The following is a 112,917-nucleotide window of genomic DNA, read 5'->3' on the forward strand; positions in this document are numbered from 1 at the left end:
CAGCAAGACGACGCGTTGTTGCGGCGTTTTTGCAATCATCCGGAGCTTATCCTGTCGCTGGATTTCTTCGACGACGGGTTTCGCGGTCCGGCATCATTTCTCGACGAGCCGGAGCTTTGGCCGCAAAAGGTGATCGTCATGACATTGGCCAAGGTCGGCTCCGCCTCCGGTCCCGATTTCACGCGGCTTGAGGCAATCAAGGCGAAGGCTGGAAGCCGCTCCGTCATCGCGGCCGGCGGGGTGCGCAACGAGGCTGACATTCGCGCCCTTTCGTCACTCGGTATCGCCGCGGCGCTGGTCGCGACCTCGCTGCATGACGGCACGCTCACCCCGGGGCACCTCGCAACGCTTGGCACCTGACATCGCGTGATCTCGAACTTCGGCCTCGGAAACTGCCTTGGATTAGAGCGGCGAACTCTCAAGTCGATCGTCTCGCCGCTCTATCTCTTTGCTGGAGCATCGGATTTCCCAAAACCGGTTCCGAACCCTCGGGTCAATTCCGAGGGCAGGTTTTGGGGTCCGATGCTCTAAAGGCCCAGAAGCTTTTTCAGGCGGCGCAACAGACCATCCGACTCAGCGGAGGGTTTTGCCTGTGCGGGGCTGTCTCTTGTCTAAGCCGCGAACGGATGCTTCACCTGGTCCCGCTTATCCGTGGCTTCGGCGGCGGTCGGTGTTCCCGCGACCGCGCGTTGGATGGCTTCCTTTGTCGCTTCGTAATTGTACTTCTGAATCTTGGCGTCGTCCGCCGCGTCCCAGTGGATGAAAACGCCGACGCAGATGAACAGATCGTCCGCCTCACTGGCAGGAATGACCCCCTCGGCGACGCTGTCCTGCACGGCCTTTGCAACCGCATGCTGGGCCGGGCCGAACATCTGCACGGCCTGTTTAGCGCCCTTGATCGTGACCTTGTTGAACATCACGGTGTTGGGCTTGCACTGAAGATTGGGTGCGATCACCGCCAAAAGGGAGGTAAAACCGTCCTTGTTGTTGGTAAGCGCGTTGCAAAATGCTGTTTCGACTGCGCTCCCCCGTGGGCCGATGAGCAGGTCAACATGCGCCACTTCGTTGCCGTCTCCTACCAGCGATTCACCGACCATTACTTTCGAGATTTTTGCCATGCCAATTTCCTCCAAGACACAGTTATGGTGTCCAAAGACGCCGCAAACCGAGCGAGCGCTCGATGGACAGCTATCCTTGTTGGCAGCGCCCGGACATCCGGACCGGTTGGCTGGATAGCCGCGGAAGCCCAGCTTCCGCTCCTGAAAGTCAACCACCAACGTTGCGATTATGCAAGCTGAACGCCGAGGGTGTGGACTAAAAGAGTAGCCACGGTCAGGTCGGCCGAGGTGCCGGGGTTGACGTTGTCCGCCTTCAGCCGGCGGTCAAGCTCCATGAGCAGACGAATGCGTGACGTCTCGTCATCGTTGGCATGCAGCGCCGCCTCAACGGCAAGGGCTTCTTGCCGCGTCTGATCTGCGACGTCAGTTCCATGGTTGCGCACCACATGACTGTCGGGGAAGCTGGTGAGAAACGCCATATAGGCGAACACCGTCGGCCACATGCCGCCTTCGCCGCGTGCCAACGCCGTTTTCAGAGCCGCAAGCCCGACGCCGAACACGTCGCCGAAACCGGTAACATACTGGCGGGCGATCATGTCGCGGTCGGCCGCCTCCCTCATTGCTTCGAGCAGATGAACCTTCGGCTCCTGCCGCACATCGTTCGCGGCCTCTCCGAGCCCGCCCGGCGCGGCCGCGACGATCGCCTCGAACACCGCCCTGGTGTCGTCCATGGTCATCGCGCGCAGCACCGCGTCGACATTGTCGTGGAGGCTGCCGCCCGCCATTTCGGCGGCGCATAGCAGAGGCCCTGCCAGAAGAATGATACCGAGATTGGTATTGGTCGCGACTGCCAGACGTGTCGCGCGGACTGCTTCCAGCATGCGCTGTCCGACCGGCAGTCGCGGATCGGTCAGCGGCGCGGACGAGACCTCTGCGCTCGTCATGAACTGGGCGGCGGACATGCCGTGCCCGTCGGCGAACAGATGGACATTGCCCGGTTTCAGCGCCTCGATCTCCATCCGGCAGGCGTCCTTATAGGCAGCCCGGAGGCGTTCTCGCGAAAGCGCCATGCCGTCGGTCACGAATTCGCCGGCGCAGTGAGGCGGTAGGGTCGCGCTGCCGCCGCCTCGGTACGATCGGCCAGGAATTTCAGCAGGGCGTCTGCAATCGCATCGGCGATGTTCACCGCGACGACCGATTGAAGCCCGGACCAGGCGGGCATGCTGTTGACCTCAAGCACGAACATCGTGCCGTCGGCCGCCGGCACGATGTCGACGCCGGCGAAATCGGCGCCGATAGCGGCGGCGGCGGCCCGTGCCAGCGTCGCCAATTCGGTTTCGCCGTGCAGCGAAACCTGCCTCGAAACCAGCTCTGGCACTGCCCCGCGATTGACGTTGGTGATCCAGTCGTCGCCGCGGCGGCTCATCATCGCCAGGACCTCGCCGGCGCAGACGAAAACGCGAAAATCGCGGAAAGGAGGGCCGGGGCGCGGCACGTAATGCTGAAGATAGTAGACGCTGTTTACCTCGTCCTCGGCGGGGAGATCGGACAGTGTTTCGATCAGCCGGATGCCTCGGCCCTGTGCGCCGAAAAGCGGTTTTAGCACCAGCGGCGTGAACGGCAGTTCGCGTTCGGCAATCGCTTCGGCCATGGCACGTCCTTCGACCGCGAATGTCGGCGGCGTCGGCAGGCCGGCATCCTTCAGGAGGAAGGTCGTCATCGACTTGTCGACGCAGCGCTCTATCGCCTGTGCGGAATTCCACACCGGAATGGAAAGCTTGCCGAATGCGTGCAGCACGCCGAGGCGCCGGGTGACCGCTTCGAACGATCCGGCGGCGATCGAACGGACCAGCACGGCGTCGGGCAGCGCGCCGTCGAAGCCGGGGATCGACAGTCCGCTCGGGCTGCCGGTGTCGAACGCGATTGCCGCCAGCGGCACGGTTGCGACCACGGCGCCCCGCCGGTCTAGCCTTGCCGCCAGGCCCTTGGCGCGGGTGTCCGAGACGTCGCTGACGATCAGGATACGGGGGATCATGTCGCGCCTCGGATACCGGTATACCGAAGGCGCGAGCGGGCGGCCCGGCAGGCGGATGATAGATGAGTCCATTGCACCGCCATCGTCTAACCGAGGCTCCGTTCGAGCATCCGCAGATCACGCTCGCCAGCGCGAAACGTATCGCCGGTCTCGATCGCCGTGACGATCACTTCGGCCGGGCTGAACAGCAGCGGATCAATGGCATAGAAATCACCCTTGAACCGCTTGAAGACCTCGGCGAAGGGGTGGCCGTGATCCCGCGAGGCGCGGCTCGGCAGTCGCTCCGCGAGTTCCCTGGCGTCTTTCGACGGGCCTTTGACGAAGAGCTGGACGCTGCCGCCATAGATGATGGCGTCGTTGGTTCTGCCCATGGCGGTCAGGAAATCCGGATGGGGGGCGGGGATAGGGGCGGTACCGATTCCATCGACGATATTCTCAAGCGGAAACTTGAGATCGTTGCTCTTGTGCAAGGCGACCTCGAGCGCGCGCGCAACGATCTGCACGCTGCCCGCAAGGCTTTGTGTCGGCGCATAGAGGAAGGTGAGCTTTTCAGTTGGCAATCCAGTTGCCTTGCCGACCTTCTCAACGATCGGCTGGGGCGGCGGTTCGGCGGTCTCCAGGATAAGCACGGCAGATGACGCAGTGTCGCGATAGGAAAGTGCTTCGAACAGCGGTTCGACGCGGGCGAGCGCCCGCGCCGGTCCCGATCCCATGGCGAAATAGCCTTGGCTCGACAGGTTCCAGCCCGCATACTGGCTGCCCAGGCAGGCAAGCACCGGCTGCGAAGACCGCACTTCGACGGTGAGCGGCCATTTCCGCGACGCGCGGTCCATGCAGACCGAAACGCTGCCGAGCCCGCCCATCGCGGCTTCCGCCATGTGCAGCCCGGCCTCGACGCCGCCGGCGGCCTTGGCGCCGGCATCGATCAGGCACTCGCCCAATGGCCCCCTGGCAACGGCGATACGCAGGCGTTCGGCGTTGCCGATCATGCCGTCTATGATGCGCTGCGCATTGTCGTTGAGGAATGCCGAACCGTCTTTCATGTCCGGTCTCCTTCCCATTGGTGTTGCAATCGGCTGGCTTGTCCCTTGATGAGCCGCCTGGTCAGATCGGCGCTCGGACCGCGCGCGAAGATGGTGCAGACAGGATCGCCAGCAATCAGACGGGTGCCGGGCGACTGATGGTCGGCAGTCCATTCAGGCCAGGCAATCGATGGAAACCGGGCGATCGGCGCCGCGGCATAGGTCACCATCGACGCCATCGAATCGACGAAGCGCGGCAGACGGTAAGCCTTGCCTGCCGCGGCGCGCAGATGCGCTTCGATCAGTGGCGCGTCGGCATCGTCGAAAATGTCGAGGGTGGCGCCTGGCCTCGGATTGATCTCGATGAGCTTGTAGCCATCCGGTCCGCGAATGAGATCGGCGCTGCACAATCCAACCAGGCCGGCGCGGCCCGCCAGACCTGAAAGCCAGCCGCGGATCATCGCCGCCTGCCTGCGATCGAAGCGTCTCAACCGCACGGCGCCGCCATAGCGATAGGGCGCTGCCGGGGCGGGGGACGCCCATTGTTGGCTGAAGCCGACGATATCAGCGGTTTGGCCGTCGCCGACGAACAGGGCCGAGATGCTGCGGCCGGCAACGAAACGCTGGAAATAGCGGCCGGTGCCCGGGGTTTCTCCGGCGGCCCGTCTGATATGCGTGCCGCCGGCGCCGCCCGCGGTCTTGATCACCCAGTTCTCCGGATCGGGCGGCCGGTCCCATCGGAATTGCGGATGCGGAATGCCGAGTTCGGCGCAATCGGCGGCCAGCAATTGCGGGTCCTTGATCCTGCGGATCGCGCCGCCGCCATTGCCGGCGAGCGGAAAATGGCGCGCAATCTCATCGACGGTCTCCGTCATCCGCTCGAAGCCCGAACCCAGGACGATGGCGACCGGCTGGTCGTCTCCTGCCAATTGCTGAAGCGTCTCCATGATGCGCTCGCCGTCGATGCCGCGTTGCAGGTCGCCCGGCAGCATCGTCGCGCGTTCGGCAAGCGCGACCGTGTCCGTGTCGCAAAAGAAATCGGCGACCAGCGGACGATAGCCGGCGCGGCGCGCAGCGGCAGCCAGCGCCCGGCCTGAAATCGCCGCGATCAATAGAGATCCGGCGTTATTTGGCGATTTCGCGTGCAAGGGAAAATGCTTCCTGGAAATCGAGCGTGATGGTTTTTTCGGCTTCGATCATTCTTTTGAAGAGGCCGAATTCGACCTTGTATTTCACATTGCCGATGGCAAGCGGACCAATGCCGACAGCCTTTGCCGCTTCGAGCGGATCGCTATTGGCATTGACGGCCACGCCTTCGATGCCGGCCGGCGGGACCGCGTTGACGTCGGCGGCAATGAGCAGGCCGTCGGCTTTCAACTGCGCTTTCGAGACCACCTGGACGCCGGCCTTGGCGCAGGCCAGGATCACCTCGCTCGCCTCGACCAGCTTCGTCTTGCGGGCGTCGCTCGACCCGTCGGCCGCATCGACGGCGATGTTGAAACGGCTTTTGATCTCGGCCGCGATCTGCTCGACCCTTCCGATGCCGTCATGACCGACAAGCGTGACTCGGGCGCCTTCCCTGGCGGCGATGACGGCAGTGCAGAAGCCGACGACGCCGGTGGCGCCGAAGACAGCGATCCTGGTGTCCCTCAGCCCGCGCTCGAATTTCTTCTCCAGCGCTTTTTCGACCTTGGCCACCATCGCCGCGGCCGTGGTGAACGAGCCGGCCGGATCGGCGAATACCGAAACCTGGAAAGGCGGCACCATCGCCTTTCGCGCTGCGTCGAACATGTCGAGCGCCAGCGAGGCGTCCTTGCCGGCGATAAAGATGCCGGTATCGACGCCCGCATCGGGCGGGCGCGAGAAGATCGCGTCCTGCACGAGGCCTGTCACCTCTCCCAGGCTTACATCGACATAGGGGACGACGGCGTCGAAACCTGCATCGAGAGCCATGTTCACGTCGAAAGGGCTCATATGCTTCAACGGCGTCAGCATGTGCAGGATGTGTTTGCGGGCCATTTCTCGCCTTTCCTCTTGAACCTGATCGCGTTGCCGGGCCGTCAGCTGCCGACGAGATCAAGTTTGGTCGAACTGATCTTCGCGCCGGAATTCCGGCCCTTGACGATCCTGATCTCGATGCCGTCTTCAACTGTCTGCTGAACCGCGCTGACGAAGCTGACTGCAGCGTCCGGCGATGGGGCGAAGGCAAACCCTGTCGGTCCCCACGAACTCTGGCCGATGCCGACAGCGCCTGCTTCATTGAGACCGTGGGCCACCCTCTCGACCCGCTTCGAGGTGAACACGCCGCCTTGCGCCGGTGCGAAATGGGTGCCGATCAGCATCTGGATCGCGGTGACGGCGGCGCCGAAGGCTGGAAGGTCGTGCTCGACCAGAGCCGGCATGATGCCCATCAGCACCCGCCGGCAGATCTCGCCGCTGCCGGACGCCGGGAACGGCGGCAGTGAACGAAACGCCGCGATCTCGGCATCGCCATGCAGTCCATGCCCGCCATGGTCGAGGATCAGGATGACGCGCCACTCTTCTGGAAACTGCAGTCGCGCCACGACCGGCGGCGGCCTGCCGCGGTCGTCCTTGCCGGCATCGACAATGACACCACCGCTTTCGAAACTGGCGATGCCGATGCCGGATCGGCCGCCGCGATCGAGCAGGGTCGCGTCGCCGCCAACATCGAGAGGCAATTTGTGGAGCGTGCGCAGCGCCGAGGCGACGGCAAGGGCGATCTGCGTGCCGGAGCCCAGGCCGGCATGGCTCGGGATCGACTGTTCGACCACCAGACGGTGCTGGCCGCGAATGCCGAGATGCCTGCAGAGCGTCGACAAATGTTCGCCGGCGCGCCGGCTCTCGGTGCCTTCGACGATGGTCTCGCTGGACCGCGACAGGGTGACGACGGTTTCGGGTTCGCTTAGAGGTAGCCCGACGCTGCCAAAGCGACGTCCGGTATCGCCATTGAGATCGAGGAAGCCAAGGTGCAGGCGGGCGGGCACTCGTATGGTAACAGAATTCGACATCTACCCCCCGATGGGTGCATCATAGACGCATCATGGAAGTTTAGGTGCCCGTCGCCATGATAGCTGTTTTCGTCGAAGGGGCAAGCCGGAGAGAATGCATTCGTTTTATCTTCTTTTGGCCCCGGCGCAAAACGGACCGGGCAAGTCGCGGAGGTCGAGATGAACGAGACGCCTAAGGAAAAAGTCTATTCGGAAGCCGAGATTGCCGACAGGCTCGAGAAGGAACTGCCGAAATGGTATTACGAGAACGGCTGGATCCGGCGCAAATACAAGACCCATAGCTGGAAATCGACACTGATGGTCATCAACACGGTCGGCCATCTCGCCGAGGCGGCGTGGCACCACCCCGACATCACGGCGTCCTATGCCTGGGTCGAGGTGCGCCTGATGAACCATGCAGCCAAGGGCATCACCGACAAAGACTTCGCGCTGGCCAAAAAGATCGAGGATGTCGTCCAGTGGCAGCCGGCCAGGGAAGGCGGCGCGCTGGAAGGCACTCCGCCGACCGATCAGCGCTTCGCCTACATCAAATATGATTAAGCGCGGTCGGAATTTGTTGATGGCTTAAGAAAACATTCGCTAATCTGCTGACAGGCGGGGTTCACGGCCATTCCAGTTTCGTCTAGGATCGGGCCGGCACCAGAAAGTGGCGTAGTGAATGGCGGTTGCTTGGATCGGCAACCGGGAAACGCTGGTCGAGCGCGCGGCTGCACATGCCGCCGCGCTGTTGGGGTCAAGCCGGTGCCCGGTTTTCAGCCTGGATACGGATATACACGGCACCAGGGCGGCGATCGCGCTGGCTGAGCGGGTTGGCGCGGCATACGATCATGCCGATGGCGCGGCAGTTTCCCGGGAGACGGCGCTCTTTACCGACAAAGGCGCGATGACCGTTGCGCCCGGCGAGACGCGCCGGCGCGCCGATGTCGTGGTGATTGTCGGCGAACTCCCGCAAATCCATCATGAATTTGTCTGCGAACTCTCAGCCACGGTTCCCGATCTCTCGGCCCCCGATCTCTCAGCCAAGAATCAACGCGAGATCTTTCTGGTCGGGTCGAACGGGGCGTCGGCGCCGCCGCTGAACAACGGGCGGACGGCGACGCTCCTGTCCTGCGGCGAGGCAAGCCTCGGCGCGACACTGGCGGCGCTGAGGACGCAGTGCAGGGGGCGTCAAACATCGCAGCCGGTGTCGAATTTCGACGATTTCGCCAAAGCCCTGGAGGCTGCGCATTTTCCCGTCTTCCTGTTTTCAGGCGACGCAACCGAGGGGCTGGCGCTTGAGATGCTGCAAGGACTGATCACTGATCTCAACCGCAAATCACGCGCATCCGGCCTTCATCTGCCGGCAAGCGAAAACGGATGGGGTAGCGCGCTCGCCTCGACCTGGATGACGGGTTTTCCGCTGCGCACCGGCTTTGCGCGCGGCGTCCCGGAATTCGATCCCTGGCGTTACGATGTCGCGCGCATGATCGCTGCCGGCGAAGCCGACCTGCACCTGCGGATATCTTCCTCAATTGTCCAGCCGCAGAAGAAAAAGAACCGCATGGCGCTGATTGCGCTGGCGAAAACGCAGGAGCCGATCGCGGGTGCTGCGGTCACCATCGCCATTGGCGAAGCGGGCGTCGATCACGAGGCGGTGGTCTATTCCAGCCGCACCGGTTCGCTGCGGTCGATCGATGCGCGAGCGGCGTCCGAACTGCCCTCCGCTGCGACTGTTATCCGCCTGGTCGCCAGTCATGTCTCCGCCGAGGCCGCGTTGCCATGCTGACGAAAATTGCCGGCGGCGACATCATCGATCCCGTCAACGGCCGTGTCGGCAAGGGCGACCTCTGGATCAGGGACGACAAGATCGTTGCGGCGCCGGCGGGTGGCGCTGCCGACCGGACCATCGACGCTGCCGGCTGCATCGTGATGGCGGGCGCCATTGACATCCATTCCCACATCGGTGGCGGCAACGTGAATACGGCACGGCTGCTCCTGCCCGAGCAGCATGCCGCGCACCAGGCGCGGCCGGCGACGACGCCGCTCTCCAACGCCGGCTGGTCGACATTCCAGACCGGCTGCCTCTACGCCAAGATGGGTTTCACCACGGTGGTCGAACCGGCGATGTCGCCGGGAGCCGCACTTCACACCCATCTCGAACTGGCCGACATCCCGATCATCGACAAGGCGACGCTCGCCATTCTCGGCAACGACGATTTCCTGCTGTCGATGGTCCGCGACGACGCCTCCTCTCAAATGATCGAGGACTATGTTGCATGGACGGTCGCCTCGACGCGGGCGCTTGGGGTCAAGGTGATCAACGCCGGTGCGGCGGCCGCCTTCAAGGAAAACGTCCGCACCTTCTCGCTGGACGATGTGGTGCCTTCCTATGGCGTCAGCTCGCGCAAGATCGTCAAGACGCTACAGGCGGCCGTCGACAGCCTTGGCGTCCCGCATCCTCTGCATGTCCATTGCAACAATCTGGGCAGCCCCGGATCGGCGGACACGGCGGCCGCGACGATCGCGGCGGCGGAAGGATTGCCGCTGCACCTCGCCCATCTCCAGTTCTACGGCTATGGCACGGAAGGCAAGCGCAAGTTTTCCTCGGCCGCGGCGCGTCTTGCCGAACTGGTCAATGCGACGCCGGAAGTCACCATCGATATCGGCCAGGTGATGTTCGGCCAGACGGTCACCGTCTCCTCCGACGTCATGCGGCAATTTTCGGCGCGTGGCAGTGCGCAGCCGAAGAAATCCGTCATTCATGACGGCGACGGCAATGGCGGCGGCATCGTGCCCTACAGCTATGGCAAGGATTTCTATGGCGCGATGCAGTGGGCGATCGGGCTCGAGCTTTTTCTCCTGATCGACGATCCCTGGCGTGTCTTCTTCACCACCGATCATCCCAACGGCGCGCCCTTCACCGCCTACCCAACCCTGTTCGAGCTGCTGATGAGCCGGGAAGCGCGCACCGAAATGATTGCCCGACTTCCAAAATCCGCCATGGCGCTCTCCACCCTGGCCGCAGTCGACCGCGAATACACGTTCGAGGAAATCGCCATCATGACGCGCGCGGCCCCAGCCAAGCTGCTCGGGCTGACAGATCGGGGCCATCTCGGCGCCGGCGCCATAGCCGATATCGCTGTCTACCGCAGGGACGGGAATATCGCGAAAATGCTGAGGCAGGCGGCGTACGTCTTCAAGGATGGCGATCTCGTCGTGCAGGACGGAGAGATCACCCATTACCGCTGGGGCAAGGCGCTCAGGCTCAATCCGTCGCCGGACAAGGCGATGGTGCGGCGCCTGGAGGATTATCACCAGCAGCGCTACGGCCTGTCGCTGGACTGGTTCAATTTCCCGGATTCCGCGATCGCGCGCGAACAGCCATTCGGCGAGGTTGCATGCCGAACGTGAGCGTAAATGGCATAATGATCGACGATACCTTTGCCGAGGCCTTCGGCATGCGTGCGACCGCCATCATCATCACCGCGCCGAACCGGAAATGGGCCCGCCAGGCGGCGATCACGATGACCGGCTTTGCCACCTCGGTGATCGGCTGCGGCTGCGAAGCGGCAATCGATATCGAACTGCCGCCATCGGCCACACCGGATGGCCGGCCCGGCTGCCGCGTGATGATCTTTGCGATGGGAACAGACGAGTTGCAGAAACAACTGCTCAATCGCGTCGGCCAGTGTGTCTTGACCTCGCCGGGTTCCGCCTGCTTCGCCGGACTGGAGGGCAGCGCCGAGTTGAAGCTCGGTTCGGCGCTGCGTTATTTTGGTGACGGCTGGCAGATCTCCAAGAAAATCGGCGGCAGGCATTTTTGGCGCGTTCCCGTCATGGATGGCGAATTCCTGTGCGAAGCGACGACCGGGCTGACGAAGGCTGCCGTCGGCGGCGGCAATTTCTTCGTCATGGCTGAAAGCAGCGCCAAGGCCTTGGCTGCCGCCGAGGCCGCGGTTGCGGCGATAGGCCTGGTGCCGGGCGCGATCGTGCCGTTTCCGGGCGGCATCGCCCGTTCGGGTTCCAAGATCGGTGGCAAATACAAGGGCATGATCGCCTCGGCCAACGAAGCCTACGCGCCGACATTGCGCGGTGTTGTCAGGAGTGAGCTCGGTTCCGACATCAACGCTGTCCTGGAAATCGTCATCGATGGCGAGACCAACGATGCCGTTGCCGCCGCGATGAAGGCCGGCATCAAGACCGTCATCGAGCTCGGGCCGAAGCGAGGCGCGGTTCGCATAAGCGCCGGCAATTACGGCGGCAAGCTCGGCAAGTTCATCTATTCGCTGAAGGATATGCTGCCGTGAAAGCGCTGACCTTCACCCTTGTCGCCGAGCCGCCCGAGCGCCTTGACCTGTCGCCGCTGACGCCGGAGCGGCTTGCCGGGATCGAAAGGCGCGATATCGAAAAAATCCAGATCGGCATGTCGAAGCATGGATCGAAGGTCGGCGATATCTTTCGCGTCGCCGGAAACGATCCGCTGGACATCGTGCTCGAAGGTGGAAGCACGCGCCTCGACCGCGTGGCGGAAGGCATGCGGGGCGGTTCGGTTCGCGTCGTCGGTAATGCCGGCGCCCAGGCCGGGCGCGCCATGCGCGGCGGCACGCTCACGATCGAAGGCAATGCAGGTCCGCATGCAGGCTCCGGCATGCGCGGCGGCAGGCTTGAAATAACAGGCAACGCCGGTGATCACCTTGGTGCGCCGCTCGCCGGGGAACTGGCCGGCATGAATGGCGGTGTGCTGATCGTCAGGGGCAAAGCGGGCGCTTTTGCAGCCGACCGGATGCGGCGCGGCCTGATCGCGGTGCTGAAAGGCTCAGGCGACAATGCCGGCAGCCGCATGATCGCCGGCACGCTGGTGGTGGCCGGCGGCAGCGGCGAGATGCCCGGCTATTTGATGCGTCGCGGTTCGATCCTGCTCGATCGGGCGCCGAAAAGCCTGTCGCCGAGTTTCGTCGAATGCGGTGCGCCAGAGAGCGTTTTCGCCGCAGTCATCGATCGCCATCTGATCGCCGAGGGTATTTTGAAACGGCCGCTTCTGGGCATCGCACCGCAGAAATATGGCGGTGACAACGCGGTGCTTGGAATGGGTGAGGTTCTTTTCCCTCGCTGAGGCGTGCTGCAGACGGCATTGCGGTTAAGCCGCCATGGCCGGCATGGCTGCGGGAGGGTTAGCGGCGGTCGTTGGCAATCAGTTTCGTCAGGCAATCCCCCGCCTGGCTCTCAGGCACGCCGAGATCTCTGACACTGTCCATGTGGTTGCGGTTGGCGAGAACAAGCGACATTACCGGCAAACCCTGCTGCAGCAGGTGCTCTTTGAATCGATCTGCTTGCTGATGGAAAGGCGGCGTCTCGTTGGCTCCGACCAGAACCATCGCCCTGGTTTGAGGATCATGCCGGTAGGCAAGCGGTGTAAACCTGGCGACTTCTTCATCGGTAATTCCAATCTCGTTGGCGAGAAAGGAGTTCTGGAGCGGTTTCAGATCGTAGAGTCCGCCGAGCAGAAGAGCTGCCCGCACATTCGAAGGGGTATGCTCGCTGTTGAACAGAAACGTTGAAAGATGTGCTCCGGCCGAATGGCCGCTGACAGTCAGGTTTGCGGGGTCTCCGCCATGGTCGGCGATATGGGCCAGGACCCACTGCTTCGCGCGGCGCACCTGGTCGACGATCGTCGCCATTCTGACCTTGGGCATCAGAGCATAGTCGACGATGACGGCAATCGCGCCGGCCTGGGTAATCGTCGTCGCCACGTATGAGTAGTCGCGCTTGGAGAACATTCTCCAGTAGCCGCCATGGATGAACATGTGCACCGGCAGGCCGCTTCTTTTGCCGGAGGGAAAGAACAGGTCGATGGTTTCGGTCTGATCCGGCCCATAGGCAACGTCCGCAGTCATTGGAATGGTTGCGCGAACGGCCTCGCTGCGGTGAACGATGTCCTGGACGATTTTGTCAAAATCCGCGACATGGTCGCGGATGCGGAACGGATCGCTTTGCACTCTTCCTCCGCTCAGATGCTGATGGCGAGGTATTTCGCCTCCATGAACTCGGCAATGCCGTGATGCTGGCCGCCCTCGCGGCCGAGGCCGCTCTGCTTTACCCCGCCGAAAGGTGCTGCCGGATCGGACATCAAGCCGCGGTTGAGAGCGATCATCCCGGCTTCGATCCTGGATGCAACCCGCATTCCACGCGCAAGATCGCGCGTGTAGATGTAGGCGGCAAGACCGTATTCGGTGTCGTTGGCGCGCGCGATAACGTCGGCTTCCGTTTCGAATCTCGAGATCGGCGCCACCGGCCCAAAAATTTCCTCGTGCGCCATCTCCGCCTCGGCCGGTACGTCGCATAGCACGGTCGGCGGGTAGTAGTATCCCGTTCCCGAGCCTGCCATGCCCCCGCACAGCACCCGCGCGCCACGGGCGACAGCATCGTTGACCAGACGGTCGATCTTGTCGACGGCCTTCCTGGTGATCATCGGCCCGCACTCCGTGGCCGCGTCCGTACCAGCGCCGATCTTGAGTGCCGACATCCGCCTGGCGAGGCTTTCGCCAAAGGCATCGTAAACGCCAGACTGGACATAGATGCGGTTTGCAGCCGTGCAGGCCTCGCCGGCGTTGCGCATCTTCGCCACCATCGCCCCATCGACCGCCGCGTCGAGGTCCGCGTCATCGAACACAAGGAATGGCGCGTTGCCGCCAAGTTCCATCGAACACGAAACCACGTGCTTTGCAGCCTCGGCCAGCAGAACGCGCCCGACACTAGTCGAGCCGGTAAAGGAGAGTTTGCGCACCCGTGGATCGGCCAGCATCGCGGCCGTCACAGGGCCGGGATTGGAGGTTGTCAGGACGTTCACCACACCTGGCGGAACACCTGCTTCCTGGTAGAGCGCGGCAAGCGCGTAAGCCGTCAGCGGGGTCTCGCTGGCTGGCTTCAAAATTACCGTGCATCCGGCAGCCAGGGCGGGCGCGATCTTGCGCGTCGCCATGGCGGCAGGGAAGTTCCAGGGTGTGACAAGGACGCAGATGCCGATGGGCTCGTAGTCGACCACGATCCGGTTCGTGCCGGAAGGCGCAACCCCGAATTCACCGGTGATGCGAACGGCTTCCTCGGCATTCCAGCGGAAGAATTCCGCAGCATAGGCGATCTCGCCACGCGCGTCCCGGAGTGCCTTGCCGTTTTCCAGCGAGATCAGGGTTGCCAGCGTCTCGGAACGTTGCGTCATCAGCTCGAAGCAACGCCTGAGGATTTCGGAACGCTTGCGGGGTGCCGTTGTGCGCCAGCCATCGGCGGCCTTGGCCGCAGCCTCCACGGCGGCCGCGGCATCTTCGATCGTCGCATCGGGAACGGCGGCGATCACCGCTTCCGTGGAAGGATCCACGACCTGGATTTCCCTGCCGTCGGCGGATTGCCTCCATTGGCCGCCGATATACAAGCCGTGGGAGAATCTATGGAAGCCGGCAGTGTCCTGATCGTCCTCCAGCACCTGATGAGATATGTTCATGGCCTGCTCCTCGATTGCTCACATGACACAGGCGGCGAGGTCGCCATCATAGGCGGCCTGGATCAGGCCACGCATGGCTGCCAGATCGAATGGACGCGGATTGTTCTTGATGAGACGGTCAATGCCGAGCGCCTGTTCGGCCGTCCAATCGAGCTTGTCGGCGGGGAGCCCGAGCTTGGCCAGCGTAGGCGTGATCCCGATCGCTCCAAACAGCCGGCCGACCTCGTCGATCGTCGCGTCGGCCATCTCACCGGTGCTCCGGTCCTTCCCGTCGAGACCAAGGGCAAGGCCGATCTCGGTCATCTCGGCGGCCGCGGCGGCCCGGTTGTACTTCATGACATACGGCAACATGGTGGCGACACCCAGCCCGTGAGCCGTGTGGGTTATCGCGCCGACCGGATATTGCACCGCGTGCGCCGCCGCAGTTCCGGCCGTGCCGAACGCGCAGCCGGCTGCAAGCGCGCCCATCATCACATCGGCCCGAGCGTCCTCGTCGGCGGGGTCGCGGTATGCCTTCTCGAGACTGCGGCCAAGCAGCTTGATCGCGAGCAGCGCAAAATGATCGGTCAGCGCGCTCTTGCCGATGAAGACATGCTGTTGCGGCAGGCTGGGGTCAGTGCCGCGCCTGGCGGCGGTAAAAGCCTCGATCGCATGGGTCAGCGCGTCAGCGCCCGCGATCGCCGTCAATCCCGAGGGACATGTCATCGTCAGTTCCGGGTCGCAGATGGCGGCTGCCGCGATCAGATGCGGGCTGGAGATGCCTACCTTCATGGTGCGATCCGGATCGGAAATCACCGCGACAGGGGTCACTTCCGAGCCGGTGCCGGCTGTCGTTGGCACCGTGATCAGCGGCAGCGTCGGACCGGGCACCTTGAACTCGCCGTAGTAGTCCTGGAGCAGGCCGCCGTGACTGATGAGCAACGCGGCGCATTTGGCCATGTCGAGACAACTGCCGCCGCCGATGCCGATCACCATGTCGGGCGCAAAATCCCGCGCCTCCTCGACACAGACGGCAACCGTGTCGCGTGGCACATCGGGCAGCACACGGTCGTGCACCAGCACATCGATCGATGCGCCCTCGAGCGCCGCCATGATCTCTGCGAAGGCGACGGTTGCGGCAAAGCGCTCGTCCGTACAGACAAGAGCGCGACGGCCCAGCCTGGCTGCAACGGTTGGAATGACATGGCGCTGGCCCTTCCCGAAGAGGATTTCACGCGGCAGCCTTATTGCAGCGAAAAGGCTCATGTTCAGCGTCTCTCGATGATGTTGGGAGTGGAAAGCGAAAGCACGTTGAGTCCTAAAAAAATATCCTCTATTAAATCGTATATGATATAGGATTGTATTGGACGAAGCATCGTGTTAGCCAGTGACCCTGTCAAGAGGCAAAGATGCAGGTCACAAACTTAAGCAATGCCCGAGAAGTCGGCCCCGCTAGCGGACGCATCCAGCGATCCAACAGCCTGGTGGAGGACGTCTATGAGGCGATTTTCGCGCAACTCATGTCGCTGAAGATCGCGCCTGGCTCACGGATCACCGTCGACAGTCTGGTCAAGGAACTGGATGTATCCCACACGCCAATCCGTGAAGCGCTTGGCCGCCTCGAAGGCGAAGGCCTTGTGCTGAAGACACATTTGATCGGCTACCGCGCCGCGCCGCAGATAACCAGGCGCCGATTTGACGAACTCTATGAGCTTCGCCTGCTGCTCGAGCCGCATGGGGCGGCCAAAGCAGCCGCATTGATGGATGAGACGAAACTTGCGGTGCTTCGGGAGTCCGCAGGGGGCATGGCGCGCCGCGAAGGCAAGGATGAACGCCTGCGTTACTCCAACTTTGCGCGGCAGGACGCCATTTTCCACGACAGGATCATGGAATTTGCAAACAATGATCTCGTGCGCGAGACTCTCGCGTTCCAGCATACGCACTTCCACATCTTCCGCCTGATGTTCCATTCGCGCGTCACCGAGGAAGCGCTCGACGAGCATGAGGCCATCCTGGCCGCCTTCGCTGCCTCCGATCCCGCTGCGGCGGAACAGGCGATGCGCCGTCATATCGAGCATTCTCGTGATCGTTTGCTGCCGGCGTTCGATTGAGACTGGCACGATGTTCGTTACCGTCGGGAGCGGCGCCGTCAAGCTGAATGCACCGTTGATCACGCAAGCAAACGCCCGGGACATCCCGGATCCCCTTTTCTGAGACCCGCGCCGCCGGACGAGCGCAATGCCCGCCCGCCTTCCATTCACAAAACTCTTCCATCCGCAAAACGAGGAACCGACCATGCCAGGCAAGAAAATACTGATGTTGACCGGTGAGTTTACCGAGGAATATGAGATCTTCGTCTATCAGCAGGCGATGGAGGCCGTCGGCCACATTGTCCACGTTGTCTGTCCTGACAAGAACGCTGGAGACCTGATCAAGACGTCGCTTCACGATTTCGAAGGTGACCAGACCTACACCGAAAAACCGGGCCACTATGCTTTGCTGAACAAGACCTTTTCGGAGGCGGAAAAACAGCTCGACCAGTATCATGCCGTCTATTGCGCTGGCGGCCGTGGCCCCGAGTACATCCGCACGGATAAGCGCGTGCAGGCGATAGTCCGCCATTTCCACGAAAACGAGAAGCCGATCTTTACGATCTGCCATGGCGTCCAGATCCTGATCGCGGTCGACGGCGTCGTGCGTGGCAGGAAAGTAGGTGCGCTGGCTGCCTGCGAGCCGGAAGTGACCCTCGCCGGTGGAACTTATATCGACCTGTCCCCGACTGAGGCCTATGTCGACGGAACGATGGTCTCGGCAAAGGGCTGGACCGCACTAGCCGCGTTCATCCGCGAGTGCCTGAAGGTGCTGGGGACGGAAATCCACCACAACTAAAGTCAATCGTCCGATGCATTCCAGACGGGATGCGTCGTGATTGCCAAGTCTGTCGCTACAGGCAGGGCTCGGCAGGTCTGAGATGCATCACGGCTGCGTCGGCCGCGTCGCCGCCGCCAGCGTGTCGATGTCGTCGTAGAGCGCCTGGCTGTGATGGTAGAGCTGCTCGAAAACGGGTTGGGTGCGCCTGTAGGTCTCGGCCCATCTGGGGTCCGGCCGGATTTCGGCGCCGTAGCTCACGAAGCGCTCGGCCGCCTGTTCGACGCGCGAGAAGCGGCCCGTCGCCGTCGCGGCCATCGCGGCACAGCCGACAATGCCGCATTCGGGCTCCCGCGGGACCAGGATCGGAATGTTGAAGGCACTGGCCTTGATCTTCAGCCAGAGTTCAGTGCGCGCCCCGCCACCGGCGGCGATGACGCGCTGCAGCGGCTTGTTTGACGCGTGTTCCATGATGCGGATGTGACGCGTCATGGCAAAGGCGATGCCTTCCAGGATTGAGCGGTGCAGATGCTCCATGCCATGCGCGGCGCCCAATCCGAAGAACTGTGCGCGGGCGTTGCGATGGCGCCCCAGGCGCTCGCCGGTGAGAAAGGGCATGAACAGCAATGCGTCGCAACCGGCGGGTGCCTCGGCGGCGCGGGCGACGATCTCGTCATAGGACAGCACGTTGCCGTGAAAGGCGCGGCGTGCCCAGCGCATGCCGTCGCCGCCAGTCTCCAAGAGCACGAACTGCGCCCAGTTGCCTTCGATCGTCGCAACGTTCGAGATTTCCGGGTCAAGCAGCGGCTTCTCCGCGATCACCGAGATGATGGCGCCCGTGCCGGTGCTGTCGGAACCCATTCCGGGGCGACAAGCGCCTGAGCCGAGCAGTGCCACCGGATAATCGGCGCCACCGACCAGCACTGGGGTTCCAGACCGCAGGCCGGTGTCGCGCGCCGCCTGTTTGGAGACGTGGCCGAGGATATCCAGCGGATTGCGGATCGGCGGCAGCTTGGCGGCGTCAAGACCCATGCGTTCGATCATCACCGGCGACCAGTCGAGCCGCTCCGGGTTCATGAGGAAACTGCAGGACGCGTCGCCTGTATCCATGGCAATCTCGCCGGTCAGCCGGTAGTTGATGTAATCCTTCGGCATGATGGCGACTGCGCTGCGGGCGTACGCGGCGGGATCGTTGTCTCGGACCCATTGCAGTTTGAAGCCCGGCCATGCCGGGGTCGGCGTATTGCCGCTTTCGGGCAAGTAGCTGTCCGGCTCGTTCGCTTCCTCGAAGCGACGTACGAGATCGATGGTGCGCTTGTCGTTCCAGAGCGGCGCCGTGTCGCGCGTCAGCGTTCCGTGCGCGTCGAGCAGGACCAGCCCGTGCATCTGCCCGCAGACGCAGATGGCGGAGATGTTTTCGCGGGCGCCATCGACGCGGTCCAGCACCGTCTTGACGCTCGCTCGCGCACCCTCCCACCAGTCGACCGGCCGCTGTTCGGCCCAGCCGAATTCCGGCACGATCTGGTCGTGCTCTCGCGACGCAAGCTCGAGGATCTTGCCCGTGACATCGATCAGTGCGGCGCGGACGCTGCCGGTGCCGACGTCGATGGCGAGAAAAAGTTCGCCGCTCATTTCGAGAGACTCCTGAGATGGGCAAACATGTGATCCTCTGTCTATCGGTCAGAGCGAGCGCGGCATGACGAGAATGCGTTCCACGGCATCAGCCTTTCGCCGCTTCGATGGCGATGCGCGACATCTCGTCGAAATCCGGCCCCGACACCGGGATCGCGATGTCGAAGACCTCTGCGATCACCTGCGTCCAGCCATGCAGGAAATATGTCCAACCGTCCTCGATCTGCAACTGCTGTCGGGCCTGGTGCCGCCTTGCCTGATTGAGGAAGATCAGGTCACCGCGATAATTGAGATCCCAGGCAATGCCGCGCTTAGGGAACAAGGCGTCATCGGTGATCGGCGAGCCTGGGGCGTCCTTGCCAAGTCCGGTCGCGTTGATCACCAGCGAGCCTGGTTTCAGCGCCGCCAACGCCTTATCATTGATCTCGGGTCGGTGTGCCAGGACATATTCGATCTCGACCGTCGACATCATGTCTTTGTGGATGCGCTCGATTTCATCGAGACGCGGCTGCGAACGGTCGGTGACAATGATGCGCGAAGGCAAGTCGGCGCCACGTTCCTTGCGCATCAGGTGCCAGGTGATCGCAATCGTCGATCCGCCGGCGCCCATCGACAGGACTTCCGCGCCGGTGTCCGCAAAATATCCCGCCGGAATGAAGCCGTCTATCGCAAGGCCCGAAGAGATCGGATCCTTGGCATGACAGATCAGCTTGCCGCCCCGCTTCGACAGGCAGCTGGTCTCGTGCATCAGGCGGGCGTGCGGATCGACCACGTCGAACAGGTCGCGCGCTGCGTTGAAGAGATCGATCTTGTGCGTGGTGACGAGCGCACCGAGCGACAGCGGGTCGGATTTTATGAAGGAGACGACCTCACGGTAGGCCTCCGGATCGGCGTGGAGTGGAAAGTCGATGCCCCTGAGAACCGCATCCTTGAGAACCGCATCCTTCAGCCCGAGGTGGCGTGCCCATGCGGGGAAAACCCGCATGATCGAACTGCTCGTCGTCGTGACGCCGACAAAATAGAATGTCGGCTGGGTAGCCGGCCGATAGCGGCTCATTTGCCGGTCTCCCGGATTTTCTCCGCGCGCAGTGCAGCACTGCGAAGTGAAGCAGCGATCTCGAAGCGAGCCTTCATGCCGGCACCGTGCCGGATTGTTGCTCATAGAGAGCGGAGATCAGCTTCGCGTCACGCGGTCGCCAATCCGGGTTGGCGACTTGCCTCCAGCCTCCATCGCCGGCGACCACGCGCGAGCGCATGCCTCCCGATCTAGCGATGATCTCGTAGTCCTGCCCTGAATCGGCGGGGTAGCAGAACAGCATCACCAGATCGTCGTCCCCGACATTGATCGAGCGGTGGATCCAGAACGGCGGAACGTAACAGACGGTCTGCGCGTCGATCGGCACGATGCGAACCTCGCCCTCCGGCGATTCCATCAGCATGAGGCCGCGGCCTTTCTGTCCGTAATAGATTTCGGGCCGGTCGGCCTGGTTGTGGATATGACCGCGCGTCATGAAATATTCGTCGCCGACTTTGCCGGGCGCCATGCGCGTAACGCCGAAAATCAGGTCGCCCGACTGCTCGGTCGGCCGGAACTCGGAGACTTCGTAGGCGATGCGCTCGCCCCATGTCGCGCGCATGGCTTCGAACGCCGCGGCGTCAGCATAGAGCCCGTCCAGATCGCGGAAGCGCTTCTGATAGCTGCCGGTTGCATTTCCCATCGCACCAGTCGACAGATCGACCTTGCATCCAATCGGCTCAAACAATCTCGTCAAAGGACTACCTCATATTGCATTGGCTGATCTGGTTGCATTGGCTGATCTGGCCCGCACCTCCTGCTTTCGACAAGAACCACACTTGCTTTGCAGGGTACGATTTGCTCTCCCTTTGCAGACCACCTTGGACGTTGCTGGATTATGGCAGATTTCGACCACGAAGCACACGACAGTGGGTTGGGCGGCATGCCGCAGCCGCTGCCTTAGGCAATCCGAGAGAGCCGTCTTGCTCCTCCAAGTCGCCTTCGACAAGCCTGAACACCTGGCTCTGCTCTAGCCGCCGGCTACTCAGTCGCTTGGCGCCCTATTTTGCGCATGAGGCCGGAGCGGCCACTGTCGGACCGCTGGTCGATGCCGTGCCGACGGCACGCCGTCCACAGACGCGGAATTCGTGGCGCCGCCGAATACGCCGGGTCACTTATCGACCTGCAGCGGCTGCGGCAGGACCTGGCCAAGGCCGAGCTGTTCGAGCGCGCCAGCCTGCTCAAATCGCCGGTTGCCGGTCGCGTGCAGCAATTGGAGGTCAACACGCTGGACGAAGTGGTGCAGACCGGCCAGCGGCTGATGGTGATCGTGCCGGATGGCACGGCACTCGAGATCGAGGCGATGCTGTTCAACCGCGACAAGGGTTTTGTGCACGAAGGGCAGGAGGCGCGCGTCAAGCTCGAAGCTTTCCCCTTCACCAAATACGGCACCTTGCACGGCAAGGTTCTAACTGTGTCCAACGATGCCATCCCGGCCGGTGCGCCGGAGGCATCAGCGGCCAAGGAAGAAACCGCGGGCGATGCCGCGGGCCGCTGGTGTTCCCGGTGAGGATCGCGCTCAACGAAACCTCGATCCGTGTCGAGGGCAATGACGTCGTGCTGACCCCCGGCATGTCGGTGACGGCGGAGATCAGGACCGGCAACCGCCGCGTGATCAAGTTCCTGCTCGACCCGCTTATGGAGATGACAGATGAGGCGTTTCATAAGAGGTGAGGTTGGGCATGGGGCGCGGCACGGTCAGTATGTCAATTTCGATATCTTAGGTCGGTGAAAGAATAAGATTGAAGCGAAAGTATCACTGGATGAAAAAGATAAAATTCTGCATAGCCAATAGCTTTTCAGTTTGCTTCACGTTGCTGGTTATTTCAGTACTTGGGTATCTTGGTTTCTTGGAGGAAATATGCGCGTGCGATAATGGAAACAACGACAGATTTCAAATATCGATTCTGATTTCTGGAATGTTTTCACTGGCGTCTGGTGTGGAGCTTATCGGTATTATGCGTAACCCAAAGATTAGTGGGGCGCACTACCGACAGGACCAGAACCATAAAGGGCTACATGTCAGAGTATTGCTGCTTGCAGCTATAATGTCTACTTTTGTAACCGCGGCAATCGTTTGTCCTCAAATATCTGCTAAACTAGGAGTGGGCAATGTCTGCTAGGATTACGGTGACAGTGCACTTTTTCCCATGTTTGCCCGGCTGTGGCTGTGTGTAGATTGAGCACAGGGCTCGACTTGCAAGTAAAAAACAGAGCGTTCAAAGCGGCATCTTGCGTTATGCGCAGGGGGCGCAGCGCAGCCGGCGGCCAAAACATCAGAAGGACTCGTTGAATGGAGTGGTTATTTAAAAATCTGTGGGTGAAGATACCAGCAATAGTTTGTGCTATTAGTTTTTCTACGGCTCTAACTCTGTTCGTTTCTTGCGAATTGTACGATATGAACAGATATATATATGGTTGTATAGCTAGATATGGGAGCGGGCGCGACTCAGTAATTGCTATCTTGTTTCTTGCTGCCTTTTTGACCTTGGCAAACTTTCACGCCATGCTCAACGTTGACAGGCAAAATGCGAAATACACAAGCTTAGGCTATAATATTATGACCCGAGATGCTATTCGACGCGCTCAAGCTGTTGTTTCCATATTTCTTGCGCTTCTATGCGTAGCTATCACAATTGATGTTTGTCTAAACGGGAGGTGAAGATGGGTGCGGGGGCTTTATGGGGCGTAGCAGGAATTACGGTGACAGTGCACTTTTCCCCATGTTTGCCCGGCTGTGGCTGTGTGTAGATCGAGCGCATGGCTCGACTTGCAGTAAGTGTCGCCGATGTCGGCACCTGGGCGGCCGGTGGACAGCGAAGCACTTCCGGCCAGGCGCCGAGCAAACCGGAAAAGCCATGAAATGGGGAACCCGGCAGGCGGAAAGAAAAAATGGTGCACTGTCACCGTATTTCCTGTCACCGTATTTCCTTTTTTGTCGGTTTTTGCAGCGTAATATTGTGGCCTCCACCGGAGTGGGGCGCTGTGCGCCTAATTTTTCCTGGAAACTGGATTCAACGCATATGCGGCCAAAGAGAGTAGGTTTCTATGCATGGCTTCTTCTTTTTGGCGTATGTCTCTCGATCCAAGCCTGTGGCAGCGGACGTAGCGGGCAGTCTGTCTCCAGTCAGGATTCGGCTTGCACTGGCGAAGAAGTAGTGAGTGCGATACAGGGTGATGGCGGTAAATTCATATTTAGCATTTCCAAGCTAAAGGCATTCCTTTCAAAGTATAAAGTTTGCGAATTTCGTAAAAATGTGGAGGTGCCTATTTTTACTAGAAAAAATATTGAATTTAAATTACGTCACGATTTAAAAATAAAAACTAAATCTGATGGAGGTAATCTTTCTGGTTGTGTAGAACGTAGATTAGATGCATTTCCACCAGGCACGTATATCGTTTGTTTCGGGCAAGGTCATGAGGGCTGGAGAAAAGTAGATGGATAAGAGCTATTCGATAAGCGTTGGTACGTTCTCCCTACCCTGGGATTACGGTGACAGTGCACTTTTTCCCATGTTTGCCCGGCTGTGGCTGCGTGTAGATCGAGCGCATGGCTGACTTGCAGTAAGCGTCGCCGATGTCGGCACCTGGGCGGCCGGTGGACAGCGAAGCACTTCCGGGCCAGGTGCCGAGCAAACCGGAAAAGCCATGAAATAGGGAAACGCGGCAGCCGGAAGCGGCAGCATTTCCAAAAGGATTGGCAGGGTAAATCTAAATCGCATGCTATCTCGCAACGGCTTGCACCAAAGCAAAATTTTCGGCAAGTTCCCCGCGTCTTAGGAGAGGGCCAACAACAATGAAATTATCTTACAATGGCATAATGCCGGTCGCAGCAATAGTGATTTGCGTAAACGCATTCGTTTCAACCGCCGCCCACGCCAACTCGGTTGCCTTCGATCACGGATATCAGATGGCGGCTTATTTGTTTTGCTCTCAATCAATTTATAACGACAAGCGTTTTGGTGACTTCATTGTTGAGAACATGAAGTATGACAAAACTAAAGAGTACAAACGTGGCGTTGTCGCTCTGAAAGCCGCACTCAAAGGCAAACGCCCTAGCAAAGTGTGCTTCGATGCCGCTCGCGCCAGCGGTTCGTGGACCGCCCGCTGATGGCCTCCAGCCTCATCGAACTCGGCCTTTAGTTGGTTGCTTATCGGCTTGCTTGATTCTGCGTTCCGGCTAATTCCTGCCAATATTCTGGCACCGATGCGTGCTTTGCCATCCCTGCGGGCCCGTGCGCCATACATCCAGGCGTGGTGGCGCGCAAGCTGGCGGTGAGATCATGCACGCGATCTGGAGCGACTGCACGTTCTATGTCGGCGATCCGGAATTACGGTGACAGTGCACTTTTTCCCATGTTTGCCCGGCTGCGGCTGTGTGTAGATCGAGCGCATGGCTCGACTTGCAGTAAGTGTCGCCGATGTCGGCACCTAGGCGGTCCGGAAGACAGCGAAGAACTTCCGGGTCAGGTGCAGAGCAAACCGGAAAGACATGAAATATGGAAACGCGGCAGGCGAAGAAGAAAATGGTACACTGTCACAGTAATTCCAAGGAAACGAACCGGTTACTGCGGGAATGGGGCACGAAGTGCATAGGTGGCGCATACGTTATTGATGATCCATAATATAGTTTGTATTATGTTATTAGTTTACAATGATTGTAAATAGCGACTCATTGCTAATTTATTATACGTTTTTATGTACAACCAAAGTTGTCAATTATAGATGGATTTTTAATAGATGGTGGTTTCAGAATGGCCAGCTGGTTCAGTTACATTTTCATCGGCTTTGTGTTGTTTGCTTTATTTAGGTTTCTATTGGGTACTTGGCAACAAAATAAACTTGCGCGACGAGCTGAACATTGGCCCATCGTCGAGGCTATAGTGGTTGAAAGGTTATTTCTTTCTGCTGACCCAACTACTTACAGGTATTAGGTAAGATACGAATTTAAGGGGCTTGAGTACGTAAGCGTGGCAGAAAACTTCTTTGATAAGGATAACACAGACAAATATGTCGGAGACAATATCAATATAAAAGTGGATCCTAGCGACCCTAATTCGTGCGTCCTGTACTCATAGGTCACTCCAGAAAAACAGGTGACGTAAAATGGAAAATTACTCGGTTAATTCTGGAGTTACTATCGGGAGTTCTCCAGAGAAAAGGTTTCAATTTGGTAATCTCTCTCTAAATTTCAAGATGATTTTTCAGCCCTCTCTTATCGAGCCGGGTGCTGCCACGGTTCGAGTGGAAGTCGGTGCGGGTGTTTTCCGATCCCGGGCTGCAGCAAAGTATGGCGGCGGTTTCGTCACCCAGGGGTAGTTTGATGTTGGAATTGGAGGGAAATTGAGAGACTTTGCTGGCTCTTTCGGGAATGGGCGCCTTGGAGCACTATTAGATTGGGCTAATATAGGCGCCTACGTGGAGTACGATTTGCTCTCCCTATGCGGACCAGCCTGGAGGTTGCTGGATTATGGCAGATTTCGACTGCGAAGCACACGACAGTAGGTTGGGCGTTGTCGTCATGCCGCACCCGCTGCATTAAGCAATCCGAGAGAACCGCCTTGCTCCTCCAAGTCGCCTTCGACAAGCCTGAACACCTGGCCCTGCTCGCGCAGATGAAGGCGTTCGCCGACATTATCGAGATCGGCACGCCGTTGCTGAAACGCCTTGGCCTTTCCGCCATCGCCACGGCGCGCGAGCTCTGCCCTGAAGTCATTGTGTTGGCCGATACCAAAACCGTCGACGGCGGCCAGCTTGAGGCTGATATGGTTTTCGGCGCCGGTGCCGCATTCATGACGGTCCTGTCGTGTGCTTCGTCCGCCACGCATGAGGCAGTGGGAAGACGTGCCGCCGCCTTCGGCGCGACGGTCATCGTCGACACCATCACCGAGGCGGGCAAGGCAGAATTGCTTCCCTTGAATGCTGTCTTCCCCGAAAGCTTCGGCTACATCGCGGTCCACTCGCCAACCGATGCGCGGCTGGCGGGCAACACCTCCACGTCACATATCGACGCCGTGAGAAAGATGCATGATCGCGGCTTTCTGGTTTCGCTCGCCGGCGGGATCGGCCCCGACACGCTGGAAGCGGTGATCGCAGTCGAGCCTGAAATCCTGGTGGTTGGCAGCGCCATCACGGAATCCGCAAGTCCGAAAGAGGTAGCCCGATGGATTCGCGACAGATTGCCCAATCCAGGCCGTGGCTGGCCGTGGGACAGGAGATAACCGACGTTCTTGGCCGGATCGACACCGACGCCTTTGCAAGGCTGGTGCAGGCGTTCGACGACCCCGATCGGCGGTGGTTCTTTTCCGGGCAGGGACGCTCCGGCCTTGTCGCGCAAATGGGTGCGATGCGCTTCATGCATCTTGGCCGGATGGTGCATTTCGTCGGTGAGGTATCGGCGCCATCGATCCGCAAGGGCGATGCGTTGCTGATCGTATCCGGCTCCGGGGAGATGCCGGTCAGCACAGGCTTTGCCCGCATCGCCAAGGCGGAGGGCGCCAAGGTCGTTACGCTGACGCATAAGCCGGCCGGGACCCTGGCCGGCATTGCCGATGTGACGCTGCATGTCCCTGTCGGGGAATCGAAACAGTTTGGCGGCAGCCTGTTCGAGCAATCCTGCCTCATCCTGCTCGACAGCGTTGTGCTCGGCCTGGCGAAGCAGATACCCGACGCGCACAGACTGATGTTGCACCGCCACACCAACCTGCAGTGAAGCCCGTGCCGACGGTGGTGTGCACCGGTGACGCGGTGGAATTGCCCCAGGCAAGCTCTAGTTCCTCGGCGATCGGCAGCGAACGTCGATAATTCCCGTCAGTGGCAAATCGCAAACCTTGGAGGTTAGCCGAAACACCTCTCCACTTCGTCATCCCAGGGCGGAGCAAGGAGCGAAGCGACGCGGCACAGACCCTGGGATCCATTCCGTGACATCAGCCGAAGAATGCAGCGGCTCAGGATAAAAGCTGATCTGTAGTGATCCTTCGCGCCCCCCTGTGTCCTGCCCTCTTTGCCAAAAACTTGACATCTCCCCCACTTGGGGGGAGATCGGCCGTCACCACCGCCTTCGCGAACCGCCACTGTCGCAGGAGCGAGCGGTGCGCCAAAGCTGCCAATCTCCCCCCTTGTGGGCCCTTGTGGGGAGATGTCCGGCAGGACAGAGGGGGGCGCTGTCCCTCCGCCATCAAAGGTTCTGCACCGTCGTGACGCTCTGATGTCACGGAATGGATCCCAGGGTCTGCGCCGCGTCGCTTCGCTCCTTTCTCCGCCCTGGGATGACGAAGGCATGGGTGGCCTGTGGCTAATCCCCAGCGTCAGAGATGGTGGCTGCAGGCCGGCCGGCAGCGACCGTCAGTCAAAGAACCAAATCCCCTGTGCAGAACTAGCGGTCTCCGGTCGGCGCGCTCAAAACCATGCGCACCCTCGGGTCACGGGCATGCTTGGGTCGACATGCATTAGCCGGGAAGCCCGCTGGGCACCTCACCTTCCGTTACGGCAAGGCACTGGACTCGCTGCGCGATGCCGATATTGTGCTTGACGAGCGTTGGTGCCGTGCTCTGGCGACGGCAGCCGACGGGGAGATACCGGCGGCTTGGTTTTCGCAGGAACAAGTCCCGGTCAACACGGGAGGAAGTCTGATGAGAATTGGGGTCTTTCTGGCCGGCTTTTCGGCTTTTGCCGCGCTGGTTGGCGCGCCTGCCTTTGCCCAGGACAAGCCGTTTGCGGGAGTTACCGTGAACGTCATTACGCAGACCGGTGCGATTCAGGAGCCGCTGCAGAGGCGCGCGCCCGAGTTCGAAGCGCTCACCGGCGCCAAGATCAATGTCATCGCGGTGCCCTTCTCGGATCTCTATCAAAAGATCCTCACCGACTGGGCGAGCGGCACCAACTCGGTCGACGCCGGCGTGTTCGCCCCGCAATGGATGGTCGATTACATTGCCGGCGGCTACCTCGAGGACCTAACGCCGCGGGTCGAGGCCGACAAGGACATCCAGCAGGAGGATGTGGGCGCGTTCTTCCGGGACTTCTCCGAGAAGTACAGCGGCAAGACCTACATGATCACGCTCGATGGCGACTTCCACATGATGTACTACCGCAAGGACGTGCTGGAAGCGGCCGGCCTGGCGGTGCCGAAAACCTGGGACGAGTATCTCGAAGTCGCCAAGGTCACGCACGGCAAGGACATGAGCGGCGATGGCACGCCGGATTTCGGCTCGTGCATCGCCAAGAAGCGCAACGCGCAGAGCTACTGGTTCGTCACCGATGTGGTCGGCTCGATGACCCAGTCCAAGGGAACCAGCCAGGGCACCTTCTTCAACACCAAGGACATGACGCCGCTCGTCAACAACGACGCCTTCCGCAAGGCGCTCGACTTCCTGTCTGAATCGACCAAATACGGCCCGCCGGACGAGCTGAACCTCGACGTCAGCGATACAAGGCCGCTCTTCGCTTCCGGCCGCTGCGCGCTGAACCTCGACTGGGGTGATGTAGGCACGATCTCGATCGATCCGGCCCAGTCCAAGGTGATGGGCAAATGGGGCGCGGCGATCATGCCTGGATCCAAGGAGGTCCTGAACTGGGACACCGGCAAGCTCGAGGCCTGCACGGCCGATAACTGCCCGCACGCGATCGACGGCGTGAACCACGCACCATTCGCTGCCTTTGGCGGCTGGGGCGGCGGCATCAACGCGGCGGCCGATCCTAAGGTAAAGGACGCCGCCTACGCCTATTTCTCGTTCATGACGCAGCCGGCACAGTCGAACGCCGATGTGACCGTCGGCGGCACCGGCTTCAACCCGTATCGCACCTCGCAGCTCGGCTATAGCGACCTTTGGAAGAAGGCCAATATGAGCGAGGATGAGGCTAAAGTGTACCTGGGCGCGATCAACGACAGCATGAGCAGCCCGAACATGATCCTTGACCTGCGCATCCCACAAAATCAGAAATACCAGCAGGTCGTGCTCGACGAGGCGGTCTCGCGCTTCCTCGCCGGCGAAATCGACAAGGAAGCGACCGTCGCGGCGGTCGAGGAAGGCTGGAATGAGCTGAACGAAGAGATTGGCAAAGACAAGCAGCTCGAACTTTACAAGGCGACCATCGGCGCCAAATAGGCAGCCAAGCAATCGACCCGGCGTGGCATCGATCCGCGCCGGGTCTCATGCCTGCCCCACTTTCCCGGGTTATGATGACCGCAACCGACACTATGCCAGAAGCTGCCGACCGCCGCAGCTGGGCCGAATGGCTGGACGGTCACTCGGGCAGGATCATGGTGCTGCCAGCCGTCGTCGTGCTTCTCTGCTTCGCGATTTTTCCGCTCATCATCTCGGCCTATCTCGCGCTTTCGCGCTTTGCGCTCGCGCCGGGCGGATTCACGCTGAAATTCATCGGACTTGTGAACTTCCGCAAGCTGCTGGTCGGTTCGCAGCAGTATCACCTGCTCGGCAAGTTGGGCACGTTCGGCTTTGTCCAATCCGCAGTGCTGGCGTGGATCGCGGCAGGGCTGCTGTTTCTTCTCGCCCGCTATCTCTGGCGTGGCAGGCCGACCATCGCCGGTGTGGTTGGTCGCCTTCTCGCGACGGCAATGGCAATGGGCCTGGCGATCCTTGCGCTGGCCACCATGGCGCCGGGCGGCGTGCCAGGGACTGTCGTCAACACGCTTCTCTACGTGTTCGTCGGCGTTTCCGTGCAGTTCGCACTGGGGCTGGGCCTCGCACTCCTCTGCGGCCAACCTATCCGCGGCCGGAATTTCTTTCGCGTCCTCTTCTTCATCCCGCTGATGGTAACCCCGGTCGGCATCGCCTACACGTTTCGCATGCTCGCCGACATGCAGAAGGGACCCTTCGCCCCGCTCGTGCGCGCTTTCGGCATCAGCGAGTGGTCGTGGGCCACAGAGGCCTGGTCGGCGCGACTCATGGTGTTGGTCGGCGACACCTGGCAGTGCACGCCGTTCATGTTCATCGTGCTGCTGGCGGCCATTGAGAACCAGCCGCGCGATCAGGTCGAGGCGGCGCGGCTCGACGGAGCCAACGGCTTCCAGATTTTTCGCGACATAACTTGGCCAGCGATCGCGCCGATTGCCGCTACCGTCGTGCTGATCCGGCTTATCGAGGCTTTCAAGATCATCGACCTGCCGAACGTGCTCACCGGCGGCGGCCCTGGCCTGGCAACGGAATCAATGACGCTCCATTCCTTCATTTCCTGGCGCACTCAGGATCTCGGCGGCTCGGCCGCTGTCGGCTACATGCTCCTCTTCATCTCGACCATCGTATGCGTCTCGTTCTTCAACTTCGTGGTCCGGCCGGCGCGCCGGTTCGAAGCATGAGCGCCGACCCGCGCTCACTGGCGCGCCGGCTGTTCGAGCCGGCTTCGATCGACAGCCAGGCGCCGGTCGCCAGGGTCGTGACTTATGCGCTGCTGTTCCTGTGGGCGCTGGTCGTGGTGATTCCTCTCTACTGGGTGTTGATCACCTCCTTCAAGGGGCCTGGCGAGGTCGACAATGGGCCGTTCTATCTCCCGTTCGTCGACTTTGCCCCTTCGCTGCAGGCATGGGATTTCATGCTCGTGCAGAATTACACGCTGCGCCCTTATATGAATTCGGTCGTCGTCGCGGTGGCCAGCACGCTGCTCGCCGTCCTGATCGGCTCGCTGGCGGCCTACGCTCTCGTGCGTATCCGCTTTCAGGTGAAGCTCGCCGCCGTTGGAATCTTCCTGGCCCTGCTCACCGCAATCATCGTGGCGGTGGCCACTTTCGGCGTGCGGTGGGAGATTGCCATTGTCGTGGCGGCCGCTCTCTTCATCATTGCGCTGTTCACGCTCGTTGGACGCACGAAGCTTGCGGTCGGCAATAACGACATCGAGTTCTGGATCATCTCGAACCGCATCATGCCGCCGATCGTCGCCGTGTTGCCGATCTACGTGATGTTCCAGCAGATGCGCCTGCTTGACACACAGGTGGCGCTGATCGCCACCTACACCGCCATCAACTTGCCGATCGTCGTGTGGCTGACGCGCGATTTCTTCGCCGGCATCCCGCTCGACCTTGAGGAGAGCGCACAGATAGACGGAGCCTCCAAGTTCCGCGTGTTCTTCACCATCGCGCTGCCGCTGGTGCGGTCCGGCTTGGTCGCGACCTTCCTGCTGGTGCTGATCCTTGCCTGGAACGAGTATCTGCTGGCCCTCTTCCTTTCCAATGTCGATGCGCAGACGATGCCGGTACTGGTATCGGCACAGAACACGACGCGCGGGCCGCAATGGTGGAACATGTCGGTGTTGATCACCGTGATGATCGCCCCGGTGATCGTCATCTCCAGCATCCTGCAGAAGCACATCGCGCGCGGGCTGCTGGTCGGCGCAGTGAAGGGCTAGTCAATATGCGGGTCACCCTGTCCGATATCTACAAGTCCTTCGGCGCGGTCGAGGTGGTCAAGGGGCTCGACCTGGAGATCGAGGACGGCGAGTTCCTGGTGCTGCTCGGCCCTTCGGGCTGCGGCAAGACGACGGCGCTGCGCATGGTGGCCGGGCTTGAATCGGTGAGTTCCGGCCGCGTCCTCATTGGCGACCGCGACGTCACCCACGTGCTGCCCAAATATCGCGATGTGGCGATGGTGTTCCAGTCCTACGCGCTCTATCCGCACATGACCGTCGCGGAGAACATCGCATATCCGCTGAAGCTGCGGGGCGTGCCGCGAACCGAACGCGACGCCTCCGTCCGCAGCGCCGCCGTCAAGGTCCATCTTGAGGAGTTCCTTGACCGCTATCCGCGGCAGCTTTCCGGCGGTCAGCGGCAGCGCATCGCACTCGCCCGCGCCATGGTGCGGCGGCCGAGCGTCTTCCTGATGGACGAGCCGCTCTCCAATCTCGATGCCAAGCTGCGCGGCCACATGCGCTCGGAGCTGAAACGCCTGCAGGCCGATCTGGGCGTTACGACGATCTACGTCACCCACGACCAGATCGAGGCCATGACCCTGGCTCACCGTGTTGCCATCATGAACCGCGGCGTCGTGCAGCAGATCGCGACGCCCCGACAGATCTATGACGATCCGGCGAACCTGTTCGTCGCCGGCTTCATCGGCTCGCCGCCGATGAATTTTCTCCAGGGCGAGCTGGTCGAGGGGACCTTCGCCTGCGCGGAAGGACGATTTGCGACCAGCGTTGCCGAAAGCCGGAACAAGGTCACTGCCGGCATCCGGCCCGAGGATTGCCGGGTCACTGACCCATCTGGGGGCAAGATCGCGGCGCGGGTCTACGCTGTGGAACTGATCGGCGATCATACCTTGATCACCTGCCAGTTCGGTGGCGCCACCGTGACCGTGAAGGCCGATAAATCGGCGCATTACGATATGGATGAGCCGATCGGCATCACCTTCCAGGATACTGCCGTCTTTCTGTTCGATTCGGAAACCGGAGCCCGCATCGGCCGCGGCCGTGGACAGGCGGCCGCGTGACTCTCGCTAAAGCGCGTCGCGGCTGAATGGATTCAATGCGACGCGCTTTAAGTTCTTGTTTTTATGCATGTCGTTATCGCAAAACCGCTGCGCACTTTTGCGCGACATACATTAATTCTCCTCCACGAACACCTCTTCGCGCTTCTTCTTGACTGCCGGCAGGAAGACGATGACGAGGACGGCGAACGCGATGAAAAGCAGGCCGGCGCTGATCGGCCTCGTCACGAAGGTGGTCGGGTCGCCGCGCGCGAGAATCATGGCGCGGCGCAGGTTTTCCTCGAGCAGCGGCCCGAGCACGAAGCCGAGCAGCAGCGGCGCGGGTTCGCAGCGCAGCTTGGTAAGGAGATAACCGAGCAAGCCGAAGAAGGCGACGGCGTAGAGGTCGTAAATGTTGGTGTTGACGCTGTAAACGCCGATCGAGCAGAACGCCATGATGATCGGGAAGAGCACGTAATAGGGGATCGTCAGGAGTTTTACCCAAAGCCCGATCAGCGGCAGGTTCAAGATGATCAGCATCAGATTGCCGATCCACATCGAGGCGATAATGCCCCAAAACAGCGCCGGCTGTTCGATCGCGACATTGGGGCCGGGCACGATGCCCTGGATGATCATCGCGCCGATCATCAGCGCCATTACCGGGTTGGCCGGAATGCCGAGCGTCAGCATCGGGATGAAGGAGGTCTGCGCACCGGCATTGTTGGCCGATTCCGGTCCGGCGACGCCTTCGACGGCGCCCTTGCCGAATTCCCCGGGGTTTTTCGATATGCGTTTTTCGACCGTGTAGGAGGCAAAGGCTGCAAGGATCGCGCCGCCTCCAGGCAGGATGCCGAGCGCCGAACCGATGATGGTTCCGCGCACGATGGGCGCCGCCATGCGCCGAAAGTCCTCGCGGGTCGGCATCAGGCCGGAGACCCTTCGGATCATCACGGCGCGCTCGTGCTCGTTTTCGAGGTTGCGCAGTATCTCGGCGACGCCGAAGACGCCGACCGCCACCGCGACGAAATTCAGCCCGTCGGCATATTCGCTGATGCCGAGCGTGAAGCGCGGCGTGCCGGTGTAGATGTCGGTGCCGACAATGCCGAGCAGCAGGCCGAGCACGACCATCGCCAGCGCCTTGACAATCGAGCCGTGGGCGAGCGCGACGGACGAGACAAGGCCGACGATCATCAGCGAAAAATACTCGGCAGCGCCGAATTGCAGCGCGATCGCCGTCAGCGGCGGGGCAAAGATGGCGACGAGGAAGGTCGACACCGTGCCGGCGAAGAACGAGCCTATCGCCGCGATCGCGAGTGCCGCCCCGGCGCGGCCGTTCTTGGCCATCTGGTAGCCGTCGATTGCGGTGACGGCTGACGAGGATTCTCCAGGCATGTTGATGAGAATGGCGGTGGTCGAGCCGCCATATTGCGCGCCGTAATAGATGCCGGCGAGCATGATAAGGGAGGAGACCGGGTCGCCGATCTGGAAGGTGATCGGCAACAGCATGGCGATGGTCGCGGTGGCGCCGATGCCGGGCAGGACGCCGATCAGCGTGCCGAGAAGGACGCCGATCAGGCAGAAACCGAGATTTACCAGCGTCGTTGCCGTCGAAAAGCCGAGCGCGAGGTTGTCGAGGAGTTCCATGTTCATCGCCTCACAATGCCAGCCATGAAGGGAGCCACGGGCCGAAGCGCCGGAACGGCAGGCCGAGCGCGTAACTGAAGACGAGGAACGCAAACAGCGTCAGGCCGGCAGAGAGCACGAGCGCGGTCAGCGGCCGCATGCGGCCGCTGGCAAAGGATGCGATCAGCGCCGTCAGGAAGATCGAGGGGAGGAAGCCGAGGCCGCGCACGGTCAGGCCGAAGAAGATCGGGGCAGGGAGGATGAACAGCATGCCGCGCCAGGCTACATGGCCGATCGGCTCGCTCTCGAAGCGCACCGCTTCGACGAGGATGACGGCGCCAAGCAGGATCAGCACGATCGCCAGGACCAGCGGGAAATAGCCCGGTCCCATGCGGAAGGCGGTGCCGATTTCGAGGCCGAGCGACTGCAGCGCGAAAAATCCGCCGAGGAAGATGAACAGCGCGGCGCATATGCCGTTGGTCGTGTCGATCGTGAAAGGTTTCATGACGTCCTCCCAGGCCCGCGCCGCGGGCGCGCCGATGCCGGTGTGAAAAAAACGAGGCGCTGGTGGGCGCCCCGTTTGTGAAAACCTCAGTCAGCGTACTGGCCGGCGGCTTCGATGATCGGCTTCCAGCGCGTGATCTCGCCTTCCAGCTTGGCCTTCAGCGCGGCCGGTGTCGCGTCGGCGTCGGACGACGGCTTGGTGCCGAGTTCGGCGAAGCGGGCGGCGACATTCGGGTCCTTCAGCGCGACCTGAAGCGACTTCGACAGGCGTTCGGTGACCTCGGCCGGCGTGCCCTTGGGCGCGTAGAGGCCGTGCCAGATGCCGACCTGCACCTCAGGGAGACCGGCTTCCGTCGTCGTCGGGACATCCGGCAGAACATCGAGGCGTTCGGGCGAGGTGACGGCATAGGCCTTGATCGTGCCGCCCTGGATCTGCTTGGTGGTATTGGTCGTCTGATCGCACATGATGTCGACCTGACCGCCGAGAAGATCGGTCATGGCCGGGCCGGTGCCTTTGTAAGGCACGGTGACCAGAGGGGTGCCGATGGCGCTCATGAACAGCATGCCGCACAGATGCGAGGCCGCGCCTATGCCGGCGTTGGCGACGGTGACGGTATCCTTGTTGGCCTTGGCGTAGTCGACCAGCCCCTTCAGATCGGTCGGCTCGAGGTCCTTACGGCCGACGATGGTCATCGGCACCTCGGTAACGAGGCCGACATATTCGAAGCTGTTCAGCGTGTCGTATGCGAGCTTTCTGTATAGCGTCGCGCTTGTCGCCATGCCGATGTGATGGAGGAGCAGCGTATAGCCGTCGGGATCGGCTTGCGCGACGCGTCCGGCGCCCAGCGTGCCGCCGGCGCCGCCGACATTCTCGACGATGATCTGCTGGCCGAGATCCTTCGACATGGCTTCCGCGACGAGGCGCGTGACCGTGTCGGTCGGGCCGCCGGCCGAAAACGGCACCACGACGGTGATGGTGCGTTCGGGATAGGTTTGCGCCCCCGCGGCGAACGAATACAGCGTGACGGCTGCGGCGGCGGCCAGAGCGGCGGCGAATTTTCTCATCTTGATTTCCTCCCAGGATATGAATTCCCAACCGCTGCCTAGAGTACCTCTCAACAGCGGCTGTGGTGGAGTAATAACTAGCGCAAGCTAGCGGATTGCAATCGGTCGCAAACCGCAAACTGCGATTATGCACAGCCGTCCGCGCAAAATGGGTGAAAGTGACATCGAGCCGGAGGTGGGTTGCGGGTGCGGGTGCCTATGGTCGAAAACTGATGGCTGTCCGTTTGGCGAATATCGGTTGAGGGCTCTCTGTGCCCTTCTCCAGACTATGAGGTAGAAGTGGAGATCGGCTCGCCTGATACCGATCTGCGAATGGCATGTTCGACGCCGCGGAGTTCGGCCAATCCCTTGAGCCGACCGATGGCCGGATAGCCGGGCTGGGCTCCGCGCGTCAGGTCATCGAGGATATCCTGGCCATGGTCGGGGCGCATCGGGATGACGGCGTCCTGGCGTCCTTCCTTCTTACGCCGCGCTTCCTCGTGGAGCAGCGCGGCGACCACCGCCACCATGTCGGTGTCGCCGGCAAGATGCTCGTCCTCGTGGAACGAGCAGGGGGTGCCGGCCGCTTCAATGCGCACATTGCGCAGATGCGCGAAGTGGATTTTTGGTCCCATCCGCTCGATCATGCCGGGCAGATCATTATCCGGTCTTGCGCCGAGCGATCCCGTGCACAGTGTCGCGCCGTTGGCCGGGCTGTCGACTGACTCCAGAATGGACCTGTAGTCGGCCTCGGTCGACATGACGCGCGGCAGGCCCAGCAGCGGGAACGGCGGATCATCCGGATGGCAGCAGAGACGCAGGCCGAGGCGTTCGGCCGTGGGCACGACCTCCGCCAGGAAATCGACGAAATGCCGGCGCAGGGTTGTTGCGTCGATGCGGTCATAATTTGACAGTTGAGCCGCGAGACCGTCGAGAGACGTGTCTTCGGTCGAGCCGGGCAGACCGGAATTGACGCTTCTTGCCAGAATCTTCCGCGCACCGTCATCCATCTGCGCGTATCGCCGCTCCGCCTCGGAGGCGATCTCCGGTGTGTAGTCGCCGAGCGCCCCTTGGCGTTTCAGGATATGAATGTCGAATGCGGCGAAGTCGATCAGATCGAAGCGCATGGTGGTGCCGCCATGCGGCAGGCGCCAGGCAAGATCGGTGCGGGTCCAATCGAGCACGGGCATGAAATTGTAGCAGATGACCGAAATGCCGGCCCGCGCCAGGTTTTCCAGCGATGTAATGTAGTTGGCAATATGGCTGCGCCACTCGCCGACCTGCGTCTTGATCGCTTCGGAAACCGGCAGGCTCTCGACAATCTCCCAGTTCAGATCGCTTGCGCTTCCATCCGGCAAAGACGCGACTTCGCGCTGACGTCTTTCGATTTCGGCGGGCAGCCATACGGCGCCGTGAGGAACGTGGTGAAGCGCCGAGACGATGCCTTGCGCCCCGGCTTGACGCGCATCCGCGATCGTCACCTTGTCGACCGGGCCGAACCAACGCCACACATGTCTCATTCGAACACCTCTTTAAAAGGGAATCGCCATGCCGCTGCAGCACCCGCGCTTCCGCCGCCGTGACCGACCCGCTGCTCCTCTTTCAGCGGCTGCTATCAGATTCCGATGTATCTGACACCCCATCCTGCTCGGCCGGCCAACGGCGATGCACTGATGCTGATCCATCGACGCGAATGGCAATAAGCGGCTGCCTCAACGAACGCCAGCGCGAAATTCCCTGGCTAAAGCAGCGCTTCGTACAGATCCCCGATCTTTTCAACTTCGAAATCCGCTGCCCTGCTCTTCAGGATGGCGGCAGAAGTGGGGTGGTCCAGCATATCAGCCATCGTCTTTGCCAGGGCTGCGGCATCGCCAACCGGCACCAAGGCGCCGAAACGACCGTCACCGAGAATCTCGCGCGGGCCATGTGGCGCATCTGTGGCGACTACCGGGACGCCGGCAGCCATAGCCTCGACCAACACATTGCCGAAGCCCTCGCTCGTCGAGGAAAGGACGAACAGATCGGCTGCGGCATAGCAGGCCGCGGGGTCGTTGACGTAGCCGGCAAAGAGCACATCCGCGCCGATACCGGTTTCCTGGGCATAGGCGCGCAACTCGGCAGCCAACGGACCTTCGCCGAAGATGACAAGCCGAGCGCGGCGGCTGGCGCGCAGGATAGCGAAAGCCCGCAGCAAGGTCCGATGATCCTTGACCGGCACCAGGCGCCCGGCGGTGGCGATGACCGGGCCACCACCCATGGTCTCCAGCGTTGCCTGCCATGCATAGGAATCTTGCTGGAGCGCCGCAGCCGGCGGCAGCGGGTTGTTGATGACGACAACCTTGGATTGAGGAAAGCCGCGGGCCGCAATGTCGCGGCCGACACCCACTGAGACGGCGATGGCTTTGGTTGCACGCGCTGCAACCAGAGCGGAAAGCCAGACCGCTATTCTCGCGCCGAGGCTGCTGGAAGGCAGTGAGGCCGCTGCGTGGAAGCTTGGAAAGAACCGCGCTCGGCTTCGCGCTAGGAGAAGCGCCAGCGCCACGACCAGATTGGCAAATTCGGGGGCACTATAGACCGCATGGGGAGCAAGGCGGTTGAACAAACGTGCGCTTCGCACGATGCCTTTCAGCGTCGCCCACTTGCCGTAACCCTCTCCCCGGATGGGAAGGTCGAAATCGACCAGATGCACGGCAGGGGAGCGCAGCGCGGCGTTAGGTCCTTCCGCGTTCCAGGTAAAAAGTGTGACATCGTGCCCACGCGATGCCAATTCATTCGCCATGAGGACGAAGACACGCTCGGCGCCGCCGCCCCTGAGACTGGCAATATGAAAAACAATGCGCTTCGCCATGCCTGGATTCAGGCTCGGCTGACGTCGATGCCTGATCGGTTCGGCGGTTGACGCACGTCGCGCACTATTCCCATGGCAAGGGCAAGCAGCATGCCTAGAGCAAAGCCAGCGAAAGCTCCCAGGCCTGCCGTCAGCGGGGTGCGGGGCGGCCACGAGCGCCCCTTTGGCGGCACCGGGGTGGAAATCACCTGTACATTCGTGGTGTCGATCTGCTCGCGCTCGGTGATTTGGCGCGCGCGAGCCAGGAAGCTTTCATAGATCGTCCTCCTCGAGGCGGCATCGCGTTCAAGCTCACGCAGGGCGACCTGGGACTCGCTGTCGGTGAAAACATTGCTCTTCAGATCGTTCATTTTGGCGCTGAGAGAAGCCAATGAGGCGTTGGCCTTATCCAGGGTGGCTTTTGCCGTGCCGACCGTGCGGGAGAACTCTACCCTGAGTTGAGAACTGACGGTTTCGAATTCTGTCCTCAGCCTGACAATCGTCGGGTGGCGCGGACCAAAGGTCATGGACTGCGAATCGATTTGCTGCCGCAGGCCGTTTGCCTTGTCGCGCAGTGCTGCGAGTGCTGCCGAAACCGCGGGGTCAGGATTGGCTCCATTGACACCGGAAGCAACCAAGGCGTCGTAACTTGCCTGCGCAGCGATGACGCGCGATTGCGCCTCTCCAATTTCGCTATTGAGCTGCGTCATTGTCTGCGAACTGACAAGCTGGCCATTGCTGGAGGACAGGTTGTGGCTGCGCCTGTAGCTCTCGACCTTCTCTTCGGCCGCCTGCACGTCGCGCTTGAGTTGGCCGAGCCGGCCCTCAAGAGCAGCTGCGGCGCGGCTGGCACCAGCAGCTTCGGCCTTGGCCAGTTCGTCCTGGAAAACCTTTACTATGGCTTGCGAGATCAGGATCGCCTTGCCGGTGGTTTCTGCCGATACCGCGAGGGTTGTGACGAACGACGTTTCGTCTGCAGCGACGCTGACCCGCTCCGCAAGACTTTTTTGAGCAATAAGCTTCGGATCGAACTTGCCGCCATTCGCTGCAACGCCAGGCGTGGCGGCGCTCTGGTCCGGGTCGAAAAACTCCGGATCGTTGGTTAGACCGAGTTCGTCGACTACCCGTGCAAGCACGTTGCCCGAGGTCAAGATGCGCTGCTTGCTGCGCGCGTTGAGCAGTTGGCTATCGACCTGGCCCGGTTGCGAGTAGAGATCGTTTTCCACAACCTGCAAATTGGCGGGATTGATGAGGATTTCCGTCGTGACGGTATAACGCTGTTTGCTCAGCAACCCATAGGCGGCGCCGATGACGCCGCCGGCCACTGCCAGCATCAATGCCACGACGAGCCCGGCACGCAGCCAGACAAAAAGGCGTCGAAAATCGAGTTCAAGGAAATCGCCGATCTTGTCAAGCGTCACCGTCGGGACAGGCTCGGGTGTCTGCGGAGTGACAGGGGCGGGGGTGCGTGCCATGACTGGGGCATCCTGTTGCAGCCTTGCCCTGCTGGCGCGCCGCGCATTGGCGATCCGCTCGAGTGCGCTGATATCGGAATCCGCGGCAGAGGGAGGGGTTGTGCCGGAAGCGGCGGACATGGTGCTAACTCTGGTTATTCGCTTTGCGGGCCAGCACTACAGAAAGATCGTTAATATGTCATTTTCCAAGTTGGCATATTTTGCCGAGTCACGCACCGCGTCTGTTCGGCGGTCCCTTGCATGGATTTCGTTGGCCAGAATGCGGTTTGAGTACCTCCACTTGGATGGGCCATGAGCTATCCCGCTGCCGCATCGGAACGATTGTTGTCCAGCCAGGCGCGCCGTCAGAACGCGCTGTCGCTTCTGTTTTTCCTATGCGCTGCGTTCGCGTTCCTGCTCCGCTTCACGGTGTCACCGCAGATCATGAACATGGTCGTCGACTATACGGCCGACGGTGGATCATTCTACGAGAAACTGCATTTCGGCACCTATGCTATCTTTCTGCTGCTTCCTTTCGTTCTTTTCAGCCGACCGTTTCTGCTGCAGGGCGACGAAATTGGAATATTCAAGGCTTTGCTGCTCTATTCCGCGCTGATTTTCGCGCTGGTGCCGTATCTGTTCGTCACCGGCCGTGCGGGCTCCTCCGGGTTCATCATCGATACCTATCTGGTGGCGGGCGCCGCAGGCCTCTTGATGCTGGCCTTGAACGCGGAAGTGCGGCGGGCGTTGGGCGACATCGTGCTTGGAATGGTGATCGTCAGCGCCGTGATGGGCACGATCGAAGCGGTGACTCAACATCGATTTCTGCCTTATGGTCTCAACGAACTGCAGTTCAGGCCAATCGGCCTGTCGGCGCACCCGCTGGCACTGGGCGCGCTCTGCGCCACAGCCATCGGATTCGTGCCGCTGACGCGCTGGCGCATATGGGTGCGGGTACTGGCGATCTTCGTATTGCTCGTCGGTTGTGCTGCCTCAGGCGCTCGCGCCGCGCTGATGCTCGCTGCCGCAGAAACCCTCATTCTGCTGATGTTCGTGCCTTGGCCGCGCCTGACTCTCAAACATCAGCGGCAGGCCAAGTCCGTCGTGCTGCTGTTCGCCCTGGCGGGCGGCGCAGTGCTGGTGGCCATACTGTTTTCGGGCGGGCTGCTGAATCGATTCGGCAACACGATCTTTGACGAAAATTTCATGGCGCGTGTGACGATCTACCAGGTGTTCGGGCTCGTTAGCTGGAAAGACATCCTGTTCGGCATGAACGTCGACGACCTGCTGGCGATCGTCAACGAGAAGCTGCATCTGCCCTACATCGAGAGCGCGCCGGTGGTCATCATCATGCTCTTCGGCTTGCCCATAGCCGTGCTCTTCATCGTGCTGGTATTCTGGTTCATTTTTCGGCTGCTGCGCGCGGCGCCGCTGCCGGCATGGATCGGCACCATGACGTTCCTGCTTGCTGCGCTGTCGAACAACGCGCTCTCGTCAAAATCGCCGGAGATCGCGATCATCGTGGTGCTGCTGCTTGCCTATAGAAACGCGCCGTATAGAAAGCAGCCGAAGGGCATTTCTTCGGCCGCGGTTGCATCCGAGCCGAAACTGGATCGGCTCGACTAAGCGCAACCTCCGGACGCGTCAGCCGGCGCTATCCACAACCTCGACATTGCCTGCGCGATTAAGCGTGTGAATGCCCGTGCGGAGCCATGCCGGCCCCGGGCCGATCGGGCGGGGCGGCGCAAAACGGACGTCGAAATCGTCAAGCCGGTCCAGGCGCATCAACCCGAGACCGCCGCCATAGGCTCTCGACCCGTTTTGCACCGGCAGAACTACGGCGTCACCCTGGCGAATAAAGGCGCCGCCGGGCCGAGCGGCCGAGTGATCGACGGCGATGGGATTGAGCGCATGCGCAACCCACGGCCCGCGCAGCGAGGGTGAGGAATAGACCGTCATCGTATCCGACGCGCTGCCGTAACCGAACCGCTCCGTCCCCAACAGCCAGAAGCGCCCATCCGATTCGAGCAGCGTGGCGTCATTGAAATCCTTGTCCGTCATCAGCACGGTATCGCGTACCCAGCGATCGGGAAACTGCGCGGCGCGGTAGAGCACAAGCTCGCGCGCCGCCGCACTTTCAGGAATCATGAAAATCTCGCCGGCCTGAGCGAACACCTGCGGATACGACAGGTGGTGCATTTCCTCCAGCACCACCCTCGGCACACCGAAGGTGCCGTCGTCACCCAGTTCGGCGACAGAAATCACGCCGCGACCGATAGCGTAGGGAAATTCCTCGACAAACAGATAGTGGCGGCCATCCCGCTCGAGGACGAATGGATCGGCATAGAATCGCTGGCCATCGTCCGCGAGGACGGTGAACGGCGTACCGTCGAGTTGCCCGGTTTCGGCGACACCTGGCCCGTCGATCAGCCGATAGGCAACCTGCCAATAGAAGGGGCGCCGTCCAAGTCTGAGTTTTTGCACGGCGCGATCGACCAACCCCTTGCAGAAAATGGGCAGATAATGCCGGACAAAACCGCCGTTCCTGAGGATCGGCGCCGGGCCATCGGCAACTGGCACAACTTCGCCCGCGGAAAAACGGGCGACGCTTTGCGCAACCAGCGAGATGGCCCCGGCGAGCAGGTCGTTGCAGCTGCGAGATAGCCAGAGCCGATCGCTGAGCATCGGTCGCCCCCGGGCGACTGTGACACCATCGAGGCGAGCGGCAAGTTCCGGCAATCGCCCGCTCGCCAGCATCTCGGCCACCCCAGCGGGGAAGGTGCTGTGACCGCAAAATTCGAGCGTCAGAACCGGCGTGCCACGTCGTGCGGCAGTGCCGGTGAGATCGATTACGAGGTCGGCTGGACCAGAACCGCCAGACGGCAACGGCTCGGAGCGGCTTGCCAATGAGGGACCGAAGCGCCGGCTCTCGATCGCCAGCACAATATCCAGGCCGCGTGCGAGCGGCGCAGGCGTCGCCGCGCGGCTGCTCGAAACCACGTGACCCGCTGCGTTCAACCGCACCAGAAGCTCATTTTCCCAGCGCCGAGATCCGGCAGTGTGGCCGATAATTAAAATATTACTCAATCGAATATGTTCTTTTTCAAGACTACTCTGCCAGGATACCTATCGGCTTAGGCTTTCATAAGAGTTACTGGGGAGAACGCGGGCTTGGCTGTTAATCATATATTAAGATTTAAGGTCACGAGGGCGGCTTCTGCCGCTATTATAGCTCTTGTAGCGAATAATCAGCAGGTCGCGACGCCTTCCAGCGACCAGGATCAGCAATGAACGTCCTTTCACATCCGAAACTGCCATCCAGGCAAAAACTGCTGATCGTGTTCGGCACGAGGCCGGAGGCGCTCAAATGCTTTCCGGTGGTGCGTGCCGCACTTGCCCATCCGGGTTTTATTACCGAGACATGCATCACCGGCCAGCATCGCGAGATGGTCGACCAGGTCATCGAGTTGACCGGCCTGCCGGTGCATCACGATCTCAACGTCATGCAGCCCGGCCAGACATTGTTCGACGTGACCTCGCGCGTGCTGCTGGGCATGGCCGAAGTGCTGGAGAAGGCGAAGCCCGATATCGTCCTCGTGCAAGGCGACACGACCACGGCGATGACTGCGGCTCTGGCTGCCTTCTACAAGCGCATCCCGGTCGCCCATATCGAGGCAGGTTTACGCAGCCACGACATCAACTCTCCCTTTCCGGAAGAACTGAACCGCAAGATTGCCGGCGACATCGCGAGCTGGCATTTCGCGCCGACCATCCAGGCGCGCGACAATCTCATCGCCGAAGGAAAGGCTGCGAGCACCATCTTCGTGACCGGCAATACGGTGATCGACACGCTGTTGCATTTTTCCGGCGCAATCGACGCCGACAAGCTGATGAGGGCAAAACTCGCCGCCCGCTTCCCGTTCCTCGATCCCGCCAAGAAAATGATCCTCGTCACCGGACATCGCCGTGAGAATTTCGACGGCGGTATCCATCGTATCTGTACGGCACTGAAGGGGTTGGCGATGCGCGAGGACGTGCAGATCGTCTATCCGGTCCATCCCAACCCCAATGTGCGTTCGGTGGTAAACGCAGAACTGGGCGGCGTGTCGAACATCCATCTCGTCGACCCGCAGGATTATCTGCCGTTCCTGTACCTGCAGAAGCAGAGCTATCTGGTGCTGACCGACAGCGGCGGCGTGCAGGAAGAGGCGCCTTCGCTTGGCAAGCCGGTGCTGGTGATGCGCGAGAATACCGAGCGGCCCGAGGGAATCGCGGCGGGCACCGCCCGTCTCGTCGGCACCGATATCCAAAAAATCCTGTTGAATGCCAACAGCCTGCTCGACGATCAGGCGGCCTATCGCGGCATGGCGGAACGACACAACCCGTATGGCGATGGCCGGGCCGGTAACCGGATCGTTGAGGAACTGCTGCATCATGGCTGAGATCAAGACCGTTTCCGTTATCGGCATGGGCTATATCGGCCTGCCGACCTGTGCCATCTTCGCCAGTCGCGGGCTCGACGTCATAGGTGTCGACGTCAACGAAGCGGTGGTCGAGAAGGTCAATCGCGGCGAAATCCACATCGTCGAGCCGGACCTCGATGGTTTGATCCAGAAGGTTGTAGCCAACGGCAAGCTTAGGGCTTTCAGTACGCCGCAGCCGGCGGACGCCTTTATCATCGCAGTGCCGACCCCGATGACCGAGGACCACAAGCCTGACGTGAGCTATGTGCTCGCGGCGGCACGAAGCATCGCCTCGGTGCTGAAGCGGGGAGACCTTGTGGTGCTGGAATCGACATCGCCGGTCGGCACGACGCGCATCATGACGGGGCTGCTTGCCGAGTTGCGGCCCGATCTCAAATTTCCTCTGGTGCATGGCGAACAGGCCGATGTCCTGGTCGCCTATTCGCCCGAGCGCGTGTTGCCGGGAAAGGTCCTTACCGAGCTGATCAACAACGATCGCTCGATCGGCGGACTGTCGCGCAAGTCGTCGGAACGCACCGCGGCACTCTATTCAACCTTTGTTGCCGGCGACCTGTTCACGACCCGGGCCGAAAGCGCGGAACTGGTGAAGCTGACCGAGAACGCGTTCCGCGACGTCAATATCGCCTTTGCCAACGAACTTGCGGCAGTGTGCCAGGATCTGTCGCTCAACGTCTGGGAGGTGATCGATCTGGCTAACCGGCATCCCCGCGTGAACATCCTCCAGCCGAGCCCGGGCGTCGGCGGCCACTGCATTGCGGTCGACCCATATTTTATCATCGACGCCGCGCCTAACAGCACACGGCTGATGGCTTCGGCACGCCGGATCAATTCCGAGCGTCCCTTGTCGGTGGTCAGGGACATAGAAGCCTTGCTCGACCCTTCCCGCAAGCAGACGATCGCTTGCCTTGGCCTCAGCTTCAAACCCAATATCGACGATATGCGCGAGAGCCCGGCCGTCGAGGTGGTGAAGCTTTTGTCAGATATTCCCAACCTGAAGATCATTGCGGCCGAACCAAACGCACACAGGCTGCCGCATGAGCTCGAGGGCAAGGGCATCGTCTTCACCGATGCGCTTTCCGCTATCGACCGGTGCGATATCGTCGTCCTGCTGGTCGACCATCGGCAGTTCAATCTGGTTGATCCCGAAGCGCTCAAGGACAAGAAGCTCATCGACACAAGGGGTTTGTGGACCTGGCGCAAGGCACGCAAGCCCGACGCCCGCATCGAAGGCAGGAAATCAGCGCTCGAACACCTGGCGCTTCCTGCAAGTGCAGAGGAGGCCGCATGAACGCGCACGACCCGGCATGGGCGCAGCATCGCGTGTTGGCGTCACGGCGCCGGGAATTCCTTGGCGCGCCGATCCATGCACTGACCATGGCCGAGACGCTGGCCATCGCCGATGAGGCGATGACCCTGCGGCGGCCGCTGCATCATGTGGTGGTGAATGTCGCCAAGCTTGTGAACATGCGCAACAATACCGAGCTGCGGGAAGATGTTGCGACGGCGGATGTGATTAACGTCGACGGCATCGGCGTGCTTTGGGGCGCGCGTCTTTGCGGGGTCGCGCTGCCGGAGCGGGTCGCCGGCGTCGACATCATGATCAATCTGCTGAGCCTCTGCGCGAAGCGTGGCTTCAGGCCCTTCCTCCTGGGCGCCGAACAATCCGTTCTCGATGCGGTTAGAGTGCGGCTTGCCAGGGATCATCCGGGCATCGTCGTCGCTGGCATGCGCAATGGCTATTTCAAGCCGGAAGACGAGGCCGGCATCGTCGAGGCGATCAACGCCTCGGGCGCCGACTGCCTGTTGGTGGCGATGCCGACGCCGCGCAAGGAGCGCTTTCTCAAGCGCTATCGTAACGAACTCACCCCGAGTTTCGTCATGGGCGTGGGCGGCAGTTTCGACGTCTATGGCGGCAAGGTTGCCCGGGCGCCAAAACTGGTTCAGGCGGCCGGTCTGGAGTGGTTGTTTCGCGTGGCACAGGAGCCGCGACGCTTGTGGCGCCGCTACTATGACACCAACACGGCCTACGCAACGCTGCTGTGCCGGGAGTTATGGGGCCGTCGGGGGCGCCGAAAGGTCGATCTATAAGGAGCGATTGCCCCAACAAACAGGGCGCCCGGCCTGGGGCTACAGCATCGGTCCGAATTCGGAATCGCTTTCCAGGACTACGGCACGGCAAATTCAAAATGCCATCGCGGGTCTATGCGAGCCGTAGCCGCGCCCTCAGCTTGGCTACGAATTGCATCGCGGCGGCAGGGTAGAACAGCCAGGTCAGCCCGAAGAAAACCACTGCGCCAGCGGTGCCGCCGGCGACGAGCGAGAAGATGGCCGGCACATCGCCGAGCAGAGCGCTGGCAAGGCTGGCGGCCAGCCCCGTGCTGAGCGAGATGGCGACCGAAACGCCGATGTCGCGCCATGGCACCGGCACCGGCGTGAGCCGTTCGCTGATGATGATGCAGGCTAAAAGGCCTGCCAGCGATCCGCCCGCCAGCGCTAAAGCAGCGCCGACCTCCGCCATTGGAGGGATCAACAGTACGGACAGTGCGATTGTCGCCACCGAGCCGAAGGAATTGGCGATGATCAGCAGCCACGGACGCTTGTGCGCATGCACCACGGTGCCATAGACGAAGCTCGCGAGATTGGCACACAGCACGCTGAAGGCGATGATCGGAAAGAGCAGGCCGAAACGACCGTGATATTCGGAGGGCAGCAGGAACTGCGTGATATCGCTGCTGAGTGCGACCAGCATTGCCGCAACCGGCAGGCAAAGGCGGATCATCAAGGCCATCAATTGCGACAGCAGCCGGCCCGACGCCGCGGGCCCGTCGTCGTCGAACCGGCTGACCACCTCGGGAAAGGCGCCCATGTTGATGGAGTTGGCGACCATATCGATGGGCTGGCGGGCCAGTGCGTAGGCGGCCGCGAAGATCGCCACTGCGCCGGCATCGTAGTAGATCTTGAGGAACACACGCTCGGCGCTGTGCAGGCCGAAGCCTACCAGCGCCATGATGACCAGGGGCACACCGAGGACGAAGAACTCCTTTTGGGTGAAACGTGGCGGACCGGCAACGACGCGTCGGGATGCCATTAGGCCCGCCACGATACCGGCGATTAAAACGCCGAGGCTCGATCCGAGCGATACCGTCAGAAAGGAGTCTTGAAACATGACGATGGCGCCGATCGGCAGCGCGAGTTGCAGCACGGCGCGCAGGAACTCGAGCATCGAATAGACCGAATGACGCTGCTGCATCTGCAGCACCGTCAGCGCGAAGCGGCCGATGGAGCCGGCGATCAGGTAGCTGCAGACGGCGATCGCGAACTCGACCCAGCGCTCCGGCACGATCACTGCGGAGGCGACCACGGATATAATCAGCGCCAGTGCGGTGCTGCCAAGCAACACCCGCCCGGCCAGCATCAGGCTGCCGCGGCTGACGTCGCCTTTGCCGCCAAGCCTGAGCAAAGCGATGCGCAGCCAGTTGGTGACGGCAATGTCGGTCATTTCGCCGACGGTCACCACCAGGGTCAGCAGGCCATACTCGGTCTGATCGATCAGCCGCGTCACGATGACCAGCAGGAGCAGCGCGGAAATCCGCGTCAGCAGGATCGCCGGGGCATAGATGAGCGTGGAGCGGAGCAGCAAAGGGTTGTCCCCGGGAAATTCATCTTCGATTAACCGTCGACCGGCGGAAAATCCAGCGCGATGACGGCAAAGGGTGAACAGATTCAGTTTGAACTAACGGATTCGTCGTAGACCTATTTGAAACCTTTGCCTTGTCGTTCTGAAATGGGCTCATGTTGCAGCGTCTGGTTCACAATCGAAAAGTCCATGTGCTTGTCGCGACGCCTTCGGGCGTTTCGGGGCAGGGAGGCATCGACCGCATCATGGGGGCGCTGAAGCAGGAGTTCGAGCGGCAGGAGATCGCCGACATCGATGTGCGCTTCCTTGCCAGCCGCGGCCCTGGGCATGTCGGATTTTCGATCTTCTATATGTTGGACTTTTGCTTGCGGATGCTCACGGCGCGTTTGGCCAAGCGCGCCGATGTCATCCACATCAATATATCGGTCTCCGGCAGCACCTATCGCAAGTTGGTGATCGCCGCCTGCGCACGGCTGCTGTCGATACCCTATGTCCTGCATCTGCACGGGGCGCAGTATGAGACATTCTGGAAGGACGATCGCAGTTTCATGAGCCGCCGCATCGAAGCTCTGTTCGAGCGTGCCGGTCGGGTGATCGTCTTAGGCGGGCTTTGGCGCGACTTCGTCGCCAGCCGGGCACCGAGGGCGGCCGGAAATATTGTCATCATTCCCAACGCCACGGCGGTTCCCTCCTTGGCCCATGTCGGTGGCGGCGACCATGTCCATATCCTGTTCCTTGGCCGCATCGGCGACCGCAAGGGCGTGCCGCAATTGCTGGATGCGCTGCACCGCATGGAGCCGATGAAAAATTGGCGCGCCACGATCGCCGGCGATGGCGACGTCGAGGCGGCACGGATGAGAACGGCCGAACAGGGCCTTGCCGAGCGCGTTATCCTTCCTGGCTGGGTCGGCCCCGACGACGTCGCATCGCTGATCGCTTCGGCGGACATTCTGGTGCTGCCCTCCTTTGCCGAAAACCTGCCCGTCTCGGTCATCGAAGGCATGGCCGCAGGCCTCGCGGTAGTGACGACGCCTGTCGGCGCCGTGGAGGACATCATCATCACCGAGCAATCCGGGTTGCTGGTGCCGCCCGGCGATGTTGCGGCGTTGACCGAGGCGCTGACACGGCTGGTCGAGAATCCGACATTGAGAGCCAGGCTTGGTGCTGCCGCGATGGCCGTGCATCGGGAACGGCTTGAGCTCGCACCGTTCGTCGGCGCGATCTGCGACGTCTGGAGGTCGGTCGCGTTAAAGGCTCAATCGGTCAAGCGCTGACGCTGTCCTGTAAACGCGGACGCTGAGGTTGCGACGCGCAGCTGTGGGTCGAGCGCGACATCCGATCCCAGTGGCGTCACTGCGGCGCTCCAAGCTCGAATTCGCGATGGAATATCTCCAAATTCAACAGCGCCCATATCAGCTTTTCGTGGTCTGCGGCGCCCTTGGTGTGCTCCGAGACGATTTGATCAAGGTATTTCGCGCTCAAATAGCTGCGAATGACGGAATGAGAGGAGCAAAGATGGTCGTGCACGTAGTTCCTCATCGACCCGCGGAACCATTCGGCGACGGGCACCTTGAACCCGATCTTGCGGCGGTTGAGAATTTCCTCAGGAAGCATGTTGGCCATGCTGTTGCGCAAGATCAGCTTACCCATCCGCCAACCCACCTTGTAGCGATCCGGCAATTTGCTGACGAACGCAACCAGATCGCGATCGAGGAACGGCATTCTTCCTTCGATTGAACCGGCCATCATCATCCGGTCGCCTCGTTCCAAGAGATTGTCGGGCAACCACGATGTCTGATCGAAAAACAGCGCCCGGCGAAGATGGGATGCCTTCGCGCTTGAGGAGAACGGGAGGTTGTTACGCTGATTGCGGCAATTGGCCGGCGCACCGGTGAGGCGACCGTGTTGCCGCGCCGTCATGGCTCCAAACCAGGAGATCATCCGGGTGGCAAAGTCCCTTTCGCCCGCGCTTCGGGCAAATGTATCGAACTTGGCCGATGCGCCAGGCATAGCGCGGATCAAAGGGGCGAGGAGGTTGTCGTGGAGCAAGGCTGGAACGAGCGACCGGTAGATTCCAGCCAGCGACTCTGCGCGATGTTTGGGATACCCGCCGAGGACCTCGTCTGCCCCTTCCCCTGTGAGCACCATCTTGACGTCCTGCGAGGCTCGCTCCGACATCAGGTAAATTGGAATATCCGAACTTTGTGAAACGGGCGCCCCCAGATGGCGAATCAACTTGGGCAGGTGGTCAATCAGGTCGTCCGCTTCAATGACCAGGTCGCAATGATCAGTCTTGAAATGGTCGGCGACGCGTCGGGCGAATGGGAGTTCGCTATAAGCCGGTTCGCTGAATCCGACCGAAAATGTACGAATGGGCTTGTCGCTGTGCTTGGTCATAAGGGCGACGATTGCTGACGAGTCGAGGCCTCCGGAGAGAAAGGCGCCAAAGGGTGCATCGCTGCGCATTCTGATTTCGACGGAATGGTCGAACAGTTCCAGGAATCGTCGCTTGGCGGTTTCGTCGTCGATATCCTCGGTCAGCTCCGTTTGATCTGGAGGCGTATAATAGCGCGTTTCCGTCACTGTCCCTTGCGACCAAACGGCATAGCTTCCGGGGTTAAGTTTGCGGATCTGTTTAAAAAGCGTGCGTGGTCCAGGCACGTAACGCCAGCGCAGATACTCGTGCACGGCGTCCAGATCGAGCTGCTGCGCATTTGCCTGCGATGACAGCAACGCATTGATCTCTGAGGCAAAGGACAGCAATTTCTTGCTTTGCATGAGGTAAAGTGGCTTTTTGCCGAAGGGATCCCGGCCGAGGATCAATTCGTGCCTCTGAGCATCCCAGAGCGCAAAGGCGAACATGCCGCTCAATCGGTCAAACATGGACAAGTGCCACTGATCATAAGCTCTGAGCAGCACCTCGGTATCGGAGCGCGTTCGAAATTGGTGACCGAGGCCGATCAGTTCCTGGCGCAACTCGATATAGTTGTATATTTCGCCGTTGAAAATAATTCTGAGACGGCCGTCGTCGATATGCATCGGCTGATTTGAATCGGCGTTTAGGTCAATAATCGCCAGCCGGCGATGCACCAATGCCAATTGGTTCTCGCCGGTGTTCAAGTCCAAGAACTCGGTGCCTTCGGCATCGGGACCACGATGCCGCAATGCGTTGGACATTCCGGCGGCCCGATCTTGTGGATTCTCGACCCTCGGCCCGATCCAGCCGGCAATTCCACACATTATCTCTTCCCTGGGCGCGCGTATTGGCGCCGCTATTTACGACGAATGTATTAAACACTTGGTTGCCGACGAAACCGGATCGCGAGGAAAAAGCCGCCAAGGTGATTCAAGGCAGAGGTTGATCGGTTCGATCAGACTCTGCCGGCCTTATTTAAGTACCACCGACGGTTGCGGCCGCAGACCGTAGCTCCTGCCGTTGCTTGATTGATAGCCAGCGAGAATGCTGGCTAGACGGGCCATTTAACGAAGGCAGACCGATCTCGATCCAATGCGGCGGGGACAGGTGGCGTTGCCGCCCGGCTGCCTACCCGCAGAGGGTATGGCAACTATGGCAGGCCCAGTGCCCGCAACATCTCCTGGTCCGGGACCGCAGGCCCTTCGGGCCGGATGACGGTCATTCCATAGGGATTCGAGAATTCCCAGACAGACCATGGTATCGCGAAGCGTTCCGCCTGCTGGCGCACCGCCGTGAGATAGCGCAGACGGTCAGCGTCGAACGCGCCCATTCGGCCGTCCGCCGACATGAGGATGGCGCCGAATTCGCCCATGAAGAGCCGCCGGCTTGGGATGCCCTGCGCCTCGGCCCAATCGACCGCCTGACGGAAGCTCGCTTCGAGTTGGCTCAGGCCCCAATTGTGCTCGAAATATCGGGTGATTGCTTCACGCGCCGCGACCATGTTCATCAGCTGCTCGATCGGGCTCAAGCCGGCCGCGTCCATCTGCGCCTTAAGGGTTTCGGTCACCTTTTCGGGCGTGCTGCTGTCGGCCGGCCAGGGCAGGCCCGAGGCGAAGGCACCTGTCCCGTCGGGCCGCTGGTGCGTGAAACTGTGCGGCTCATACATGTGGAAGCTGTAGTAGAGGTTCGGATCGTCAAACCCCGGGGTGAGATTGACCAGTCCGGCAATGCTGCCGCCACAGGCGCCTGTTGCGACGATGGTGAGTTCGCTGCTGACTGCGCGAATATCGCGGACCGTGTCTGCCATGATCCGCTGCCAGTCATTGCTCCCGCTCGAATCACAAGGGTAATACGCCGGCTCGTTATAAGGCTCGAGGGCTACCTTGTCGGTGCCAACCTTGACCAGCATGGTGGCGACCGCCACAACCATTTCGCGATAGCTGGCAACGCCCTCGCTGTCGGCACCGTCATAGATCATCTCCATGCTGTAGGCCGGAACCTGGGTGACGCCGTGCAGGTCGAAAACCACCTTAAGGCCGGCCGACGTGACCCGCTCGACCGCGGCGGCAAGTATGTCCAGCGCCTGCTGCCGTTTGACGCCCTCGCTGGCAAGCAGAGGGCCGGGGTCGACGCTCAGCCGGACGAAGTCGAAGCCCATCGATCGAATGCGCGCAAACGCGTCGCCGCCGGGCCAATCGGCGAGCGGCCTATGTCCAGCGCGCCACTCCTCCTCGCTGCGATAGGGCGGCCAACGGTAGGATCCATCGTCGTCTACCGACGACCAGTTCAGCCATTCATGCACGCCAACGCCGCGCTGGAGCGGGATCGGCGCAGCGTTGGCGGCTATCGCCATGCCGAGCACCCACGCCGCAACACACGCCATCCTTCTCATCATCACTCTCCGTATCATGGTCGGAGATATAACCGCAGGATCGGAAAAGGAGGATTGCCGTGGCAAGGCTTTTCGACAGCATGGTATATAAGAATCGAAACCTTGGCGGAGCGCGTATGAGAATCGGCTGGTACATCAACCGGTTGCGCAGCATGGAGCCGGCTGAGGTGTTGCACCGGCTGGGCGAGCAGCGTCGAAGGATCGCTTCGCGCCGCCGCGACGATGGCTGGGAGCGCTATGCTTCGCCCCAATTGCACCCGGTGCTGTGTGGATTGCGCGATGCTGCGCTGGATGCGACACCGGCTCAACGGCAAGCCATAGCGGCGGCGGTGCAAAACACGCTTGGGGGCCAGTTTTCCGCACTTGGGCGGACATGGCCACGGCGCGACAGCGATCGGCTGTTTCCTCCCGAGCTTTGGCGCCTTGATCCGGTGACCGGCAGGCTTTGGCCAGGCCCCGAGACCCATACTTTCGATATCGATTTTCGTCATGGCGGCGGCCGCGGCGATGTAAAATACGTTTGGGAGATCAACCGGCTGCAGCAGCTGCCGCCACTGGCCGCCCACCTGCTTCTCGCCGGCGACGACCGGTCCCGGATGGCCATAGAGGCGGCGGTCGACAGCTGGCATTCAGCCAATCCGCCGTTTCGAGGGGTTGGCTGGGCCTCCGGCATCGAAGTGGCGCTGCGAGCCATCAGCCTGATTGTCACCATGGACCTCGTCGGTGACCGACTGGGCGCGGCGACACGGCAGCAAGTGGGTGAAATACTAGCGGCAAGCGCCTATTGGCTGCCGCGGTTCCCTTCTCGATTTTCCTCCGCCAACAACCATCTCGTCGCAGAACTGGCTGGCGAATATCTGATCGGCCTGGCGTTGGGGACCGCACCCGACGCTGCACGCGGCGCCCTCCTGGCTGAGGCGCGCAAGCAGATACTCGCCGATGGCGCCGGTGCCGAGCAGACCCCGACATACGCGGCCTTCACCGCCGAACTCATCTTGCTGTGCGCCGCTGCGGCACGCCAGGCCGGAACGCCGTTTCCCTCGCCCATCGAAGCGCGTCTGGCCGCATTTGCCAATTTCGTCGCCTGGCTCCCACCAGCCGCCGGCTTTGGCGACAACGATGAAGGTCGCGTGCTGACGCTCGGGGATGAGCCGGACTATGTCCGATCCGTCGCCGCCGCCATCCACGGCTTTCTACGGATGCCGGGCAACGCGGCGGAGCCAGACGATTTTCGTGCGCTTTTCTTTGGCACGCCGCCGGAACCGGCACCGGTATCGCATGGGCTGCAAACGTTCACGCAAGGCGGGCTCTCCGTCTGGCGCGGTGAGATGAATGGCCGCAGCATCGATCTGACCTTCGACCACGGCCCGCTCGGCTATCTCTCGATAGCAGCTCACGGCCATGCCGACGCGCTGTCGCTCACCTTGTGCATCGATGGCGAGCCGATGCTGGTCGACCCCGGCACCTGGCTCTACGGTTCGGGGGGCGTCTGGCGCGACTGGTTCCGCTCGACACCGGCGCACAACACACTGAATATCGAGGGCAAAAGCCAAAGCATCATTGCCGGGGAGTTCAACTGGTCGCACAAGGCGGTTGCGGCATTGGTGGAGAGCGAGCCGGGAACGCAGTGGAAGCTACGCGCCAGGCATGACGGGTATAGAAGCCGCTTCGGCGTCGTGCATCAGCGCACCGTGATGCACCAGGCCGACGGAATCGTCGTGACCGACCAACTGCTCGGCGGCAGGCGCGTGGCCGAAGTCGTCTTTCAACTCGCAGCCGGCCTCGGCGCCAACCGGGACGCAAACACGGTTATGGTGCTGCGCGGCGATGAGCCGCTGATGGCCATTCGCTTTCCAGACGCTGCGGTCGACATCCGCGCCGGCGGCGACGCACCGGGGCAGGGCGGCTGGGTTTCACCGCGTTTTGGCGCCAGGCAGCCAGCCGAACGCATCGCCTGGCGCGGCGAAGTGGGCGAAGACGGGATTGAAATCCACCTCGCGGCAATCCCCCCGCCGCAAAGATCGTAACCGCCGCCGCAGCGGAGTAGGCCATCCGGTGTGATTATTATTTGCGCTCGGACATTTAGCGTTTTGTTACGGTTGACCTGCTAGCTGCTCGTAGCAGCCGCAATAGCCATCTGGTTGCAGGCAACATGCAGTGGATTTGGCAAGTTTCTTGCTGTGCAGTTCGCCGGATCGCCATCTTACGGCCCAGGAGCCACTGCACCGATGTTTTCTGAATTCGCCAGAGTGATTGTGGAAAAGCTTGCGAACGTCAATCTGCTGACGCTCGGCCTGCTTTTGTTCACAGCAATGGGCAGCGCGGTCATCGCTTACTGGCGAACCGTCGAGCATAAATCCCTCAGGGACTTTTTCGATTTCGCTTTTCCGGCGGAAGTCATCCTGCACCCGTCGGCGCGAGCGGATGTTCTATTTTGGGTCACCAAACGGGCGATAATGCCTTTCCTGCTCATCCCTGCCGGCGTCACCTTCGTTGCCGCCGTGGGCTATGGGACACACCAGGCAATCGGCTGGCTCTTTGATATCCAGGCGCCGCTCATCGACGGCCCGGCCGGACCGGTGACGATCGTCATCTTCACCGCAACCATGCTGATCGCCTACGATATTTCGTACTATCTCTACCATGTCGCCCAGCACCACTTCCCGTTCCTATGGGAATTGCACAAAGTGCATCATTCGGCCGAGGTGATGGTGGGAATCACCAAGGATCGGGTTCATCCGCTGGACGACCTGATGAACCGTATCTGGGATGGCGTCATCCCGGGGATCTGCTTCGGCATCTGGAGCCTGATCGCGCTCGATCCAGTAGAGATCGCTATCTTCGGCATCAACGTCTATGTCATCCGCAACATCCTGATGATGGACTTTGTTCGCCATACCCATTTCAAGATTTCCTTCGGCCCGCTGAACAGCATCGTCTTGTGTCCGCACTGGCACCAGGTGCACCACAGCATCGACCCTCGCCACTACGACAAAAATTTTGGCCTGCTGTTTTCGTTCTGGGATCGCCTCTTCGGGACGCAGTTTGTCCCGGATCCGGATGAAGACCTCAAATTTGGCCTGATAGATCGCGATGTGCGCGACTATCAGTCGCTCTTTGGGCTTTACATCCTGCCGCTCAAGAAGATGGGAGGGCATGTCGTCCGACTGTTCCCGAGGCGTCCCGATGTCATCGCTCAGCCACAGGATCGTTCCCCTTCATGAACACCATTGTTTCGATTGACGCTTCGAGCGCAGAGCGCCTGGAAGTTGTCCGTTCGGCGGATCGCCTGGCTGCGATCGAAGCCGATTGGATGCATCTTTGGCATCGCACCGATGGGCTGATCTTTCAGAGTCCTGCCTGGATTTCGGCATGGTGGAGTACCGTAGCGAACCGTGACCAGCGCGCGCTGCGGATCGGCCTGGTCTGGAACGGTGACAGGCTGGTTGCCGTCGTTCCCCTGACGATCGGCAAGCGCAAAGGCCTGCGGTTTCTCGAATGGGCGGCCAGCAGCTATACTGATTACGGGGATATCCTCGTTGCTCCGGAATGCTCGTTATCGGCCCTGCAGGACGTATGGGCCCAGATCTGTGACGCCGGTGGCTTCGATATTGCCTTTCTCAATCATCTCTTGCCGGGTGCGGCGGTCCGCAAAATTTTCACTCCGGATACCTCCGGCGGGATCAGGCTTCGCCCCAATCACAGAGAGGAAGTCAGTTATCGCGTGGCCGGACAGTGGGAGAGCGGAGCCGCGTGGTTCGCGGAGCAATCGAAAAAGACGCGGCAGAACTATCGGCGCGGCGTCAAGACGTTGGAAGAAGCGGGGAAAATAAAATTTCGCCTGCTTGCGCCAGACGAGCCATTGCAGCCGGTACTAGACCGGCTCTCTGCCCTGAAGCGCAGATGGCTGGTGGAGCGCAAGCGTGAATCCCAACTTTTTGAAGAGGGAGCGCCAGTGCTCGCGGCACTCGTCGACGCGCTGGCGCGCGCTGGCGTGCTGCGCATTTTCGTACTTGAATGCGATGGCGCGATGGTCGCGGTCTCCATCAACTTCGTCCAGCACCACACCATGATGGCGTTCGTGACCACTTTCGATCCGGATTTCAGCCAGGCGTCGCCCGGCATGATCCTGATGATGGACTACATACAGTGGTCGATCGATCACAGCCTGGGCACGGTCGATTTCCTGTGCGGCGCAGAGTCGTTCAAGCACAAATTCGCAACGCAGGGTGTCGTTCTGCAATCCGTTCTTGGGGCGCGTACGGCGCAAGGCTCGATCGCTTCTCTTGCCGATCGTATGCGTCAGAGGGTCCGGCACGTACGCGGGCGCGGACCGGTGCCGACATCTTGATTTCGGCTTGATCGGCGCCGGAACACCGTGTCCGACAGGCAATGGCAAGCGGTGTCCTATCGCTTCCTCATCGGGTCGCCGGCAGCACCAACCGCTCAAAGTGTCGATTGTGTCTGAGATGGAACAGCCCGCCAGACCTTGTTGCCGACGTCATCCGCCACCAGCAGGGCGCCGCTCCGGTCTATCGCCACCCCCACAGGACGGCCAAAAGCCTTGTTGTCCTCGCTGAGGAAGCCGGTGAGGATGTCTTGAGGCGGACCGGAGGGCCTGCCGCCGGTAAACGGTACGAAAATCACCTTGTAGCCGCTGTGCGGCTTGCGGTTCCACGAGCCATGCTGCCCGACGAAGGCGCCATTCCTGTATTGAGGACCGAACAGGTCGCCCGTGTTGAAGGTCAGGCCCAATGAAGCCGTGTGCGCCCCGAGCGCATAGTCCGGCTTGATCGCCTCGGCGACGAGGTCGGGCCGCTGCGGCTCGACGCGATCGTCGACATGCTGGCCAAAATAGCTGTAGGGCCAGCCGTAGAAGCCGCCATCCCGCACCGAAGTCATGTAGTCCGGCACGAGATCGCTGCCGATCTCGTCACGCTCATTGACGGCGACCCAGAGCTCGCCGCTTTCCGGATTCCAGGACAGGCCGTTCGGATTGCGCAGCCCGGAGGCGAAGAGACGCGTCTGTTTCGAGGCGAGATCGATTTCCAGCACGGCGGCGCGGTTCTCCTCTTCCTCCAAGCCGTTCTCGCCGACATTGGAATTGGATCCGACCGTCGCATAGAGCTTTGTCCCGTCCTGCGAGGCGGTCACGTCCTTGGTCCAGTGGTGGTTCCTCCCCGCAGGCAGGTCGACGATCTTCTCCGCCGGTGCGGTGACCTCGGTCGCGCCCTCCTGGTAGGGAAAGGCCACAATTGCATTGGCGTTGGCGACATAGAGCTTGCCGTTGAGCAGGGTCATGCCGAATGGCGAGAACAGCCCTGTGAGAAAGGCGGTTTTGGTTTCAGCCACCCCGTCGCCATCCTGATCGCGCAGCAGCGAAATGCGATTGGCGCTATGCGTTCCCGCGCCGGCCTGACTCTGGAAGAAATCTACGAAGAAGCGGCGTATGCTGAAGCCCTCGTCCGGCTTGGGCGGCGCATTGCTCTCGGCCACCAGCACGTCGCCGTTTGGCAGCACGTACAGCCAGCGCGGATGGTCGAGCCCGCCGGCAAACTCGTTGACCGCAAATCCCTGGGCCGCCGTCGGCTTCGTGCCCTGCGGCCACGGCCTGGCCTTGGCGACACGGACGGTCGGCAGCCAGGTCGGATTGGGGTCCGGCAGGGTCGGGTTGGGGCCATAGGTCTCCGCGATCGGAACTGTCGCCTCTTCGCGGGACAGGAAGAAGACGGCCCCGCCGGCGACGACAAGAAGAATGATCAGCACGAGAAGGGCGGTAAGCAAGTTTTTCACCAGACCTCGGAAGGTCGAATGAACGCAAACGCGCTTATCGCGTTCCGGTTGCGGACGGAGCGGCCGATAGGGAGAAGTAGGCCGCAAGCGCACGGACGTCGTCGTCTGTCAGGCCCTTCGCGGCATTGGCCATGAGATGGCCGAAGCGCGTTCCGCCACGCTTTCCCGCCCTGAACAGCCCAAGCTGCGCCTCGATATAGCGCTCCGGCTGGCCGGCAATGGAGGGATAGAGCGGGCTGCGGTCGTGTCTTCGGTGACAGCCGAGACAGGCAGGCACGCCGGCGTCCTTCACCCCTTTCTCGGCGATTTCCCTGCCGCGCCGCACAAGTGCGGGATCGCCCCCGACGCCGGGGTGCATCGTCGGCAGGGCGGCGAAATGCTTGGCCAGGTCCGGCCAGAACTGAGGCTTTGCCTCAGTTGCGGGCAGGCTCATCAACCCGCTTGCCCGGCCTCCCTCGGCATAGGCACGCAGGCTTTCAAGGAGATAGGCCTCGCTCTGCCCGGCGAGAACGGGTATCGCGGGAGCGCGCCCGAGCCCGTCCGCACCGTGGCAGCGGGCGCAATCCGCGAGCGCCTGCCTGAGGGCTCCGGCTACGCCTGCAGGAGGCGCAAGCCTTTCTCCATAGGCGAGATCACGATAGATGGCTTCGTCCATCGACGGCAGTTCGCGTAGGAAGGCGACCATCGCCCAGACTTCGTCGTCGCGTTCCTGAGTCGGCCAAGCCGGCATGCCGGTAAAGCGCACGCCGTGCTTGACGATGCGGAAAAGCTCCGCGTCGGACCATTCGCCGACGGTCCCGGCAAGGTCAGGCGGCTGCGGCAGCATCCTCATGACGACAGGAGATCGCGGTTCGCCCGGCGCACCGTGACAGATGGCGCAGCCGCGCGCGAAATGCCCGGCGGCCGGCTGGACCGCATGGCGCGGCAAAGCTTCCGGAATATCGACCGCCAGGGCATAGGTGCGCACAGCCGATCGCATGGCGAAATGGAGAAACCATTCCGTGATCTTCCAATGGCCGCTTGAGGCACCGACATTGAAAAAGCCGATCCAGGCCGCCAGCACCACGACAAAGGGCAGAATGGCAAGCGCGATGGCGAGCTTCTTCCAGCTGATATGCATCAGACCGCCTTTCGCGGCGGGGCGGCGAGCATGCGCGCAAAAAGCGTCACACCGCCGGCCAGATAGACCGCGGCGCCGACCACAAGCATGACTACGCCGCCAAGCTCCTGATCCTGCTGCGCGGAAAGCGCGACGCCGAGGCAGCTTACCTCGCCTGTCCCATAAAGCGGCCTTGGGGTCAGCGCCAGCAGCGCGCCGAGCAAGGTCATATGGATTGACGTGAGAAGCAGGGCGAAAGCGCCGGCGGCATTGCCTGCGGTATCCGAGTCGCGGCGCGGCAGGCAGGCCAGCCACAAGAACAGCCCGGCGGCGAGGAACGTGGCCTGCTCGATGGCGGTCGCAAACAGCGAGCTTTCCGCCAGCGTCCGCAAGGCCGGCGCGTGCCAGGACCAGACGACGATGAGTTCGACGAGGGAGGCGGGAAGGGCGAGGGTGAACGCCCGGCTTGCATCTGGTGTCGGGCCGAGCGGGATCCCAATCGCCATCAGCGGCGCAGCGATCGCCACCACTCCCATATGCGCCAGCATGTGCGCCGAAAACGAATCCTGCCAGGCGTCGAGCAGCGGTCCGAGCCAGACCAGGGCAAGGACAAAGAGACCGAGGATGAGGCATGCGCGTCTCACCGGATACACTCCGTCAGGAACAACGCGGGCATCGCGGTGAAGATCACGGCGATGAAGCTGAGACCCGAGAGCAGCAGCGTCGCAAAACCCTGGAACAGGGCCCGGTCCCGCTTCGTCGGATCGTCATGCGGCGGATCGTCGGTGCCGAAGCCCCATTGCCGCCAGGCGAGCCATGCGGACAGCGCGATGAGTGAAAGGGCGATCACAGTGGCGGCGGCGATGCCCGCGCGCACAGCGCTGAAACTCAGCCCGACAAGCTCGGGCTTAGCGCAATAGATCGCCGCGCCTATGTAGCAAACGAGGAAATGCGCAACCCACACCACGGGCGCGGTAAACAGCGTCCAGAGCGTTTCGATCTCTTTCGGGATGAGCCGCATCGCCGCCTCACATCGCTGCCGGAAAGAGGCCAATAGTGGCGAAGGTGATGACGGCGGTGACCAGCAGGAAATGCCCGTAGAGCACCACGTTGCTTAGATCCATGTCATGCTTCGGTGTCAGTCGGCCCGCCAGCGAGCGGGCCAGGCAATAGGCCTGCATGACCGTGCCGAGCGCGGCATGGGCGAGCACCCAGATCACGAGGATCCACACGATTGCGGGATAGACGTGGCGCGTCGGGTCCATGCCGGGAGACCACGGCGCGGCCAAGCCTGCGGCGGATGCGGCAACGGTCGTCAGCAGGGACAGCACCAGCAAGCCGCGCATAGCGGCCGTGGCGCCGCGCCTGTTGAACATGCGGGCCGCCACCATCAATCCCCACGCTGCAGCGAACAGGATGGCAGCCGCCAGCGACCAGGCTGCGTCAGGCCCGGCAATCCCCGCGGTGAAGTCGATATGGATCGTCCAGTAGAAGAAATAGCCGAAGACGAGGCTGGCGAAGGCCGTGCCGTCGCCCACCATGGTGATGAACATCGCCCACCAGCCGACCGAATCGGGGCCGGAGGCATAAAGCGGCAGGCTGAGCCCCAGACCGACATCCTTTTCCGGCTTCTCTGGGATTTCTCCGGTGCCCGTCCAGAGCCAGTAGATGACGGCGCAAAAGCAGGTGATTGCGGCCAGCGCCGTCGCGATCCACCAGTGGAAGGTAAGCGCGATGAAGGCGGCCCCGAGCGAGAGGGCCGAGACGATCGTGACATGGGACGTGCCGCCGACCCGCAGCACCTGGATGGGCTCGGCGTCGAGCACGGAGGTGACCAGGCCTTCGCGCCATCCCTCTTCCGCGTCGGGCAGGTAATAGCGGCCGCCATTGACCTTGCGCGCAAGATCCTTCTGGTCCCAGAGGGGGTAGCGGCTGCGCACGATGGGTATCGAGCGGACGCCCCAGTTCTCCTCCGGCTCGGAGATCCATTCCAGCGTGCCGGCGTTCCATGGGTTGAATTCGCCGCGCGGCTCCCTGTGCTTCGGCCTGAGCACGTCGAAGACGACCACCAGCACGCCGGCGGCGAAGATGAAGGCTCCGGCCGTCGAGATCAGGTTCAGCCAGTCCAAGCCGATTTCGGCCGGATAGGTGAAGACGCGCCGGGGCATGCCGCGCAGCCCGCTCAGATGCATCGGAAAGAAGGCGATGCTGAAGCCGCAGAACATCAGCCAGAAGGCGAGCCGCCCGAGACGGGCGGAGAGCTTCTTCGCGTCGATCAGCGGATAGTAGTAATAGAGCCCGGCCACGACCGGGAAAAGCATGCCGCCGATCAGCACATGATGGAGGTGCGCGACGACAAAATACGTGTCGTGCGCCTGCCAGTCGAAAGGTGCGAGCGCCACCATGACGCCCGTCAGGCCACCGATGACGAAGATGGCCAATCCTCCGGTGCCGAACAGCATCGGGGTCGAGAAGATCACCCGGCCGGCCAGCATGGTGGCGATGAAGACGAAGATCTGCACGCCCGTCGGGATCGCCACCGCCTCGGAGGCCGCCGAGAAGAAGGCCAGCGAGATCTGCGGCAGGCCTGTGGCAAACATATGGTGCACCCACAGGCCGAAGGAGAGGAACCCCGTCCCCACTGCCGCGAGCACGATCCAGGAATAACCGACGATCGGACGCTGGGAAAAAGTCGGCACGATCATCGCCATCAGCGCGATCGCCGGCAGGAAGATGATGTAGACTTCCGGATGGCCGAATATCCAGAACAGATGCTGCCACAGCAGCGGGTCGCCCCCGCGCGCTGCGTCGAAGAACGGCCAATCGAACATCCGTTCCATCTCGAAAAGGAGGTCGCCGGCGATCAGCGGCGGGAAGGCGAACAGGATCATTCCGGCAACGATCAGCAGGTACCAGGCGAAGAGCGGCATCAGGTTGATGCGCATGCCCGGCGCGCGGCATTTCATGATGCCGACGATGAGTTCGACGGCGGCCGCGATCGAGGCGACTTCGATGAAGGAAAGGCCGAGCAGCCAGATATCGGCGCCGATGCCGGAGAGCTGCTTGTCGGTGGCGAGCGGCGGATACATGAACCAGCCTGCCGACGGCGCCGCATTGAAGAAGATCGAGCCGCAGACGAAGATACCGCCGAGGAGAAAGCTCCAAAAACTGAACGCCCCGAGGCGCGGGAACGGCATCTCGCGCGCGCCCAGCATCGGCGGCAGCAGGAAGATCGCGACCGCCTCGAAGATCGGCACCGCGAACAGGAACATCATCACCGTGCCATGCAGGGTGAACGCCTGGTTGAAGAAGTCGGCCGACAGGAAGTCGTTGTCGGGCACGGCGAGCTGCAGCCGCATCAGCAGCGCGAGCGCGCCGGCGAACAGCATGAAGGCGAAGGCGGCCGAGCCGTACCAGAGGCCGATCTGGAAATTGTTCACCGAGGTCCAGTAGCGCCAGCCGGCCGGATTGGCCCAGACGGCGCGCAGCCGATCTTCCTGCGCCTTGTATTCCTCCCGCGAACGCTCCTTGATCGCAGCGCTCATTGCAGGCCTCTCAGCCAGGCGGCTATGGCGCGAATGTCGTCCGGCGGCAACATCTCGAAGGCCGGCATCCTGGAGCCGGGCTTGATCAGGTCGGGCCGGGCGATGAAGCGGGCGACGGCGTCTTCGGTGTTGGGCAGGATTCCGGCTCCGACGGTAACGCGGGAACCGAGATGCGAAAGATCCGGGCCGATCAGGCCGCGCGCATCGGTGCCCGCGACGAAATGGCACGACCCGCAGCCATGGCGCAGGAACAGCGCGCCGCCGCTCGCGCCGGCGCCTTCCGCGGAAATTGCCTGGGCGGCGAGCCAGGACCGGAATGCTTCGGGCTCCATCGCCACGGCCGAGAACGCCATCAGCGCGTGAGACGTGCCGCAATATTCCGTACAGGGCCCGCGGAAGATACCGGTTTTCGTGGCCATGAGCGAAAGCCTGTTGGTGCGGCCGGGGATCATGTCCATCTTGCCGCCGAGCGGTGGGATCCAGAAGGAATGGATCACATCGGCACTTTTCAGGGTCAATTCGACCCGCTCGCCGACCGGCAGCCTGATCTCGTTGGCGGAAGCGACCGGCGGCCGCTGAGATGGGCGGTAGACAACTTCCCACCAGAACTGCCTGCCGATGACTTCAATCCGCAGGGCGGCGGAGCTCGCCTGCGCGAAGGGCCGAAGGCCAGGCATCAGCCACAGTGCATAGGCGAGCAGGGCACAAAGCGTGACCGACGGGAAGACCACGCCGCCCCAAAGGATGATGCTGCTGGCAGACTTTTCGGCCAGCCTGCGGCGATTAAATAGGGCTGAATGAAGAAGCAGGCCGACCACGCCCAGCCAGATGACGGCGCCGCCGCTTAGCATTACCCAGAACAATATGGCTATCTGCTGCGCTTCCGCTCCCGCGGGCTCAAGTACCGACCGGGCGCCGGCATAGCCGCTCGCGAGCAATAATGACGCAGCGGACAGGCTGAAATATTGACCCATTTCCAACCCCTCCGCCGTAAACCGGCGAGAGGGGCGGAAGGTTCCGGGCAACTGAGCTTTCGAACCAAGCTGCATTCGCCGCTGCTCTTTGGGCAATTTTTCAACGCGTGACGAAACAATTGCGCTCGATCCCCGTTTGCCCGTCATAGCGAGTGTTGGGGGGAATGTTGGGGGCGGGTGTTGGGATCGCCCATGCCAAAGGAGGCGACGATGAGCGCAACCGGCTTGGAAGTTTTTGACAAAACCCTGCAGACGACAAACATCTGGCTGGACGAGATCATGGCCGACCACGGGCCCGATAGGCGCGTTGCCTGGCATATGCTGGGAGCCGTTTTACGCACCTTGCGGGATTGGCTGCAGATCGAACTGGCTGCCAATTTGGGAGCGGAACTGCCGCTTCTCGTGCGCGGAGCCTACTATGATCGGTATAGGCCGCGTGATCTGCCGGCCACCAGCCGTTCATTGGAGGAATTCCTGCAGCGGGTGGCCGAGGAGATGAAATCCACTCGACCCGTGAATCCCGAGGATGCGACGAGATCCGTGTTCAAGGTACTCGCCAGGCATGTCGACCTCGGCCAGTCGGCCAAGGTGCGGGACGCGTTGCCGAAGCAGATCCGGGCGCTTTGGCCCGAAAGTGTTGGAGTCTAAAGCGCGTCGCGTTCGACCGGCCTCATGCGACGCGCTTTAGGTTGTTTTTCATGCATGTCGTTGTCGCAAAACCGCTGCACACTTTTGCGCCACATGCATTAGCAGCAGCAGGACAAAAGTCCGGCTGCCGATACGGTTCTCAGCTGCCTCCGCCCGGCCGGTCTTTCCCCTCGCGATACAGTCGCTCAGTGGCCCGATCGCTTTCGGGCCGCCAGCAACGACGATCAACCACATACTGTTCTCGAACATGGAACATCTCCTTTCCCTCGTTACCGAGAAGGAGCGAAACCGTTGCTCCTGGTGCAGGGTTGGGCACCGCAGTGTAGCTCTCTTCACCGAATCACCCGTGCGCCGCCAATTCAACTGCTGAGCGCAGGCGGCATGGTTTTCCTCCAGAAAAACAGCTTGTTCACAGCGGGCTGTTGCACTCGGCACGCGCTGATGGAAGAATGGACATCCCTCGGAAACGTTCCATTGTGCGAGCCATTCGCTGGCTGGCTTTCAGGCGTTCACTATATCTGTCTCGACCCCTAACATCCGGTCGCAGACGCACTACGTGATGATAGGGAACCACAAAGGCTTTCCGATAGTTGAATGAAGGGCGACAGCAACCAGACCGGCCGGGGCGAGGATACCATGCGCGAGAACCAGTCCGACGTCTTCGATCTGTTTTCGGAGATTTACACGAATGTGGCGCAGGAGGAGATAAGCATCCAGCAATATCTCCTTGCCTGCCGCGAGGATAAATCGATGTATGCCTCGGCGCCCGAACGGATGGTCGAGGCGATCGGCGAGCCCACCCTGGTCGACACCAGCATGGATGAGCGGCTCGGCCGCATTTTCGCCAACAGGACAATCAAGATTTATCCCACCTTTTCCGAGTTTTATGGCATGGAGGACACGATCGAGCGCATAGCCGGCTATTTCCGCTATGCCTCTCAAGGGCTCGAGGAACGCAAGCAGATCCTCTACCTGCTTGGCCCTGTCGGCGGCGGTAAGTCCTCGCTCGCCGAACGGCTGAAGAAGCTGATGGAGCAGCGTCCGATCTATACGCTGAAGGTGGGCGGCCAGATCAGCCCGGTTTTCGAATCGCCGCTCGGGCTTTTCAATCCTGACCGCATGGGCGACCTTTTGGAGGACAAATACGGCATCGCGCGGCGCCGGCTGAACGGCCTGATCTCGCCGTGGGCGGCCAAGCGCCTCGATGAACTGTCCGGCGACATCTCCAAGTTCAGCGTCGTGAAGCTGATGCCTTCGCGGCTGCGCCAGATCGGCATCGCCAAGACCGAGCCGGGCGATGAGAACAACCAGGACGTTTCGGCCCTGGTCGGCAAGGTCGATATAAGACAGCTCGAGCATTTCAGCCAATCCGATCCGGACGCCTATTCCTACAGCGGCGGCCTGAACCGGACCACGCAAGGGTTGCTTGAGTTTGTCGAGATGTTCAAGGCGCCGATCAAGGTCCTCCATCCGTTGCTGACCGCTACCCAGGAAGGCAGCTACAACGGTACGGAAAACTTCGGATCTTTCCCTTATCAGGGCATCGTCGTAGCCCATTCCAACGAGTCGGAATGGCTGCAGTTCAAGAACAACAAGAACAACGAGGCGTTCCTCGACCGTATCCTGGTGGTCAAGGTGCCGTACTGCCTGCAGGTCACCGAAGAAAGGCAGATCTACGAAAAGCTGCTGCGCGAAAGCGAGTTGGCTTCCAGTCCCTGTGCACCGGAGGTGCTGGACATTCTCAGCCGGTTCACCGTCTCGACCCGTCTGGCCGAGCACGACAATTCGCCGCTTTACACGAAGATGCGCGTTTATGACGGCGAGAACCTCAAGGACATAGATCCCAAGGCGAAGTCGGTTCAGGAATACCGCGATGCCGCCGGAGTCGACGAGGGCATGACCGGCGTCAGCACACGCTTCGCTTTCAAGATCCTGTCGCAGACATTCAACTACGACACCAAGGAAGTGGCCGCCGATCCTGTGCATCTGATGTACATTCTGGAGGAGGCTATCAAGCGCGAGCAGTTCCCGAAGGAAACGGAAGCCGCCTATCTTGACTTCATAAAGTCGGAACTGGCGACGCGTTATGCCGAGTTCATCGGCCATGAGATTCAGAAGGCCTATCTGGAATCCTACAGCGAATACGGCCAGAACCTGTTCGACCGCTACATCGCCTACGCCGATGCCTGGATCGAGGATCAGGACTACAAAGACCCCGATACAGGCCAGATCCTCAACCGCGGGGTGCTGGACAACGAACTGTCGCAAGTCGAAAAGCCGGCCGGCATTGCCAATCCCAAGGACTTCCGCAACGAGGTCGTGAAGTTCACGTTGCGCGCCCGGGCGAGGAACCATGGCCGCAACCCGTCATGGACAAGCTATGAAAAGCTGCGCGAAGTCATCGAGAAGCGGATGTTCGGCCAAGTCGAGGATCTGCTCCCGGTGATCAGCTTCGGCTCCAAGCAGGACAGCGTAACGGAGAAGCGGCATACCGAGTTCGTGCATCGGATGGTCGGACGCGGTTACACCGAACGTCAGGTCCGCCGGCTGGTGGACTGGTACATGCGGGTGAACAAGGCGGGCTGAGTCCGGCCGGGATGGTTCCATGCCGATCTTTGTCGATCGCCGACTGAACCCGAAGGACAAGAGCCTCGGCAACCGCCAGCGCTTCCTGAAGCGTGCGCGCGAAGAGCTGAAGCGAAGCATCCGGGATCGGATCCGTATCGGCAAGATCGCCGATGTCGACAGCGAGCACGCCGTCTCCATGCCGGCGAGGGGCACAGCCGAGCCGAGCTTCAGCGATGCGAAGGACAGCGGCAGGCGGCAGCACATCCTGCCGGGCAACAAGCATTTCGCTCCAGGCGACCGGGTTCCCAAGCCCGGCCAGGGCGGCGGCGGCTCGTCTCCAGGGAAAACGGTCTCGGAAGACGATTTTCGTTTCGTGCTCTCGCGCGAAGAGGTGCTCGACCTCTTTTTCGAGGATCTCGAACTTCCCGACATGGTCAAGCTCAACCTCAAGGAGATACTTGCCTTTAAGCCGCGCCGGGCCGGATTCGCCGCGACCGGTTCCCCGACCAATATCAATGTCGGGCGCACGATGCGACACAGCCATGGTCGCCGGATTGCGCTCAGGCGTCCTAGGCGCGAGGAACTTGATGCGATTGAGAAGGAACTCGCAATCCTGGAGGCAGAGCCCCAGAGCGCGGCGGCACACCAGCGCATTACAGCGTTGCGGGAAGAGCTTGAGCGACTTGAGCGCCGCCGCAAGCGGATCGCCTATGTCGACCCCGTCGACATCCGCTTCAACCGTTTCGACGCCCAGCCTGTGCCGAATGCCAATGCGGTCATGTTCTGTCTCATGGACGTATCCGGCTCGATGGGCGAACGCGAGAAGGATCTGGCCAAGCGCTTCTTCGTGCTGTTGCACCTCTTCCTGAAACGGCGCTACGACCGCACCGAAATCGTCTTCATCCGCCATACGCACGAGGCGCAGGAGGTGGACGAGGAGACCTTCTTCTACAATACCCAAAGCGGCGGTACGGTCGTTTCCACGGCACTCGAGGAGATGCATCGCATCATCGCGCAACGCTATCCCTCCAACGAGTGGAACATCTATGCCGCCCAGGCATCGGACGGCGACAATTTCGTAACCGATTCCGAGCGCTGCATCGGTCTCATGGACGGCCAGATCATGCGCCTGTGCCAGTATTTCGCCTATGTCGAGATCATTGACGAACGTGAGAGCCATATTTTCGGCAGCACCGACAATGGAACCTCGCTCTGGCGCGCCTACAGCGCTGTCAACCAGAGATGGCCGAATTTCCAGATGAGCCGTATCGCCAACGCAGCCGACATCTATCCGGTCTTTCGCCAGCTCTTTGCCAGGCAGCCGGCCTTCCAGAAAAGTGCTTGAGGGGGAACTGATGGCGAACCAGGCCAGCAAATCCAGCCAAACCAGCAAATCCGGTTTGCTCTTTTCAGGGTCCGACTGGGATTTCAAGACACTGTCGCGCGCCTACGAAGCAATCGAGGCGATCGCGATCGAAGAGCTTCACCTCGACGTCTATCCGGTGCAGATGGAGATCATCTCGTCCCAGCAGATGCTCGACGCCTATTCCTCGGTCGGCATGCCGCTGATGTATCGCCACTGGTCTTTCGGCAAGCATTTCCTCTACCAGGAATTGCTCTATCGCAAAGGCGGGCGGGGGCTCGCCTATGAACTGGTCATCAATTCCAATCCTTGCATCGTCTACCTGATGGAGGAAAACACCATGGCCCTGCAGGCCCTGGTGACAGCTCATGCAGCGCTTGGCCATAATCATTTCTTCAAGAACAATCATCTGTTCCGGCAGTGGACGGACGCCAGCGCGATCCTGAGCTATCTCGATTTCGCCAAGGGTTACATTGCCCGTTGCGAGGAGCGGCACGGTGTGGCCGCGGTGGAGGCGATCCTCGACTCGGCCCACGCGCTGATGGAACAGGGCGTGTTCAGATACCATCGGCCGCCGAAGCTGTCGTCGGAGCGGCAGCGTGAAGGCGTTCGCGAGCGCCTGGAGTACGAAGAGCGTTCCTACAATGACCTGTGGCGCACACTCCCGCGATCGAAGGACGGGACCAAGGCCAGCGAAACGGACCTCGGCATGGCGGAGCGGAAGAAAACGCTCAACCTGCCCGAGGAAAACCTGCTCTACTTCCTGGAAAAAAACAGCCTGGCCCTGGAGCCTTGGCAACGTGAAATCATCAGGATCGTCCGCGTCGTCGCGCAATACTTCTATCCGCAGCGGCAGACGCAGGTGATGAACGAAGGTTGCGCCACGTTTGTGCACTACACACTCATGAACATGCTGTTCGATCGCGGTCTGATCACCGAAGGCGCGATGCTGGAAATCCTGCGCAACCATTCGAACGTGATCTTTCAGCCGGGCTTCGACGACCCGCGTTTTTCCGGCATCAATCCCTATGCCCTGGGCCTCGACATGATGCAGGACATCCAGCGCATATCGACTGAGCCGACCGCCGAGGATCGTGACTGGTTCCCCGATATCGCCGGCAACGGCAATTGGCGCGAAACCCTGCTCTACGCATGGGCGAACCATCGCGACGAATCTTTCATCCGCCAGTATCTGAGCCCCGCTCTGATGCGGAAGTGGCGGTTCTTTATCCTCGCCGATGCCGCCAGCGAACCGCATTACGAAGTTGCGTCGATACACAATGAGCGTGGCTACGAAAAAATACGCGCCGGGCTCGCCCAAAGCTACGACATCGGCGCGAGCCGGCCGGATATCCAGGTGGTGGATGTCGATCTGCTCGGCGACCGACAGTTGCGACTGGAGCACAAGGTGAAGGACGGCATCGTGCTGGAGGAGGCCAGTCGCGACGCGACACTGCGCCATATCCGTCGCCTGTGGGGCTATGAGGTCAGCCTGGCGGCGATCGATGCACAAACGGGCGGGACGCTCAACGAACGTTCGACCAGCCAAATCGGCGAATGACCAAAACCGGGATGGCCGGCGACGGCCTCCTAGCCGATTTCCGCTTTTGGGTCCAATGCTCTGGCCGTCGGACCCGGGAAGGTCGGTTCCGTGGGAATTTCGGATGGTGTCTCGGGAGGAATTTCGACGGGCTGCCTCTGCGGGCTGGGAACGGGATCAGGAGAAGGCGGAGGAACGCCCGGAGGTTCATCCGGCGGAGTTTCCGGCGGAGCAGGCGGCCGGGCAGGCTCAGGATTGGGATTATCCGGTATCGGCACGGGATTGTTCGGATCAGGATCAGGATCGGTCATGGACACTCCCCGAAGCTTGCTTCACATCTCCTCGGCGCCAATGTGTTTCCAATTCAACAGCACCGGCGCCCATGAGTAGCTCGTTTTTGCTGTCGACCCCGGCGTGGACGTGGGTCGTTCGCAGCGGGATTTCCTCGGAGGAGGATCATCCAGGGTGACAACCATCGCGCCGAACGATGGTTCCCTGCCGTTGCGGTGGGGCTCAATGCCAGCGGTGTTGAAAAATGGAGCGGCGGCTCCACCTTCGTCGCCTTTACCGTGTCGGCGAGCACGCTATCTACGCCGCGTATTACCAGGACGGTTCAGGGAGCAACAGCATGCGCGCGTTCATGATTGTCACCCTTCTTCTGGTCGCAATCACAATGGCGCTCTCGCTCGCGCACGCGTTGGAGTTGCCCGGCAAGTTGCGCCTCAAGGAGGCGACCTACAAATCTGTGCAGGCGATCTACTATCCCGGCTTCACGATCGGCGGGTTTGCCGAGATCGGCGGCATCATTGCACTCGCCATCCTGCTTTACCTCACGCCTTATCCAGGCGCTCGATTCTGGTGGACCTTGGCGGCCCTTGTCTTCTTGGTGGCGGAGCATGCGACCTATTGGCTGGTAACGCATCCCGTCAACAATTTCTGGCTGGAGGATGTCGTTGTGTCGAAACCAGCCGCGACGTTTTTTTCAACGCTCCGTCGGGAGCAAAGCGGCGACTGGCGAGACTTGCGCGACGTCTGGGAAGCCTCGCACGTCGCCAGGGCAGGCCTGGCGATGCTGAGCCTGGTCTCAATTGCTGTCGCCGCGACATTTTTTGCTGGGAGTGAATAGCAGGAGGGGAAGCACAGCGACGCTACTTGTTCGTCCGCATCTTTTGCCTTGGATTGATCCCGCCAAGGGCGTTGGTGTCGTTCTCGACATCGCCTTCGATGGTGTTTTCGCCTTCGAGTACGAGTTCGTCGCCTTCCTTGATCGTGCCCTTCGAGGTCCCGATACCGGGATTGTTCCTCAGATCGGCATCGCTAGGCTTTTTCCACTTTGGATGTTTGGTTCCGCTCATGGCACAACTCCTTCGAAAAGGGTCCTGTTTTAGAAACAGCAGGGCGCGATGAATGTTCCGCCGAAACTCACCTTGACGCGGCCTTGTCCGAGAGGCGGCTAAAGCGCGCCGCATTTGACCGGCCTCACGCGACGCGCTTTAGTTTGTTGTTTTATGCATGTCGTTATCGCAAAACCGCTGCACACTTTTGCACGACATGCATTAGAGCCCGAACGGATAGGTGTCGGGAACGCCCGTTCCCACATGCTCCGGCCCAAGCGGCGTCACCGCGACGGTTTCGTCAAACCAGACGAACGCGTCAAACTGCTGGGAAAGTGAGGCATCCGCGTAATGGCTGCGCAGTTCGGTTTCCGGCCGATAGATCACGCCGATGAAGCGCTCCAGTCGACGCTCCAGAAGCCGATCGCGAAGATCGTCGTCGCGCTTGATGTCGAGCAGGAAACGCGAGACGCCGCAATCATGGCAAAGCCGTTCGTAGCTATCGCTATGGGAAGGCCGCACCCGCTTGATTTCCATCTCGCTGTCCCAGTCGGAGGCCGCGGCCACTGTCCCGGAATGCGTACTGAGCCCGATCGAGGCTGCCTCGTCGCCGAAGCGTTGGCGGCAGAGCTGGCCGATGTTCACTTCGTCCCTGACAATCCCCATTTCGGTATAGCGGGCATCCCCGATATGGGAATTATGCGCCCACACGACCGCTTTGGCGTTAGGCCCGCGAGCTTCCAGCAGATGCTCGAGTGTCTCGAACATATGGGTGTCGCGCAGGTTCCACGACTGCGCGACACCATAGTACATGATCCGGTAGTAGCGTTCCGCGGAAGCGATCAGCCGGGCATTCTGGGTGGCATCCAGAAAATCGACGCCGTCCTGCTGCGCATAGTCGAGCTGCCTGGCAAGCAGTTCGCGGCACTGTTCGAGCACGGCCTGCTCGCATTTCTGGTAGCCGGAGGTGAGCGCGACACGGCCGTAGGTGGATGGTTCATGTTGCCAAGGCGTCAGGCAGCCATAGCGTTCACGTGCGATCTTGGCTGCCTGCGGATCGACCCTGTCGAGATATTGCAGAACCGCGGCGATCGATCCGCTCATATTGTAGATATCGAGGCCATAGAACCCCGCCAGTCGGGACGATATCCTGATGCGCTCATTGTGTTGTCGCATCCAGTCGACGAACGCCGCGACGTCCGTATTGCGCCACATCCAGGTGGGAAACCGCTGGAACGGCGGATCGGCGTTGGCCCGCGGCGGCCGATGGCGGACGTAGCGGTCGATCGCCGCTGCATCGGGCCAGTCGGCCTCGACTGCGACGATGGTGAAGCCGTGCTTCTCGATGAGCCTGCGGGTGATCGCCGCGCGGGCTCGGTAGAACTCCGACGTGCCGTGGCTCGCTTCACCGAGCAGGACGACGCGCCGGTCGCCAAACCGGTCGAACAATTCGCCGAACGCCGGATCGTCGAAGCCCGGCAGCGGTTCGGCCGCCGCCGCGATCATCTCCGGCAGGCTGCGCGTGCGCGCGCGTCCGGACGGACGATCCGCGATACGGTTGCCGCTCTCGGGCCAGCCCTGCTCGCCGATGAGCGGGACAAACCGCACGCCGCCGAAATCCTCCTCGCTGTAAGTTGCAGCGCCCGTTCGGGTGACCTTGAGAAGGCGCTGATCATGCGGTTCGTCGCCGACCGGGATGACGAGCCTGCCGCCGACGTCGAGCTGTTCCTGAAGGGCAAGCGGCGCACCGGGTCCGCCGGCTGCGACCAGAATGGCGTCGAAGGGCGCTGCGTCGGGCCAGCCTTTGGTGCCATCGCCGGTGCGGACTTCGATATTGTCATAGCCAAGCTCTTCGAACCGCTGTTTCGCCGTTTCCGCCAACCCGGCGTGGCGTTCGATCGTGTAAACGTGTTCGACGATCCGGCTCATCACGGCAGCCGCGTACCCTGAGCCGGTGCCAACCTCCAGGACATGGTCGCCCGGTCCGATCTCTGCCATCTCGATCATCAAGGCGACGATGTAGGGCTGCGATATCGTCTGACCCTCGGCAATCGGCAGCGGCCCATCCTCGTAGGCGAATTCTTCAAAGCCGGGAGCGACGAAAGCCTCGCGCGGAACCTCACGCATCGCTTCCAGCACCTCGCGGTCATGGATGCCACGGCGGCTGAGATGGACCTCGACCATTCGGTTGCGTGCATCGGAAAGATCGAGCATCTTTTGCTCCTTTTGCTGGCTGGCGGTCCTCCGCACTGATTGTCCCCCAATCGTGCCTAACGGCTCCCCGGCGACAATCCCTCGATCAGCGTGCGCTCGGCTCGGCAGCGCTTGATCTCGTTTCGGCGGCTCGTCTCCTTAACCGTTGGCGAGCTTCCAGGTTCCTGCAAAAGAGCGATTGGCGGGCGCAAATGGCGGCCCCAGCCGAACTTATTTCCGTGAAAATCCTTTCTCCGGGGCGATCGCACTCCAGATATCGACGGGCGAACGCATTCTGGAGACGTTTCGATGAACGACGAGGCTCGGACCACCGCGCAGCCAACAGGCATTGATCAGGTCAATCTCATGGACCGCTATTGGCGCGCCGCGAACTACATTTCGGTTGGCCAGATCTATCTGCTCGACAATCCGCTGCTGCGCGAGCCGCTGAAGGCCGAACACGTCAAGCCGCGGCTGCTTGGCCATTGGGGCACGACACCTGGCCTCAACTTCATCTATGTCCACCTGAACCGCGTCATCCGTGAACGCGGTCTCGATATTCTGTTTATCTGCGGCCCAGGTCATGGCGGCCCGGCGATGGTCGCGAACGCGTGGCTCGAGGGCACCTACAGCGAGATCTATCCCGAAATCGGCCAGGGCGAAGACGGCCTGAGAAAACTCTTCCGGCAATTCTCCTTCCCTGGCGGGGTGCCAAGCCACGCTGCTCCGGAAACGCCCGGCTCGATCCATGAAGGCGGAGAACTGGGATATGCGCTGGTCCATGCTTTCGGCGCGGCCTTCGACAATCCTGATCTGGTGGTCGCCTGCGTCGTTGGCGACGGCGAAGCGGAGACCGGTCCGCTCGCGGCGGCTTGGCACTCCAACAAGTTCCTCAACCCGGCATCCGACGGCGCCGTGCTGCCGATCCTGCATCTCAACGGCTACAAGATCGCCAACCCGACGATCCTTGCCCGCATGGATGACGTGGAATTGCGAAGCCTGTTCGCCGGCTATGGCTACGAACCATTTTTCGTCGAAGGTCACGAGCCAGTTCCCATGCATCGGATGATGGCCACCAAGCTGGACACCGCGCTGGACAGAATCCGTTTCATCCAAAAGCGAGCCCGTGCTTCGGGCTGGCAGGGAGAGCGCCCGCTGTGGCCGATGATCGTGCTGCGCAGCCCGAAGGGGTGGACGGGACCGAAGGAGGTCGACGGCAAGAAGGTCGAGGATTTCTGGCGCTCGCATCAAGTGCCGGTGTCGAACGCTCGCGGCAACGAAGGACACCGCAAGATCCTCGAAGACTGGATGCGAAGCTACGAACCGGAAAAGCTGTTCGACAAAAGCGGGCGTCTGCTTCCAGAGCTGGCGATGCTTGCGCCAACCGGGCCCAAGCGCATGGGCTCAACCCCCTATGCCAATGGCGGATTGCTGAAGCGCGACCTCGTGCTTCCCGATTGGAGAAGCTTGGCGCTCGATGTGCCACGTCCGGGTGGCGCCAAGGCCGAGGCGACGCGGATTCTCGGAAGCTATCTCCGCGACGTCATGCGCCTGAATGCGGATGCCAGGAATTTCCGGCTGATGGGGCCGGATGAGACATCCTCCAACCGCCTTGACGACGTCTTCGAGGTCACGAACCGGGTCTGGATGCAGCGGATCGAGCCCTATGACGTCCACCTCTCCCGTGACGGCCGCGTCATGGAAGTGCTCAGCGAGCATCTTTGCCAGGGTTGGCTGGAGGGCTACCTGCTGACCGGCCGCCATGGCCTGTTCTCATGCTACGAGGCGTTCATCCACATCGTCGATTCCATGGTCAACCAGCATGCCAAATGGCTGAAGACATCCCGTGAGCTTGCCTGGCGCAAGCCGATCGCCTCACTCAATTACCTGCTGACCTCCCATGTCTGGCGGCAGGATCACAACGGCTTCAGCCACCAGGATCCGGGCTTTGCCGATTTCGTCGCCAACAAGAAGGCCGATACGGTCAGGCTCTATTTCCCGCCGGATGCCAACACGCTGCTCTGGATCACCGAGCATTGCCTGAAAACCTACAACCGCATCAACGTGATCACCGCCGGCAAGCAGCCAGCGCCGCAATGGCTGTCCGTCGAAGACGCAGAAGCGCACTGCAGGGCGGGGGCGGGGGCCTGGGAATGGGCCGGGACGGTTGCGAAGGGCGAGGACCCGGATGTGGTCATGGCATGCGCCGGCGACGTGCCGACACTGGAGACGCTCGCTGCCACCGACATTTTGCGTTCCGCGCTTCCGGACCTGAAGGTTCGCGTCGTCAACGTGGTCGACCTGATGACGCTGCAGTCGAATTCAAAGCATCCGCATGGTCTCGCCGATGAGGATTTCGACGCTCTGTTCACGAAAACCAAGCCAGTCATCTTCGCCTATCACGGCTATCCCTACCTCATCCATCGCCTGACCTACCGACGCGCCAACCATGACAACATGCATGTGCATGGTTTTCGCGAAGAAGGCACCACCACGACGCCGTTCGACATGGTCGTACTCAATGAACTTGACCGTTTTCACCTGGCGCTCGCCGCGATCAAACACGTACCTGGGCTCGCCGAACGTGCGAAAGGCCTTGCTGCCGAACTTCAAGCGAAGCTTGTGGAACATAGGGCCTATGTCCGCGAGTACGGCGAAGACATGCCCGAGATTCAGGAGTGGAACTGGCCGGAGAACAGCGCGACGAAGGCCGGCGATTGATGCGACACGCAATTCTTGCACTGAACGCCGGCTCCTCCAGCATCAAGTTCGGACTATACGACCTTGAAACCTCCGCGGAACTGCAACTTGTCTCGCGTGGCAAGCTGGATCTGGGCGATGCGCCGAGGCTCAGCGCGAAGGCGGCCGATGGAACAGTGCAGTGTGATCGACCGCTTGCCGGAGACGCGCGCAACGCGGGCATCGACGCGTTGCTCGATTGGATCGAGAGCGAACTTGGCGGCAGGAAACTAATCGCCGCCGGCCATCGCATCGTGCATGGCGGGCGCGAGTTCGTCGAACCCGTCCGTCTGACGCCTGCCGTGATCGAGGGCTTGGACAGGCTGACGCCGCTTGCTCCGCTGCACCAGCCTGGCAGTCTCGCGCCGATCCGGACACTTGCAGCGATGCGGCCGGATCTGCCGCAGGTCGGCTGCTTCGACACAGCCTACCATCAGACCATCGATTCGATCGTGAGCCGCTTCGCACTGCCGCGCAAATACGATGCGGAAGGGATCCGCCGCTACGGGTTTCATGGTCTTTCCTACGAATATATCGCCGGGCGGCTCAAGGAGATATCGCCCGCTCTTGCAGCGAAGCGCACGATCGTCGCCCATCTCGGCAGTGGAGCGAGCCTGTGCGCCATGCGCAACGGGAGAAGCGTCGATACGACGATGGGCTTTTCCGCCCTCGACGGCCTGGTCATGGGCACGCGTTGCGGCGCCATCGATCCGGGCGTGCTTTTGTACTTCGTGCTGGAGAGAGGCATCGCGGGGGAGGCTCTGCAGCACATGCTCTATGAGGAATCCGGGCTGCTCGGAGTATCCGGCATCTCGGGCGACATGCGCACGCTGGAAGCGAGCGACGATCGCCACGCCCGCGAAGCGGTAGACCTTTTTGCTTTCCGGGCCGCAAGGGAAGCTGCCTCGCTCGCCAACACGTTGGGCGGCCTCGAATGCCTCGTGTTCACCGCCGGCATTGGCGAGCGCTCGGCGCCGGTCCGCAAGGCCATATGCGAAAGGCTTCATTGGCTTGGCGTGGCGATCGACGAGCCATCCAATGCCTCTCATGCTGAGATCATTAGCCGGCCGGACAGCAAGGTTGAAATACGCGTCGTCGCGACCGACGAGGAGAGCATCATTGCCCGCCACGCGCGCACAAAAGGGAATGCTTGATAACGCAATCATCGCGCGGTTTGCCAGGGCAAGGAACCCTGCGCGTCCGCGACCGTTTCCCCTGTCTGATTGCCTAAGGGAGATCTGATCACCAAGGGAGAAATCCAATGGCCGAAACCACCAGTATGGCAGGCGCCTCAAAGGCGACAAACGAAGCCCAGGAGGCGATGAAGAAGCAGATCGCTGAGCTTCGCCGCGAAATCACCAAGATAAATCGGACCCTTTCCGACCGCGCCGAGGAGGCACAGGGCTGGTACGACAGCGCCGCCGAACGGGCCTCGCGCGCAGCCCGGCAATTGCGTAGCCAGGCGCACACCGTGACTGAAACTGTCCAGCAGAACCCAGGCACAATTTCTTCGGCGATGATGCTTGGCGGCGTGCTCGGTGTTCTCTTGGGAATTGTGATTGCAAAGAGTTCCGAGCCTGAACGGCGGTGGGGCCGCTCAGGGTGGAAACTTGCCGTATGAGCCGTATGCCGGAACAGGTTGTTCGCGCCAAGAACGGTCATTGCCGAGCAGATACTCTAACGTCGCATTCGGGGGCCGTCAGCGGACTGGCAGCTTCCGGCTGCAGATCGTTGATTGCTGACATTCAGGTCGGCGTTGTCATCGTCGTGAGCTGACCCGTTCCAGAAGTTCGGGTGCGAGCGCACTATGACGCAAGGCGGCCCCTCTGCCGACCTTCCGCACCCAATATTCCTTGCGAAGGATGATCCCTTTGAGGGCATCCAGCGCTCATAACACAATTGCTTCAACGTAGCGGCCCAGTCGGTCTTCTGCGGGGTCGCGCTCGGACAGCCGTTCACTCCGGCAAGCCCGCGAACCGCATGTGTCCGATCCAGCGCTCAAGGGCTCCGGGGGTGGTGTAATTCTTCTCCCACTGCTTGCGTTGTTTGCTGATGGAGTCGCCGGGCGAGTCTTTGAGGAAAACCGCAAGTGCTTCCTTTGCCTCCCGCTGGTTTCCCAGACAGGCGTGGATCCCGGCAAGCATTCGGTGTGCGCCGCTCGGGATTCTGGACATTTTCCGCATCGCCGTCAGCGCGGCCCCGCAATCGTTCTTTTCGTAGAGCGCCCAGCCCATGTCCCAGTGGAGCCAGTCAGGGTGGAAAGGATCGATGCCCATAGCCTGCTTGATCCGATCGATAGCTTCGTCGATTCGGCCGGCAAAGATCAGCGGGGCCGCACTGCCGACGAGGATATTCGAGTCGCTGGGATTCAGGGCGATCGCCTGATCGTACCGCGCAATGGCCTGATCGATCTCTCCGGCTTCGGTATGAATTCTGGCGCGGACATGATGCGCGTTGGCATCGTCCGGAGCGAGCAGAATGGCCTTGTCGGCGTATTCGGCGGCGCGCTTCAACGCCTCGTCGGGGTTATTTTCCTGCTTGTGCCAGAAAACCGCGTCATTGCGATAGTGCCAGGCCATCCCGATATAGCCGAACTGGGCGTTCGGATCCGCTTCGATCGCCTTGAGGCTGAACTGCCGTAGCAGCGCGTTCCCCGCGGCGGAGAAATCCTTTTCGTTCTCGGCAAACCCCATCAGGACATAGCGGAGCGCGCTGACCTGCGCGGCGTCGCTCTTTGGCAGGGGGCGCTCGATCCTGCGCCCGACCCTATCCGCAAGCGTGCGGATGATCTCCTCCTGGACGACGAAAAGATCGGCAATTTCGCGGTTGTAAGTGTTGGCCCAGACATGCGATCCGTCATGCGCATTCAGCAACTGGGCAGTCACTTTTAGCTGGTCTCCGATCTTCTGCTGGCTGCCTTCGAGGAGGTAGTCGACGCCGAGTTCATCTCCGATCTGCCTAGCGTCAACCGGGTGGCCGCGGTACCTGAAGCTCGAGTTCCGGGCGATGACGGCATAAGTCTTGCTCCGAGCAAGCTCGGTGATGATCCCCTCGGCGACGGCATCGCTGAGATATCCCTTGTCCGCGCCGGTACTGAAGTCGTCGAAGGGAAGGACCGCAATCCTCGGCATGTCGCTCGAACGAACCGGAGCGGCCCGCCATATTTCCGCGCCGTAGTATACGCCGATCGCTGCCGCAACGAGAACGAGTGCAGCAAGAATGAAGCCGCGTCGCGAGAATCTTGTCTTGGCTCGTTCCGTGCCGGCTGCGGCGTGCAGCCACGGCGCGTCGGCGAAGAGGTTGACGTTGTAAACGCGGACCGGTCGATCAATGTTCTTCAGCGTCTGCTCGCCAGTGTCCTCGAAGGTCAGATCGAGCCGGTTGCCGATATGGTCTCGCACAGAGCCGGACACGGCGACGCCGCCGGGCCTGGCGATGCTCTCGATGCGCGCCGCGATGTTGACGCCATCGCCATAGATGTCGTTGTCCTCGAAGATGATGTCGCCGAGATGGATGCCGATGCGAAATTCGATGCGGTGGTCCTCCGGCACGTCGACGTTGCGCTGGCGCATCCTGCGCTGGATATCTGCGGCGCAGGCAACTGCATTCACCACGCTCGGGAATTCGACCAGCATACCGTCGCCGGTGACCTTGACAATGTGGCCCTGATGCTCGGCGATCTTGGCGTCCGCCATCTCGCGCCGGTGCGTCTTTAGCGCCGACAGCGTACCGGCCTCATCCAGCCCCATGAGGCGGCTGTAGCCAACCACGTCGGCGGCGAGGATCGCAGTGAGCCGGCGCTCCATGAGGGAAATCCGGGTTATTCAGAGGAGCCTAAAGTATCATGTTCAGCGCTACGTGCCATACGAAATCCCGCTGGCGCGCCGCCCCGAGCATCAGGAGTGGCTCGGAAACGGTTCGATAAACCGAACCTGCGCCTTTGCGGTACCCGTTTGGCGCTTTTTGGCAGGCGAGCCGCGCCTGCGCACCCCATGTCCGGAATTGGCGCGGCAAGCCGACGTTGGCGCAGCGATCTGTACAGGTCCGTAAATGGCGCGACCGAGCCGGCCGGGACGAACGTCTCGGATTACACGGCGATGGAGCGTTCTACGTCTCAATCGGGGCCGAAAACGGTCTGACGGCTATTGGATCAGAACCAGCGATAGGTGCCGTTCGTCCAGCTACACGCCAATGGCAGGTTCCGACCCACGTCGGCCAAAGCGAGTGCCTTGGCCGCAGCCCGAAGCAGACCTCGTTGTGCGCGACGTTGATGCTGCAGTCCGCACCCACCGCGCTGTTTATGGCATAGGCCCTTGGAAATTCGTCGAAATCGGTCCCGAGAAACGCCGCTGACGTTTTGCAATGCGTTCAGAGGCTCGCCCAACTCATGCGTCTCCCTTCGGTTGCGGAGGGTTGGGAGCAGCGACTGGGCCGTAGTTGTCGTGAAGACGCCACCACGTGTAGGGATCGCCCTGAGGACGCCCGGGCGGCACCTCCTGCCAAGTCTCCTGCCGACCTAACAGCGTCATGTCGAGAAATGACCAGACGGGACCTATTTCCTCAATGCCGCGTCCGTTCAGAAAGTAGGTGCGGAAAATACGTTCACCGCGCCGAATGAAGACGTTGATGCCGAATAGTTCTTCAACACCGAAATCCCGAGAGAACCGCTCGTCGGGCAGCGAATAGAACGGGATGTGGTTCCATCCCATCCGTTCGCGCAGGCTCTCGATCTTGTCGATAGGAGCAGCAGTGACGAAGGCGAGGGTCGTGTCGCGTGCTGCAAGATGGGCAGGATGAACGACGGTGTCAGCAAACATCGAGCAACCGCTGCACGCCCCATCCGGCCAATTCTCGACATCGGGCGCATAGAAGAAACGATAGACGACAAGCTGTCGTCGTCCTTCGAACAGCCCCAGCAGATCCCTATCACCATTCGTGCCTATGAATTTGTAATTGCGGTCAACTTCGGTCACCGGAAGGAGTCTGCGCTTGGCGACCAGACGATCCTTGGTTTTCATCAGGGCCTTTTCCTCCGCGAGCAGCTTCTCGCGGGCAGCGTTCCATTCATCTTCCGAAACCACATCGAAGTCGCCAATGGGTTCGCTCATAGACGGAGCAGGGACTCCGGGACCTTCTTGTCGGGCCATGTTCTCCTCCGCTGAAAGTGTTGCCTGTTTGCATGCAACGGCTATGCAACACGCAGGTTGCAAGGAAATGATTTATCCGCGGTTCGATGCTTCTACTCTCCCTGAGCACGACCGTCTGCTTTCCAGCCGAAACCTACCTCGACAGGGTCGGACCGCAAGGTCGGCAGAGGATCAGATGATGACATTACGCATGTCGCCTGAACAGCTTCTTTTGCTGGATGTTTCTCGAAAGCTGCCTGACCGAAATCCACCCAATCTCGCTCTTGGCTTGTTCTGCACATGAGTGGCAGCTTTCAGGATTCAATAATGTGGATCTGAACGACCGAAATTGGGCGCATTGCGGTCATTCGCAACGCGGACGGTGGAGGTCACCGCTGGGTCAATGGGCGTGAATTCGGCACGGGCGAACGAACTTCCGCAACGGGTCGGAACAGGTAATCCGTATCGGGTACCAAGCGCCAGATTTCTACCACTAGCGGCGCTCAAGCATGGTTTTTGCGCTGTCAGCATCCGTTACGACGACCGTCGCCAACCCGGCCCGCGCCACAGCTACAAGAATGGCACGTTTGTGCGTCCCGCCTGAGGCGATGATGCGGCAGGGAATATTGCGGTAGTCGTCGAGCTCCGGCGAAAGCACCTGGCCGGTTGAGAGTGTGGTCCACAGGCTTGCCGTCGGCATCGGGATAGCGGCCCGGCCAATAGAACTCAACCGGAAAAACGCGCTGTTTGCGGGGCACGACACTGGAGCAAAAGACTGGGCCACCATCGCCGCGCTCGTCGAAACCTGCAAGCTTAATGGTGTCGATCCACTGGCCTACCTGACCGCAATGCTCACGTCGCAGCAGCTTATTGCGTCCTCGTAAGCGCGTTGAAGGAGCTTTAGTCCTCTGTAGATTTGGCTTTCGGTAAGACTTGCGTATCCCATCACCAAGCCGAGGCACCTCCGATCCAATGTCTGATCGAAATAGTGCGGTGATATGGAGTAGATGCCGACTCCGAGCGAGGCGGCTCTCTCGATGAATGATGTCGCCATAGAGGGCGGCATGTCGCCGAACCAGACGACGACGTGCAGACCGGCCTCCGCGCCTTCGACCCGAACGAGATCCCGGAATTCAGCCTGCAGAGCGTCGAGGAGCGCTACACGTCGGCGGGCATTTTGACGACGGGCCTTGCGCACGTGGCTTTCGTAGACGCCGGATTCCATCAGGGTCGCAAGCGCCTCCTGTTCGAGGATGGGCGCATGCCTGTCCGTCAGGCGCTTGGCCTGGGCAAAAACCTCCTGCAACTCGCGCGGGATGACGAGGTAGCCGATCCGGAGCGTCGGCGACAGTGTCTTCGAAACCGTACCAATATAGATGACGTTCGACGCGCCTCCAAGCGCGCGAAGCGGCGGTATGGGGTTCATGTCGAATCGATATTCGCTGTCGTAGTCGTCCTCGACGATGTAGGCCCTCTTCTCTTCCGCCCATCTTAGCAGTTGCTGGCGTCGCCCCATGGACATTACGCTTCCCAATGGAAACTGATGTGAGGGCGTGACGTAAGCCAGCCGCGCGCCAACATCCGCCAACAAGTCCGCTCTGATGCCTTCGGCGTCAACCTCCACCGGGGCAGCGATGGCCCCTGTCATCTCGAAGACGCTCCGTGCCATCGGATAGCAGGGCTCTTCGATGGCGAACCCGTCGCCCTCATCGAGAAGGAGCCGGGCGCAGAGATCTAGTCCCTGCTGAGAGCCGTTGACGATGACGATCTCGCCCACCTCGCACCTGATGCTCCGCGCTCGCCATAGATAACCCTGCAGGGCGGTACGCAGGCGGATCAAGCCACAGGGCTCGCCATAGGATAGCTTGGGCGGCCGTCCCAGCGCAGCATCGTTCATGCCCTTCCGCCAGGCAAGGGTCGGGAAGTCAAAGGCCGACATGTCGCCGTAGCGGAAGTCGGCGACGAGCCTCTCCGACGGAACCCGCATCGGAATGGCTCGGGATCGAAGCCTTTCCCCGAAAGCGGAGAGGCTGTGTGGCTCTGCGGCTGTATGAAGGACTTCTCCCGGCTCGCTGTGCGCGATCTTGATGGCCACCCGTGGCCGAGCGCCATGTCGAATGACCACGAACCCCTCGGCGGCGAGCTGTTCGTAAGCGGACGTCACAGTCGTTCGTGAGACGCCAAGCTCGACCGCCAGTGCACGAGCCGACGGAAGCACGTCTCCGCGGCCGTATACCTCCGCCACGATCTGTTCCCGCAGGTTCTCATAGATCCCGCGCGCGCCCAGTCCCGACGACGAATTCTGCTTGCGGGGTGGCAACTGGACCATCGTGATTACCCAAATGAAGACGTTTCGTTGATCCAGACATTACCGGGAAAACTCAGTCAGGCAAAGGCCTGAGGGCAACTGGACCAGCATCTTTTATCTAAAAGTGGCTCTTGGTCAGGGCCAGTTGGACGGGTATTGATGATGCCAGTTTGCACCTTCCGAAGAAGTAAAATGCTGGCCGACCAATTCATCATCGTCTTTACCGCCTACGTCATCGCTGCCGGTAGTCCCGGCCCGAGCAATATGCGCATCATGGCCGTCGCCATGAATGACGGCCGCAGGGCCGCGCTGGCAATCGCGTCTGGCGTAGTCAGCGGCTCGATCTTTTGGGGCCTGATGGCCGCGACAGGTGTCTCGGCGATCCTCAGTCGATACGCGCAGGCACTCGTGGTCCTGCAGGTGCTCGGAGGCCTATATCTTCTCTATCTCGCCTTCAAAGCGGGCAAGGCTGCGCTTTCTTCAGACAAGGATCAGCTTCGCCCGACGAACGAACGGAAGGCGACGGCGGCCACTCTCTACAAGCGCGGACTGCTAATGCATCTCACCAATCCGAAATCGATCCTTGCATGGATCGCACTGATGACGCTGGGGCTCGGCTCTGGGTCGTCGCCGTATACGGTACTCGTGATCCTCGCAGGCTGCGCGGTTCTGAGCGTCACCATCTTCTGCGGCTACGCGATCGTCTTTTCGACCGCTCCCATGATCCGCCTGTATCGGCGGGCGCGGCACTGGATCGAAGGCACGCTGGCCGTATTCTTCGGATTTGCCGGGCTGAAGCTTCTCCTGACCCGCATCTGAAGGGTTCTTTCATGTCTATCTTCCAAGGCCTTTCGGCATTCCCGATCACCCCGGCGGACGCTTCCGGCAGGCTCGATACCGCCGCCCTCGCGCGCCTTCTGAAGCACATCGAGGAGGCGAGAGCGGACTCCATCGGACTGCTCGGCAGTACCGGCGCCTACGCTTTCCTCACGCGAGAAGAGCGTCGACGCGCGGTCGAAACGGCGATGGACACGGTCGGCGGCAAAATCCCGGTTATGGTCGGCGTCGGAGCGATCCGGACCAGCGATGCGGTGGACCTTGCCCGTGACGCGAAGGCTGCGGGCGCCGACGGCCTGCTGCTCGCTCCGGTTTCCTATACACCGCTCTTTGACGACGAGGTCTTCGAACACTTCGCCGCAGTCGCCGACGCGGGGCAGCTCCCGCTTTGCATCTACAACAATCCCGGCACAACCAAGTTCACTTTCAGCCTGGACCTCATTTCCCGCTTGTCGAAGGTGGCGAACATTGAAGCCGTGAAGATGCCTTTGCCGTCCGGATGTGACTTCGCTTCCGAACTCGCCTCCCTCCGGTCTGCGACCGGGTCGGCATTCAAGATCGGCTACAGCGGCGACTGGGGCGGGGCGCCTGCGCTGCTCGCCGGGAGCGACGCCTGGTATTCCGTCGTCGCAGGACTTCTGCCGTCACAGGCTCTGGCCCTGACGCGAGCGGCGCAATCCGGGGACGCCGCCACCGTCGAGCGATTTGACGCCGCCTTCGGACCGCTTTGGGCGCTGTTCCAGGAATTCGGCAGTTTTAGGGTGATGTACGTCGTCGCCAAGCTTCTGAACCTCTGCGACGTCGATCCGCCACGCCCCGTCCTCCCACTGAGGGACCAGGCACGGCAGCGCGTCGCCGCCGCTCTCGACCATCTCGATGCGGTTTTCTCCACTGGTTCCAAAGTTTGTATTGAACTTCGATAGACAGTCTTTCATCAGGACATTTCCATGCTGAATTCCAACGCCTTCACCGTCTACCTGTTCACGGCATTCCTTCTGGCGATTACTCCGGGTCCGGGGATTTTCTATGTCGCCGCCCGAACTCTTTCCGGCGGCCGCTCTGAAGGAATCGCTTCGAGCCTTGGCAATGGTCTCGGCGGGCTGTTTCATGTCTTAGCCGGCAGTCTTGGCGTCTCGGCGATCGTGCTGGCAAGCGCCGAATTGTTCACGGCACTCAAGGTGGTCGGCGCGCTCTATCTGGTCTGGATGGGATACCGAACCATTCGCCATGCCAGGCTCGGCTACAAGTCGCTGGGTCATTCAGAGCCGCCCGTCGGCGCGATGCGGGCCTTCAGGGATGGCGTTCTTGTGGAAGCGATGAACCCGAAGACGGCCGCATTCTTCCTCGCCTTCATTCCCCAGTTTGTCGTTACATCGTCGGATCACGTTGCCCTGCAGTTCGTGATCCTCGGCGCCGTCTCGGTTGCTCTTAACACGCTCGCCGATATTGTCGTGGCGTTTGCAGCCGGAAGACTTCGCGATGGCGCGGCGTCCCGTCCGCATCTCATTCGCCGGCTTCGTGAAGGCTCGGGCGGCGCTATGATCGTGCTTGGATGTGGGCTGCTGCTAGCAAAGCGCCCGGTTGCTTGACCGGTTCGGCCGGCCGCACTTGCCGCCGAAGGCTCGTTTGGCGATACAACCAACTGACGGAGAAGAACATGCGGCAAGCGTTGATCGTATGGGGCGGCTGGGATGGACACGAGCCGGAAGAAGGTGCGCGCGTCGTCAAGGCGATGCTCGAAGAAGAAGGGTTTGGCGTGCGCGTCGAAACCACGACCGAGATATTCGCCGACCCCGCGATCGCCGATTTGAGTCTGATCGTCCCAATCTACACGATGGCCAAGCTTGCGAAGAACGAGGAGCTCAACCTGACAAAGGCGGTCGAGGGCGGTGTCGGCCTGGGCGGCTATCACGGCGGCATGTGCGATGCCTTTCGTGAAGCCACGGAATACCAGTTCATGTGCGGCGGCCAGTGGGTGGCCCACCCGGGCAACATCATCGACTACCGGGTTGACATCACCAAGCGCGACGATCCGATCATGAACGGCATCGACGATTTCTCGTACCGCTCCGAACAGTACTACATGCATGTGGACCCATCGAACGAGGTGCTGGCGACCACCACCTTCTCCGGCGAGCACGCCTCCTGGATAGAAGGCGTGGTCATGCCGGTCGTCTGGAAGCGCCGGCACGGCAAGGGAAGAGTGTTCTATTCGGCGCTCGGCCATATCGCCAAGGAGTTCGAGGTGGCGCAGATGCGAACAATATTTCGTCGTGGCCTGGTGTGGGCGGCGCGCTGAGAGCGCCGACGAGGCAAATGCCGAACGCGCCGCCGCATCACCGAGCAATGCGGCGCAGGGCCAAGGCAGCGACAGTGATGGCCGCTGCCAGAAGCGGCAGCCAGGCTTGTGGATCGCCCATGGCATGAAGCGTCAGGCCGCTGAGCAGCAGCCACAGCAGCGGGATCGCAAACAGCAGCGGCACAAGCCCGCCGCTCGCTGCAAGCAGGACGCCGAGCGCTACGATCGCCGTCGGGTCCGGCGCGATGCCGAAGACCTCGGCGCTCGACCATGGCCGCCCGAAGAGCGGCGGCAGGAGGGGATAAACGACGAGGCCAACGACCGCGATCAGCAGCCCGAGCCGCCCTGCGATGTCCCGCCGGTCGAAGGCGAGGCCGCCGCGTGCGGCACCGCCGATCGCCAGCAGCAGCGCCTGCAGGCCGAAGGCCGGCGCGACATAGGCGATCGCCCAGTTGATCGCGGCATAGCGGCTCCACAGGAAGGACCAGCCGACGAAGGCAAAGAGCGCGGCGAGGACGAGCGCAATCCAGAGACCATGGCCAGGCGGCCGCCGCAGCACGAGCAGGACGATGGCGAGGCCGGCGGCGAGCGTCAGGAGATGCAGCGGCCAGAACGCGGCATTGGCCAACCCGAACATGCGCCAGTAGACGCGTGGCGAGAAGAGCAGGAAATCTTCCAGACGGTAGGTCCACCATTCCGACATCTAAGCAGGTTCCGCAAAGTGTCCCACGGTTTTGCGACAAGAACCTGCGACAAACAACAGAATCAAAGCAGGCATTCGTGGGCCAGCCCACGAATGCCTGCTTAGAGGTCCTGGACGTAAGCCGCCATCCGCTCGCGCATGGCCGCGTCGGGGAGGGGACCGGTCGCCGCCATCACGTTCTCGCGCACATGGTCGACGCGGGTGGTGGCGGGGATGGCGACGGTGACGGAGGGATGCGAAAGAATGAACGTCAAAATGAACTGCGCCCAGGTCCCGGCACTGATCTCGGCCGCCCAAGCCGGCAGCGTCTCCCCTTGGAGCTGGCGCGTCAGCGCGCCCTGGCGAAACGGCCGGTTGACGATGACGGCCATCCCGCGCTCGGCCGCCAGCGGCAGGAGCCGTTCCTCCGCCTCGCGGTCGACGACGTTATAGGTGAACTGCACGAAGTCGAGCGGATGCGCGCGCATGATTTGTTCGAACAGGTCGTGCCGTCGTCCTTCGGACGTCGTGATGCCGACATAGCGGATCCGCCCGTCCGCCTTCATGGCGAACAGGGTTTCGAGATGCGTCTCCCAGGCGACGAGGTTATGGACCTGAACGAGGTCGAAGCGCGGCACACCCCAGAAACGGCGCGACTGCTCGATCTGCGCGGGTCCGTCGGCGGCGGAGGAGGTCCAGACCTTGTCGGCGGAAAACAGCGCTTCGGGCCGGCCGAGCTTCTCGAGGCCATAGCCGATCACGGGCTGCGAAGAGCCGTACATGGGCGAGGAATCGATCATGCGGCCGCCTGCCGCAAAGAAGGCCGCGATCACCTCGGCGCACTCGTCGCGTAGCACCGGATCGTCGCCGACATTGAAGGTGATCCAGGTGCCCAGCCCCACTGCGGGAAGCATCTCTCCCGAGGAGGGCACGGCCCGCATCACCGGCGCAGGCGGCGCGCCGGGCGCGGTTCCCGGCAACACCAGAGCCGCTCCGGAAGCGGCGGCAGCCTTCACGAATGTCCTGCGGGTGATGATCATTCGTTTGCCATCCCTGTCCTTCCGACCCCCTGTACTCCCGACCACAAGAACGGTTCCGGGCGACCGCCTTCGCATGGCTGATCGGCGGGGAGTGCGGTCGGTCTCTGGCGACTGTTCGGAATATAGAACGTCTGCCTGAAATGGGAACGAACGGTGCAGGCCTGGATTGCGCCACCAGCCCGATTACCTGGAAATGGCTCCTGTCCTGACTTGATGGCGCTGGCGGGCATATGCCACGCAGCCGTCTACCGTGCTGACGCAGAGCGTATCGCGGTGGTTCGGCGTGTTGTTGTCGCCGGCGTAGGCAACCTCGGCAACACGGCCATCGACCATTCGGATTTGGGTGTTGCAATAGCCGCCAGGATCGACATTGAGCGTTCCTCCAACCGTCGGGATCGCACCCACGGCCAAAGTTGGAATCACGACGTTGAGGTTGCCGCGTTGAACGGTACGCTGATAGGTCCAGATCTGGCTTCCGCCCGCATCGGCGGTGGCAGTCGGAAAGCCGGCGCACATTCGAACGTCCGCCTCGCTGAGACCGACCATCTCTTTGCGGGCTGCCGCCGTTGTGGCGTCTTCCTTTGGGAGGTTCGACGTGTCGTCAGGGGCGACGCAGGACGACACGATGGAACTGCCGGCCAAGAGAACAACAACAAGGACAAGCGTTCGGATGCGGGAAGATATCATACCGACTGTGGTGATTTGCGCTGAGCCCCGAGATCCTAGTTAGGCAAGCAGACAATCGAGTCAACCTGCACGGCATCACGATGTCGTTTGTCGTGCCGCCCGGCTGACCTTGAGCTAACGGTGTCCGATGCGATCGAAGCCCAGATGGGCCACGCGCACGCGCCGCTATCGTGCGCGATGTAAACGAGGCGACCCGTGAGGCCTATGTCGACAAGGTGCGCTTCATGGTCATTGCCGACACGGCGGCGGCGGAGACCGCGCTGTTTGCCGGCGAACTCGATGTCCTTCCCGATCTTGAATCATCGCGTGTCGAGGAAGCCAAGTCGCGGGGCATGACGGTGCTGTCGACGCAGGGCCTGTCGTGGACGGCGATCCTGCTACAAACCAAGGATGCGCCAGGAGCGGCCGTTCGACAGCGATCGGAGCAGCAATGGCCGTTGTGCATGGCCGAAGCGCTTCTGACGTTTAGTATGAGGTGACGGTTGACCGTGGAGGTCTGTGACCTAGCTTTATGACCTAGCTTAAAGCTCAGGCGGACCGTCCAGAACCGGAAATGGCGGAATGGTACGCACCGTGGGAGAACTTTCGGGACGTTGAGATGCAGAGGTGCAAGTCGGCTCTCACAGCCTGTGCGCCCTTGGCGGCCGATAATCGGCGGCCACGGCATCTTCAGGTTTCGATTCAAACAAAAGTCATCTGCGCCGGCATGTCTATCAGCGCGCGACAGGCGCTCCGTCATGCAACAACAATTCGAGCACTGGAGGGATCTCGGAGCAAGTGTCGGAGGGACACTGCTCGAAGCAAGTGACAGCTTCGAAAGCGATCAAAGGCTTTAGCCAGCACCAAGACGAGGGGGCAAACACCGCTTCACGAACTTGAGAATACACCCAAGACCGCACAGGCACGGCAATGTCAAATCCTCTTGCCGAAATTTACGCAAACGACGCAGATCTCGCCATCCTGGGCGGGATAGCAACATTTGCCTCGGTGGGCCTCTATCTTGTGCTCCGGCGTATCCTTATCGCGGTGCAACGGCGTCGCCTCAAATCAGATGTGAGCGAAGGCGGATCTGATCCCCCCGATGAGGCATCTTGGGATTGGGAAAGCCCGGTCGACCTTGCAACCGAGCCTGCTTGTTCTTCTCAGGTTGCCACGCCCTCAGACACCGTAAACCTGGATATTCGGCATCAGGATGCCGATTGCCTTCGGTTCGGGGTGCGAATCGAGTATTTCGACGTGATCTCCGAAGCTTGCGAGAGCTCGTCTGTGGCCCAGACTAACGCTTTCGCTTCCGCGACGAACATAGCGCAATCCGGCCGACTTGCGACATCGATCAGGGAAATCGCTGGCTATGTTCAGAGGCAGGTGGCGGCTTATCTTGCCGCCCTAACTAGTCCAGTATTGACGGCTCTGAGCCGTATGCCGACGCAACTCGCCCTCGCGGAGGATCCCGACCTCACCACAGCGACGGCCTCACCTCCTCGCGTTCGTAGGCCGATCGGTCTTGTACCCCGCTTTGGCGTCGCCGCAATCTGTCTGGCCGTGCCGCTTAGCTATGCGATGACGAGACAAAACTGGGTCGAAAGCGCCCCCGCCATTTCGCGGGTCCAGGGCAACGCCAATCCGGACCTTTCGCGACCCATCGAGCTTCCGGCGAGTGCTGCATTAGATGTGCGTGGGCCAGCCCAGGGAGACGAGCGCACGAGTGTCGAATTGCTCAGCCCGGATCTCACGGCTGCCCGGGCGCAAGTCGGAGCAGCTGCTGCTCAGGCAGCCGCAGCGAGGGAATTGGCCGGCCAGGAGCACCAGGCGGCGGAAGGCGAGCGCGCCAGGAGCGCCGCTCTGCAGCGAGCGCTGCTCGAGTCGCGCAAGGAGATCGACGCGCTGAGGACAAGCATGGCAGCCGCCGATAGCGTACGCCAGGAGCAATTGCGCAACGAGCTCGCGGCAGCCCGCACAGTTGACGCATTGCGGCGCATTGCGGGAGATACCCGCACGATGCTGCGCGAGGCCACCAACTATGTCTTTACGGAGATGCCCGCTGCTCATCTGGAGCGTCAGCGAGCCGGATGGGTGGCGCGCGATCTATCGCGAGCGCAGGCGCAAATTGAACAGCTTCAGGCCGAGGCCGCCGAGGATCGCGCCAAGGCCAAGGCTTCGCTGGCGCAAGCGAGCGGAATGCTCGACGACGAACGCCGGAAATCAGAGGACCTTCATGGCGACCTCGCCGAAGTGAAACGGTCCAATGCCGCGCTCATGGAGCGCGCTTACGCGGCTGAGCAGGGACGGACCGGTGCAGTCACAGCGAGAGAACGAGTGGAGCAGACCGCAGCCGAGACGGAGGGCGCGCTGGCTCGAGAACGCGCTGCAGCAGCGTCGATTCATGAGGAGCTGAAAAAAGCTCGCCTCGAGCGCGACGCGGCTGAACAGGAACGAGCCAGAGCAGTCTCAGCGAGAAAGCGTGCCGAGCAGACTGCAACCGAGACAGCGCAGGCTTTGGCGTTAGAACGCGCTGCAGCGGTCTCGACGCGAGAGGAGCTGAAAAAAACTCGCCTCGAGCGCGACGCGGCTGAGCAGGAACGAGCCAGAGCAGTCACAGCGAGAAAACGAGTGGAGCAGACTGCAACCGAGACGGCGCAGGCTCTGGCACGAGAACGCGCTGCGGCAGTCTCGACCCATGAGGACCTCGATAAAGCTCGCCTCGAACGCGACGCCGCCCGAGCACTTTTGGTAGGGGTCGCCAGGCTGAAGGAGGCTCTGGACAAGCAACGTGAAGTCACTGTTTCTCTTGCCCGCGACCTGGCCGCCGCGCGCGCGGACAATGACAGGCTCAGGGCTGAGCGTCGCAGCGCCCAGATTGAGCCGCCGCTGAAGCCGCGCGCTGGCCGCGCGGCAGCCGCTGCCGGCGGGTTGAAGGCTGTCAGCCAGAAGACTGCACGCAGCAAGATTCGCGCCCCGGCGCGGATTGCCCGGGTGCGTTCTCTCATACTTCCCTATCCCCTCAGGCCAAGACAAGCGACGTTGGAGTGATTTCCAAAACGACTGTGCGGTCCTCCTATCGAAGGCCCAGGGCCTTTGGGAGGCATTGCAGTCGCACCCTCTCACGACGCCGCGGATGATTCACCCGTTCGAATTCATCCTGCTCTCGTCGGCGAGGAGTTCTGCGCGATACGCTATGTCAGCCCGATCACGCTGCCTGTAGCGTTCAATTCGCATTTGATCGGCGCCTGGCGCGTCTCCACCTTGCCTTGCCGTCCATAGTCGATGCTGACCTCAACGGGAGCCGAGATCGTATCCGGGCTCAACCGACGTATGGAACCTGCGCTGCTGACGCGCACACTGGTCGCGCCAAACGGGGCGGCGGCCGACTCGATTGCATTATGGCAGGCGCGAACGATTTCATCCGGGACGCCCGGCAGCGCTTTGATTGGACTAACCGTCGATGGACTGTTGATGTCGCTGGGAGGCTGGAGGCTGGCCGGGAGGTCGAGCGACCGTCCGGCTCCTGCGGACCGGGCGACACTGACGGCAGTGGCGGCCGTAGTTGCCGCAACTGCTGCCGTTGCAGCGGTGCCGGTCCCATCGTCGTCCACCGGTGACCTACTGCTGGAGCCGCTAGGTCCTTTGTGCGCGCCGCCTTTGCGGCCTTCACCGTGATGGCTGCCAGCGCTATTGTCTCCGCCACCATGGTTGCCACCGCTATTGCCTCCGCCGCGCTCGCCGCCGGCGGCAGCTCCTGCGCAAGCTACCGCGATCGAGCAAACGAATGCGACATATGCCCAGCTGGATTCAGGGGATTGACGCACGACCACCTCCATAAAGTGCGTCGGTCGAACCGTCTTTCCGCGGCATGCAGTCAGGACGGCGCAACCGCCGCCGCCCCCAGGCAAACTCGCGACTAAGGCGCCCACGGAGGTAACTAGGGGATGAATCCGGTGTATCAAGGACGCGGGTACGTGGCAGTGGCCTCGCACGGGACGCGAATTGATCAGACGGCCATGGTCAGGACCGGTCTCATGGATTGCCTCTCGATGACCATTCACCATCAAGAAGCTAGGCGTCATCGAACTCGGTAGTCCCGGCATCCACATCGCACGATGCGATCACCGTCGTATGCGTGGCTCGCGCGCACGCAAGAACGGCGGCAAGCAAATCCCGATCCTTGCAAATCCCAGTTCTGGCCGTGGATGAGCCTGCCGTTCCGGGTTGCCTCCGGCAGGATCGCCGCGCCCGTGCATCCGTCGGGCTCGTCGTCGGAAACGCCTTTCTCGCGCCGGGCAAGCTGCAGGAATTCGGTACGCGCATTGACCAGGACGATCGAGGACAGGTCGAGGTTGGCGCCTGATGCAATCCCTGCCATTTCCTCGACGAGATCGGGCGCCCATTGCCGCAAGCGAGGCGGGAAGATGCCGGAGAACCGCGCGACATCGTCCCGCCTGAAGCCGAAACGGTCGAACTGGCCGGCATAGATCGCTACCGAAGCGCCGATACGCCCGCGCGCCTGTTCGCCATAGGCCATGCCGCGCGCTCTCGGCGCTCCATCGATCTCGAAGCCTCAACTCGTCTGAGTCCGGATAATAATGCATTTTGATTGAATGAAAAGCAGGAGAATTCGCTAGATTGCCAGTTCGAACTGCGTGGCGCATATCTATAATGCGAACGCTTGAGGAAGCGCCTATGAACGAAACGATCATCGACCGGCCGGCACGCAGCGAGGCGGCCAGTCCGCTGCAGATCGATCTGGCGCGGCGGATCCTGGAGCGGATCAAGGATGCGGGCTGGACGGTTGGAACCCGCGTCTCGGTGCCGGACCTTGCCCGCACGTTCGGCGTTTCGCGTTCCCCCGTCAGCGCGGCGCTGGAACTGCTGGTCGCTCAGGGCATCTTAAGCCCCTTCGAGACAAGGGGGCTGCAATTGGCTCGCGATGTCGCCGACCTCGACCCTGAGGATATCCTGCCCAGTTCTCCGCTCGAGGAGCTTTACCGCAGGATGATGCGGGAGCGCGCGCTCGGTCAGTTGCCCCAGGAGGTGTCCGAGGCGGAATTGATGCCGCGCTATCAGGTGTCGCGCGGCATCGTGCGCAAGCTATTGCTCCGCTTTGCCGCCGAAGGACTGGTGCAGCGCCTGCCGGGGCATGGCTGGCGTTTTGCCGACACACTTGTCGGTGAGGACGCCTACCGGGAAAGCTATGAATTCCGGATGGCCGTCGAATGCGCGGCGCTGCGGTCGCCCATGTTCAATGCGGATCCCCAGCAGCTGGGGCCGGTCCGGCGCGCTCACGAGCGCATCCTGGCGATCGTGTCGACGGGCAAGACGCTGATCGGCGGCGACGAATGGTTCCGGATCAACGCATCCTTTCACGAAGGGCTTGCGGCCTGTTCCGGCAACCGGTTCCTGGCGGATGCGGTGCGCCAGCAGAACAATCTGCGCCGGTTGCAGGAATCGGCAGGTTTCGAGGAACTGCCGGCGGAACGCATCGAGCAGTCATGCCGGGAACATCTGGCCATCCTCGATGCTGTCGAAGCGGGCGAGATCGAATGGGCCGAGGCGCTGCTGCGCCAGCATCTAAGGCAGGCCTCCGAGTTCGCTTCGCCGCAGCGCTCGATCTGATGCCTGCGACGGTGAGCATCATTCCATCATCATTCCACGCCGCCCGAGCGCCACGCGCTCGATGGCCGCGCAATGCGCCGACACCGGCCTCCATGAAGAATTGGGGCGATCTAGAGCGAGCGTCCGCCGATCGCTTCACACCAATCCGCTCCGTCAAATGCCGGGATCGGATCTTTTAGGACCGATTTTCAGCGGCGCATCATTTTCATCCGGATTGGGGACGGGAGCTTCGTCGGGAAGTCTGTCCGGGTCCGGCTCACGCACCGGCTTCGGTTCAGGAAGCGGCGGTGGCGTGGGCGCCGGAGTGGGGGTTGGTTCGGGAGTGGGAAGAATGGCCATGGTGCGATTTCCTTCCTCGCTGCACTCTGCCTTGGCGGGTCACCGACGTCGGCCGGGATTCTAACGCCACCCGTTTCGACCGATTTCGCTCTACGGGCTGGTGCACGCAGAACGACCACGTGTGCCTATGGTTCCGATGGCAACCTCCGATGATCCCGCAGGCGTCAGGCACTCGTGGCAGGACGGCGCCGTCAGAAAAGTGATCGAATGGTACGCGCATGAGGGCCTTGTCGGCGTCGTGTAGCGCCATAATTTCCATTTCAGGGTGGGACGAACTCACCTGTTGAATAGGAGGCGGCCGTGAAGCACCAAACACTTGACCAACTGCATACCGTTGCCGACGTTCACGCTGAAGCAACAGACCTAGTAGCGACCCGAAGCCAGCGTCTCGAACGTTGGGCGAAACTGCTGGAGAAAAATCCCGATCGGCGTCTCGAAGCGTTGACGGGCACCGAATACAAGTCCCCTGAGATACGCGAAAAGATGCGTTATAACGACTCGCCTCTCACGGTTGCCTTCGAGGACCCGATCTTTCGCGCACAAGGCTTGAGAGACGACACCTACGGTGAAGCCAGGCGCTTCTTCGAACTGACCGACTGGCAGTTGCACGAAATCGTCTGCCATTGCCATGTCGGCGCCACGATACGAGCGCGATGGGCTGCCTCCCGCGTCCGTGCGGCAATGTCCGAGAGGTTCGGCTTCTTCGCCTGGCTGCGAGGAACATTCATGCATTGACGCTAGCATTGACGCTACGGGCATTGAAGCTACCGGCATTCACGCTAGGGGCCGGCATGTTCAGTTGATGGAGGCGGCGAAGCGATTTCCACGCCTCGCATCAGTGGTCGTTGATGTGCGGATATGCCGTTCGGCGGCGATCCGCCATCGGCGAAGCTCGATACAATCGGCCTCGATACCACAGGGCATGGGCGGATTTCAGTCGGCGGGCGCGGTGTAGCGGCGATGGACCGCTTCCGCGATGGCGGCGCGGCTTCTATGCGGATCGAGACTATCGTCATCCTCGATGACAGCCGCTTCCTCCGCAAGTCCCTGGTCCTTGACCTGGTCGCGGAACCAGGCCGAATAGTCGCCCGCGCGCAAGTGATGCTCCCAGGTGCGGTCGTCGATCCCCTCGGCGATATGGAGGAACATCATGAGATTTTGCGCTTTCAGGTTGAGCTTGCCGTCCGCGCCGCGGAAATAGAAACTGTTGTCGCCAAGATCGCCCTCGGCATATTTCCGAATATGGCGCTTGCGTTCCTGCCGGGGACGCTCGACCGAGATCGGTCTTGCGGGATCGGCTGTCGACCGGTTCCAATACAAGACCTTGTTTTCCGGTGGCGGCACGACGCCCGGCGGTACGCCCTCGCCAATTGCTGCACAGAAGCTTTCAACAACCTTGTCGGCTTCCGGGCCAAGAGCCAGCACCGTGTCGACACCTGCCAGCACATCCCGCGAAACCAGATCGGGATGTACTGTGACCAGAATGGTCGCCGAAAGGCTTTTTGGAAGCGCAAAGGATGTGCCATCGCGCGCGTGCGGCAACAGGTGGTGTGCCTCGTCGATGATCAGCCAGTGCGGGCGTCCGGTGCGGGCGCGAAGCGCGGCAAGCTCCGGCAGCAGCTTGGCGAAGGCGTTTGGCCGCTCCGCGGTCTTGATCCCGAGCATGTTGACGGCGACATTGTTGGACGGCTTCGACAAGAGGTCGAAGATTTCGCGCGAGCTCGGCGGGCTTTTGGCGTCGCCAACCACCAGCACGTCCTCCAGGTCCTCGTAGTCGCCCTCAGGGTCGAGCACGCAAAATTGGAAGCCTTGCTCGACGAAGCGCTCGGTCAGGGCAGTGGCGAGGGTGGATTTTCCGATCCCCGACGTGCCGGCCAGCAGCACGCCGCCGCCGCGCGGTGAAAGGTGCATCACCGCGCCCGATCCGTCGTCCGCGCCAATCTCGATGCGTTGCCGCGCCGTGTCGAGCAAGGCGGCGTCATGCGAGATGAGGCCCTCGATCAACTCCCTCACGCCCGCGCCGCGGGCACCATTCGTCACGTGGCCCGCCGTCTCCCTTACCTTCGGCAGTGCATTGGCGACTGCAACTCCGAAGCCGACGGCGCGCAGAAAGGCATGGTCGTTCTCCGCATCGCCGATGCCGACGACATTGTGGGCGGACAATTCCAGATCCTCAAGGGCAGCCGCAAGACCGGTCGCCTTGTTGACCCCGCTCGGCAGCACCATGACGGCACCCTTGTTGAAGATGATCTCCAGCTCCAGGCCAAGGTCCTTGATCACTTCCAGCACGATGGTCTCGTTGGGCTCCCTGGTGGCGACGACGGAACGTCCAATCGACAGGGGGGCGATCTTGCGCATCATCAGCCTGTCGACGAATTCCGTCGGAGGCGCAGGCGCCAGGATGCGCTCCTCCTTCGAAGCCGGCGTGTAGACGAGCGCGCCGTTTTCGGCGACGACTTTGTCGAAAATGCCAAGCTCCGGGAAAACGCTTTCGAGGTCGGCAAGCTCGCGACCGGTGACCATTATCAACTTGCGGCCGGTTTCCTTCAGCCGCTCAAGCGCGGCACGGGTCGCATCGGAAACGACCCCGTTTTCCGCGAGTGTGCCGTCGTAGTCAGTGGCTAGTGCAAGAGCATACATCGAGTTGTAGTCGGCAGTCCGAAAGCCGAACCGAGAAGCTTTCTTCGCCGAAACTGGGCGGAAAGCCGTCTGCTCGGGTGACGTCCATTGGCCGAATCCCGTCATCGTTTGTCATGGCCGCCCGTAATCATGGCTGATTGGTTCAAACGGCGCTGGCTGTCGATTGTTCCCGGCGGCGCAAGGCAAGCGTCGCGGAGGCCTGGCTTTTGGTTGAGCATCGGCTTTTCCAAAAGCCGGTATCCGCTTGCTAGCCGATGATCCTGAATCCGTTCGGCGCCTGGCCGGGATCGACGTCTTGGGATGTCACGCCGGAGACCGACGCCCCGGTCGGCCCTTTCCACAACCGGTTCATCATCGTCGAAACCGCGCCCTCGGCTCCGACGATCAGTGCCGTTACCGATCCGTCATCCTCGTTGCGAACCCACCCGGACAGACCGAGCCTCTCGGCCTCGGTCCGTGTCCAAACGCGAAAAGAGACGCCTTGCACCCTTCCATTGAGCCTGACGCGTACCGCCTTGCGCTCGTCCTCCATGGTTACCTCCGTGCGGCTGGTTTCTCACACCTTCAACTCACGAGCGGCGAAAAAGGCTCCGCCATCACATTTTTAACGAATTCGGCTGCCCGGCAGTCCGATGGAGACGTCCGGCTGCATGATCTCGTCGACGGAACCATGCGGCGGCGGCTTTGTTAAGGACGGACAGCTGCAGGTTGCTGGGCTTCGGAGCCACGATTTCATGACCAACGATTCTCCAACGGGAGGCGCCATCCCGGCATCCGTTCCGACGATCGATGCAAAAGCGGCGCCGACGCTTCAGCACGCCGAGGCCGAGGTCTTTTATACAGAGGCGATCCGCGAACTTGCCGCGACGGACATCCCCTTTCTTGTCGCCGGCACCTACGCGGTGAGTGCCTATACGGGCGTCACGCGCCAGACCAAAGACCTCGACATTTTCTGCAAGGCCGGCGACTACGCCCGCATTCTCGCGCATTTCAAGCAAGCTGGCTATGCGGTCGAGATCGTGGACGACCGGTGGCTTGGAAAGGTCTTCAAGAGCACGCATTTTTTTGACGTCATATTCGCATCGGCGAACGGCACCATGCCGGTCGGCGACCAGTGGCTGGAGCATGCACGGCAGATCGAGCTGCTGGGCAGTCAGGTGCGGATCGTAGGTCCGACCGAGCTTATCTGGTCCAAGTGCTTCATCCAGGACAGGGGCCGCCACGACGGCGCCGACATCGCTCACACCATCCTCAAGGCGCAGGATCAGATCGATTGGCGCCGGCTGCTTTCCTACCTCGAAGTTCACTGGGAGGTGCTGTTGATGCAGCTTCTCAATTTCCGCTGGATCTATCCGAGCGAGCGCGATCACGTTCCCGCCTGGCTGCTCGACGAATTGCTTGACCGGCTCGCCAAGCAGAGGGAGCTGCCTACTCCCCGAATGAAGATCTGCCGCGGGCGCCTGCTTTCGCCGACCGACTACGAGATCGACGTCAAGGAATGGGGCTTTGCCGGCGTCGGTGGAACAGGAGAATTTCGTGATGGCTGAGAGGAACAAGGCTGCTACGGCAAGGGCTCGGAACGGCGGCACCGTCAAGATTGCGGCTGTCGGCGACCTGCATGTGAAGGAAGACGCCCAGGCCTCTTGTCGTGATCTCTTCGGCGAGGTCTCGCGCGAAGCGGACGTCCTCGTGCTCACTGGCGACCTCACCAATCTCGGCAAGCCGCGTGAGGCCGAAATCCTTGCGGAGGATTTGCGCGCCTGCGCAATCCCGGTCGTCGCCGTGCTCGGCAACCATGACTATGAATCCGGCGCGGTCGAGGACGTCGCCCACATCCTTCGGCAGGCGGGCGTCCATCTTCTTGACGGCCAGACGACGGAAATCAAGGAGGTCGGCTTTGTCGGCGTGAAGGGTTTTATTGGCGGTTTTGGATCGCGCATGCTCGGCTCCTTCGGCGAGCCGGCGATCAAGGCGATGGTCGCCGAAAGCGTCAGCGAGTCGATGCGGCTCGAAAACGCAATGCGGCAGGTTCGCACCAATCGTACGGTTGTCGTCCTGCACTACGCTCCGGTGGTCGAGACGGTCGCCGGCGAGCCATTGGAGATTTTTCCGTTCCTGGGCTCGTCGCGGCTGGCGGAGACGATCGATCGGTTCAAGGTCAGCGCCGTGGTGCATGGCCACGCGCATCGCGGCGTCTACGAAGGTCGCACGCCCGGCGGCGCCCCGGTCTACAACGTCGCCATGCACGTGGCGAAGCCGACCGGCCGTCCCTACGCTTTGCTCGAAATCTGAAACACCCTGCGCGTGGTTAGAGCGGGACACGTTTAAGTTGAACCAGGCATCCCGCTCTATCTGTTTGCTTTAGCCGCATTTCTGCGACGCCAAGAGATTCCACTTGGCTGCAAAATGCGCTAGCGATCGATCTCGCCGAACACGATATCGAGCGACCCGATGATCGCGGCGACATCGGCGATCATGTGCCCGCGCGACAGAAAATCCATCGCCTGCAGATGGGCAAAGGACGGCGCCCGGATCTTGCATCGATAGGGAGTATTGCTGCCGTTCGAAACCAGGTAGACGCCGAACTCGCCCTTCGGCGCCTCCACGGCGGCATAGACTTCTCCAGCGGGCACGCGAATACCCTCCGTGTAGAGTTTGAAATGGTGGATGGTCGCTTCCATCGAGCGTTTCATCGTCGCCCGCGGCGGTGGCGTGATTTTGTGGTTTGGAATTGCCACTGGCCCTTGGCCTTCGGGCGATCGCAATTTTTCCAGGCATTGCTTCATGATCCGCACCGACTGGCGCATTTCCTCCATGCGGACGAGGTAGCGGTCATAGCAGTCGCCGTTCTTGCCAATGGGAATGTCGAAGTCCATCTCGGGGTAGCATTCATATGGCTGCGCCTTGCGCAAATCCCATGCTGCGCCCGACCCGCGCAGCATGGGGCCGGAGAAGCCCCAGGCCCAGGCGTCATCAAGGCCGATCACGCCGACATCGACATTGCGCTGCTTGAAGATGCGGTTGCCGGTGAGCAACTCGTCGAGGTTGCCGCAGACCTTGAGGAACGGATCGCAGAAATTCCAGATGTCGTCCAAGAGCTTCGGAGGCAGGTCCTGGTGCACGCCGCCGACCCTGAAATAATTCGCATGCATGCGGGCGCCGGAGGCGCGCTCGTAGAACACCATCAGCTTCTCGCGCTCGGCAAAACCCCAGAGCGGTGGGGTCAGCGCGCCGATATCCATGGCCTGTGTCGTGACGTTGAGGAGATGCGACAAGAGCCGGCCGATTTCGCAAAAGAGAACACGGATGAGCTGTCCGCGCTTCGGGACCGATATTTCGAGCAGCTTCTCGGCGGCGAGGCAGAACGCATGCTCCTGGTTCATCGGCGCGACATAGTCGAGCCGGTCGAAATAGGGCAGGGCCTGCAGGTAGTTCTTGTACTCGATGAGTTTTTCCGTGCCGCGGTGGAGCAGGCCGATATGAGGATCGGCGCGGTCGACGATCTCGCCGTCCAGTTCCAGCACCAGCCGCAGGACGCCGTGAGCAGAGGGATGCTGCGGCCCGAAGTTGAGGGTGAAGTTGCGAACTGCGGCTTCGGCCATGACGCTGCTCCGCTGTACCGGGTTTTCAGGGCCGAAGCGGCGTGCTTCGGTCCGCCACGCCCGGACCGCCGATCAGGTCCCCGCCGATCATGTTGTTGTCTGGATGATCAGCGTCAGCATGCCGTCGCCATCGATGTTGGCGGCAACAACCTGCGAGGAATCCAGTCCGCTCGCCGCCAGCGCCGTTGCTGCCTGCGGCGACGCATCGATCGAGCTCTGCAGGGTAAGCAGATCTTCAACGCTGGTCTGGGTGATCACGGCCTCGGCTTGTGTCTTGAGTTCCGGCGGCAAATCCTCGAGGGCGACAATCGCAATGCCAGTAAAATTCTGGTCGGTGAAACCTTGATCCGGCAGGGCTTGGTCAGGCAGGGCCTGGTCAGGCGTTTGGTTAGGCAAGCTTGGATCGGGCAGGGCTTCCGGAGCCGGGGGTGCGATTTGGGGAAGCTGCGGGTCGGTGGATTGCGCGTGGATCGGCTGCGCCAGGGCCAATCCCGAAAGGGCGGCAATTGTCGTCAACATGCGCATGATCGTTCCTTCCGTTTTCCGTTTTGCTCGGGGAGGATCACTTGGTGACCACACAACCATCGTGCCGGATTATGGTTCCCGGTCCGTCACGGATAAGGCCCGTCGCAGAGCTATCCCGTCGCGCGTGCCCGCTGCGCGTGGTCGAAAAATGGAACAATTTCTAAAGGCGTTCATTCTCCCCTGATCACACCTTCATCACAGGATCGGCGGGGCGCTGCACCTCGAGGAGAAAGCTATGAGAATCAGCGAGTGCATGACACGGAATGTTCAGGTCGCCAGTCCGGACCAGTCCCTGCGGGATGCCGCACGAGCCATGGCCGATCTTGACGCCGGTGTTCTGCCCGTCGGTGAGAATGACCGGCTGGTCGGCATGATCACGGACCGCGACATTGCCGTCCGTGGCATCGCGGAGGGCAGAGGTCCCGATGCCAAGATCAGGGACGTGATGAGCGCGGAGGTACAATGCTGCTTTGACGACCAGGAAGTCGGCGATGTTCTTCAGAATATGCGCGAACTCAAAGTGCGGCGAATGCCGGTGATCAGCCGCGACCGGCGGTTGGTTGGCATTGTCTCGCTCGGCGATCTCGCCACGAACGGCGAGCCGGCCTGGGCCGGCGAAGCGCTGGGCGGAATTTCGGAGCCGGGCGGCGACCATTCGCAGACGGCGCACTGATGCATCATAACCAGATTTGAAGTTCCTGCTCGATCGACGGCATCGGCGTTCAGGAACTTCGAATCCACGACCGTACTGGAGTCACTCCTTTGCGCTACAGGGACGCCAGCGGAAATCGATTTCCGGGGTCATCCGGGCCGACGCTACGCAACGGAGAATCGATCGATGACCCATAGCCATGCTCCGTCGTCTTGGCGGCGGGCGACCTCGGCGGTTACGGTGCCATCGGGAAGACGGGTTGACGTGAGCGCCAAGTCTCCGCTGATAACTGCCGGTGCCTGAGTTCCGGCAGCAAATTTTCGGCCCGTTGCGGTGATGTCGGCGAAGAGTGCCCGGATCGCTTCGCGGCCATGCGTCAGTCGGCCTTCACCGCTGTCGACGACGGCATGCGGCTCAAAAAGCGCGGCCATGCCGTCGATGTCTCCCGCCCACTGCCGGGAGATCAGCAGGCGCTCCAAATCCTGGGGATCACGCGCCGGTTCACGGCCTGGTTCATCAGTCATGGCGAGACTGCTCCGACGCTCGGTACCAAGCGTTCGATCCTGCGCCAAGTTTCGTTGGAAGACGAGCCGCCGAAGCTCCGCCATGCTGATCGCCAGGTGGAGCACCCTGGCGATCATCCTCCTCAGCCGACATCGCGGGCCGCAACGCGCCCATTCGGCGGCGCCGGCGCGGCGCCGATGGCTGCTGCTGTCGTTGAGGAAGTCGGCGATCCTTGCCGCCGACTTCGCCGAGGCGAAGGTGAGCAGCCGATCGTGATGGACCACGGGCTCGCCGGTCTCGTTGTCCCAGATCTCGAACCGGCAGCTTGGGTTCGGCATGGCTTCGAAACGGTTCTTCACTTCGATGGTCCCGGTGATCGTCGGACCCAGGTTCCGCGACCCCGGCTTACGGATGGCTTACGGGCGCGCTCGCGCGGGTCGCCCTCGGCTAGCTGACTTTCGGCGCGAGGCGCTGCGCGACATGGTCGGCGATCGCCAGGCTTGACGTCAGACCGGGACTCTCGATGCCGAACAGATTGACCAGGCCCTCCACGCCATGCACCGCCGCATCCTGGATGACGAAGTCGGCATTGGCTTCGCCGGGACCGGAGAGCTTCGGCCGGATGCCGCTATAGGCCGGCTGCAGGCTGCTATCGGCCAGGTCCGGCCAGTATTTGCGGATCTCGTCGTAGAAGCGCTCGCCACGCGTTGGATCGACGCGATAGTCGAGTTGATCCGTCCATTCGACGTCAGGCCCGAAGCGGACGACGCCGTCGAGGTCGAGCGTCAGATGGACGCCGAGCCCGCCGGGTTCGGGCACGGGATAGACCAGCCGCGAGAATGGCGCCCGGCCGGTGACCGAAAAATAATTGCCCTTGGCATAGCGAAGATCTGGCACGAATTGCGGGTCGAGCCCGTCAAGCGAGCCGGCAAGTGCCGTGGCGCCAAGCCCGGCGGCGTTGATGAAGCGCGCGGTGGCGATTTCAAAGCGCTCGCCGCTTGTGCCGTCGACCGTGTCGAGCGCGATGCGCCCGCCCTCGATGCGGCCGCAGACGATGCGGGTGTTGAGGCTGAGCGCCGCCCCGTGCTCCTCGGCGTCGCCCAGCAGCGCAAGCATCAGGGCATGGCTGTCGATGATGCCGGTGGCGGGAGACAACAGGGCCGCCGTGCACCGCAGCTTGGGCTCCAGCCTGCGCGCCTCTGCAGCGGTCAAGGGCGTCAAATCGCCCGCACCGCAAGCAGAGGCGTTGGCCAGGATGGAAGCGAGCACCGGCTCCTGTTCGATATTCGTGGCGACGATGAGCTTGCCGCAGCGCGCATGCGGCACCGCCCGCTCCTGGCAATAACGGTAGAGCCTTTCGCGACCTGCCACGCAGAGCCGGGCCTTCAGCGATCCGGCCGGATAGTAGATGCCGGCATGGATGACCTCGGAATTGCGCGAACTGGTCCCGGTGCCGATGGCGTTCTCGGCCTCGAGGATCAGGGTATCCATGCCACGCCGCGCCATCTCTCGCGCGATCGCGAGGCCAATGACGCCGGCGCCGGCGACGATGCAGTCGACATGGTCCACGATCAGGCCACCTCAGCCTTGTTGTTGTGCCTGCTGGTGACCCGTTCGGGGATCAAGTCTTGGCGACGCGCACCGCCGGCTTGGCGCAGGTTCTCGCGTTCCAGGGCCTCGAAGCTGAAATTCTGCATGTCTTCCGTCCATCCGCCAGCCCTTCCGAAAGGGGCTTGACACCCTTACAAGAAACGGATGCACCAGGCAGCATTAATCGAGAGGCCGATGCGCGCCGAACGGCGGCAGGACGCACGTCCCGGCATGCAGGACAGGAGCCATCATGGACGCTCGACCGAATTCTCCCGAAGCCCGCGACATCAGCTACCACATGCACGGCTACACCAATGCCCGCAAGCATGAGGAAGCAGGGCCACTCGTCATCGAGAAGGGCGACGGCATCTATGTCGAGGATCTCGCCGGCAACCGTTATATCGAGGCGATGGCCGGGCTTTGGAGCGTCGCGGTCGGCTTTTCGGAGAAGCGGCTGGTCGATGCGGCGGTGCGCCAGATGTCCAAGCTGCCTTACTATCACGACTTCGGCTCCAAATCGCATTCGCCGCTGATCGATCTCGCCGAGAAGCTGGTGCAGATGGCGCCAGTGCCGATGAGCAAGGCGTATTTCACCAATTCCGGCTCCGAGGCCAACGACACGGCCATGAAGATGATCTGGTACCGGTCGAATGCGCTCGGCCAGCCGGCACGCAAGAAGATCATCAGCCGCATTCGCGGCTATCACGGCGTCACCATTGCCTCTGCAAGCCTGACCGGGCTGCCCAACAACCACAATTCCTTCGACCTGCCGATCGCCAATGTGCTGCACACCTCGACGCCGCACCACTGGCGCGAGGCGCTGTCAGGCGAGAGCGAAGCAGAGTTTTCGAGCCGGCTTGCCGACGATTTGGAAAAGCTGATCCTGGCCGAAGGACCGGAAACCATCGCCGCCTTCTTCGGCGAACCGATCATGGGCGCCGGCGGCGTCATCGTGCCGCCGGCCGGCTATTGGGAGAAGATCCAGGCGGTGCTGTCGAAATACGACATCCTGCTCGTCGCCGACGAGGTCATCTGCGGCTTTGGTCGAACCGGCGAGATGTTCGGTTCGCAGACCTTCGGCATCAGGCCTGACATCATGGTTCTGTCGAAGCAGATTTCTTCGTCCTACCTGCCAATCTCGGCCTTGCTGATCAACGAAAAGGTTTTCGAGCCGATTGCCGACGAAAGCAATCGCATCGGCACCTTCGGCCACGGCTTCACCGGCGGCGGCCATCCCGTTGCGGCGGCAGTCGCGTTCGAGAACCTGAAGCTGATCGAGGAGCGCGACCTTGTCGGCAACGCGCGCACGGTCGGCGCGCATATGCAGAAGCGGCTGCGCAAGCTCGAATCGCACGCGCTTGTCGGCGAGGTGCGCGGCGTCGGCCTGATCGCGGCGGTCGAACTGGTCGGCGACAAGGCGAACAAGACGCCGTGGGAGACGGCCGGCGCGCTGGGCGGGCTCGTCAACGGTTTCATGCAGCAGAACGGCGTGATCTCGCGCAACATGGGCGACGCGCTGGCTTTCTGCCCGCCGCTGATCATCACCGAGCCACAGGTCGATGAGATGATCGACGCGTTCGAAAGATCGCTTGAAGCCGCGGTCAGGCAGGTCGGATTACCGAGCTGATCAGGTCATCCGAAGGCAGAGGCTGAATGGGTAAGGTCGGGCTTGCGAACCCTGAACAAAAAACCCGCCTCGGCGGCGGGTCGTTGGCGCAAATCAGCACCATGGCCAAATCAGTAGCATAAATGCCGTCACCGGGCAATCGATCGCGCGCTCGGGTAGTGGGTCAGTTTGAAATTCGCTGACGCCAATGGTCGCTTAATATGCCTATCAGCGCCATTGCTGCGACAAGCGCTGGTAGGAATCCGAATGCGAAGCCGACCAGCAGGTCTTCACCGTCATAAGTGCCAGGATATTTTAAACTAAAATCACCACAAGGTCCGATGCCTAGGACCAAAGTGAAGTGAAGAACTTCGCGATTAAAGTAGATCAACCACACTGCCGAGAACACCACCGCGTAGCCTGCGACGCGACTGAGAACAGATATTTGTCTGGAACCTCCTCTCAGTATTCGTACGAAGTTAACGCTGACGAGAACAACGCACACGAGAAGGAACGGCGAGCTTAGCACAGCTCCTGTGGTGAAAGGACCGTTGGCACCCTGAGTGCACGTGCCGGTGTATCCCAATGCCTGTAGTCCAAATGCAACCAAGAGCATTGATAGAGCTATGCTTGACACGCCGCGCCTCGAAACTAAGTTGGCATGCTTTTTGTAAGGACCACGAATCATTGGCTTTTCGGCTTCCTTGGCTTCGATCAACGCAACGATGTCAGCAATCTCCCAAAGCTTGCCAGTCACACCAGCAGCCATCGCCGGGGTCATGCGCAACGTGGCATGGATGCGCACGAAATTGTAGTACATGAAATGAAGCGCGACGGCGTTGGCGTTAGCCTCGACCTTCTTTGAGAAGCCGTTGGACAGCCGAGTTCAGCCCCTAATTTCAAACTGACCCACTACCCGCGCTCGCGATGACCATACTTGAACATCGTTTGCGCCGGTGCTACGTCGCCCATATCGACAGGGGCGCTCCGTATTGCCGGGGCTGAGATGGAAGGTGCCAAGCCCTCGGTCCCTCAAGCTGATCTGGGTAATGCCAGCGGAGCGAGGCGACCGTGTTTTCAGGTGCACAGATTTCCCTGTATCCGATGTGCGACGATTTCGTCGGCGTCATCCTCAAAGCTATTTCGGCGATGGATTCCTATCGGCCGAATTTCCGCATCGAGACCGACGACATCTCGACGCTGATCGTCGGCCCGCCGGAACAGCTTTTCCCGGCCATGCGCGATCTGTTCGCCTCGGCGGCGGCAAGTGGCGCCCACTGCGTGTTGTCGGCGACGGTGTCGCGCGGCTGCCCCGGCGAGCCCGACGATCCGATCTGCACACCGATTTCCGGCAGCAGTCACGAGCTCTCCCTGGCCCAGCGCATCGGCGCGGCGCGGTCGCATGTCGACGGTGCGAAAAAGCTCGGCCAAGAGGTCGCCGCGCAGTTCTCGCTCTATCCGCTCGGCGAGGGCCATCACATGGACGAGATCTACGGCTGCATCGACTTTCTCAAGACTTCGGGCGTCTTCGACAGGTCGAAGAATTTCTGCACCAAGCTGAGAGGCGACACCGGACCGGTGTTCGCGACGCTATCGGAAGCCTTCCTTCGCTTTGGCGCGCCGCAAGGCCATGTCGCGCTCGACTTTACCGTGTCGGCGAACAGCCCGAGCCCTTGTTAGTCTTGGCTGTCAACGGGTTGCAGCGAAATCGGAAACGGCATCCGGAACGACTACCAGCTTGCCGACAAAGTCCTTGGCGATGAAATCCGCTTGGGCGCGGTGGAAATCGGAGAGCCTGTAGACGCCGCCGACCAGCGGCCGGATTTTCTTCTCCTCGATGTAGCGGACGATACGGCTGAAATCGTGCCGCGTGCCCTGGCTCGAACCATGCAGCTGCAATTGCTTGAGATACATGGTGCGCAGATCGAGCTGCACGACCGGGCCGGCAATCGCGCCCGCGGTGGTGTAGCGGCCTTCGGGCCGAAGGATGCGCAAGAGGTCATTGAAGATCGCACCGCCGACCAGGTCGGCGACCACGTCGATCGGCTGGCCGTCGGTCGCGTCGTTCACGGCAGCAGGCAGATCGGCAACGCCACGGGTGATCACCGCCTCGGCGCCGATGTCGAGCACCGCCTGTTCCTTACCCTTGCCGACGACGGCATAGGGGATGGCGCCGCGCGCCCGCGCCAATTGCACGATGCCGGAGCCGACGCCGCCGGAGGCGCCGGTGACCAGCACGCGCTCGCCGGCCTTCAATGCGGCGCGTTCCAGCATTTGTTCGCCAGTGAGATAGGCGCAGCAAAACGTGGCGAGTTCGATATCAGTCAGGTCAGTGGCGACGACATGGGCATTCTCGGCCGGCACGGCCTGGTACTCGGCATAGCCGCCGTCACGGCCGTGGCCCATATAGTCGATGTCGGCGAGTGAATCGTCGTTGCGGTTGTAGATCGAGAAATCGACCATCACCCGTTCGCCGATGCGGGCCGAAGAAACACCGTCGCCGACAGCAACGATGTTGCCGACGGTGTCGGTGCCCTGGATGCGCGGGAAAGTCAGCGTGTTGCCCTGACGCCGCCAGGTCGACACGGCGGCGGCATCTTCCTCCGTGCCGTAGGCGCCCTGTCGCACCCAGACATCGGTGTTGTTCATGCCGCAAGCGGTGACCTTGACCAGCACCTCGCCCGGGGCGGGCGAGGGCACTTTCACGTCGGTGCGATAGACAAGCTTTTCCGGTCCGCCGTGACCGGTCAGTAGCACGGCGGCCATGGTGACGGGGAGGGGTTTGGTCATGGCATTCATGTCGGTTCTTCAGAGGTTCGCAAACACGCTCTTCACCGCATCCGCCGTCTTGGAGACGACGATGTCAGCCTCTTCGCGGGTGAGGCACAGCGGCGGCGCAAAGCCGAGAATGTCGCCCTGCGGCATGGCGCGGCCGATGACACCACGCTCGCCAAGGGCTGTCGCGACCTGCGGCCCGATCTTTTGCGAGGCGTCGAAGAACACGCGATCATCTCTGTCGGCGACGAACTCGACCGCCGCCAGCATGCCGTCACCGCGCACCTCGCCGACATTCTTGTGGCCGCCGACGGCTTTCGCCAGCTCGGCGCGGAAATAGGCGCCGGTTTCGCCGGCATTGGTCACCAGGTCCATCTCGTCGATCAGTTCCAGGTTGGCGACGCCGGCGGCAACGCAGATCGGATGCGCCGAATAGGTCCAGCCGTGGCCGATGCTGCCGAGCTTGTCGGAACCCTGCACCAGCACCTGCCAGACCTTGTCCGAGACGATGACGCCCGACAGCGGCGCATAGGCTGAGGTCAGGCCCTTGGCGATGGTGATCAGGTCGGGCTTGATGCCGTAATGGTCGGAGCCGAACATCGTGCCCAGCCGGCCAAAGCCGGTGACCACTTCGTCGGCCACCAGCAGCACGTCGTACTTCTGCAGCACCGCCTGGATCTTTTCCCAGTAGAGGGCAGGCGGCGGCACGATGCCGCCGGTGCCGAGGATCGGCTCGCCGATGAAGGCGGCGACCGTGTCCGGGCCCTCAGCCAGGATCATCTCCTCCAGCTTGTCGGCGCAGTGTTGGGAAAACTGTTCCTCGCTCATCGAGCGGTCGGCGCGGCGGAAATAGTAGGGCGCTTCGGTGTGCAGGATCGGCGCACGCGGCAGGTCGAAGGCGTTGTGGAACAGGTCCAGCCCGGTCAGCGACCCCGTCATGACGCCGGAGCCGTGATAGCCGCGCCAGCGCGAGATGATCTTCTTCTTCTCGGGACGGCCGAGCACGTTGTTGTAGTACCAGATCAGCTTGATGTTGGTTTCGTTGGCGTCGGAACCGGAGAGGCCGAAATAGACCCTCGACATGCCTTGCGGCGCCCGATCGATGATCATCTTGGAAAGCGTGATCGACGCCCCGGTGCCGTGGCCGACATAGGCGTGATAATAGGCCAGGTTCTTGGCTTGCGCGGCGATGGCGTCTGATATCTTCTGGCGGCCATAGCCGACATTGACGCAATAGAGGCCGGCGAAGGCATCGATGCTCTTGCGCCCGTTATTGTCCCAGATAGTGACGCCTTCGCCGCCGGCGATGATGCGGGTCGGCGATTCACCCCGTGCATGCGTGCCCATATGGGTCGAGGGATGGAAGAAGTGGTCGCGGTCCCAGGCGGCGAGTTCGTTGGACTGGTCGAGCATTTTTTTGACTCCTTAGAGAAAGATGGTCCCGACGCGGCCTAAGGTGTGTCGACATTCAGGTCAGGCCGAGTCGAAAATGGTGGCTTCCGAGAACCGGAGCGGAGCGTACTTTTTCGTACGTGAGCACCGGAAGCGCAGGACGCCGCCATTTGCAGACCGGCATCACCTGAATGTCGATACACCTTACGCCACGTCCAGGCAGAGATATCTAAGATCGGTAAAGGCTTCGAGCCCGTGGCGCGAGCCCTCGCGGCCGATGCCGGACTGTTTGACGCCGCCGAACGGGATCGGCGCGCCGGTGATCTTGACGCGGTTGATGGCGACCATACCGTAGTCGAGCGCGCGGCCCATGCGCAATTGGCGGCCGCCGTTCTCGGTGACGACATAGGCGACGAGGCCGTATTCGGTGGCGTTGGCGCGGGCGACGACCTCGTCTTCACTGTCGAAGGCCGTCACGGCGGCGACCGGACCAAAGGTTTCCTCGCGCATGATCAGCGCGTCGTCGGTGACATCGGCCAGCAGGGTCGGCCGGTAGAACAGCGGCCCGGCCGGATGTCTGCCGCCGCCGGTTAGGCAGCGCGCGCCATGGGCTAGCGCATCGGCAACCTGCTCCTCGACCTTCTGGACGCCGCGCTCGTGCATCAACGGCCCGATGTCGGTGTCATCGGCCAACCCATTGCCTGTCCGCAGCGTCTCGATGCGTCTGGCGAAGGCGGCGCAGAAACGGTCGTAGATCGGGCGCTGGACATAAATACGGTTGGCGGCAAGGCAATCCTGGCCGGACGTGGCGAATTTGGCATCGATGGCGATGGTTACAGCCTTGTCGAGATCGGTGTCGGCAAAGACGATCAGCGGCGCATGGCCGCCAAGCTCCATCACCAGCCGCTTCATCGTCGGCGCAGTTTGCGCGGCGATAAGCCTGCCGATCTCGGTCGAGCCGGTGAAGCTAATGGCCCGGACGCGAGCGTCTTCACACATTCGCCCAACGATGATCGAAGCCTTGCCGGTGAGAACGTTGAAGACGCCAGCCGGCAGGCCGGCGCGTTCGCCGAGCTCGGCCAGCGCCAGCGCCGACAGCGGCGTTTCCGACGAAGGATGCGCCACGATCGTGCAGCCGGCGGCAAGGGCGGCCGCGGCCTTGCGGGTCAGCATGGCCGCGGGAAAATTCCATGGCGTGACGACGCCGACGACGCCGAGCGGTTCGCGCCGCACCATCATTTCGGCGTTCGGCAAATGGCTGGTGACGCTTTCGGCGTTGAGGCGCTTTGCCTCCTCGGCATACCACTCGACGAAAGCGGCGGCGTAGTCGATCTCGCCCCGCGCTTCCCTAAGCGGCTTGCCCTGTTCGAGCGTCATCAAGAGCGCCAGATCCTCTTTCGCGGCGATGATCAGGTCGAACCATTTTCGCAGGATTCTTGCGCGTTCCTGTGGGAGAGCCGCGCGCCAGGCGGGAAAGGCACGCGACGCAGCGTCGATCGCCTTGCTCGGCTGCCTGCTATCGAGCGCGGCAACCCAGGCAACGGTGGCGCCCGTGGCAGGGTCGGTCACCTCAAAACTCTCGGCCGCCTCACTCGCCGTCCAGTGGCCGTCGACATAGGCGAGTTCGCGCAGCAGTCGGCGGTCGGCGAGGCGGTCAAGCGCTTCGTGGCGTTGTTGGCGGGCAAAATGCGCGGACATGTTCGAGGTCTCCCGATGTCGAGGCGATGCGGAGAGACTATGCGCGCGGTGCAGACAGAGAGGCTGTTTGGGCGCCCACGCTTAGAGAGATTGTCTCTATTCATCGGCTCGGACAGACAATCTGTCCAGCTTTAGGCTGGGCAATCGCATTGGGGAAGTGGGGGGGGCCCCCCCGCGCCCCACCCCAAACCAACACGCGCAACGCGGGGCCACCCCACCCCCCCCCCCCCCGGGCCCGCGCAC

General features: G+C 61.6%; 99 protein-coding genes, 3 pseudogenes and 1 riboswitch (1 of these 103 running past the window's edge). Of the genes and pseudogenes, 50 read left to right on the top strand and 52 right to left on the bottom strand.

All coding sequences use genetic code 11. The features are described from left to right. On the top strand, positions 1-360 hold the 3' portion of the coding sequence (locus AC0L14_RS12395; RefSeq protein WP_473526834.1) for a HisA/HisF-related TIM barrel protein. The gene continues 339 nt to the left of window position 1, outside the view; only the last 360 of its 699 coding nucleotides appear in the window; its start codon lies beyond the left edge, outside the window; the stop codon is at positions 358-360. Positions 361-611: 251 nt separating this feature from the next. On the opposite strand, the gene fae is transcribed toward AC0L14_RS12395, so the two are convergent. The 7 genes from fae to AC0L14_RS12430 all read right to left on the bottom strand — a co-directional run bounded on the left by fae (position 612) and on the right by AC0L14_RS12430 (position 7,144). Next, positions 612-1,118 carry a formaldehyde-activating enzyme gene (gene fae / locus AC0L14_RS12400; protein ID WP_123148516.1) on the bottom strand — a complete coding sequence of 169 codons (507 nt, stop codon included), beginning with the start codon at positions 1,116-1,118 and terminating at the stop codon, positions 612-614. 167 nt (positions 1,119-1,285) lie between these two features. Then, on the bottom strand, positions 1,286-2,140 hold the full coding sequence (locus AC0L14_RS12405; protein ID WP_473526835.1) for a triphosphoribosyl-dephospho-CoA synthase: 855 nt from the start codon (positions 2,138-2,140) through the stop codon (positions 1,286-1,288). Then, positions 2,137-3,093: an ATP-grasp domain-containing protein gene (locus AC0L14_RS12410; protein ID WP_473749634.1), complete on the bottom strand. Its 957-nt coding sequence runs from the start codon at positions 3,091-3,093 to the stop codon at positions 2,137-2,139. The genes AC0L14_RS12405 and AC0L14_RS12410 overlap by 4 nt, the downstream gene beginning before the upstream one ends. A gap of 86 nt (positions 3,094-3,179) precedes the next feature. Continuing rightward, a complete protein-coding gene (gene mch, locus AC0L14_RS12415) occupies positions 3,180-4,136 on the bottom strand; it encodes a methenyltetrahydromethanopterin cyclohydrolase (RefSeq protein WP_123148250.1) in 957 nt (318 codons plus the stop codon). Then, positions 4,133-5,227, bottom strand: coding sequence for an ATP-grasp domain-containing protein (locus AC0L14_RS12420; RefSeq protein ID WP_473749635.1), 1,095 nt, complete (start codon positions 5,225-5,227; stop codon positions 4,133-4,135). The genes mch and AC0L14_RS12420 overlap by 4 nt, the downstream gene beginning before the upstream one ends. A 13-nt stretch (positions 5,228-5,240) precedes the next feature. Further along, positions 5,241-6,134 carry an NAD(P)-dependent methylenetetrahydromethanopterin dehydrogenase gene (locus tag AC0L14_RS12425; RefSeq protein WP_473526838.1) on the bottom strand — a complete coding sequence of 298 codons (894 nt, stop codon included), beginning with the start codon at positions 6,132-6,134 and terminating at the stop codon, positions 5,241-5,243. A 41-nt stretch (positions 6,135-6,175) separates the two neighbouring features. Beyond that, positions 6,176-7,144 (bottom strand): beta-ribofuranosylaminobenzene 5'-phosphate synthase family protein, encoded by a 969-nt coding sequence (locus AC0L14_RS12430; protein ID WP_473749636.1) that lies wholly within the window; start codon positions 7,142-7,144, stop codon positions 6,176-6,178. A gap of 159 nt (positions 7,145-7,303) precedes the next feature. On the opposite strand from AC0L14_RS12430, the gene AC0L14_RS12435 reads away from it, so the two are divergent. The 5 genes from AC0L14_RS12435 to AC0L14_RS12455 all read left to right on the top strand — a co-directional run bounded on the left by AC0L14_RS12435 (position 7,304) and on the right by AC0L14_RS12455 (position 12,236). Then, on the top strand, positions 7,304-7,684 hold the full coding sequence (locus tag AC0L14_RS12435; protein ID WP_123148513.1) for a 4a-hydroxytetrahydrobiopterin dehydratase: 381 nt from the start codon (positions 7,304-7,306) through the stop codon (positions 7,682-7,684). Positions 7,685-7,802: 118 nt separating this feature from the next. Next, positions 7,803-8,909, top strand: a complete 1,107-nt coding sequence (locus AC0L14_RS12440; RefSeq protein WP_473749637.1) for a tungsten formylmethanofuran dehydrogenase — start codon at positions 7,803-7,805, stop codon at positions 8,907-8,909. After that, on the top strand, positions 8,903-10,534 hold the full coding sequence (locus AC0L14_RS12445; RefSeq protein WP_473749638.1) for a formylmethanofuran dehydrogenase subunit A: 1,632 nt from the start codon (positions 8,903-8,905) through the stop codon (positions 10,532-10,534). The genes AC0L14_RS12440 and AC0L14_RS12445 overlap by 7 nt, the downstream gene beginning before the upstream one ends. Further along, positions 10,522-11,430 carry a formylmethanofuran--tetrahydromethanopterin N-formyltransferase gene (fhcD, locus tag AC0L14_RS12450; protein ID WP_473526842.1) on the top strand — a complete coding sequence of 303 codons (909 nt, stop codon included), beginning with the start codon at positions 10,522-10,524 and terminating at the stop codon, positions 11,428-11,430. The genes AC0L14_RS12445 and fhcD overlap by 13 nt, the downstream gene beginning before the upstream one ends. Next, positions 11,427-12,236, top strand: coding sequence for a formylmethanofuran dehydrogenase subunit C (locus AC0L14_RS12455; protein ID WP_473485512.1), 810 nt, complete (start codon positions 11,427-11,429; stop codon positions 12,234-12,236). Before fhcD ends, AC0L14_RS12455 begins: the two co-directional genes overlap by 4 nt. Positions 12,237-12,294: 58 nt before the next feature. On the opposite strand, the gene AC0L14_RS12460 is transcribed toward AC0L14_RS12455, so the two are convergent. Further along, positions 12,295-12,927: an alpha/beta hydrolase gene (locus AC0L14_RS12460; protein ID WP_473749639.1), complete on the bottom strand. Its 633-nt coding sequence runs from the start codon at positions 12,925-12,927 to the stop codon at positions 12,295-12,297. Here AC0L14_RS12460 and AC0L14_RS12465 point away from each other — a divergent pair. Further along, complete coding sequence (locus tag AC0L14_RS12465) at positions 12,916-13,182, top strand: hypothetical protein (protein ID WP_473749641.1); 267 nt, start codon at positions 12,916-12,918, stop codon at positions 13,180-13,182. The two genes, AC0L14_RS12460 and AC0L14_RS12465, sit on opposite strands and share 12 nt — an antisense overlap. Here AC0L14_RS12465 and AC0L14_RS12470 read toward each other — a convergent pair. Both AC0L14_RS12470 and AC0L14_RS12475 read right to left on the bottom strand, forming a co-directional pair. Beyond that, entirely contained in the window at positions 13,131-14,618 is a 1,488-nt protein-coding gene (locus AC0L14_RS12470) for an NAD-dependent succinate-semialdehyde dehydrogenase (RefSeq protein WP_473749642.1), read from the bottom strand. The two genes, AC0L14_RS12465 and AC0L14_RS12470, sit on opposite strands and share 52 nt — an antisense overlap. Before the next feature lie 18 nt (positions 14,619-14,636). Beyond that, entirely contained in the window at positions 14,637-15,863 is a 1,227-nt protein-coding gene (locus AC0L14_RS12475; RefSeq protein ID WP_473749643.1) for an iron-containing alcohol dehydrogenase, read from the bottom strand. A gap of 143 nt (positions 15,864-16,006) precedes the next feature. On the opposite strand from AC0L14_RS12475, the gene AC0L14_RS12480 reads away from it, so the two are divergent. Then, positions 16,007-16,708, top strand: coding sequence for a GntR family transcriptional regulator (locus tag AC0L14_RS12480; protein WP_473749644.1), 702 nt, complete (start codon positions 16,007-16,009; stop codon positions 16,706-16,708). Positions 16,709-16,892: 184 nt separating this feature from the next. Beyond that, on the top strand, positions 16,893-17,486 hold the full coding sequence (locus AC0L14_RS12485) for a DJ-1/PfpI family protein (RefSeq protein ID WP_473749645.1): 594 nt from the start codon (positions 16,893-16,895) through the stop codon (positions 17,484-17,486). Positions 17,487-17,573: 87 nt separating this feature from the next. Here the strand turns inward: AC0L14_RS12485 and AC0L14_RS12490 are convergent, their stop codons facing one another. The 3 genes from AC0L14_RS12490 to AC0L14_RS12500 all read right to left on the bottom strand — a co-directional run bounded on the left by AC0L14_RS12490 (position 17,574) and on the right by AC0L14_RS12500 (position 20,869). Further along, positions 17,574-19,097, bottom strand: a complete 1,524-nt coding sequence (locus tag AC0L14_RS12490; protein WP_473749646.1) for a xylulokinase — start codon at positions 19,095-19,097, stop codon at positions 17,574-17,576. Positions 19,098-19,185: 88 nt separating this feature from the next. Beyond that, the gene (locus tag AC0L14_RS12495; protein WP_473749648.1) at positions 19,186-20,154 is read right to left on the bottom strand and encodes a shikimate dehydrogenase family protein; all 969 of its coding nucleotides are present in this window, start codon (positions 20,152-20,154) and stop codon (positions 19,186-19,188) included. Positions 20,155-20,227: 73 nt separating this feature from the next. Then, positions 20,228-20,869, bottom strand: a complete 642-nt coding sequence (locus AC0L14_RS12500; RefSeq protein ID WP_473749649.1) for a glucose-6-phosphate isomerase — start codon at positions 20,867-20,869, stop codon at positions 20,228-20,230. A gap of 315 nt (positions 20,870-21,184) precedes the next feature. On the opposite strand from AC0L14_RS12500, the gene AC0L14_RS12505 reads away from it, so the two are divergent. The 11 genes from AC0L14_RS12505 (at position 21,185) to AC0L14_RS12555 (ending at position 32,609) form a co-directional block, all read left to right on the top strand. Then, on the top strand, positions 21,185-21,682 hold the full coding sequence (locus AC0L14_RS12505; protein WP_473749727.1) for a beta-barrel domain-containing protein: 498 nt from the start codon (positions 21,185-21,187) through the stop codon (positions 21,680-21,682). Further along, positions 21,679-21,846: a hypothetical protein gene (locus AC0L14_RS12510; RefSeq protein ID WP_473749650.1), complete on the top strand. Its 168-nt coding sequence runs from the start codon at positions 21,679-21,681 to the stop codon at positions 21,844-21,846. The genes AC0L14_RS12505 and AC0L14_RS12510 overlap by 4 nt, the downstream gene beginning before the upstream one ends. A 1,184-nt stretch (positions 21,847-23,030) precedes the next feature. Beyond that, on the top strand, positions 23,031-23,618 hold the full coding sequence (locus AC0L14_RS12515) for a hypothetical protein (RefSeq protein ID WP_473749652.1): 588 nt from the start codon (positions 23,031-23,033) through the stop codon (positions 23,616-23,618). 350 nt (positions 23,619-23,968) lie between these two features. Then, positions 23,969-24,283 carry a hypothetical protein gene (locus AC0L14_RS12520; protein ID WP_473749653.1) on the top strand — a complete coding sequence of 105 codons (315 nt, stop codon included), beginning with the start codon at positions 23,969-23,971 and terminating at the stop codon, positions 24,281-24,283. Positions 24,284-25,278: 995 nt separating this feature from the next. Further along, complete coding sequence (locus tag AC0L14_RS12525) at positions 25,279-25,491, top strand: hypothetical protein (RefSeq protein ID WP_473749654.1); 213 nt, start codon at positions 25,279-25,281, stop codon at positions 25,489-25,491. A 122-nt stretch (positions 25,492-25,613) separates the two neighbouring features. After that, positions 25,614-26,393: an orotidine 5'-phosphate decarboxylase / HUMPS family protein gene (locus tag AC0L14_RS12530; RefSeq protein ID WP_473749655.1), complete on the top strand. Its 780-nt coding sequence runs from the start codon at positions 25,614-25,616 to the stop codon at positions 26,391-26,393. Then, on the top strand, positions 26,378-26,884 hold the full coding sequence (locus AC0L14_RS12535) for an SIS domain-containing protein (protein ID WP_473749656.1): 507 nt from the start codon (positions 26,378-26,380) through the stop codon (positions 26,882-26,884). The genes AC0L14_RS12530 and AC0L14_RS12535 overlap by 16 nt, the downstream gene beginning before the upstream one ends. Positions 26,885-27,803: 919 nt before the next feature. Beyond that, positions 27,804-29,276, top strand: coding sequence for an ABC transporter substrate-binding protein (locus tag AC0L14_RS12540; RefSeq protein ID WP_473749657.1), 1,473 nt, complete (start codon positions 27,804-27,806; stop codon positions 29,274-29,276). A gap of 92 nt (positions 29,277-29,368) precedes the next feature. After that, the gene (locus AC0L14_RS12545) at positions 29,369-30,487 is read left to right on the top strand and encodes a carbohydrate ABC transporter permease (protein ID WP_473749658.1); all 1,119 of its coding nucleotides are present in this window, start codon (positions 29,369-29,371) and stop codon (positions 30,485-30,487) included. Beyond that, on the top strand, positions 30,484-31,530 hold the full coding sequence (locus tag AC0L14_RS12550) for a carbohydrate ABC transporter permease (RefSeq protein ID WP_473526859.1): 1,047 nt from the start codon (positions 30,484-30,486) through the stop codon (positions 31,528-31,530). The genes AC0L14_RS12545 and AC0L14_RS12550 overlap by 4 nt, the downstream gene beginning before the upstream one ends. 5 nt (positions 31,531-31,535) lie before the next feature. Continuing rightward, positions 31,536-32,609, top strand: coding sequence for an ABC transporter ATP-binding protein (locus tag AC0L14_RS12555; protein WP_473526860.1), 1,074 nt, complete (start codon positions 31,536-31,538; stop codon positions 32,607-32,609). A 111-nt stretch (positions 32,610-32,720) separates the two neighbouring features. Here AC0L14_RS12555 and AC0L14_RS12560 read toward each other — a convergent pair whose 3' ends face one another. The 6 genes from AC0L14_RS12560 to AC0L14_RS12585 all read right to left on the bottom strand — a co-directional run bounded on the left by AC0L14_RS12560 (position 32,721) and on the right by AC0L14_RS12585 (position 40,178). Then, a complete protein-coding gene (locus AC0L14_RS12560; RefSeq protein WP_473749659.1) occupies positions 32,721-34,229 on the bottom strand; it encodes a tripartite tricarboxylate transporter permease in 1,509 nt (502 codons plus the stop codon). A gap of 10 nt (positions 34,230-34,239) precedes the next feature. Next, entirely contained in the window at positions 34,240-34,713 is a 474-nt protein-coding gene (locus AC0L14_RS12565) for a tripartite tricarboxylate transporter TctB family protein (protein WP_473526862.1), read from the bottom strand. 86 nt (positions 34,714-34,799) lie between these two features. Then, on the bottom strand, positions 34,800-35,777 hold the full coding sequence (locus AC0L14_RS12570; RefSeq protein WP_473526863.1) for a tripartite tricarboxylate transporter substrate-binding protein: 978 nt from the start codon (positions 35,775-35,777) through the stop codon (positions 34,800-34,802). A 266-nt stretch (positions 35,778-36,043) separates the two neighbouring features. Continuing rightward, positions 36,044-37,276 carry a mannonate dehydratase gene (uxuA, locus tag AC0L14_RS12575; RefSeq protein ID WP_473749660.1) on the bottom strand — a complete coding sequence of 411 codons (1,233 nt, stop codon included), beginning with the start codon at positions 37,274-37,276 and terminating at the stop codon, positions 36,044-36,046. A gap of 221 nt (positions 37,277-37,497) precedes the next feature. Next, positions 37,498-38,604: a glycosyltransferase gene (locus AC0L14_RS12580; protein WP_473749661.1), complete on the bottom strand. Its 1,107-nt coding sequence runs from the start codon at positions 38,602-38,604 to the stop codon at positions 37,498-37,500. A gap of 8 nt (positions 38,605-38,612) precedes the next feature. Further along, positions 38,613-40,178, bottom strand: a complete 1,566-nt coding sequence (locus AC0L14_RS12585) for a GumC family protein (protein ID WP_473749663.1) — start codon at positions 40,176-40,178, stop codon at positions 38,613-38,615. Between the two features lie 171 nt (positions 40,179-40,349). Between AC0L14_RS12585 and AC0L14_RS12590 the strand changes: the two genes are divergently transcribed. Beyond that, positions 40,350-41,663, top strand: coding sequence for a VpsF family polysaccharide biosynthesis protein (locus AC0L14_RS12590; protein ID WP_473526867.1), 1,314 nt, complete (start codon positions 40,350-40,352; stop codon positions 41,661-41,663). Between the two features lie 18 nt (positions 41,664-41,681). On the opposite strand, the gene AC0L14_RS12595 is transcribed toward AC0L14_RS12590, so the two are convergent. Further along, on the bottom strand, positions 41,682-43,061 hold the full coding sequence (locus AC0L14_RS12595; protein WP_473485534.1) for a glucosamine inositolphosphorylceramide transferase family protein: 1,380 nt from the start codon (positions 43,059-43,061) through the stop codon (positions 41,682-41,684). 263 nt (positions 43,062-43,324) lie between these two features. Between AC0L14_RS12595 and wecB the strand changes: the two genes are divergently transcribed. The 3 genes from wecB to AC0L14_RS12610 all read left to right on the top strand — a co-directional run bounded on the left by wecB (position 43,325) and on the right by AC0L14_RS12610 (position 46,609). Continuing rightward, positions 43,325-44,479: a non-hydrolyzing UDP-N-acetylglucosamine 2-epimerase gene (gene wecB, locus AC0L14_RS12600; RefSeq protein ID WP_473526868.1), complete on the top strand. Its 1,155-nt coding sequence runs from the start codon at positions 43,325-43,327 to the stop codon at positions 44,477-44,479. After that, positions 44,472-45,809 carry a UDP-N-acetyl-D-mannosamine dehydrogenase gene (gene wecC, locus AC0L14_RS12605; protein ID WP_473526869.1) on the top strand — a complete coding sequence of 446 codons (1,338 nt, stop codon included), beginning with the start codon at positions 44,472-44,474 and terminating at the stop codon, positions 45,807-45,809. The genes wecB and wecC overlap by 8 nt, the downstream gene beginning before the upstream one ends. 86 nt (positions 45,810-45,895) lie before the next feature. Further along, complete coding sequence (locus AC0L14_RS12610; RefSeq protein ID WP_473749666.1) at positions 45,896-46,609, top strand: WecB/TagA/CpsF family glycosyltransferase; 714 nt, start codon at positions 45,896-45,898, stop codon at positions 46,607-46,609. Between the two features lie 112 nt (positions 46,610-46,721). On the opposite strand, the gene AC0L14_RS12615 is transcribed toward AC0L14_RS12610, so the two are convergent. After that, positions 46,722-48,161 (bottom strand): lipopolysaccharide biosynthesis protein, encoded by a 1,440-nt coding sequence (locus tag AC0L14_RS12615; RefSeq protein WP_473749667.1) that lies wholly within the window; start codon positions 48,159-48,161, stop codon positions 46,722-46,724. Positions 48,162-48,313: 152 nt separating this feature from the next. Here AC0L14_RS12615 and AC0L14_RS12620 point away from each other — a divergent pair, with 152 nt between their 5' ends. Continuing rightward, a complete protein-coding gene (locus AC0L14_RS12620) occupies positions 48,314-49,432 on the top strand; it encodes a glycosyltransferase family 4 protein (RefSeq protein WP_473749669.1) in 1,119 nt (372 codons plus the stop codon). A 76-nt stretch (positions 49,433-49,508) separates the two neighbouring features. On the opposite strand, the gene asnB is transcribed toward AC0L14_RS12620, so the two are convergent. Together asnB and AC0L14_RS12630 are read right to left on the bottom strand one after the other, a co-directional pair. Then, the gene (gene asnB, locus AC0L14_RS12625; protein WP_473749671.1) at positions 49,509-51,398 is read right to left on the bottom strand and encodes an asparagine synthase (glutamine-hydrolyzing); all 1,890 of its coding nucleotides are present in this window, start codon (positions 51,396-51,398) and stop codon (positions 49,509-49,511) included. A 326-nt stretch (positions 51,399-51,724) separates the two neighbouring features. Next, the gene (locus AC0L14_RS12630; RefSeq protein WP_473749673.1) at positions 51,725-52,966 is read right to left on the bottom strand and encodes a glycoside hydrolase family 5 protein; all 1,242 of its coding nucleotides are present in this window, start codon (positions 52,964-52,966) and stop codon (positions 51,725-51,727) included. 116 nt (positions 52,967-53,082) lie between these two features. On the opposite strand from AC0L14_RS12630, the gene AC0L14_RS12635 reads away from it, so the two are divergent. The 3 genes from AC0L14_RS12635 (at position 53,083) to AC0L14_RS12645 (ending at position 57,317) form a co-directional block, all read left to right on the top strand. After that, the gene (locus AC0L14_RS12635; protein ID WP_473749674.1) at positions 53,083-54,993 is read left to right on the top strand and encodes a heparinase II/III family protein; all 1,911 of its coding nucleotides are present in this window, start codon (positions 53,083-53,085) and stop codon (positions 54,991-54,993) included. A gap of 201 nt (positions 54,994-55,194) precedes the next feature. Beyond that, on the top strand, positions 55,195-56,190 hold the full coding sequence (locus tag AC0L14_RS12640; RefSeq protein WP_473749728.1) for a sterol desaturase family protein: 996 nt from the start codon (positions 55,195-55,197) through the stop codon (positions 56,188-56,190). Next, positions 56,187-57,317 carry a GNAT family N-acetyltransferase gene (locus AC0L14_RS12645; RefSeq protein ID WP_473749675.1) on the top strand — a complete coding sequence of 377 codons (1,131 nt, stop codon included), beginning with the start codon at positions 56,187-56,189 and terminating at the stop codon, positions 57,315-57,317. Before AC0L14_RS12640 ends, AC0L14_RS12645 begins: the two co-directional genes overlap by 4 nt. Positions 57,318-57,412: 95 nt before the next feature. Here the strand turns inward: AC0L14_RS12645 and AC0L14_RS12650 are convergent, their stop codons facing one another. The 6 genes from AC0L14_RS12650 to coxB all read right to left on the bottom strand — a co-directional run bounded on the left by AC0L14_RS12650 (position 57,413) and on the right by coxB (position 64,377). Next, positions 57,413-58,687 carry a PQQ-dependent sugar dehydrogenase gene (locus tag AC0L14_RS12650; RefSeq protein WP_473749729.1) on the bottom strand — a complete coding sequence of 425 codons (1,275 nt, stop codon included), beginning with the start codon at positions 58,685-58,687 and terminating at the stop codon, positions 57,413-57,415. Between the two features lie 106 nt (positions 58,688-58,793). Further along, positions 58,794-59,879, bottom strand: a complete 1,086-nt coding sequence (locus tag AC0L14_RS12655) for a c-type cytochrome (RefSeq protein ID WP_473749676.1) — start codon at positions 59,877-59,879, stop codon at positions 58,794-58,796. Then, on the bottom strand, positions 59,879-60,502 hold the full coding sequence (locus AC0L14_RS12660; RefSeq protein ID WP_473749677.1) for a cytochrome c oxidase assembly protein: 624 nt from the start codon (positions 60,500-60,502) through the stop codon (positions 59,879-59,881). The genes AC0L14_RS12655 and AC0L14_RS12660 overlap by 1 nt, the downstream gene beginning before the upstream one ends. Beyond that, complete coding sequence (locus AC0L14_RS12665; protein WP_473749678.1) at positions 60,499-60,879, bottom strand: hypothetical protein; 381 nt, start codon at positions 60,877-60,879, stop codon at positions 60,499-60,501. Before AC0L14_RS12665 ends, AC0L14_RS12660 begins: the two co-directional genes overlap by 4 nt. A gap of 7 nt (positions 60,880-60,886) precedes the next feature. Next, complete coding sequence (gene ctaD, locus AC0L14_RS12670) at positions 60,887-63,403, bottom strand: cytochrome c oxidase subunit I (protein ID WP_473749679.1); 2,517 nt, start codon at positions 63,401-63,403, stop codon at positions 60,887-60,889. Further along, positions 63,400-64,377 carry a cytochrome c oxidase subunit II gene (coxB, locus tag AC0L14_RS12675; protein ID WP_473749680.1) on the bottom strand — a complete coding sequence of 326 codons (978 nt, stop codon included), beginning with the start codon at positions 64,375-64,377 and terminating at the stop codon, positions 63,400-63,402. The genes ctaD and coxB overlap by 4 nt, the downstream gene beginning before the upstream one ends. 210 nt (positions 64,378-64,587) lie before the next feature. Between coxB and AC0L14_RS12680 the strand changes: the two genes are divergently transcribed. After that, positions 64,588-65,025 carry a DUF2267 domain-containing protein gene (locus AC0L14_RS12680; RefSeq protein ID WP_473485549.1) on the top strand — a complete coding sequence of 146 codons (438 nt, stop codon included), beginning with the start codon at positions 64,588-64,590 and terminating at the stop codon, positions 65,023-65,025. Between the two features lie 48 nt (positions 65,026-65,073). Here AC0L14_RS12680 and AC0L14_RS12685 read toward each other — a convergent pair whose 3' ends face one another. After that, the gene (locus AC0L14_RS12685; RefSeq protein ID WP_473749681.1) at positions 65,074-65,274 is read right to left on the bottom strand and encodes a hypothetical protein; all 201 of its coding nucleotides are present in this window, start codon (positions 65,272-65,274) and stop codon (positions 65,074-65,076) included. 387 nt (positions 65,275-65,661) lie between these two features. Here AC0L14_RS12685 and AC0L14_RS12690 point away from each other — a divergent pair, with 387 nt between their 5' ends. The 4 genes from AC0L14_RS12690 (at position 65,662) to AC0L14_RS12705 (ending at position 71,622) form a co-directional block, all read left to right on the top strand. Further along, positions 65,662-67,611 (top strand): PrkA family serine protein kinase, encoded by a 1,950-nt coding sequence (locus tag AC0L14_RS12690; RefSeq protein WP_123148505.1) that lies wholly within the window; start codon positions 65,662-65,664, stop codon positions 67,609-67,611. Positions 67,612-67,630: 19 nt separating this feature from the next. Further along, positions 67,631-68,938, top strand: a complete 1,308-nt coding sequence (locus tag AC0L14_RS12695) for a YeaH/YhbH family protein (RefSeq protein WP_473485551.1) — start codon at positions 67,631-67,633, stop codon at positions 68,936-68,938. A gap of 10 nt (positions 68,939-68,948) precedes the next feature. Next, positions 68,949-70,517, top strand: coding sequence for a SpoVR family protein (locus AC0L14_RS12700; protein ID WP_123148193.1), 1,569 nt, complete (start codon positions 68,949-68,951; stop codon positions 70,515-70,517). Positions 70,518-71,031: 514 nt separating this feature from the next. After that, complete coding sequence (locus tag AC0L14_RS12705; RefSeq protein WP_473749682.1) at positions 71,032-71,622, top strand: DUF1772 domain-containing protein; 591 nt, start codon at positions 71,032-71,034, stop codon at positions 71,620-71,622. Positions 71,623-71,644: 22 nt separating this feature from the next. On the opposite strand, the gene AC0L14_RS12710 is transcribed toward AC0L14_RS12705, so the two are convergent. Both AC0L14_RS12710 and AC0L14_RS12715 read right to left on the bottom strand, forming a co-directional pair. Next, the gene (locus AC0L14_RS12710; RefSeq protein WP_027151394.1) at positions 71,645-71,851 is read right to left on the bottom strand and encodes a hypothetical protein; all 207 of its coding nucleotides are present in this window, start codon (positions 71,849-71,851) and stop codon (positions 71,645-71,647) included. A gap of 201 nt (positions 71,852-72,052) precedes the next feature. Continuing rightward, positions 72,053-74,044 (bottom strand): protein-L-isoaspartate(D-aspartate) O-methyltransferase, encoded by a 1,992-nt coding sequence (locus AC0L14_RS12715; RefSeq protein ID WP_473749683.1) that lies wholly within the window; start codon positions 74,042-74,044, stop codon positions 72,053-72,055. Between the two features lie 288 nt (positions 74,045-74,332). Between AC0L14_RS12715 and AC0L14_RS12720 the strand changes: the two genes are divergently transcribed. The 3 genes from AC0L14_RS12720 to AC0L14_RS12730 all read left to right on the top strand — a co-directional run bounded on the left by AC0L14_RS12720 (position 74,333) and on the right by AC0L14_RS12730 (position 78,383). Further along, positions 74,333-76,744 (top strand): phosphoketolase family protein, encoded by a 2,412-nt coding sequence (locus tag AC0L14_RS12720; protein WP_473749684.1) that lies wholly within the window; start codon positions 74,333-74,335, stop codon positions 76,742-76,744. Further along, positions 76,744-77,916: an acetate/propionate family kinase gene (locus AC0L14_RS12725; RefSeq protein WP_473749686.1), complete on the top strand. Its 1,173-nt coding sequence runs from the start codon at positions 76,744-76,746 to the stop codon at positions 77,914-77,916. The genes AC0L14_RS12720 and AC0L14_RS12725 overlap by 1 nt, the downstream gene beginning before the upstream one ends. Before the next feature lie 107 nt (positions 77,917-78,023). Then, on the top strand, positions 78,024-78,383 hold the full coding sequence (locus tag AC0L14_RS12730) for a hypothetical protein (protein WP_473749687.1): 360 nt from the start codon (positions 78,024-78,026) through the stop codon (positions 78,381-78,383). A 334-nt stretch (positions 78,384-78,717) separates the two neighbouring features. Here AC0L14_RS12730 and AC0L14_RS12735 read toward each other — a convergent pair whose 3' ends face one another. From AC0L14_RS12735 to AC0L14_RS12745, 3 genes and pseudogenes are all read right to left on the bottom strand, one after another. Further along, positions 78,718-80,568 carry an adenylate/guanylate cyclase domain-containing protein gene (locus AC0L14_RS12735; protein WP_473749688.1) on the bottom strand — a complete coding sequence of 617 codons (1,851 nt, stop codon included), beginning with the start codon at positions 80,566-80,568 and terminating at the stop codon, positions 78,718-78,720. Positions 80,569-81,147: 579 nt separating this feature from the next. Then, a complete protein-coding gene (locus tag AC0L14_RS12740; RefSeq protein ID WP_473749690.1) occupies positions 81,148-81,870 on the bottom strand; it encodes a DUF899 family protein in 723 nt (240 codons plus the stop codon). 511 nt (positions 81,871-82,381) lie between these two features. After that, positions 82,382-82,601, bottom strand: a pseudogene (locus tag AC0L14_RS12745) (sugar-binding domain-containing protein); the annotation flags it as partial. Between AC0L14_RS12745 and AC0L14_RS12750 the strand changes: the two are divergent. Then, positions 82,602-82,772, top strand: a pseudogene (locus tag AC0L14_RS12750) (transposase domain-containing protein); the annotation flags it as partial. It lies immediately after the preceding pseudogene. Here AC0L14_RS12750 and pdxR read toward each other — a convergent pair. After that, positions 82,724-84,217 carry a MocR-like pyridoxine biosynthesis transcription factor PdxR gene (pdxR, locus tag AC0L14_RS12755; RefSeq protein WP_473749691.1) on the bottom strand — a complete coding sequence of 498 codons (1,494 nt, stop codon included), beginning with the start codon at positions 84,215-84,217 and terminating at the stop codon, positions 82,724-82,726. The pseudogene AC0L14_RS12750 and the gene pdxR overlap by 49 nt on opposite strands. Before the next feature lie 171 nt (positions 84,218-84,388). Between pdxR and AC0L14_RS12760 the strand changes: the two genes are divergently transcribed. The 4 genes from AC0L14_RS12760 (at position 84,389) to AC0L14_RS12775 (ending at position 87,332) form a co-directional block, all read left to right on the top strand. Continuing rightward, positions 84,389-85,015 carry a LysE family translocator gene (locus tag AC0L14_RS12760; RefSeq protein WP_473749692.1) on the top strand — a complete coding sequence of 209 codons (627 nt, stop codon included), beginning with the start codon at positions 84,389-84,391 and terminating at the stop codon, positions 85,013-85,015. Positions 85,016-85,026: 11 nt separating this feature from the next. Then, on the top strand, positions 85,027-85,956 hold the full coding sequence (locus AC0L14_RS12765) for a dihydrodipicolinate synthase family protein (RefSeq protein ID WP_473526890.1): 930 nt from the start codon (positions 85,027-85,029) through the stop codon (positions 85,954-85,956). A gap of 24 nt (positions 85,957-85,980) precedes the next feature. Beyond that, entirely contained in the window at positions 85,981-86,622 is a 642-nt protein-coding gene (locus AC0L14_RS12770) for a LysE family translocator (protein ID WP_473485565.1), read from the top strand. 68 nt (positions 86,623-86,690) lie between these two features. Next, entirely contained in the window at positions 86,691-87,332 is a 642-nt protein-coding gene (locus AC0L14_RS12775) for a ThuA domain-containing protein (protein ID WP_473485566.1), read from the top strand. Between the two features lie 37 nt (positions 87,333-87,369). On the opposite strand, the gene AC0L14_RS12780 is transcribed toward AC0L14_RS12775, so the two are convergent. The 3 genes from AC0L14_RS12780 to AC0L14_RS12790 form a co-directional block, all read right to left on the bottom strand. Continuing rightward, positions 87,370-88,035: a DUF6064 family protein gene (locus AC0L14_RS12780; protein ID WP_473749694.1), complete on the bottom strand. Its 666-nt coding sequence runs from the start codon at positions 88,033-88,035 to the stop codon at positions 87,370-87,372. A 101-nt stretch (positions 88,036-88,136) separates the two neighbouring features. Then, a complete protein-coding gene (locus AC0L14_RS12785) occupies positions 88,137-89,054 on the bottom strand; it encodes an aldo/keto reductase (protein ID WP_473749696.1) in 918 nt (305 codons plus the stop codon). Positions 89,055-89,237: 183 nt separating this feature from the next. Continuing rightward, on the bottom strand, positions 89,238-89,696 hold the full coding sequence (locus AC0L14_RS12790; protein WP_473749697.1) for a hypothetical protein: 459 nt from the start codon (positions 89,694-89,696) through the stop codon (positions 89,238-89,240). A gap of 215 nt (positions 89,697-89,911) precedes the next feature. On the opposite strand from AC0L14_RS12790, the gene AC0L14_RS12795 reads away from it, so the two are divergent. Both AC0L14_RS12795 and AC0L14_RS12800 read left to right on the top strand, forming a co-directional pair. Further along, positions 89,912-90,220, top strand: a complete 309-nt coding sequence (locus AC0L14_RS12795) for a hypothetical protein (protein ID WP_473749699.1) — start codon at positions 89,912-89,914, stop codon at positions 90,218-90,220. Positions 90,221-91,301: 1,081 nt separating this feature from the next. Next, positions 91,302-92,771 (top strand): hypothetical protein, encoded by a 1,470-nt coding sequence (locus tag AC0L14_RS12800; RefSeq protein ID WP_473526896.1) that lies wholly within the window; start codon positions 91,302-91,304, stop codon positions 92,769-92,771. A 1,030-nt stretch (positions 92,772-93,801) separates the two neighbouring features. On the opposite strand, the gene AC0L14_RS12805 is transcribed toward AC0L14_RS12800, so the two are convergent. Further along, positions 93,802-94,287: a C45 family autoproteolytic acyltransferase/hydolase gene (locus AC0L14_RS12805; RefSeq protein ID WP_473749730.1), complete on the bottom strand. Its 486-nt coding sequence runs from the start codon at positions 94,285-94,287 to the stop codon at positions 93,802-93,804. Between the two features lie 131 nt (positions 94,288-94,418). Here AC0L14_RS12805 and AC0L14_RS12810 point away from each other — a divergent pair, with 131 nt between their 5' ends. Beyond that, complete coding sequence (locus AC0L14_RS12810) at positions 94,419-95,351, top strand: GntR family transcriptional regulator (RefSeq protein ID WP_473749701.1); 933 nt, start codon at positions 94,419-94,421, stop codon at positions 95,349-95,351. A 153-nt stretch (positions 95,352-95,504) separates the two neighbouring features. Here AC0L14_RS12810 and AC0L14_RS12815 read toward each other — a convergent pair whose 3' ends face one another. Then, positions 95,505-95,690: a hypothetical protein gene (locus tag AC0L14_RS12815; RefSeq protein WP_473485574.1), complete on the bottom strand. Its 186-nt coding sequence runs from the start codon at positions 95,688-95,690 to the stop codon at positions 95,505-95,507. A 300-nt stretch (positions 95,691-95,990) separates the two neighbouring features. Between AC0L14_RS12815 and AC0L14_RS12820 the strand changes: the two genes are divergently transcribed. Further along, on the top strand, positions 95,991-96,425 hold the full coding sequence (locus AC0L14_RS12820) for a hypothetical protein (protein ID WP_082982175.1): 435 nt from the start codon (positions 95,991-95,993) through the stop codon (positions 96,423-96,425). Positions 96,426-96,623: 198 nt separating this feature from the next. Here the strand turns inward: AC0L14_RS12820 and AC0L14_RS12825 are convergent, their stop codons facing one another. Then, positions 96,624-98,330, bottom strand: coding sequence for an HAD family hydrolase (locus tag AC0L14_RS12825; RefSeq protein WP_473749703.1), 1,707 nt, complete (start codon positions 98,328-98,330; stop codon positions 96,624-96,626). A gap of 247 nt (positions 98,331-98,577) precedes the next feature. Continuing rightward, positions 98,578-98,862 carry an acylphosphatase gene (locus AC0L14_RS12830; RefSeq protein WP_473526899.1) on the bottom strand — a complete coding sequence of 95 codons (285 nt, stop codon included), beginning with the start codon at positions 98,860-98,862 and terminating at the stop codon, positions 98,578-98,580. 202 nt (positions 98,863-99,064) lie between these two features. On the opposite strand from AC0L14_RS12830, the gene AC0L14_RS12835 reads away from it, so the two are divergent. After that, a complete protein-coding gene (locus AC0L14_RS12835; protein WP_473749704.1) occupies positions 99,065-99,877 on the top strand; it encodes a nucleotidyltransferase family protein in 813 nt (270 codons plus the stop codon). Further along, positions 99,870-100,622 (top strand): metallophosphoesterase family protein, encoded by a 753-nt coding sequence (locus tag AC0L14_RS12840; RefSeq protein WP_473749706.1) that lies wholly within the window; start codon positions 99,870-99,872, stop codon positions 100,620-100,622. The genes AC0L14_RS12835 and AC0L14_RS12840 overlap by 8 nt, the downstream gene beginning before the upstream one ends. A 119-nt stretch (positions 100,623-100,741) precedes the next feature. On the opposite strand, the gene AC0L14_RS12845 is transcribed toward AC0L14_RS12840, so the two are convergent. After that, positions 100,742-101,932, bottom strand: a complete 1,191-nt coding sequence (locus AC0L14_RS12845) for an NADH-quinone oxidoreductase subunit D (protein WP_473749707.1) — start codon at positions 101,930-101,932, stop codon at positions 100,742-100,744. A gap of 87 nt (positions 101,933-102,019) precedes the next feature. Continuing rightward, positions 102,020-102,457 carry a hypothetical protein gene (locus AC0L14_RS12850; RefSeq protein ID WP_123148076.1) on the bottom strand — a complete coding sequence of 146 codons (438 nt, stop codon included), beginning with the start codon at positions 102,455-102,457 and terminating at the stop codon, positions 102,020-102,022. Between the two features lie 235 nt (positions 102,458-102,692). Between AC0L14_RS12850 and AC0L14_RS12855 the strand changes: the two genes are divergently transcribed. Next, a complete protein-coding gene (locus AC0L14_RS12855; RefSeq protein ID WP_473641221.1) occupies positions 102,693-103,130 on the top strand; it encodes a CBS domain-containing protein in 438 nt (145 codons plus the stop codon). 143 nt (positions 103,131-103,273) lie between these two features. Here AC0L14_RS12855 and AC0L14_RS12860 read toward each other — a convergent pair whose 3' ends face one another. From AC0L14_RS12860 to AC0L14_RS12870, 3 genes are all read right to left on the bottom strand, one after another. After that, the gene (locus AC0L14_RS12860; protein ID WP_473749709.1) at positions 103,274-103,972 is read right to left on the bottom strand and encodes a YybH family protein; all 699 of its coding nucleotides are present in this window, start codon (positions 103,970-103,972) and stop codon (positions 103,274-103,276) included. Positions 103,973-104,060: 88 nt separating this feature from the next. After that, on the bottom strand, positions 104,061-105,182 hold the full coding sequence (locus tag AC0L14_RS12865) for an NAD(P)/FAD-dependent oxidoreductase (protein WP_473749710.1): 1,122 nt from the start codon (positions 105,180-105,182) through the stop codon (positions 104,061-104,063). Positions 105,183-105,184: 2 nt separating this feature from the next. Then, positions 105,185-105,310: a hypothetical protein gene (locus AC0L14_RS12870; protein ID WP_473749712.1), complete on the bottom strand. Its 126-nt coding sequence runs from the start codon at positions 105,308-105,310 to the stop codon at positions 105,185-105,187. Between the two features lie 143 nt (positions 105,311-105,453). On the opposite strand from AC0L14_RS12870, the gene AC0L14_RS12875 reads away from it, so the two are divergent. Then, on the top strand, positions 105,454-106,830 hold the full coding sequence (locus AC0L14_RS12875; RefSeq protein ID WP_473749714.1) for an aspartate aminotransferase family protein: 1,377 nt from the start codon (positions 105,454-105,456) through the stop codon (positions 106,828-106,830). Positions 106,831-107,473: 643 nt separating this feature from the next. Here AC0L14_RS12875 and AC0L14_RS12880 read toward each other — a convergent pair. After that, positions 107,474-107,695 (bottom strand): annotated as a pseudogene (locus AC0L14_RS12880) (IS1 family transposase); the annotation flags it as partial. An 82-nt stretch (positions 107,696-107,777) separates the two neighbouring features. Beyond that, positions 107,778-107,890: riboswitch (TPP riboswitch) on the top strand. On the opposite strand from AC0L14_RS12880, the gene AC0L14_RS12885 reads away from it, so the two are divergent. Next, positions 107,881-108,489: a YkoF family thiamine/hydroxymethylpyrimidine-binding protein gene (locus tag AC0L14_RS12885; RefSeq protein WP_473749716.1), complete on the top strand. Its 609-nt coding sequence runs from the start codon at positions 107,881-107,883 to the stop codon at positions 108,487-108,489. It overlaps the preceding riboswitch by 10 nt. Before the next feature lie 9 nt (positions 108,490-108,498). On the opposite strand, the gene AC0L14_RS12890 is transcribed toward AC0L14_RS12885, so the two are convergent. From AC0L14_RS12890 to AC0L14_RS12900, 3 genes are all read right to left on the bottom strand, one after another. Continuing rightward, positions 108,499-109,608: an alcohol dehydrogenase family protein gene (locus AC0L14_RS12890; RefSeq protein WP_473749717.1), complete on the bottom strand. Its 1,110-nt coding sequence runs from the start codon at positions 109,606-109,608 to the stop codon at positions 108,499-108,501. A gap of 9 nt (positions 109,609-109,617) precedes the next feature. After that, entirely contained in the window at positions 109,618-110,997 is a 1,380-nt protein-coding gene (locus AC0L14_RS12895) for an aminotransferase (protein ID WP_473749718.1), read from the bottom strand. Positions 110,998-111,180: 183 nt separating this feature from the next. Continuing rightward, positions 111,181-112,674 carry an NAD-dependent succinate-semialdehyde dehydrogenase gene (locus AC0L14_RS12900; RefSeq protein ID WP_473749719.1) on the bottom strand — a complete coding sequence of 498 codons (1,494 nt, stop codon included), beginning with the start codon at positions 112,672-112,674 and terminating at the stop codon, positions 111,181-111,183. Positions 112,675-112,917 lie beyond the last annotated feature (243 nt).

The organism is Mesorhizobium sp. WSM4841, assembly GCF_055811515.1.

Excerpts from the sequence above, each read along its gene's own strand:
- fae (WP_123148516.1), bottom strand. The coding sequence starts at position 1,118 with ATGGCAAAAATCTCGAAAGTAATGGTCGGTGAATCGCTGGTAGGAGAC.
- AC0L14_RS12410 (WP_473749634.1), bottom strand. The coding sequence starts at position 3,093 with ATGATCCCCCGTATCCTGATCGTCAGCGACGTCTCGGACACCCGCGCC.
- mch (WP_123148250.1), bottom strand. The coding sequence starts at position 4,136 with ATGAAAGACGGTTCGGCATTCCTCAACGACAATGCGCAGCGCATCATA.
- AC0L14_RS12425 (WP_473526838.1), bottom strand. The coding sequence starts at position 6,134 with ATGGCCCGCAAACACATCCTGCACATGCTGACGCCGTTGAAGCATATG.
- AC0L14_RS12430 (WP_473749636.1), bottom strand. The coding sequence starts at position 7,144 with ATGTCGAATTCTGTTACCATACGAGTGCCCGCCCGCCTGCACCTTGGC.
- AC0L14_RS12435 (WP_123148513.1), top strand. The coding sequence starts at position 7,304 with ATGAACGAGACGCCTAAGGAAAAAGTCTATTCGGAAGCCGAGATTGCC.
- AC0L14_RS12440 (WP_473749637.1), top strand. The coding sequence starts at position 7,803 with ATGGCGGTTGCTTGGATCGGCAACCGGGAAACGCTGGTCGAGCGCGCG.
- AC0L14_RS12445 (WP_473749638.1), top strand. The coding sequence starts at position 8,903 with ATGCTGACGAAAATTGCCGGCGGCGACATCATCGATCCCGTCAACGGC.
- fhcD (WP_473526842.1), top strand. The coding sequence starts at position 10,522 with ATGCCGAACGTGAGCGTAAATGGCATAATGATCGACGATACCTTTGCC.
- AC0L14_RS12465 (WP_473749641.1), top strand. The coding sequence starts at position 12,916 with ATGGATGAACATGTGCACCGGCAGGCCGCTTCTTTTGCCGGAGGGAAA.
- AC0L14_RS12460 (WP_473749639.1), bottom strand. The coding sequence starts at position 12,927 with ATGTTCATCCATGGCGGCTACTGGAGAATGTTCTCCAAGCGCGACTAC.
- AC0L14_RS12470 (WP_473749642.1), bottom strand. The coding sequence starts at position 14,618 with ATGAACATATCTCATCAGGTGCTGGAGGACGATCAGGACACTGCCGGC.
- AC0L14_RS12475 (WP_473749643.1), bottom strand. The coding sequence starts at position 15,863 with ATGAGCCTTTTCGCTGCAATAAGGCTGCCGCGTGAAATCCTCTTCGGG.
- AC0L14_RS12480 (WP_473749644.1), top strand. The coding sequence starts at position 16,007 with ATGCAGGTCACAAACTTAAGCAATGCCCGAGAAGTCGGCCCCGCTAGC.
- AC0L14_RS12485 (WP_473749645.1), top strand. The coding sequence starts at position 16,893 with ATGCCAGGCAAGAAAATACTGATGTTGACCGGTGAGTTTACCGAGGAA.
- AC0L14_RS12490 (WP_473749646.1), bottom strand. The coding sequence starts at position 19,097 with ATGAGCGGCGAACTTTTTCTCGCCATCGACGTCGGCACCGGCAGCGTC.
- AC0L14_RS12495 (WP_473749648.1), bottom strand. The coding sequence starts at position 20,154 with ATGAGCCGCTATCGGCCGGCTACCCAGCCGACATTCTATTTTGTCGGC.
- AC0L14_RS12505 (WP_473749727.1), top strand. The coding sequence starts at position 21,185 with ATGAGGCCGGAGCGGCCACTGTCGGACCGCTGGTCGATGCCGTGCCGA.
- AC0L14_RS12515 (WP_473749652.1), top strand. The coding sequence starts at position 23,031 with ATGAAATGGGGAACCCGGCAGGCGGAAAGAAAAAATGGTGCACTGTCA.
- AC0L14_RS12520 (WP_473749653.1), top strand. The coding sequence starts at position 23,969 with ATGAAATTATCTTACAATGGCATAATGCCGGTCGCAGCAATAGTGATT.
- AC0L14_RS12525 (WP_473749654.1), top strand. The coding sequence starts at position 25,279 with ATGGAAAATTACTCGGTTAATTCTGGAGTTACTATCGGGAGTTCTCCA.
- AC0L14_RS12530 (WP_473749655.1), top strand. The coding sequence starts at position 25,614 with ATGCGGACCAGCCTGGAGGTTGCTGGATTATGGCAGATTTCGACTGCG.
- AC0L14_RS12540 (WP_473749657.1), top strand. The coding sequence starts at position 27,804 with ATGAGAATTGGGGTCTTTCTGGCCGGCTTTTCGGCTTTTGCCGCGCTG.
- AC0L14_RS12545 (WP_473749658.1), top strand. The coding sequence starts at position 29,369 with ATGCCAGAAGCTGCCGACCGCCGCAGCTGGGCCGAATGGCTGGACGGT.
- AC0L14_RS12550 (WP_473526859.1), top strand. The coding sequence starts at position 30,484 with ATGAGCGCCGACCCGCGCTCACTGGCGCGCCGGCTGTTCGAGCCGGCT.
- AC0L14_RS12555 (WP_473526860.1), top strand. The coding sequence starts at position 31,536 with ATGCGGGTCACCCTGTCCGATATCTACAAGTCCTTCGGCGCGGTCGAG.
- AC0L14_RS12560 (WP_473749659.1), bottom strand. The coding sequence starts at position 34,229 with ATGGAACTCCTCGACAACCTCGCGCTCGGCTTTTCGACGGCAACGACG.
- AC0L14_RS12565 (WP_473526862.1), bottom strand. The coding sequence starts at position 34,713 with ATGAAACCTTTCACGATCGACACGACCAACGGCATATGCGCCGCGCTG.
- AC0L14_RS12570 (WP_473526863.1), bottom strand. The coding sequence starts at position 35,777 with ATGAGAAAATTCGCCGCCGCTCTGGCCGCCGCCGCAGCCGTCACGCTG.
- uxuA (WP_473749660.1), bottom strand. The coding sequence starts at position 37,276 with ATGAGACATGTGTGGCGTTGGTTCGGCCCGGTCGACAAGGTGACGATC.
- AC0L14_RS12580 (WP_473749661.1), bottom strand. The coding sequence starts at position 38,604 with ATGGCGAAGCGCATTGTTTTTCATATTGCCAGTCTCAGGGGCGGCGGC.
- AC0L14_RS12585 (WP_473749663.1), bottom strand. The coding sequence starts at position 40,178 with ATGTCCGCCGCTTCCGGCACAACCCCTCCCTCTGCCGCGGATTCCGAT.
- AC0L14_RS12590 (WP_473526867.1), top strand. The coding sequence starts at position 40,350 with ATGAGCTATCCCGCTGCCGCATCGGAACGATTGTTGTCCAGCCAGGCG.
- wecB (WP_473526868.1), top strand. The coding sequence starts at position 43,325 with ATGAACGTCCTTTCACATCCGAAACTGCCATCCAGGCAAAAACTGCTG.
- wecC (WP_473526869.1), top strand. The coding sequence starts at position 44,472 with ATGGCTGAGATCAAGACCGTTTCCGTTATCGGCATGGGCTATATCGGC.
- AC0L14_RS12610 (WP_473749666.1), top strand. The coding sequence starts at position 45,896 with ATGGCCGAGACGCTGGCCATCGCCGATGAGGCGATGACCCTGCGGCGG.
- AC0L14_RS12620 (WP_473749669.1), top strand. The coding sequence starts at position 48,314 with ATGTTGCAGCGTCTGGTTCACAATCGAAAAGTCCATGTGCTTGTCGCG.
- asnB (WP_473749671.1), bottom strand. The coding sequence starts at position 51,398 with ATGTGTGGAATTGCCGGCTGGATCGGGCCGAGGGTCGAGAATCCACAA.
- AC0L14_RS12630 (WP_473749673.1), bottom strand. The coding sequence starts at position 52,966 with ATGAGAAGGATGGCGTGTGTTGCGGCGTGGGTGCTCGGCATGGCGATA.
- AC0L14_RS12635 (WP_473749674.1), top strand. The coding sequence starts at position 53,083 with ATGAGAATCGGCTGGTACATCAACCGGTTGCGCAGCATGGAGCCGGCT.
- AC0L14_RS12640 (WP_473749728.1), top strand. The coding sequence starts at position 55,195 with ATGTTTTCTGAATTCGCCAGAGTGATTGTGGAAAAGCTTGCGAACGTC.
- AC0L14_RS12645 (WP_473749675.1), top strand. The coding sequence starts at position 56,187 with ATGAACACCATTGTTTCGATTGACGCTTCGAGCGCAGAGCGCCTGGAA.
- AC0L14_RS12655 (WP_473749676.1), bottom strand. The coding sequence starts at position 59,879 with ATGCATATCAGCTGGAAGAAGCTCGCCATCGCGCTTGCCATTCTGCCC.
- AC0L14_RS12665 (WP_473749678.1), bottom strand. The coding sequence starts at position 60,879 with ATGCGGCTCATCCCGAAAGAGATCGAAACGCTCTGGACGCTGTTTACC.
- ctaD (WP_473749679.1), bottom strand. The coding sequence starts at position 63,403 with ATGAGCGCTGCGATCAAGGAGCGTTCGCGGGAGGAATACAAGGCGCAG.
- coxB (WP_473749680.1), bottom strand. The coding sequence starts at position 64,377 with ATGGGTCAATATTTCAGCCTGTCCGCTGCGTCATTATTGCTCGCGAGC.
- AC0L14_RS12680 (WP_473485549.1), top strand. The coding sequence starts at position 64,588 with ATGAGCGCAACCGGCTTGGAAGTTTTTGACAAAACCCTGCAGACGACA.
- AC0L14_RS12685 (WP_473749681.1), bottom strand. The coding sequence starts at position 65,274 with ATGTTCGAGAACAGTATGTGGTTGATCGTCGTTGCTGGCGGCCCGAAA.
- AC0L14_RS12690 (WP_123148505.1), top strand. The coding sequence starts at position 65,662 with ATGCGCGAGAACCAGTCCGACGTCTTCGATCTGTTTTCGGAGATTTAC.
- AC0L14_RS12695 (WP_473485551.1), top strand. The coding sequence starts at position 67,631 with ATGCCGATCTTTGTCGATCGCCGACTGAACCCGAAGGACAAGAGCCTC.
- AC0L14_RS12700 (WP_123148193.1), top strand. The coding sequence starts at position 68,949 with ATGGCGAACCAGGCCAGCAAATCCAGCCAAACCAGCAAATCCGGTTTG.
- AC0L14_RS12705 (WP_473749682.1), top strand. The coding sequence starts at position 71,032 with ATGGAGCGGCGGCTCCACCTTCGTCGCCTTTACCGTGTCGGCGAGCAC.
- AC0L14_RS12710 (WP_027151394.1), bottom strand. The coding sequence starts at position 71,851 with ATGAGCGGAACCAAACATCCAAAGTGGAAAAAGCCTAGCGATGCCGAT.
- AC0L14_RS12715 (WP_473749683.1), bottom strand. The coding sequence starts at position 74,044 with ATGCTCGATCTTTCCGATGCACGCAACCGAATGGTCGAGGTCCATCTC.
- AC0L14_RS12720 (WP_473749684.1), top strand. The coding sequence starts at position 74,333 with ATGAACGACGAGGCTCGGACCACCGCGCAGCCAACAGGCATTGATCAG.
- AC0L14_RS12725 (WP_473749686.1), top strand. The coding sequence starts at position 76,744 with ATGCGACACGCAATTCTTGCACTGAACGCCGGCTCCTCCAGCATCAAG.
- AC0L14_RS12730 (WP_473749687.1), top strand. The coding sequence starts at position 78,024 with ATGGCCGAAACCACCAGTATGGCAGGCGCCTCAAAGGCGACAAACGAA.
- AC0L14_RS12735 (WP_473749688.1), bottom strand. The coding sequence starts at position 80,568 with ATGGAGCGCCGGCTCACTGCGATCCTCGCCGCCGACGTGGTTGGCTAC.
- AC0L14_RS12740 (WP_473749690.1), bottom strand. The coding sequence starts at position 81,870 with ATGAGCGAACCCATTGGCGACTTCGATGTGGTTTCGGAAGATGAATGG.
- pdxR (WP_473749691.1), bottom strand. The coding sequence starts at position 84,217 with ATGGTCCAGTTGCCACCCCGCAAGCAGAATTCGTCGTCGGGACTGGGC.
- AC0L14_RS12760 (WP_473749692.1), top strand. The coding sequence starts at position 84,389 with ATGCTGGCCGACCAATTCATCATCGTCTTTACCGCCTACGTCATCGCT.
- AC0L14_RS12765 (WP_473526890.1), top strand. The coding sequence starts at position 85,027 with ATGTCTATCTTCCAAGGCCTTTCGGCATTCCCGATCACCCCGGCGGAC.
- AC0L14_RS12770 (WP_473485565.1), top strand. The coding sequence starts at position 85,981 with ATGCTGAATTCCAACGCCTTCACCGTCTACCTGTTCACGGCATTCCTT.
- AC0L14_RS12775 (WP_473485566.1), top strand. The coding sequence starts at position 86,691 with ATGCGGCAAGCGTTGATCGTATGGGGCGGCTGGGATGGACACGAGCCG.
- AC0L14_RS12780 (WP_473749694.1), bottom strand. The coding sequence starts at position 88,035 with ATGTCGGAATGGTGGACCTACCGTCTGGAAGATTTCCTGCTCTTCTCG.
- AC0L14_RS12785 (WP_473749696.1), bottom strand. The coding sequence starts at position 89,054 with ATGATCATCACCCGCAGGACATTCGTGAAGGCTGCCGCCGCTTCCGGA.
- AC0L14_RS12800 (WP_473526896.1), top strand. The coding sequence starts at position 91,302 with ATGACGAGACAAAACTGGGTCGAAAGCGCCCCCGCCATTTCGCGGGTC.
- AC0L14_RS12810 (WP_473749701.1), top strand. The coding sequence starts at position 94,419 with ATGAACGAAACGATCATCGACCGGCCGGCACGCAGCGAGGCGGCCAGT.
- AC0L14_RS12815 (WP_473485574.1), bottom strand. The coding sequence starts at position 95,690 with ATGGCCATTCTTCCCACTCCCGAACCAACCCCCACTCCGGCGCCCACG.
- AC0L14_RS12825 (WP_473749703.1), bottom strand. The coding sequence starts at position 98,330 with ATGTATGCTCTTGCACTAGCCACTGACTACGACGGCACACTCGCGGAA.
- AC0L14_RS12830 (WP_473526899.1), bottom strand. The coding sequence starts at position 98,862 with ATGGAGGACGAGCGCAAGGCGGTACGCGTCAGGCTCAATGGAAGGGTG.
- AC0L14_RS12835 (WP_473749704.1), top strand. The coding sequence starts at position 99,065 with ATGACCAACGATTCTCCAACGGGAGGCGCCATCCCGGCATCCGTTCCG.
- AC0L14_RS12840 (WP_473749706.1), top strand. The coding sequence starts at position 99,870 with ATGGCTGAGAGGAACAAGGCTGCTACGGCAAGGGCTCGGAACGGCGGC.
- AC0L14_RS12845 (WP_473749707.1), bottom strand. The coding sequence starts at position 101,932 with ATGGCCGAAGCCGCAGTTCGCAACTTCACCCTCAACTTCGGGCCGCAG.
- AC0L14_RS12850 (WP_123148076.1), bottom strand. The coding sequence starts at position 102,457 with ATGCGCATGTTGACGACAATTGCCGCCCTTTCGGGATTGGCCCTGGCG.
- AC0L14_RS12855 (WP_473641221.1), top strand. The coding sequence starts at position 102,693 with ATGAGAATCAGCGAGTGCATGACACGGAATGTTCAGGTCGCCAGTCCG.
- AC0L14_RS12870 (WP_473749712.1), bottom strand. The coding sequence starts at position 105,310 with ATGCAGAATTTCAGCTTCGAGGCCCTGGAACGCGAGAACCTGCGCCAA.
- AC0L14_RS12875 (WP_473749714.1), top strand. The coding sequence starts at position 105,454 with ATGGACGCTCGACCGAATTCTCCCGAAGCCCGCGACATCAGCTACCAC.
- AC0L14_RS12890 (WP_473749717.1), bottom strand. The coding sequence starts at position 109,608 with ATGAATGCCATGACCAAACCCCTCCCCGTCACCATGGCCGCCGTGCTA.
- AC0L14_RS12895 (WP_473749718.1), bottom strand. The coding sequence starts at position 110,997 with ATGCTCGACCAGTCCAACGAACTCGCCGCCTGGGACCGCGACCACTTC.
- AC0L14_RS12900 (WP_473749719.1), bottom strand. The coding sequence starts at position 112,674 with ATGTCCGCGCATTTTGCCCGCCAACAACGCCACGAAGCGCTTGACCGC.